Annotated in this window: 121 protein-coding genes and 2 other annotated features (2 of these 123 cut by a window edge); of the genes, 98 read left to right on the top strand and 23 right to left on the bottom strand. The window is 45.7% G+C overall.

Annotation, left to right across the window (positions count from 1 at the left end):
* The 4 genes from L985_RS11690 to L985_RS11675 all read left to right on the top strand — a co-directional run.
* A protein-coding gene (locus L985_RS11690; RefSeq protein ID WP_047393667.1) for a beta-ketoacyl-ACP synthase III crosses the window boundary here: on the top strand, positions 1-393 show its final stretch. The gene continues 552 nt to the left of window position 1, outside the view; the window shows 393 of its 945 coding nt (coding positions 553-945); its start codon lies off the left edge, out of view; the stop codon is at positions 391-393.
* A 1-nt stretch (position 394) separates the two neighbouring features.
* Complete coding sequence (gene fabF / locus L985_RS11685) at positions 395-1,633, top strand: beta-ketoacyl-ACP synthase II (RefSeq protein ID WP_029342221.1); 1,239 nt, start codon at positions 395-397, stop codon at positions 1,631-1,633.
* A 127-nt stretch (positions 1,634-1,760) separates the two neighbouring features.
* Positions 1,761-3,287 (top strand): peptide ABC transporter substrate-binding protein, encoded by a 1,527-nt coding sequence (locus L985_RS11680; protein WP_158513349.1) that lies wholly within the window; start codon positions 1,761-1,763, stop codon positions 3,285-3,287.
* Between the two features lie 204 nt (positions 3,288-3,491).
* A complete protein-coding gene (locus L985_RS11675; RefSeq protein ID WP_047393672.1) occupies positions 3,492-5,135 on the top strand; it encodes a peptide ABC transporter substrate-binding protein in 1,644 nt (547 codons plus the stop codon).
* 97 nt (positions 5,136-5,232) lie between these two features.
* On the opposite strand, the gene trpS is transcribed toward L985_RS11675, so the two are convergent.
* Together trpS and L985_RS11665 are read right to left on the bottom strand one after the other, a co-directional pair.
* The gene (gene trpS, locus L985_RS11670; RefSeq protein ID WP_029342196.1) at positions 5,233-6,234 is read right to left on the bottom strand and encodes a tryptophan--tRNA ligase; all 1,002 of its coding nucleotides are present in this window, start codon (positions 6,232-6,234) and stop codon (positions 5,233-5,235) included.
* Positions 6,235-6,285: 51 nt separating this feature from the next.
* Positions 6,286-6,491 (bottom strand) — a binding site (T-box leader).
* Between the two features lie 56 nt (positions 6,492-6,547).
* Complete coding sequence (locus L985_RS11665) at positions 6,548-6,928, bottom strand: DUF3899 domain-containing protein (RefSeq protein ID WP_029342197.1); 381 nt, start codon at positions 6,926-6,928, stop codon at positions 6,548-6,550.
* A gap of 271 nt (positions 6,929-7,199) precedes the next feature.
* On the opposite strand from L985_RS11665, the gene L985_RS11660 reads away from it, so the two are divergent.
* The 5 genes from L985_RS11660 (at position 7,200) to L985_RS11640 (ending at position 13,159) form a co-directional block, all read left to right on the top strand.
* The gene (locus L985_RS11660) at positions 7,200-8,813 is read left to right on the top strand and encodes a peptide ABC transporter substrate-binding protein (protein ID WP_047393676.1); all 1,614 of its coding nucleotides are present in this window, start codon (positions 7,200-7,202) and stop codon (positions 8,811-8,813) included.
* Positions 8,814-9,147: 334 nt separating this feature from the next.
* On the top strand, positions 9,148-10,074 hold the full coding sequence (gene opp3b / locus L985_RS11655) for an oligopeptide ABC transporter permease (RefSeq protein WP_029342199.1): 927 nt from the start codon (positions 9,148-9,150) through the stop codon (positions 10,072-10,074).
* Positions 10,074-11,105: an oligopeptide ABC transporter permease gene (gene opp3C / locus L985_RS11650; protein ID WP_029342200.1), complete on the top strand. Its 1,032-nt coding sequence runs from the start codon at positions 10,074-10,076 to the stop codon at positions 11,103-11,105. Before opp3b ends, opp3C begins: the two co-directional genes overlap by 1 nt.
* 27 nt (positions 11,106-11,132) lie before the next feature.
* Positions 11,133-12,206: an ABC transporter ATP-binding protein gene (locus L985_RS11645; protein WP_029342201.1), complete on the top strand. Its 1,074-nt coding sequence runs from the start codon at positions 11,133-11,135 to the stop codon at positions 12,204-12,206.
* Positions 12,206-13,159 carry an ABC transporter ATP-binding protein gene (locus L985_RS11640; protein ID WP_029342202.1) on the top strand — a complete coding sequence of 318 codons (954 nt, stop codon included), beginning with the start codon at positions 12,206-12,208 and terminating at the stop codon, positions 13,157-13,159. Before L985_RS11645 ends, L985_RS11640 begins: the two co-directional genes overlap by 1 nt.
* A 46-nt stretch (positions 13,160-13,205) precedes the next feature.
* Here L985_RS11640 and L985_RS11635 read toward each other — a convergent pair whose 3' ends face one another.
* Positions 13,206-13,739, bottom strand: a complete 534-nt coding sequence (locus tag L985_RS11635) for an HD domain-containing protein (protein WP_029342203.1) — start codon at positions 13,737-13,739, stop codon at positions 13,206-13,208.
* 223 nt (positions 13,740-13,962) lie between these two features.
* On the opposite strand from L985_RS11635, the gene L985_RS17040 reads away from it, so the two are divergent.
* The 3 genes from L985_RS17040 (at position 13,963) to mecA (ending at position 15,469) form a co-directional block, all read left to right on the top strand.
* A complete protein-coding gene (locus L985_RS17040; protein ID WP_023468890.1) occupies positions 13,963-14,100 on the top strand; it encodes a hypothetical protein in 138 nt (45 codons plus the stop codon).
* A gap of 172 nt (positions 14,101-14,272) precedes the next feature.
* Positions 14,273-14,671 (top strand): transcriptional regulator SpxA, encoded by a 399-nt coding sequence (spxA, locus tag L985_RS11630; protein WP_012370920.1) that lies wholly within the window; start codon positions 14,273-14,275, stop codon positions 14,669-14,671.
* A gap of 171 nt (positions 14,672-14,842) precedes the next feature.
* Positions 14,843-15,469 (top strand): adaptor protein MecA, encoded by a 627-nt coding sequence (mecA, locus tag L985_RS11625; RefSeq protein WP_023468889.1) that lies wholly within the window; start codon positions 14,843-14,845, stop codon positions 15,467-15,469.
* Positions 15,470-15,531: 62 nt separating this feature from the next.
* Here mecA and L985_RS11620 read toward each other — a convergent pair whose 3' ends face one another.
* A complete protein-coding gene (locus L985_RS11620) occupies positions 15,532-16,254 on the bottom strand; it encodes an SDR family NAD(P)-dependent oxidoreductase (RefSeq protein WP_047393679.1) in 723 nt (240 codons plus the stop codon).
* A 70-nt stretch (positions 16,255-16,324) separates the two neighbouring features.
* On the opposite strand from L985_RS11620, the gene cls reads away from it, so the two are divergent.
* The 3 genes from cls to pepF all read left to right on the top strand — a co-directional run bounded on the left by cls (position 16,325) and on the right by pepF (position 20,672).
* Positions 16,325-17,836 carry a cardiolipin synthase gene (gene cls / locus L985_RS11615; protein WP_034786055.1) on the top strand — a complete coding sequence of 504 codons (1,512 nt, stop codon included), beginning with the start codon at positions 16,325-16,327 and terminating at the stop codon, positions 17,834-17,836.
* Between the two features lie 18 nt (positions 17,837-17,854).
* Positions 17,855-18,805: a competence protein CoiA family protein gene (locus L985_RS11610; RefSeq protein ID WP_071908824.1), complete on the top strand. Its 951-nt coding sequence runs from the start codon at positions 17,855-17,857 to the stop codon at positions 18,803-18,805.
* 64 nt (positions 18,806-18,869) lie between these two features.
* Positions 18,870-20,672, top strand: a complete 1,803-nt coding sequence (gene pepF, locus L985_RS11605) for an oligoendopeptidase F (protein ID WP_029342208.1) — start codon at positions 18,870-18,872, stop codon at positions 20,670-20,672.
* 216 nt (positions 20,673-20,888) lie between these two features.
* Here the strand turns inward: pepF and L985_RS11600 are convergent, their stop codons facing one another.
* Together L985_RS11600 and L985_RS11595 are read right to left on the bottom strand one after the other, a co-directional pair.
* Positions 20,889-21,680 carry a DsbA family protein gene (locus L985_RS11600; RefSeq protein WP_029342209.1) on the bottom strand — a complete coding sequence of 264 codons (792 nt, stop codon included), beginning with the start codon at positions 21,678-21,680 and terminating at the stop codon, positions 20,889-20,891.
* Positions 21,681-21,774: 94 nt separating this feature from the next.
* Entirely contained in the window at positions 21,775-22,335 is a 561-nt protein-coding gene (locus L985_RS11595; protein ID WP_052169458.1) for a CYTH domain-containing protein, read from the bottom strand.
* Positions 22,336-22,452: 117 nt separating this feature from the next.
* Here L985_RS11595 and L985_RS11590 point away from each other — a divergent pair, with 117 nt between their 5' ends.
* The 3 genes from L985_RS11590 to L985_RS11580 are packed head-to-tail and all read left to right on the top strand — an operon-like array spanning position 22,453 to position 24,814.
* Positions 22,453-23,097 carry a GTP diphosphokinase gene (locus L985_RS11590; RefSeq protein ID WP_035396676.1) on the top strand — a complete coding sequence of 215 codons (645 nt, stop codon included), beginning with the start codon at positions 22,453-22,455 and terminating at the stop codon, positions 23,095-23,097.
* Positions 23,098-23,107: 10 nt separating this feature from the next.
* Positions 23,108-23,911 (top strand): NAD kinase, encoded by an 804-nt coding sequence (locus L985_RS11585; RefSeq protein ID WP_023468882.1) that lies wholly within the window; start codon positions 23,108-23,110, stop codon positions 23,909-23,911.
* An 18-nt stretch (positions 23,912-23,929) separates the two neighbouring features.
* Positions 23,930-24,814, top strand: coding sequence for an RluA family pseudouridine synthase (locus tag L985_RS11580; RefSeq protein WP_047393682.1), 885 nt, complete (start codon positions 23,930-23,932; stop codon positions 24,812-24,814).
* Between the two features lie 54 nt (positions 24,815-24,868).
* Here the strand turns inward: L985_RS11580 and L985_RS11575 are convergent, their stop codons facing one another.
* Positions 24,869-26,038 carry an FtsW/RodA/SpoVE family cell cycle protein gene (locus L985_RS11575; protein WP_029342211.1) on the bottom strand — a complete coding sequence of 390 codons (1,170 nt, stop codon included), beginning with the start codon at positions 26,036-26,038 and terminating at the stop codon, positions 24,869-24,871.
* A gap of 144 nt (positions 26,039-26,182) precedes the next feature.
* Between L985_RS11575 and fabI the strand changes: the two genes are divergently transcribed.
* Positions 26,183-26,956: an enoyl-ACP reductase FabI gene (gene fabI, locus L985_RS11570; protein ID WP_029342212.1), complete on the top strand. Its 774-nt coding sequence runs from the start codon at positions 26,183-26,185 to the stop codon at positions 26,954-26,956.
* 110 nt (positions 26,957-27,066) lie between these two features.
* Positions 27,067-27,285 (top strand): hypothetical protein, encoded by a 219-nt coding sequence (locus L985_RS11565; protein ID WP_029342213.1) that lies wholly within the window; start codon positions 27,067-27,069, stop codon positions 27,283-27,285.
* A 4-nt stretch (positions 27,286-27,289) separates the two neighbouring features.
* Here the strand turns inward: L985_RS11565 and L985_RS11560 are convergent, their stop codons facing one another.
* On the bottom strand, positions 27,290-27,802 hold the full coding sequence (locus L985_RS11560) for a YjcG family protein (RefSeq protein WP_047393684.1): 513 nt from the start codon (positions 27,800-27,802) through the stop codon (positions 27,290-27,292).
* 145 nt (positions 27,803-27,947) lie between these two features.
* Between L985_RS11560 and L985_RS11555 the strand changes: the two genes are divergently transcribed.
* Genes L985_RS11555 through L985_RS11545 form a run of 3 tightly spaced genes read left to right on the top strand, consistent with a single transcriptional unit; the run spans position 27,948 to position 29,607 of the window.
* A complete protein-coding gene (locus L985_RS11555; RefSeq protein WP_034786059.1) occupies positions 27,948-28,490 on the top strand; it encodes a phosphatidylglycerophosphatase A family protein in 543 nt (180 codons plus the stop codon).
* Positions 28,490-29,110 (top strand): phosphatase PAP2 family protein, encoded by a 621-nt coding sequence (locus L985_RS11550; RefSeq protein WP_052169453.1) that lies wholly within the window; start codon positions 28,490-28,492, stop codon positions 29,108-29,110. Before L985_RS11555 ends, L985_RS11550 begins: the two co-directional genes overlap by 1 nt.
* Positions 29,110-29,607: a hypothetical protein gene (locus tag L985_RS11545; protein ID WP_047393687.1), complete on the top strand. Its 498-nt coding sequence runs from the start codon at positions 29,110-29,112 to the stop codon at positions 29,605-29,607. Before L985_RS11550 ends, L985_RS11545 begins: the two co-directional genes overlap by 1 nt.
* Positions 29,608-29,662: 55 nt before the next feature.
* Here L985_RS11545 and L985_RS11540 read toward each other — a convergent pair whose 3' ends face one another.
* From L985_RS11540 to L985_RS11525, 4 genes are all read right to left on the bottom strand, one after another.
* A complete protein-coding gene (locus tag L985_RS11540) occupies positions 29,663-30,538 on the bottom strand; it encodes a DegV family protein (RefSeq protein WP_023468873.1) in 876 nt (291 codons plus the stop codon).
* Positions 30,539-30,603: 65 nt separating this feature from the next.
* Positions 30,604-31,929, bottom strand: a complete 1,326-nt coding sequence (gene brnQ / locus L985_RS11535) for a branched-chain amino acid transport system II carrier protein (RefSeq protein WP_047393690.1) — start codon at positions 31,927-31,929, stop codon at positions 30,604-30,606.
* Between the two features lie 346 nt (positions 31,930-32,275).
* Complete coding sequence (locus tag L985_RS11530; RefSeq protein WP_047393692.1) at positions 32,276-32,569, bottom strand: hypothetical protein; 294 nt, start codon at positions 32,567-32,569, stop codon at positions 32,276-32,278.
* Positions 32,570-32,816: 247 nt separating this feature from the next.
* A complete protein-coding gene (locus tag L985_RS11525; RefSeq protein ID WP_047393694.1) occupies positions 32,817-33,548 on the bottom strand; it encodes a hypothetical protein in 732 nt (243 codons plus the stop codon).
* Between the two features lie 132 nt (positions 33,549-33,680).
* Here L985_RS11525 and L985_RS11520 point away from each other — a divergent pair, with 132 nt between their 5' ends.
* From L985_RS11520 to L985_RS11490, 7 genes are all read left to right on the top strand, one after another.
* A complete protein-coding gene (locus tag L985_RS11520) occupies positions 33,681-34,238 on the top strand; it encodes a GNAT family N-acetyltransferase (protein ID WP_023468869.1) in 558 nt (185 codons plus the stop codon).
* Positions 34,239-34,246: 8 nt separating this feature from the next.
* On the top strand, positions 34,247-34,960 hold the full coding sequence (locus L985_RS11515) for an alpha/beta fold hydrolase (RefSeq protein WP_029342190.1): 714 nt from the start codon (positions 34,247-34,249) through the stop codon (positions 34,958-34,960).
* An 86-nt stretch (positions 34,961-35,046) separates the two neighbouring features.
* Positions 35,047-36,138, top strand: a complete 1,092-nt coding sequence (locus tag L985_RS11510) for a conserved virulence factor C family protein (RefSeq protein WP_029342189.1) — start codon at positions 35,047-35,049, stop codon at positions 36,136-36,138.
* 360 nt (positions 36,139-36,498) lie between these two features.
* Positions 36,499-36,711 (top strand): hypothetical protein, encoded by a 213-nt coding sequence (locus L985_RS11505; protein ID WP_023468866.1) that lies wholly within the window; start codon positions 36,499-36,501, stop codon positions 36,709-36,711.
* 80 nt (positions 36,712-36,791) lie between these two features.
* Positions 36,792-37,238, top strand: a complete 447-nt coding sequence (locus L985_RS11500; protein WP_029342188.1) for a BsuPI-related putative proteinase inhibitor — start codon at positions 36,792-36,794, stop codon at positions 37,236-37,238.
* Positions 37,239-37,271: 33 nt separating this feature from the next.
* Entirely contained in the window at positions 37,272-38,090 is an 819-nt protein-coding gene (gene nadE / locus L985_RS11495; RefSeq protein ID WP_029342187.1) for an ammonia-dependent NAD(+) synthetase, read from the top strand.
* A 115-nt stretch (positions 38,091-38,205) separates the two neighbouring features.
* Positions 38,206-39,477 carry an FAD-dependent oxidoreductase gene (locus tag L985_RS11490; protein ID WP_047393698.1) on the top strand — a complete coding sequence of 424 codons (1,272 nt, stop codon included), beginning with the start codon at positions 38,206-38,208 and terminating at the stop codon, positions 39,475-39,477.
* Positions 39,478-39,535: 58 nt separating this feature from the next.
* On the opposite strand, the gene L985_RS11485 is transcribed toward L985_RS11490, so the two are convergent.
* Positions 39,536-39,931 carry a disulfide bond formation protein B gene (locus L985_RS11485; RefSeq protein ID WP_029342185.1) on the bottom strand — a complete coding sequence of 132 codons (396 nt, stop codon included), beginning with the start codon at positions 39,929-39,931 and terminating at the stop codon, positions 39,536-39,538.
* 65 nt (positions 39,932-39,996) lie between these two features.
* Here L985_RS11485 and L985_RS11480 point away from each other — a divergent pair, with 65 nt between their 5' ends.
* The 5 genes from L985_RS11480 (at position 39,997) to L985_RS11460 (ending at position 45,423) form a co-directional block, all read left to right on the top strand.
* The gene (locus tag L985_RS11480; RefSeq protein WP_029342184.1) at positions 39,997-40,887 is read left to right on the top strand and encodes a transcriptional regulator CcpC; all 891 of its coding nucleotides are present in this window, start codon (positions 39,997-39,999) and stop codon (positions 40,885-40,887) included.
* Positions 40,871-41,983: an N-acetyldiaminopimelate deacetylase gene (locus tag L985_RS11475; protein ID WP_023468860.1), complete on the top strand. Its 1,113-nt coding sequence runs from the start codon at positions 40,871-40,873 to the stop codon at positions 41,981-41,983. Before L985_RS11480 ends, L985_RS11475 begins: the two co-directional genes overlap by 17 nt.
* Before the next feature lie 234 nt (positions 41,984-42,217).
* Entirely contained in the window at positions 42,218-43,615 is a 1,398-nt protein-coding gene (locus L985_RS11470) for a cytochrome ubiquinol oxidase subunit I (RefSeq protein WP_023468859.1), read from the top strand.
* A 12-nt stretch (positions 43,616-43,627) separates the two neighbouring features.
* Positions 43,628-44,650, top strand: coding sequence for a cytochrome d ubiquinol oxidase subunit II (locus tag L985_RS11465; protein ID WP_023468858.1), 1,023 nt, complete (start codon positions 43,628-43,630; stop codon positions 44,648-44,650).
* A 104-nt stretch (positions 44,651-44,754) separates the two neighbouring features.
* Positions 44,755-45,423, top strand: a complete 669-nt coding sequence (locus L985_RS11460; protein WP_023468857.1) for a potassium channel family protein — start codon at positions 44,755-44,757, stop codon at positions 45,421-45,423.
* A 37-nt stretch (positions 45,424-45,460) separates the two neighbouring features.
* Here the strand turns inward: L985_RS11460 and L985_RS11455 are convergent, their stop codons facing one another.
* Positions 45,461-46,237 carry a Cof-type HAD-IIB family hydrolase gene (locus tag L985_RS11455; protein WP_029342183.1) on the bottom strand — a complete coding sequence of 259 codons (777 nt, stop codon included), beginning with the start codon at positions 46,235-46,237 and terminating at the stop codon, positions 45,461-45,463.
* A 173-nt stretch (positions 46,238-46,410) separates the two neighbouring features.
* Between L985_RS11455 and L985_RS11450 the strand changes: the two genes are divergently transcribed.
* The gene (locus L985_RS11450) at positions 46,411-46,626 is read left to right on the top strand and encodes a DNA-dependent RNA polymerase subunit epsilon (RefSeq protein WP_029342182.1); all 216 of its coding nucleotides are present in this window, start codon (positions 46,411-46,413) and stop codon (positions 46,624-46,626) included.
* Positions 46,623-48,290: a ribonuclease J1 gene (gene rnjA / locus L985_RS11445; protein WP_035406688.1), complete on the top strand. Its 1,668-nt coding sequence runs from the start codon at positions 46,623-46,625 to the stop codon at positions 48,288-48,290. Before L985_RS11450 ends, rnjA begins: the two co-directional genes overlap by 4 nt.
* A 45-nt stretch (positions 48,291-48,335) precedes the next feature.
* Here rnjA and def read toward each other — a convergent pair whose 3' ends face one another.
* Entirely contained in the window at positions 48,336-48,875 is a 540-nt protein-coding gene (gene def, locus L985_RS11440) for a peptide deformylase (protein WP_023468853.1), read from the bottom strand.
* 377 nt (positions 48,876-49,252) lie between these two features.
* Here def and pdhA point away from each other — a divergent pair, with 377 nt between their 5' ends.
* The 5 genes from pdhA (at position 49,253) to L985_RS11415 (ending at position 54,541) form a co-directional block, all read left to right on the top strand.
* Complete coding sequence (gene pdhA / locus L985_RS11435) at positions 49,253-50,335, top strand: pyruvate dehydrogenase (acetyl-transferring) E1 component subunit alpha (protein ID WP_023468852.1); 1,083 nt, start codon at positions 49,253-49,255, stop codon at positions 50,333-50,335.
* A 3-nt stretch (positions 50,336-50,338) separates the two neighbouring features.
* A complete protein-coding gene (locus L985_RS11430) occupies positions 50,339-51,316 on the top strand; it encodes an alpha-ketoacid dehydrogenase subunit beta (RefSeq protein ID WP_023468851.1) in 978 nt (325 codons plus the stop codon).
* 101 nt (positions 51,317-51,417) lie between these two features.
* Positions 51,418-52,710, top strand: a complete 1,293-nt coding sequence (locus tag L985_RS11425) for a dihydrolipoamide acetyltransferase family protein (protein ID WP_047393705.1) — start codon at positions 51,418-51,420, stop codon at positions 52,708-52,710.
* A 3-nt stretch (positions 52,711-52,713) separates the two neighbouring features.
* Positions 52,714-54,126, top strand: coding sequence for a dihydrolipoyl dehydrogenase (gene lpdA, locus L985_RS11420; protein WP_029342176.1), 1,413 nt, complete (start codon positions 52,714-52,716; stop codon positions 54,124-54,126).
* A 109-nt stretch (positions 54,127-54,235) separates the two neighbouring features.
* Complete coding sequence (locus tag L985_RS11415) at positions 54,236-54,541, top strand: SAV0927 family protein (protein WP_029342175.1); 306 nt, start codon at positions 54,236-54,238, stop codon at positions 54,539-54,541.
* Between the two features lie 56 nt (positions 54,542-54,597).
* On the opposite strand, the gene L985_RS11410 is transcribed toward L985_RS11415, so the two are convergent.
* Positions 54,598-56,085 carry an aminotransferase class I/II-fold pyridoxal phosphate-dependent enzyme gene (locus tag L985_RS11410; protein WP_023468847.1) on the bottom strand — a complete coding sequence of 496 codons (1,488 nt, stop codon included), beginning with the start codon at positions 56,083-56,085 and terminating at the stop codon, positions 54,598-54,600.
* A 132-nt stretch (positions 56,086-56,217) separates the two neighbouring features.
* On the opposite strand from L985_RS11410, the gene L985_RS11405 reads away from it, so the two are divergent.
* The 3 genes from L985_RS11405 to L985_RS11395 all read left to right on the top strand — a co-directional run bounded on the left by L985_RS11405 (position 56,218) and on the right by L985_RS11395 (position 57,871).
* Positions 56,218-56,490 carry a UPF0223 family protein gene (locus tag L985_RS11405; RefSeq protein ID WP_029342174.1) on the top strand — a complete coding sequence of 91 codons (273 nt, stop codon included), beginning with the start codon at positions 56,218-56,220 and terminating at the stop codon, positions 56,488-56,490.
* Between the two features lie 282 nt (positions 56,491-56,772).
* Positions 56,773-56,961 (top strand): hypothetical protein, encoded by a 189-nt coding sequence (locus L985_RS11400; protein ID WP_023468845.1) that lies wholly within the window; start codon positions 56,773-56,775, stop codon positions 56,959-56,961.
* A 124-nt stretch (positions 56,962-57,085) separates the two neighbouring features.
* Positions 57,086-57,871 carry an inositol monophosphatase family protein gene (locus L985_RS11395; protein ID WP_029342173.1) on the top strand — a complete coding sequence of 262 codons (786 nt, stop codon included), beginning with the start codon at positions 57,086-57,088 and terminating at the stop codon, positions 57,869-57,871.
* Positions 57,872-57,912: 41 nt separating this feature from the next.
* On the opposite strand, the gene L985_RS16980 is transcribed toward L985_RS11395, so the two are convergent.
* A complete protein-coding gene (locus tag L985_RS16980; protein WP_023468843.1) occupies positions 57,913-58,083 on the bottom strand; it encodes a DUF5325 family protein in 171 nt (56 codons plus the stop codon).
* 184 nt (positions 58,084-58,267) lie between these two features.
* Here L985_RS16980 and typA point away from each other — a divergent pair, with 184 nt between their 5' ends.
* The 3 genes from typA (at position 58,268) to L985_RS11380 (ending at position 61,712) form a co-directional block, all read left to right on the top strand.
* On the top strand, positions 58,268-60,115 hold the full coding sequence (typA, locus tag L985_RS11390; protein WP_023468842.1) for a translational GTPase TypA: 1,848 nt from the start codon (positions 58,268-58,270) through the stop codon (positions 60,113-60,115).
* A gap of 26 nt (positions 60,116-60,141) precedes the next feature.
* Positions 60,142-60,495: a YlaH-like family protein gene (locus L985_RS11385; RefSeq protein WP_023468841.1), complete on the top strand. Its 354-nt coding sequence runs from the start codon at positions 60,142-60,144 to the stop codon at positions 60,493-60,495.
* 122 nt (positions 60,496-60,617) lie between these two features.
* Positions 60,618-61,712: a PQQ-dependent sugar dehydrogenase gene (locus L985_RS11380; RefSeq protein WP_034786048.1), complete on the top strand. Its 1,095-nt coding sequence runs from the start codon at positions 60,618-60,620 to the stop codon at positions 61,710-61,712.
* A gap of 43 nt (positions 61,713-61,755) precedes the next feature.
* Here the strand turns inward: L985_RS11380 and L985_RS11375 are convergent, their stop codons facing one another.
* The gene (locus L985_RS11375) at positions 61,756-61,959 is read right to left on the bottom strand and encodes a YlaI family protein (protein ID WP_029342171.1); all 204 of its coding nucleotides are present in this window, start codon (positions 61,957-61,959) and stop codon (positions 61,756-61,758) included.
* 117 nt (positions 61,960-62,076) lie between these two features.
* Here L985_RS11375 and L985_RS11370 point away from each other — a divergent pair, with 117 nt between their 5' ends.
* A complete protein-coding gene (locus L985_RS11370) occupies positions 62,077-62,529 on the top strand; it encodes a PNPOx family protein (protein ID WP_029342170.1) in 453 nt (150 codons plus the stop codon).
* A 40-nt stretch (positions 62,530-62,569) separates the two neighbouring features.
* Positions 62,570-63,886: a PhoH family protein gene (locus L985_RS11365; RefSeq protein WP_029342169.1), complete on the top strand. Its 1,317-nt coding sequence runs from the start codon at positions 62,570-62,572 to the stop codon at positions 63,884-63,886.
* Between the two features lie 39 nt (positions 63,887-63,925).
* Here the strand turns inward: L985_RS11365 and L985_RS11360 are convergent, their stop codons facing one another.
* A complete protein-coding gene (locus L985_RS11360; protein WP_029342168.1) occupies positions 63,926-64,387 on the bottom strand; it encodes a hypothetical protein in 462 nt (153 codons plus the stop codon).
* A gap of 123 nt (positions 64,388-64,510) precedes the next feature.
* Between L985_RS11360 and L985_RS11355 the strand changes: the two genes are divergently transcribed.
* The 4 genes from L985_RS11355 to L985_RS11340 all read left to right on the top strand — a co-directional run bounded on the left by L985_RS11355 (position 64,511) and on the right by L985_RS11340 (position 70,989).
* Complete coding sequence (locus tag L985_RS11355; protein WP_023468835.1) at positions 64,511-64,789, top strand: Fpa/YlaN family protein; 279 nt, start codon at positions 64,511-64,513, stop codon at positions 64,787-64,789.
* Positions 64,790-64,859: 70 nt separating this feature from the next.
* Positions 64,860-66,131 (top strand): FtsW/RodA/SpoVE family cell cycle protein, encoded by a 1,272-nt coding sequence (locus L985_RS11350; RefSeq protein ID WP_029342167.1) that lies wholly within the window; start codon positions 64,860-64,862, stop codon positions 66,129-66,131.
* A complete protein-coding gene (locus tag L985_RS11345; RefSeq protein WP_047393710.1) occupies positions 66,124-69,558 on the top strand; it encodes a pyruvate carboxylase in 3,435 nt (1,144 codons plus the stop codon). Before L985_RS11350 ends, L985_RS11345 begins: the two co-directional genes overlap by 8 nt.
* Positions 69,559-69,633: 75 nt before the next feature.
* Positions 69,634-70,989 (top strand): cryptochrome/photolyase family protein, encoded by a 1,356-nt coding sequence (locus tag L985_RS11340; protein ID WP_047393712.1) that lies wholly within the window; start codon positions 69,634-69,636, stop codon positions 70,987-70,989.
* Positions 70,990-71,035: 46 nt separating this feature from the next.
* On the opposite strand, the gene L985_RS11335 is transcribed toward L985_RS11340, so the two are convergent.
* The gene (locus L985_RS11335; RefSeq protein ID WP_029342165.1) at positions 71,036-71,929 is read right to left on the bottom strand and encodes a COX15/CtaA family protein; all 894 of its coding nucleotides are present in this window, start codon (positions 71,927-71,929) and stop codon (positions 71,036-71,038) included.
* A 325-nt stretch (positions 71,930-72,254) separates the two neighbouring features.
* On the opposite strand from L985_RS11335, the gene cyoE reads away from it, so the two are divergent.
* The 9 genes from cyoE to L985_RS11290 all read left to right on the top strand — a co-directional run bounded on the left by cyoE (position 72,255) and on the right by L985_RS11290 (position 79,548).
* Entirely contained in the window at positions 72,255-73,187 is a 933-nt protein-coding gene (gene cyoE / locus L985_RS11330) for a heme o synthase (protein ID WP_023468830.1), read from the top strand.
* A gap of 64 nt (positions 73,188-73,251) precedes the next feature.
* On the top strand, positions 73,252-74,283 hold the full coding sequence (gene coxB, locus L985_RS11325; RefSeq protein WP_081834728.1) for a cytochrome c oxidase subunit II: 1,032 nt from the start codon (positions 73,252-73,254) through the stop codon (positions 74,281-74,283).
* A 35-nt stretch (positions 74,284-74,318) separates the two neighbouring features.
* Positions 74,319-76,187 (top strand): cytochrome c oxidase subunit I, encoded by a 1,869-nt coding sequence (gene ctaD / locus L985_RS11320; RefSeq protein ID WP_029342162.1) that lies wholly within the window; start codon positions 74,319-74,321, stop codon positions 76,185-76,187.
* Between the two features lies 1 nt (position 76,188).
* The gene (locus L985_RS11315; protein ID WP_047393715.1) at positions 76,189-76,818 is read left to right on the top strand and encodes a cytochrome (ubi)quinol oxidase subunit III; all 630 of its coding nucleotides are present in this window, start codon (positions 76,189-76,191) and stop codon (positions 76,816-76,818) included.
* Between the two features lies 1 nt (position 76,819).
* Complete coding sequence (locus L985_RS11310) at positions 76,820-77,149, top strand: cytochrome C oxidase subunit IV family protein (RefSeq protein ID WP_029342160.1); 330 nt, start codon at positions 76,820-76,822, stop codon at positions 77,147-77,149.
* Between the two features lie 131 nt (positions 77,150-77,280).
* Positions 77,281-78,186, top strand: coding sequence for a cytochrome c oxidase assembly factor CtaG (ctaG, locus tag L985_RS11305; RefSeq protein ID WP_029342159.1), 906 nt, complete (start codon positions 77,281-77,283; stop codon positions 78,184-78,186).
* 18 nt (positions 78,187-78,204) lie between these two features.
* A complete protein-coding gene (locus L985_RS11300; RefSeq protein WP_047393718.1) occupies positions 78,205-78,666 on the top strand; it encodes a DUF420 domain-containing protein in 462 nt (153 codons plus the stop codon).
* Positions 78,667-78,678: 12 nt separating this feature from the next.
* Positions 78,679-79,284, top strand: a complete 606-nt coding sequence (locus L985_RS11295) for an SCO family protein (RefSeq protein ID WP_029342158.1) — start codon at positions 78,679-78,681, stop codon at positions 79,282-79,284.
* A 6-nt stretch (positions 79,285-79,290) separates the two neighbouring features.
* Entirely contained in the window at positions 79,291-79,548 is a 258-nt protein-coding gene (locus L985_RS11290; RefSeq protein ID WP_023468822.1) for a hypothetical protein, read from the top strand.
* A gap of 146 nt (positions 79,549-79,694) precedes the next feature.
* Here L985_RS11290 and L985_RS11285 read toward each other — a convergent pair whose 3' ends face one another.
* Both L985_RS11285 and L985_RS11280 read right to left on the bottom strand, forming a co-directional pair.
* Positions 79,695-80,045, bottom strand: a complete 351-nt coding sequence (locus tag L985_RS11285; RefSeq protein ID WP_023468821.1) for a YugN family protein — start codon at positions 80,043-80,045, stop codon at positions 79,695-79,697.
* Positions 80,046-80,155: 110 nt separating this feature from the next.
* Positions 80,156-80,902: an ATP-grasp domain-containing protein gene (locus tag L985_RS11280; RefSeq protein WP_235609831.1), complete on the bottom strand. Its 747-nt coding sequence runs from the start codon at positions 80,900-80,902 to the stop codon at positions 80,156-80,158.
* Positions 80,903-81,024: 122 nt separating this feature from the next.
* On the opposite strand from L985_RS11280, the gene L985_RS11275 reads away from it, so the two are divergent.
* Genes L985_RS11275 through L985_RS11255 form a run of 5 tightly spaced genes read left to right on the top strand, consistent with a single transcriptional unit; the run spans position 81,025 to position 83,861 of the window.
* A complete protein-coding gene (locus L985_RS11275; protein ID WP_029342155.1) occupies positions 81,025-81,465 on the top strand; it encodes a YlbF/YmcA family competence regulator in 441 nt (146 codons plus the stop codon).
* Between the two features lie 24 nt (positions 81,466-81,489).
* A complete protein-coding gene (locus L985_RS11270; protein ID WP_023468818.1) occupies positions 81,490-81,747 on the top strand; it encodes a YlbG family protein in 258 nt (85 codons plus the stop codon).
* Positions 81,748-81,793: 46 nt separating this feature from the next.
* Positions 81,794-82,375, top strand: coding sequence for a 16S rRNA (guanine(966)-N(2))-methyltransferase RsmD (rsmD, locus tag L985_RS11265; protein ID WP_071908823.1), 582 nt, complete (start codon positions 81,794-81,796; stop codon positions 82,373-82,375).
* Positions 82,372-82,863, top strand: a complete 492-nt coding sequence (coaD, locus tag L985_RS11260; protein ID WP_029342153.1) for a pantetheine-phosphate adenylyltransferase — start codon at positions 82,372-82,374, stop codon at positions 82,861-82,863. Before rsmD ends, coaD begins: the two co-directional genes overlap by 4 nt.
* The gene (locus tag L985_RS11255; RefSeq protein ID WP_029342152.1) at positions 82,863-83,861 is read left to right on the top strand and encodes a SepM family pheromone-processing serine protease; all 999 of its coding nucleotides are present in this window, start codon (positions 82,863-82,865) and stop codon (positions 83,859-83,861) included. Before coaD ends, L985_RS11255 begins: the two co-directional genes overlap by 1 nt.
* Here L985_RS11255 and L985_RS11250 read toward each other — a convergent pair.
* Positions 83,834-84,985 carry a tRNA(Met) cytidine acetate ligase gene (locus tag L985_RS11250; protein ID WP_029342151.1) on the bottom strand — a complete coding sequence of 384 codons (1,152 nt, stop codon included), beginning with the start codon at positions 84,983-84,985 and terminating at the stop codon, positions 83,834-83,836. The genes L985_RS11255 and L985_RS11250 overlap by 28 nt on opposite strands.
* Before the next feature lie 156 nt (positions 84,986-85,141).
* Here L985_RS11250 and L985_RS11245 point away from each other — a divergent pair, with 156 nt between their 5' ends.
* The 30 genes from L985_RS11245 to carB form a co-directional block, all read left to right on the top strand.
* On the top strand, positions 85,142-85,666 hold the full coding sequence (locus L985_RS11245; RefSeq protein WP_029342150.1) for a YceD family protein: 525 nt from the start codon (positions 85,142-85,144) through the stop codon (positions 85,664-85,666).
* Positions 85,667-85,712: 46 nt separating this feature from the next.
* A complete protein-coding gene (gene rpmF, locus L985_RS11240) occupies positions 85,713-85,886 on the top strand; it encodes a 50S ribosomal protein L32 (protein WP_012370841.1) in 174 nt (57 codons plus the stop codon).
* An 83-nt stretch (positions 85,887-85,969) separates the two neighbouring features.
* The gene (locus tag L985_RS11235) at positions 85,970-86,779 is read left to right on the top strand and encodes a ketopantoate reductase family protein (RefSeq protein WP_029342149.1); all 810 of its coding nucleotides are present in this window, start codon (positions 85,970-85,972) and stop codon (positions 86,777-86,779) included.
* Positions 86,776-87,132, top strand: a complete 357-nt coding sequence (locus L985_RS11230) for a DUF3397 domain-containing protein (RefSeq protein ID WP_029342148.1) — start codon at positions 86,776-86,778, stop codon at positions 87,130-87,132. The genes L985_RS11235 and L985_RS11230 overlap by 4 nt, the downstream gene beginning before the upstream one ends.
* 29 nt (positions 87,133-87,161) lie before the next feature.
* Positions 87,162-88,724: a bacillithiol biosynthesis cysteine-adding enzyme BshC gene (bshC, locus tag L985_RS11225; RefSeq protein ID WP_029342147.1), complete on the top strand. Its 1,563-nt coding sequence runs from the start codon at positions 87,162-87,164 to the stop codon at positions 88,722-88,724.
* A 161-nt stretch (positions 88,725-88,885) separates the two neighbouring features.
* Positions 88,886-89,824, top strand: a complete 939-nt coding sequence (gene rsmH, locus L985_RS11220; protein ID WP_029342146.1) for a 16S rRNA (cytosine(1402)-N(4))-methyltransferase RsmH — start codon at positions 88,886-88,888, stop codon at positions 89,822-89,824.
* A gap of 13 nt (positions 89,825-89,837) precedes the next feature.
* A complete protein-coding gene (ftsL, locus tag L985_RS11215; protein ID WP_029342145.1) occupies positions 89,838-90,224 on the top strand; it encodes a cell division protein FtsL in 387 nt (128 codons plus the stop codon).
* Complete coding sequence (locus tag L985_RS11210) at positions 90,221-92,359, top strand: penicillin-binding protein (protein WP_029342144.1); 2,139 nt, start codon at positions 90,221-90,223, stop codon at positions 92,357-92,359. Before ftsL ends, L985_RS11210 begins: the two co-directional genes overlap by 4 nt.
* 108 nt (positions 92,360-92,467) lie before the next feature.
* Positions 92,468-93,787: a UDP-N-acetylmuramoyl-tripeptide--D-alanyl-D-alanine ligase gene (locus tag L985_RS11205; RefSeq protein ID WP_047393720.1), complete on the top strand. Its 1,320-nt coding sequence runs from the start codon at positions 92,468-92,470 to the stop codon at positions 93,785-93,787.
* A 22-nt stretch (positions 93,788-93,809) separates the two neighbouring features.
* Positions 93,810-94,772 (top strand): phospho-N-acetylmuramoyl-pentapeptide-transferase, encoded by a 963-nt coding sequence (gene mraY / locus L985_RS11200; RefSeq protein ID WP_029342142.1) that lies wholly within the window; start codon positions 93,810-93,812, stop codon positions 94,770-94,772.
* Positions 94,773-94,805: 33 nt separating this feature from the next.
* Positions 94,806-96,152 (top strand): UDP-N-acetylmuramoyl-L-alanine--D-glutamate ligase, encoded by a 1,347-nt coding sequence (murD, locus tag L985_RS11195; protein ID WP_047394016.1) that lies wholly within the window; start codon positions 94,806-94,808, stop codon positions 96,150-96,152.
* Positions 96,149-97,243, top strand: a complete 1,095-nt coding sequence (murG, locus tag L985_RS11190; RefSeq protein ID WP_029342140.1) for an undecaprenyldiphospho-muramoylpentapeptide beta-N-acetylglucosaminyltransferase — start codon at positions 96,149-96,151, stop codon at positions 97,241-97,243. Before murD ends, murG begins: the two co-directional genes overlap by 4 nt.
* Before the next feature lie 60 nt (positions 97,244-97,303).
* A complete protein-coding gene (locus tag L985_RS11185) occupies positions 97,304-98,083 on the top strand; it encodes a cell division protein FtsQ/DivIB (protein ID WP_029342139.1) in 780 nt (259 codons plus the stop codon).
* Positions 98,084-98,312: 229 nt separating this feature from the next.
* Positions 98,313-99,617 carry a cell division protein FtsA gene (gene ftsA / locus L985_RS11180; RefSeq protein WP_047393724.1) on the top strand — a complete coding sequence of 435 codons (1,305 nt, stop codon included), beginning with the start codon at positions 98,313-98,315 and terminating at the stop codon, positions 99,615-99,617.
* 47 nt (positions 99,618-99,664) lie between these two features.
* Entirely contained in the window at positions 99,665-100,819 is a 1,155-nt protein-coding gene (ftsZ, locus tag L985_RS11175; protein ID WP_029342137.1) for a cell division protein FtsZ, read from the top strand.
* 84 nt (positions 100,820-100,903) lie between these two features.
* Positions 100,904-101,680, top strand: coding sequence for a peptidoglycan editing factor PgeF (pgeF, locus tag L985_RS11170; protein ID WP_047393727.1), 777 nt, complete (start codon positions 100,904-100,906; stop codon positions 101,678-101,680).
* Positions 101,667-102,338: a YggS family pyridoxal phosphate-dependent enzyme gene (locus L985_RS11165; protein ID WP_029342135.1), complete on the top strand. Its 672-nt coding sequence runs from the start codon at positions 101,667-101,669 to the stop codon at positions 102,336-102,338. The genes pgeF and L985_RS11165 overlap by 14 nt, the downstream gene beginning before the upstream one ends.
* Positions 102,339-102,531: 193 nt before the next feature.
* Positions 102,532-102,858 (top strand): cell division protein SepF, encoded by a 327-nt coding sequence (locus tag L985_RS11160; RefSeq protein WP_231496839.1) that lies wholly within the window; start codon positions 102,532-102,534, stop codon positions 102,856-102,858.
* Between the two features lie 17 nt (positions 102,859-102,875).
* A complete protein-coding gene (locus L985_RS11155) occupies positions 102,876-103,136 on the top strand; it encodes a YggT family protein (protein ID WP_148662064.1) in 261 nt (86 codons plus the stop codon).
* Positions 103,133-103,903, top strand: coding sequence for a YlmH family RNA-binding protein (locus L985_RS11150; RefSeq protein ID WP_029342133.1), 771 nt, complete (start codon positions 103,133-103,135; stop codon positions 103,901-103,903). The genes L985_RS11155 and L985_RS11150 overlap by 4 nt, the downstream gene beginning before the upstream one ends.
* A gap of 25 nt (positions 103,904-103,928) precedes the next feature.
* Positions 103,929-104,450, top strand: a complete 522-nt coding sequence (locus L985_RS11145) for a DivIVA domain-containing protein (protein ID WP_023468794.1) — start codon at positions 103,929-103,931, stop codon at positions 104,448-104,450.
* Positions 104,451-104,691, top strand: a binding site (T-box leader).
* Between the two features lie 57 nt (positions 104,692-104,748).
* Complete coding sequence (gene ileS / locus L985_RS11140) at positions 104,749-107,484, top strand: isoleucine--tRNA ligase (protein WP_047393731.1); 2,736 nt, start codon at positions 104,749-104,751, stop codon at positions 107,482-107,484.
* Between the two features lie 72 nt (positions 107,485-107,556).
* Positions 107,557-108,033 carry a signal peptidase II gene (gene lspA / locus L985_RS11135; protein WP_029342131.1) on the top strand — a complete coding sequence of 159 codons (477 nt, stop codon included), beginning with the start codon at positions 107,557-107,559 and terminating at the stop codon, positions 108,031-108,033.
* Positions 108,030-108,953, top strand: coding sequence for an RluA family pseudouridine synthase (locus L985_RS11130; RefSeq protein ID WP_047393734.1), 924 nt, complete (start codon positions 108,030-108,032; stop codon positions 108,951-108,953). Before lspA ends, L985_RS11130 begins: the two co-directional genes overlap by 4 nt.
* 248 nt (positions 108,954-109,201) lie before the next feature.
* Positions 109,202-109,732 carry a bifunctional pyr operon transcriptional regulator/uracil phosphoribosyltransferase PyrR gene (gene pyrR / locus L985_RS11125; protein ID WP_029342129.1) on the top strand — a complete coding sequence of 177 codons (531 nt, stop codon included), beginning with the start codon at positions 109,202-109,204 and terminating at the stop codon, positions 109,730-109,732.
* A 51-nt stretch (positions 109,733-109,783) separates the two neighbouring features.
* On the top strand, positions 109,784-111,097 hold the full coding sequence (locus tag L985_RS11120) for a uracil-xanthine permease family protein (RefSeq protein WP_029342128.1): 1,314 nt from the start codon (positions 109,784-109,786) through the stop codon (positions 111,095-111,097).
* Positions 111,098-111,220: 123 nt separating this feature from the next.
* Positions 111,221-112,156, top strand: a complete 936-nt coding sequence (locus tag L985_RS11115; RefSeq protein ID WP_029342127.1) for an aspartate carbamoyltransferase catalytic subunit — start codon at positions 111,221-111,223, stop codon at positions 112,154-112,156.
* Positions 112,140-113,411, top strand: a complete 1,272-nt coding sequence (locus tag L985_RS11110) for a dihydroorotase (protein WP_047393736.1) — start codon at positions 112,140-112,142, stop codon at positions 113,409-113,411. The genes L985_RS11115 and L985_RS11110 overlap by 17 nt, the downstream gene beginning before the upstream one ends.
* Positions 113,404-114,492, top strand: a complete 1,089-nt coding sequence (locus tag L985_RS11105) for a carbamoyl phosphate synthase small subunit (RefSeq protein WP_023468786.1) — start codon at positions 113,404-113,406, stop codon at positions 114,490-114,492. The genes L985_RS11110 and L985_RS11105 overlap by 8 nt, the downstream gene beginning before the upstream one ends.
* Positions 114,485-115,343: the 5' portion of a carbamoyl-phosphate synthase large subunit gene (gene carB, locus L985_RS11100; RefSeq protein WP_047393739.1), read on the top strand. 2,351 nt of this gene lie beyond the right edge of the window; the window shows 859 of its 3,210 coding nt (coding positions 1-859); it begins with the start codon at positions 114,485-114,487; the stop codon falls past the right edge of the window. The genes L985_RS11105 and carB overlap by 8 nt, the downstream gene beginning before the upstream one ends.

Genomic DNA, 115,343 nt, shown 5'->3' with positions numbered 1-115,343 from the left:
GCACATTTATTATTTAAGGACATTGATGGACCAATCGAGATGAACGGTCGGGAAGTCTTTAAGTTCGCGGTTCGTAAATTACCGGAAATCGTTGAGAAAGTCATTCAAAAAGCGGATAGTACGCTCGAAGAGATCGATATCTTGATTCCGCATCAAGCAAACCTACGCATCATTGATGCAGCGTGCGAACGACTGCATATTCCGCAAGAAAAGGTCATCGTCACGATCGATGAGCATGCGAATACATCTGCTGCATCAATCCCACTCGCACTTGAGGAAGCGCGTCAACAAGGACGCCTGACACCTGGTACGAAACTCGTACTTGCTGGATTTGGTGCCGGATTGACTTGGGGAGCAGCATACATTACTTGGACTAAAGGAGAGAACACATAAGATGATGAGAAAACGCGTTGTAGTCACAGGAATCGGAGCACTGACACCGATCGGGAACGATGCCAATACATTCTGGGAAGCACTAAAAGAAGGAACAAACGGGATTCGTCCGATGGAGCGTCTCGATATCGATGAGTATCCAACGAAGGTCACTGGCGAATTACAAAACTTCGATGTAACAGAATTCATCGAGGCGAAAGAAGCACGTAAGATGGACCGCTTCGTTCATTACTCACTTGTCGCAAGCATGGAAGCTGTCCAAGATTCTGGAATCGACATTAAAGAAATCGCAGAACGTGCTGGGGTTTGGATTGGATCAGGAATCGGTGGCGTTGAGACAATTGAGAAACAAGCGAAGATCTACTTCGAACGTGGACACCGTCGTGTCAGCCCGTTCTTCATTCCGATGATGATTCCAAACATGGCAAGCGGTCAGGTATCGATCTATACCGGAGCCAAGGGACCGAATAACTGTTCCGTCACTGCATGTGCTTCAGGAACGAATGCCATTGGAGAAGCCCTTCGTGTCATCGAACGGGGCGATGCAGATGTCATGATCGCTGGTGGAGCGGAAGCACCAATCACGAACTTATCATTTGCTGGTTTTTGTGCCAACAAAGCGATGTCAACGAATCACGATCCTGAGACAGCAAGCCGTCCGTTTGACGAAGGACGTGATGGATTCGTCATGGGAGAAGGGGCAGGCATCTTGATTCTTGAAGAGTACGAGCATGCGGTAGCGCGTGGTGCAAAAATCTATGCCGAAGTCAGTGGATATGGATTAACAGCTGACGCCTACCACATCACAGCTCCAGATCCAGATGGAGACGGTGGAGCACGTGCGATGGCAATGGCAATCCAAGATGCAGGTATCGCACCAGAAGCAGTCGGATACATCAATGCACACGGAACGAGCACACCGATGAACGACATTCTTGAAACAAAAGCAATCCATAGTGTCTTCGGTGAACAGGCAAAACAACTCGTCGTCAACTCGACGAAATCGATGATTGGTCACTTGCTTGGTGGCGCTGGTGGCGTCGAGGCGATTGCAACAATCAAATCGTTACAAGAACAAACCGTTCACCCAACGATTCATCTCAAACAGCCGAGTGAAGGTTGTGATCTTGATTACGTGACGGAAGGTGCACGGAGCGTAAAATTGAATTATGCCCTGAGCAACTCGCTCGGGTTCGGTGGACACAACGCATCACTCGTCTTCAAACGTTACGAAGCTTAAGCTTAAGCGATTCCCTTAGAAAAACGAGGGGGTCGCTTTTTTGCTGATTTTCTGATTCAATAGAGAAATGCGTGTTTGACGCAGAAAGGAGTCGTTTATGACTAATATCACAAGAAAAACATCAATCATGATACTGATCATATGTTTATTGATTGGTCTCAGTGGTACGCTCATATACCGTCTATCATCATCTCAAAAGACGAAAACAGATCAGGAGACACAAGCAGTGAAGGTTGAATTAATTGAATCATCACTCCCGAAGACATCCGATATTGCGTTAGCAACGGATAGCCGTTCTCAGACACTGTTAGCACAACTGTATGAAGGATTATATGTTTTTACTTCTGGGACATCCGTCCGTAGAGGATTAGCACAGGATATGTCAGTCTCAAAGGATCGTCTGACGTATACGATTCAACTCAAACAAACAAAAAATGCGAAGGGTCAGCCGATTACAGCGCAAGACTTTGTCGATAGTTTCCGACGTGTCGCAGCCAATAAAACAAATTCTCCCTATGGTTTTTTATTTGAAGTGTTTGAAAATGGACGTGCCGTCAATGACGGAAAAATGAAGCCAGAACGTCTAGGTGTAAAGGCCAAAGGACGTGACCAACTTGTCATCACGCTGAATCAGCCGGTTTCGAATCTAAAAGAATTACTCGCGATGTCCGTCTTTTATCCACAACCGGAATCTAAGAAGTGGCAAGACCTCACGGGTAATGGTGCGTTTACACTAGAACAGATGTCGAAAAACGGATATACGCTTAAGAAAAACAACCAGTATCATCAACAAAATGTTGTCACAGTCGAAGAAGTGAAAAGTCGCATCATCTCTGATCATCAGACGCAATGGAGTACGTATGAGAACAGTAAAGCAGCGATTCTTCCGTTACAAGAGAGTGTCGAGACACAAGAAGATCAAGTCTCTCGACCAACCTATCAAAAAAAGCGGAGCGGTGTCTTTTATATCGCATTTAATCAAAAAAATGAAGCCTTCCGCGAAAAGACACTCCGAAAACGAATTGCTTACGCCTTGATGGAAAAAGAGTCCGTTCAACTTCCTTTAGGATATGCAGGCATTCCGACTAATCGGTTCGTCGTCACAGATACGAACGTATTGATGACGGAACCGGTACAAGTAAAAAAAGAACAAGTTAAACAACAGAAGAAACAGCGAATCGAGATGCTTAACTTCGAAGACCCACAGGCGAAGCGTATCGGGCAACAACTCGAGACGTATCTTGAGAGACAGTTGCCTGATATTGATATTGTTCTTAAACCCGTTGCGATTGAAGAGAAGATCGATAAAGAACAGTCGGCGCAGTATGCGATGACGTTAACAGGATGGATGCCGGATTATCCAGGTCCACTTGCATATTTGAATCAGTTCGTCTCGGGTAATCCGTTGAATTCCGTAAACTATCAATCAGACACGTACGATCAAATGATCGAAAAAGCACGGCAGGTACGAGATATGAAGAAAAAACAGGCGTTATATCATCAAGCTGAAAGACAGTTAATCAATCAAGATGCCGTCATCGTTCCTTTGTATCAGACGACAGAGAAATTATATGTTTCTGATACAATTCAAGGAATCGAAGTACCGATTTATGGACCGGAATACCTACTTCGCGCAATGAAAATTCTAAAATAATTACTGAGCTGGGACCATTTTTTCGTGAGGTCCCAGTCTTTTTTGAAAAAATATTTAGAAAAATCGGATAAAAGGTTTGCAAAATTATCAGAACATTGTAAACTATTTGTAACGAAGGGTTTGATTCGAATATAGTAATTCTTTTTTTTTCGGTCAAAAACCTGACAGTATCACTTTTTAGAAACCTAGGGGGGTCATCGTAACATGAAGAAGAAAAGTTTTGCTTTAGCTACTTCAGTAGCTCTCGTATCAAGTGCGTTCCTCGCAGCTTGTTCGACAACGGATTCAGGCGACAAATCGGGCGACACAGGTTCAGACAAAAAGTCTAGTGATCAAACACTTAACTTGATCGAAGGTTCGGATATCCCGACACTTAACCCGACGACTTCAACAGACTCGGTTTCATTCAACGTGTTGAACAACACGATGGAAGGTCTTTACCGTCTAGATGACAAACAGCAACCAACACCAGGTATCGCTGAGAGTCATGAAGTATCAGAAGACAAAAAGACGTACACGTTCAAATTACGTGATGCGAAATGGTCTGACGGTACTCCAATCACAGCTAAAGACTTCGAATATGCATGGAAAGAAGTTCTTAATCCAGAGAACGCTTCACAGTATGCATACGTCTTCTACAACATCGAAGGTGCAGAAGAGTACAACACGAAAAAAGGCGAGCGTGATGCTGTCGGCGTCAAAGCGATCGACGACAAAACGTTCGAAGTTAAGTTAAAAGCACCTGCAGACTACTTCCTCGGACTTACTGGATTCGGACCATTCATGCCGAAATCAGAAGAACTCTCGAAGAAAATCGGAAAAGACTTCGGTTCGACTGCAGACAAAGCGCTCTATAACGGACCATTTAAATTAACAGAGTGGACACGTGAGCAAGGCTGGAAAATGGTCAAAAACGATAACTACTGGGATAAAGATGCCGTTAAACTTAAAACGATCAACGTTAAGGTCGTTAAAGAAGTTGCAACTGGTGTTAACCTTTACGAAAAAGGTGACATCGATCGCACAGGTTTAACATCTGAGTTCGTTGCCCAGTTCAAAGATAATAAAGAATTCAAAACAAAAGGTGAATCAACAATCTTCTACCTCTACCTCAACACGAAGGTAAAAGCGCTTGATAACGAAAAAATCCGTCGCGCAATCGACATGGGTTACGATAAAAAAGGGATCACGGATGTTATCCTCGCAAACGGATCACTTCCAGCGAACTATCTCGTACCAAAAGATTTCGCGAAAGATGCTGACGGGAAAGACTTCCGTGATAAGTATCCAGCATTCAACGAATACAATGCAGACGAAGCGAAAAAACTCTGGGAAGAGGGCTTAAAGGAAATCGGTCAAAAATCGGTTGATCTTGAACTCTTGAACTACGATAGCGACGATTCGAAAAAAATCGGTGAGTTCTTGAAAGGTGAACTTGAGAAAAACCTTCCAGGTATGAAGGTCACAATCAAACAACAACCATTCAAAAACAAACTTGATCTTGAAAACAAAGGGGACTTCCAATTCTCGCTCGCGGGCTGGGGACCTGACTACCAAGATCCGATGACGTTCCTCGATCTCTTCTTGACAGACGGACCATATAACCGTGGTAAGTGGTCAAATGAAGAGTATGATAAACTCATCAAAGATGCTCAAACACAAACAGATGCAACGAAACGTTGGTCTGAATTGCAAGAAGCTGAGAAAATCCTTCTCGACTCTGCAGCGATCTCACCTGTTTATCAGCGTGGACGTGCATTCCTCGTCAAACCATACGTTAAAGGAGTCGTCGAGCATAACTTCGGCGCAGACTTCTCGTACAAATGGGCTTCAATCGAAGGAAAATAAGCAATATAAAAACTGCTTCCGAAATAAATCGGAAGCAGTTTTTTTGTTTGGAAATATCAAAAAAGACCGGAGCATTCCGATCTCTTTTGCGTAGAACTTATTTTTTTACTTTAGCACGCTTCCGTTGTAAGCCCATTGCCTTCTCGATTTTCGCGAGCTTTTTAGCAGCAACGGCTTCAGCACGGTCTCGTCCAGCGTCGAGAATCTGATCGAGTTCTTCTGAATCAATCAACTCATAGTAGCGTTGTTGAATCGGTTCGAGTTCTGAAATGATTGCTTCCGCGACATCTGCTTTAAATGTTCCGTAGTTCGAACCTTCGTATTTGGTTTCGAGATCTGGAATCGAGATGCCAGCGAGTAGGGAGTAGATTTCAAGCAAATTCGACACACCTGGTTTATTTTCCCGATCGAATTTGACGATTCCTTCGGAGTCCGTGACGGCTGATTTTACTTTTTTACGAATGACATCTGGTGCGTCAAGCATCGAGATGAAGCCTTTCGGATTCTGATCAGATTTTGACATCTTTTTGTCTGGTGTCGTCAGGCTCATGATTCGAGCTCCTGATTCAGCGATGATTGGTTCTGGTAATGTGAACGTCTCATAGTAACGACTATTAAAACGTTGAGCCAAGTCGCGCGTTAACTCAATATGTTGTTTTTGGTCATCGCCGACCGGAACGAGTTCCGCATCATAGAGTAGGATATCAGCTGCCATGAGTGTCGGATAGACAAACAATCCAGCACCGATTCGGTCTTTCCCTTGCGATTTATCTTTATACTGTGTCATACGCTCTAGTTCACCCATTCCAGAAAGACACGTCAACATCCAGCCGAGTTGCGCATGCGCTTTAACTTCTGATTGAACGAAGATTGTTGATTTTTCTGGATTCAGACCACTTGCGATATAAAGAGCTGCGAGTGCACGTGTATTATTCATCAATTCGACACGATCAATGTCGACCGTGATGGAGTGCAAATCGACGACACAATAATATGCATCATGACCATCCTGTAAGTTAACGAAGTGTTTCATGGCACCTAAGTAATTTCCAAGTGTTACTGTTCCCGTTGGTTTGATACCTGAGAAAATCGTTTTCATAATGAAATCCCTCCAAATAATAAAATCAAAATAAAAAACGCCCCTTGAAAATCAAGGGACGATTCATCGCGTTGCCACCCAAGTTGCTATTCGCATAGCCGCTCAATTTGCTGTAATGGGCACACCCATCTGACTCTACTTGATTCGAATCAGCCACTCGAAAGTCCATTCACGTAGGCATCACCTGTCCATTTCCAGCACCATGGACTCTCTGAAAGGGATGTACCTAAGTTACTACTCTTTGTCGTCGTGTTTTCTTGTTTAATTCACTTAAGTTTACCATACGATAGAAGGCACGTCACGGTGATTTCGATTAAAAGTAAGAGATGATCAGCGATACGATGATGAAGATAATACCACTAGAAACATAGGGTTTCGTTCGGGCAGAAGCCCGGTTTTGCTTTTTACGGAGGACTTCTTCCTCTTCGTCATCATCTTCGTAGTAATCGCCATCAATCTCTCGAAGCTTCGCTTCCCGTTGTTTTTTAAATCCAGCTGTCATGCCACGGAAGAAGCCGTTAGCCGACATGTTGGAAAAGAATCCGATTGCCATAAGCAAAAAGCCTCCAATGAATAATCCACCAGATAGATGGTACAAAATACCGTGCGTCGAATCGGTGATAGTCGCCCATATCGTATAAAGTAAGACTAGAATGACCGCAATGATGACAGGTCGGAAATAGGTCGATCGCATGAAAATCCCCCTTAAATGCATTGATAACCTTAGTATACGAAATTTTTAATCCTGTTACGAATCGGTAACAAACGAATGATGCAAAATAGCAAATAGTGTGACTATTTACTTGACGTTAATGCTATTCTCACATAAAATCAATTTATCACTTCGTTTAAGTTTTTGAAACTAGGTCAATGCATTTTGGGGAATACATTGCAGTTTCGACGGGACGTTATTGATGTCATAGGCATTATGGCAACTTGGAAATTGAAAAGGAGATGACTTACCGATGAAGAAAAAAACAGTCGGTCTCGCATTATCAGTCATGCTTGCAGGAAGCGCAGTGCTTGCTGGATGTTCGACAGGTGGCGGAGACAGTGATTCAGGTTCTACAGACGGAAAGAAAAATCTACGCTTAACAGACTCTTCGGATATCACGACAGTTGACCCGGCAAAAGCTACGGATTCTGTCGCTTTCAACATGATCGGGAACACGATGGAAGGTCTTTACCGTCTCGATAAAGACGGCAAAGCCATTCCAGCACTTGCAGAAAAAACAGATATCTCAAGTGATAACTTGACGTATACGTTCACACTTCGTGATTCAAAATGGTCTGATGGTTCACCCGTCAAAGCACAAGATTTCGAATTCGCTTGGAAACGTGCTGCTGATCCGAAAACAGCATCTAGTTACTCGTACATCTTTGACACGTTAAAAAACGGCGCTGATGTTACACAGGGTAAAAAAGCTGTCGACGAACTCGGTGTTAAAGCACTTGACGACAAAACGTTAGAAGTAAAACTTGAGCGTCCAGCGCCGTATTTCCTTTCACTGACATCGTTTGGTACGTACTCACCGATCAGTGAAGACTTCTACAAAAAGAATGAAAAAGACTTCTCGCTTAAACCAGATAAATTACTCTATAACGGTCCTTTCGTTTGGGAATCTTGGAAAACGGATTCAAAACGTGTCCTGAAGAAAAACGATAACTACTGGGATAAAGATGCTGTCAAACTCGACGAAGTTACGGTCAGTGTCGTCAAAGATACGTCAACAGTAGTAAACCTTTATGATTCAAACGATATCGATTACGCTGGTCTGACTTCAGAGCAAGTTGAAGCTTACAAATCGAAGCCTGAATTCAAGACAGCACTTCGTTCTTCAATCGCTTATTTGAAGTTCAATAACGAAGATGCAACGATGAAAAATGTTGATGCACGTAAAGCAATTGCTCGTGCTATCGATCCAAAAGGAATTACAGATACGCTTCTTGCGAACGGTTCGATTCCAACAACAAGCTTCATTCCGAAAGAATTCATCAAAGATGCGTCTGGTAAAGACTATACGAGCGACATCAACTGGTTCGACCGTGATGGAAAAGAAGCAGCTGATCTTTGGAAAAAAGCAAACGGCGATAAGAAAACGACGATTGAACTTCTTTCATTCGACAATGAAGATGCGAAGAAGATCAGTGAGTACATGAAAGGTCAAATCGAGAAAAATCTTCCGAACGTCACTGTTTCAATCAAACAACAACCGTTCAAGAATAAACTCGATCTTGAATCAAAAGGAGACTACCAGGTTTCTTACTCACTTTGGGGCCCGGATTACCAGGATCCAATGTCTAACCTTTCGATCTTCGAATCAACGAATAGCCAAAACGACGTCAAGTACAAGTCTGCAGCTTATGATAAATTGTTGAACGCAGCGAATGAAGAGTCTGACTTAAACAAACGTCTCGATCTCTTCAAACAAGCGGAAGCACAATTGATTGAGAAAGATCAAGCCATCGCGCCAATCTATCAAGCAGGTTCTGCATACTTGAGCCGTCCGACGGTTAAAGATTTCAACCGTCAAGTGTTCGGAGCAGATTTCCAATACAAATACGTTGATATTAAGTAATCGAGAATGGGAGCGTCCCCTGATCAGTTCGGGTACGCTCCTGTTTTATACTACTTTTTATGAATGGAAACTCATTTTTATCGAAAATGTGAAAGTTTCGTAAAAAAGTAGTTCTAATTACTTTGTTAGCAAAGTATAATGGAATCAAACGAAAAATTCTGACTATTGGATGAAATTAGAAAAACATCCAAGCGAACATCAAATCAAAGCACAATTAAAAAAGAATTTTTAAATTTTTATGACAAAATTCTTGAATGTTCCGACAATTGTGGGTCATACTGATTTTATTGATGTTTCGAAAAAAACAGAAAATCTTTATAGGGGGTGCCATCTTATGGGCCGTTATTTAGCTCAACGCCTGGTTTACGGCGTACTGACGTTTTTACTCATCGCTTCGTTCACTTTCTTCCTGATGGATCTGCTACCAGGTTCACCGTTCCAAAACCAGGAGAAACTTTCTCCTGAACAGTTGAATATCCTTCGGGATAAGTACAACTTGAATGATCCACTGCCACAACGCTATGCAGCGTATATGGTCAACTTGTTCCAAGGAGATCTCGGTATTTCATTCAAATATGATAGCCGTCCGGTAACGGATTTGATTTCTGAACGAATTGGACCATCGGCTCAATTAGGAGTTCAAGCACTAGTACTCGGAGTATTATTAGGACTCGTCTTAGGTGTTGTCGCAGCGCTTCGCCACAACACAGTGATCGATTACGGTGCGATGTTCGTATCGGTTATCGGAATCTCGGTACCGTCCTTCGTATTCGCCTCACTCCTTCAATACTACGTTGGCGTGAAATGGGGCGTTTTGCCAGTCGCGTTCTGGGAAAGCCCGGCGCATACCATCTTGCCGACTATATCGTTATCACTTGGGGTCACAGCCTCAATTGCTCGATTCGTCCGGACAGAGATGCTAGAAGTTACGAACCAGGATTATGTCACGTTAGCTAAAGCAAAAGGCCTAGATGGTCAGTCGATTACTTGGAAACACATGGTTCGGAACGCCTTGATTCCGGCGATTACGATTCTTGGACCAATGACAGCTGCTTTGATTACAGGAACACTCGTCATTGAGCGGATTTTCTCTGTACCTGGTCTTGGTGAACTCTTCGTATCATCAATCACACAAAATGACTACACAGTCATCATGGGTACGACGTTGTTCTTCTCAGCAGTCTTCATTCTCATGATTTTGATCGTCGATTTGCTGTACGGTGTCGTTGATCCACGGATCCGTTTGGGGGGTAACAAATAATGGCTGAACAAAATTCAAATGCAAAAGCAGAACAGTTTGATTCATCGCTGTTCCAACACGTTGAGTTCAATGAACAAGCAGGGGAACGCCTTGCTGGTAAAAGCTTAAACTTCTGGCAAGATGCTTGGATGCGTCTACGCAAGAACAAAGCAGCGATTCTCTCACTTGCTGTCATCATCATCATCGCGATCATGTCATTGGTCGGACCTGCGTTGTCTGGTAATGACCCTTATACCCAAACAATCACGCAAGCTAAACTTCCGCCTAAAGTTACTGGTTTAGAGTGGGCTGGTTTTGACGGTATGGCGACACTTGGTGATACGCCGATTGATTTTTATAAACAAAAACAGGTGACGGAGAACTTCTGGTTCGGAACGGACCACCTTGGTCGTGATCTTTGGTCACGTGTTTGGGAAGGAACGAAGATTTCGCTATTCATCGGGTTGATGGCAGCACTCATCGACGTTCTCGTTGGTGTCACATACGGCGGGATTTCTGCTTACTACGGTGGGCGTGTCGATAACATCATGCAACGGATTGCAGAAATTTTAACAGGTGTACCGAACTTGATTTTGATCATCTTGTTCATCTTGATTCTTGAACCAGGGATCACGACGATCATCCTTGCGATGACGATTACCGGCTGGATCGGGATGAGCCGACTTGTTCGTGGTCAAATCCTGAAACTAAAGAACCAAGAATTCGTTCTTGCAGCACGGACACTTGGTGCTTCTAGCGCACGATTAATCTTCAAGCATTTGATTCCAAATACCTTGGGAACAATCATTATCTCGCTTATGTTCACGATTCCAAGTGCGATCTTCTTCGAAGCGTTCTTAAGCTTCATCGGTTTAGGACTTGCACCACCACAACCGTCACTCGGTACATTGATCAACGAAGGGTACAAAGAACTCAAAACGTTCCCATTCTTGCTCGTTGTTCCATCGACGGTCATCGTACTCCTCATGGTCAGCTTCAATATGTTGGCAGATGGACTGCGTGATGCGTTCGACCCACGTTTACGACGCTAACGGAAACTAGAGAGGAGCTCATTCACAATGGAAACTATTTTATCTGTTCGCGACCTGAATGTCGCTTTCCATACGTATGCCGGGACGGTACAAGCCGTCCGCGGTGTATCGTTTGATTTGAAAAAAGGCGAGACACTCGCAATCGTTGGTGAGTCTGGTTCTGGTAAATCGGTTACTTCAAAAGCGATCATGCGTTTGATCCCAAACCCACCAGGTGAAATCACACAAGGTGAAATCTTATTTGAAGGTCGCGACCTCGTTAAGCTTTCCGATAAAGAAATGCAAAAAGTCCGCGGTCGTGATATCGCAATGATTTTCCAAGATCCGATGACATCACTTAACCCGACGATGACGATTTATAAACAAATCGCTGAAGGTCTAAAACGTCACCAAGGCTTAACAGGTGACGCAGCGAAAAAGCGTACACTCGAACTTTTGACACTCGTAGGAATTCCGAATCCAGAAGCGCGTCTGAAACAATATCCGCACCAATTATCGGGTGGGATGCGTCAACGGATCGTCATCGCAATCGCGCTTGCATGTAATCCGAAAGTGTTGATTGCCGATGAGCCGACGACTGCACTCGATGTTACGATTCAAGCTCAGATTCTCGAGTTATTGAAAGACATTCAGCAAAAAACGGGTACAGCAATCATCTTTATTACGCACGACTTAGGTGTCGTAGCGAACATGGCTGACCGTGTAGCCGTCATGTATGCTGGTAAATTGATTGAAAAAGGTACAGTAGATGAGATCTTCTATGAGCCGCGTCATCCATACACTTGGGGACTACTAGGTTCAATGCCACGTCCATCTGATGACCGTTCACAAGATCTTCCTGCGATTCCAGGAACTCCACCGAACTTGATGCATCCACCAGTCGGTGATGCGTTTGCACCGCGTAACAAATACGCGATGAAGATTGATTTCGAGAAAGAACCACCTTTCTTCAAAATCTCAGATACACACGAAGCGGCGACGTGGTTGCTACATCCACAAGCTCCATATGTCGAACCACCCGCTGCAATCCGTGACTTGGCGTTAAAATACCGTCCGGACAGCGTGTTCTCAAAATCGCTTCTGAAAGGCGGTCTGAAATAATGGAAAACCGTAATAAATTACTTGAAGTAAAAAACTTGAAGCAACATTTCAATATTGGACGTGGACGCGTCGTCAAAGCGGTTGATGGACTTTCATTTGATATCTACGAAGGCGAAGTACTTGGTCTCGTTGGAGAGTCAGGCTGTGGTAAGTCTACGACTGGTCGCTCGATTATTGGTTTATACGAAGCGACAGACGGCGAAGTCATCTTCAAAGGTGAAAACGTTCATGGTAAGAAGTCACGTAAAGACAAATTGAAATTCAACCGTGCAATGCAAATGATCTTCCAAGATCCGTATGCATCGTTAAATCCACGGATGACGGTTGGCGATATCATCGCTGAAGGAATCGATATTCACGGTTTAGCAAACTCAAAAGAAGAGCGCAATAACCGTGTGTATGATTTGCTTGAGACGGTTGGTTTGACGAAAGAACATGCGAGTCGTTACCCGCACGAGTTCTCAGGTGGTCAGCGTCAACGGATTGGTATCGCACGCGCACTTGCTGTAGAGCCGGACTTCATCATTGCGGATGAGCCGATTTCAGCACTCGACGTATCGATTCAAGCCCAAGTCGTCAACTTGATGAAAAAACTGCAACGTGATCGCAGTTTGACATACTTGTTCATCGCCCATGATTTATCGATGGTCAAGTATATCTCAGACCGGATCGGTGTTATGTATCAGGGTCACCTCGTTGAATTGTGTGATGCGGATCGTCTGTATGAGAATCCAGTTCATGCGTATACGAAGTCACTTTTGTCTGCGATTCCGCTTCCGGATCCAGAGCACGAGCGGACACGTAAACGGATCATCTTCGATCGTCCGACGAGTGGACCGGTCGGTAAATCGGATGAAGATTCGAGCATTCCACCACTTCGTGAAATCGAGCCAGGTCACTTCGTTTCGATGACGGATGCAGAACTTGAAGCGTATCAAGCGCAACTCGTATAATCGTTAAAGCAAAAAGGCATTTCCACGTTGATCGTGGAAATGCCTTTTAATTTTCTGATGCGATACGCGGTAGATGAGCAAATCGATGGACGACTGCATCGATTGCATCAAGACGACGCATGGCTTCTTCAAAGTCAATTTTTTCGTAATGATGGAGTCCGCCCGGCTGTTCTTCCAGCGTATCCGCATCATGGACAAGTTGTTGAAGAGGTGTTCGATTGATCGCACCTGGTGGAAGATAAGAATCCGTATGCAACAGAACGGCGAGAGCAATTTCTTTTGCGCGTGCTGGTTCTTCACCAAGGCGAATTAGAAGTTTGTGAGCACGTTCAGCTCCTTTAATGGCATGAATATCATTTTGGCGATATAAATCATAGTTCCAAGTGCCATCGGTATACCATTCGTAATGACCGATATCATGTAAGAGTGCTGCCTTCGTAGCAGTGTCAGCATCTAAGCCGCGTTTCGTAGCAAGTGTTAGCGCGCGCTCCGCGACTGAAATCGCATGATTTAAGCCAGAACGAGATAAATATTTTTGAGCGATCGGATGATCGAGAATCGTGACGAGTGTTAATGCCATGAATGAAAAACTCCTTTCTGAGCGTTGATATTTCTATACACTCTACAGAAAATTGAAAGAAATTGCAACTGTTTTTCATTTCTCAATCGACAATCTCACATATTTAATTGCTTAAAGTAGGAATAGATTTTTAGTTTACGTGGTATACTTACTAATGTAGAAGATGATTATTTCGCTTTCGTAGGTTGTTAGTTCTGTTTCGGGCCGATTGGGGTGTCGGAATATGAAAGAACGTGACAAGAAGAAAAAGCTGAAGAAGCGCCTTTTGCGGGATATTTTAGAGAAAAAACTGAAAGAAATGAAACTTCCTAAAGCAAAAGAGACGATTTCTCAGCCATTTGATCACACGCCAGCTTGTTAAAGCCACGTGGTGGCTTTAACAAGCTTTTTTACGAAAAGTTCTTTCATCTTTATAAAAAAGCTAGGTTTTCTGCTTTATTAGATGTAAACTGTCAAGTAATAGAACCATCATCAATATTTGCTTATTCACATAGATATTGAATGATGTTAAATCAGGGGGAGGATGTTTTTCAATGGTAACACTCTATACTTCACCAAGTTGTACTTCTTGTCGGAAAGCACGCGCGTGGCTTGAAGAACATGAAATCCCGTTCGTTGAACGTAATATTTTTTCAGAACCATTATCGCTCGATGAAATCAAACAGATTCTTCGTATGACGGAAGATGGAACGGACGAGATTATCTCAACACGTTCAAAAGTCTTCTCGAAACTCGATGTTTCCGTTGAAAACTTATCGTTGCAGCACCTATACGATTTGATTCAAGAATATCCGGGATTATTGCGTCGCCCAATCTTGATTGATGAAAAACGCCTTCAAGTTGGATACAACGAGGATGAAATCCGTCGATTCTTACCGCGCAAGGTGCGTACGTTCCAACTTTTGGAAGCACAGCGTCTTGTAAACGAGTAATTTTGAAAAGCACGCTGCTTCGTGAGCAGTGTGCTTTTTGTTACCGATAAAAAAGGTTAAAATAAAGATAACAAAGGAATAGAAATATATCCTTAGGATTCAAAACTATGAATCCAAGTCATGTCCTCGTTCGTATTCTAGATAAGGAACGAGAAGAAAGGAGTGGACAGTTTGAAAATCGAACGCGTCAATGACAATACGGTCAAGTTCTTCATCACGTACACCGACATCGAACGCCGTGGTTTTGCCCGAGATGAGATTTGGTATAACCGGGAACGGGGAGAACAGTTATTCTGGCAAATGATGGACGAAGCGAATGAAAAAGAGTCCATCTCCTTCGAAGGTCCACTGTGGATACAAGTGCAAGCATTTGAAAAAGGTCTTGAAGTCACTGTAACGATCGCGAAAAATGCAGTTGATGGTGAGCAAGTCGATGAAGACGAACTCGATTCACTTTTACGATCAGCGATGTCTGAGACAGAAGATAAAGATACAGAGTTAAGCCAAGATGTTTTATTTGAAACTCGCGATTTTGAACATATCATCGCGCTCAGTCAATATGCGAATGCTCCTGTATTCGCAGAACTTGAAACAGCGCTTTACCAAAAAGATGGACTCTATTTACTGCATGTTCATTTCGAAGATGATGTGAACGTAGAGGCGCAAGAAAACGTCATGAGTTTAATCGCAGAGTATCTCCAGTTCAGCGAGCAAACGATACATCCTGTCGCTGAATACGGGAAACAGATCATTGCTTCAGATGTCTTTCCGTTCATTCGGAAACATTTTCCGAACTAAGGTCAGAAAAAGTGCGAGGAAAAGGAGGATCACATATCGTGATACCTCCTTTTGTTCTGGTATTAAGTGAGGGTGTAGCCTCCATCTACGATGAGCGCTTGACCGTTGATGTAACTCGCTTTGTTTGATAGTAAGAAACAAACGACCTCAGCGATTTCAGAAGGTTGTGCAGGTTCACCTCGAAGGTGATGTTTCATTGCGAGATCAAATTTATCTTTCCCGCCATATAACGCATGACTGAGCGCTGTATCGACTGGTCCCGGGCAAATAGCATTAAATCGGTACTTACCATGGAATCGGGCGGCGTATGTCTTTGTTAGCGTCAGTAAAGCACTTTTAGACGATGCATAAGGCAGTAGCATTGCTGGAAACTTAACGTGACCTACGATGGCACTATTATTGACGATAGAAGCACCCTTTGAGAAGCGTTTCGTCGCAAGCTGGATGATTCGTTCGGGCGCGTGATAGTTCACTTGGAACACTTCTTTTTGTTGATCGGAGACACGTTCAGGTGCAACGGGTTTCCCGAAAGTACCTGCATTGTTGAAAATACCATCGATTTCTGGGAAATCTTCTTGTGTTTCTTCAAAGAACGCATCGATTGCAGAGGAATCAGCTAAGTCGACAGGGAAGAAATATAAACGTCCTTCTCCGTTTGATTCAAGCGAGGATCCCTTTTCTTCATTGCGACCAATCGCAAGGACGGTATGTCCCTCCCGAATGAGTTGAAGGGAAGTTGCCTCACCAATTCCACTTGTTGCACCAGTAATGATATACGTACCCATTTAAACGCTTCCTTTCTGTCATCAGTTAAAATACGATTTGTACGATCTACATAAAAAAGGAGGGGGATTCATGCTACGACGTGTACAACTTCTCATGACCCTCATCTTGACCATCGGCTTGATTGCCTTTTTATCCTACTATTGGAGTGTCTATATGGTAGGTTGGCTGTCCATCGTCATCATCTTGGTCGTCATGAGCGTGTTCGTCATCATTTTACTTGAAAATCGGAACCCAGAACGAACGCTCGTCTGGGCACTCGTCATGATGGCATTGCCTGTCGTTGGCGTATTCGTGTATTTCACATTTGGTCAGAATTACCGTCGAAAACGAATGTTTCGACTGAAGGCAATGCTTGATGAAGAGTCTTACATTAAATATCGTACCCAGTTTAAGGCAGGGGTACACCAATCAGTGTTCCAAGAAGGACATTATGGAAAAGTTGTGACACTTATCGATTCAATCAGTCGCCTTCCGATTTCGTATAATACACATACAAGGATCTTGACGAATGGTCAGGAAAAGTTTCCGATTCTTTTAGAAGAGATTCGTCAAGCACAGCATCATATTCATTTGGAGTACTATATCGTACGCGATGATCAACTTGCGCTTCAGTTACAGGAAGCGTTGATTGAAAAGGCCAAGCAAGGAATCGAGGTCCGCTTTCTTTATGATGCTGTCGGATGTTTTTCGACGGATAAACATTATTTCAAGAAGATGCAGGCGGCTGGTATTGAGGTTCGTGCGTTTTTCCCCGTCGTCTTACCGTTTATTTCGAGTAAATCTAACTACCGGAATCATCGGAAAATCGTCGTCATCGATGGAACGGTTGCTTTTACAGGCGGAATCAACATTGGCGACGAGTATATCGGTCGTGATCAACATTTTGGTTTCTGGCGTGATACTCACCTTCTTGTAAGAGGAGAGGCTGTCTCTGAACTCCAATTGATTTTTTTGCAAGACTGGTATTACATGACCGGTGAACGGCTGTTTACCCCGTTTTATATGGAGCCACTTGAGTACGTTGAAGAAGCAACAGGAGGCGTTCAAATCATTGCAAGCGGACCTGATGAGCCACATGAGGCAATGAAATCACTTTACTTCGGGCTCATCACGGAAGCGCGTGAATCGGTCTATATTGCTTCCCCGTATTTGATACCGGACGAAGATCTCATGACAGCGCTGAAGACAGCTGCTATGGCAGGGATTGATGTCCGTATTCTACTACCGAGTTTCCCAGATCATAAAATCGTGTTTTATGCGAGCCGTTCATACTTTGATGATTTGCTACAAGCTGGTGTGAAAATCTACGAGTACAACAAAGGGTTCATGCACTCGAAAGTCATCGTCGTCGATGACGCCATCGCAACGATTGGGACAGCGAACATGGATTTACGTAGTTTTCATTTGAATTTCGAAGTGAATGCTTTTTTATACGGAACAAACTCTGTTCATGAACTGACACGTGATTTTTATGAAGATTTTAGCCATTCAACACAAGTTGATGCTGATCTGTTTCATCGGCGTCCATTACGCCGTCGATTGATTGAATCAATTTCACGTTTATTCTCACCGTTACTCTAGCAAAAGGGGACGATTCAGATGTTTGAAGCCATTAATGCTTCTGGTAAACGCATCATGATTCACAGATTTCCCATCCATGAATTAAAAGCGATGTCCTTACGTTGTCCGTATTGCCTGAAGCCATTGCGCGTCAGGCAAGGACGACGACCACATTTTGCACATATCTCAGCTTGTTCAGGAGAAAGTAGTTTGCATATGTCCTGGAAAAAGCGTATTGCCGATTCTTTAATAAACGCAGGTATCCAAGTCGAATTTGAATGGATGACTGGAGAGAGACGTTTTGACCTGTGGATACCAGAAAGGGAACTTGGAATTGAAATTCAACGTTCTCCAATGTCGGCAGAGGAATGGATGAGACGAGCCATACTTGATGCGAAACAAGAACAAACAGTTCGGTGGATCGGATTTCATCCTTCACAGGGTGTCACATTGCGATTGCAAGGTTGGATGCGACAAGCATTTTTACAAAATGATTATTTGGATCTAATCGTCGAGAATCAAATCCGGAGATTTCGACATCCGGTTCCTTTTGCGAAACATCATGTCTATTGTACGGTTCAATCGCTTTCGTTATCTGATTTTCTCTCGATAGAGTCTTCATCATTTCCTCGGAAATTTTCAATCGCTCGATGGCAAGGAATCGTTCATCGCTATCGTCGACGTCCTTTTTATCCTTCATTACCTCCACGCCTCCTAAAGGTTCCACTGTATCAAGCAGGTTTCCATCTACAAAATCTTCCCTCTTTTGTCTTTCTTCCCATCACACGTTTATTATTTCTACCCGTCCATCCCTTTGAATTTCAAATCGTCGTCTTTTTAGAGCTAAAAGGAAGATATACTTCGATCTGTCTGGAACATGCCATAAATCAACTGCTTCAGCAATTGAATCTATCAATTGAAAGAGAGTTGATTGATGCTCTTGTCAGGGAATGGATGGAGCGGATTGAGGAGGCGAATAAGCTGTTTTAGCAGGAGCACTTCGATTGTTTGTCGAAAAGAAAACAGGTATAACTGAATTAAAGGAGTGAGGGAAATGGCAGAAGTATTAACACGTCAAGATGTTGACGTTACAGAAACATGGAATCTAGAGTCGATTTACGCAACGAACGAAGCGTGGGAAGAAGAATTCGAATCGGTGAAAGCGATGCTTCCATTACTCGTCGAGTATAAGGGTCGTCTTGGACAGAGTGCAGAAACGCTCTATGAAGGGTTACAGTTACGAGACGAAGTCTCAAGACGCCTTTATAAGCTTTATACATACGCGCACATGCGTTATGACGAAAATACAGCAGACAGCTTCTATCAAGCCATGAACGACCGTGCTCGGACGCTCGCGTCGCAAATCGGAGCAACACTTGCTTTCATGACACCAGAACTATTAGCTGTACCTGAGTCAACGATTGAGACGTATCTTAATGAGAATCCAGATCTTGCGATGTATCGTCACGCATTTGATGAATTGAATCAAGAGCGTGAACACGTCCTGACGGAAGCAGAAGAAGCGATTCTTGCGAAGGCAGGAGAAGTACTCGGTCAATCCGGTACGACGTTCGGTATGTTGAACAATGCAGATCTGACATTCCCGAAAATTAAAGGGGAAGACGGAGAAGAGACAGAGTTGACGCATGGTCGCTTCATCACATTCCTTGAATCATCTGATCGTTCGGTCCGTGAAGCAGCATTTAAAGCGATGTACGGAACATATGCGAAATACACCAATACACTCGCCTCGACACTTGCTGGGTCAGTTAAGAAAGACAACTTCTATGCGGATGTCCGGAAGTTCCCATCGGCACGCGCAGCAGCTTTACACGGTAATGCGATTCCTGAGTCCGTCTATGATGGATTAGTTGAAGCGGTACATGAGCATTTACCACTGCTCCATCGTTACGTCGCCCTGCGTAAGCGGGTGCTCGGACTCGATGAACTACACGTGTATGATATGTACACACCACTCGTTTCTGAGGTGGAGATGAAAGTCTCTTATGAGGAAGCGAAACAATTGATGGTTGAAGGACTCGCACCGCTCGGAGCGGAGTACAAGCACATCCTCGAAGAAGGATTGTCTGAACGTTGGGTTGATGTCCGGGAGACGCGTGGTAAACGGAGTGGAGCTTACTCTTCTGGTGCTTATGATACACAGCCGTTCATTTTGATGAACTGGCAAGACAACATCAACAACCTCTTTACACTCGCACATGAATTCGGACATTCTGTCCATAGTTATTACACGCGGAAATCTCAACCATATCCATATGGTGACTATTCAATCTTCGTCGCAGAAGTCGCCTCAACGACGAATGAAGCATTATTGAACGACTATCTATTGAAAAAAGTGACGGATCGTAAAGAAAAACTCTATCTATTGAACAATCAACTCGAAACATTCCGCGGAACATTGTTCCGACAAACGATGTTCGCCGAGTTCGAACATGCAATCCATGATGCGGCTCGTCTTGGACAATCGCTGACACCGGAATTCCTAACGTCAACGTATTATGCGTTGAATCAAAAATACTTTGGAGAAGAAATTGTATTAGATGAAGAAATTGGTCTAGAATGGGCTCGGATTCCACACTTCTACTACAATTATTATGTCTATCAGTATGCAACAGGTATTTCTGCTGCTGCTGCCTTGACGGATCAGATTCTAGAAGAAGGACAACCTGCTGTAGAGCGATACATCAACAATTTCTTAAAAGCGGGATCAAGTGATTATCCAATCGAAGTGTTAAAAGCTGCGGGTGTTGATATGACAACAAAAGCACCAGTGGAAGCAGCACTTCGTCAATTTGAACGTGTCCTAGATGAATTTGAATCTTTGTTAGCAGAGTGACATCTTTGTGACAAAGTGAACAAAGAGTGGAAAAGAGGAGTGGTCCACGATATACTTATATTGTGAAGAGGGTCACATTCCCCAGTCGATTCTCTTTTTCCCCCATCCAGTGGTCAAAAGAAAAGTCCTTCTCGTCATGAGGGACTTTTTCTTTTGTCTATGATTGAACATAAAAAGGACAGTGAAGCACGCTTCACTGTCCTTTTTATGTTTTTATCATGCATGTGCCGAATCTTTTAAATGACGCCATACTTTTCCATCACAGTACGATAGAGAAGCACATTTTTGTTGCAAGACTAGTTTTTTTAATTCATGTTCAATCTGGGATTCAGGAGCGTCATAAATAAAGGCGATTTCAGCCGTTGTTGCTGTTTCATACCGTCTCAAGAATTGTTCGAGTGGTGGCTTCGGTTGTTTTTCGATCGTATGATCTAGCAATTCACTTAAGATCGAGACATACACCAAATACTCATAAGGTCCTTCTGCTTTAATCGCTTCTTCGTCTCCGACGAAAGCAAGTGTCGGAAGAATCCGAACATCCCACTCGGTGACTAGTTCAGTTTCTTTCTCGAGCATTTGCTGAATCGTATCCGACGACACATCACGATGGAACTCTTCTAAATCCAAACCATACTCCGTCAATGCTTCTGCTAGCCGCATCAATGATGGGCGACTATAAGCACTTTCTCCTTCGACGTTATGAAGCATTCGAAGGCGTCGCATGAATCGCATACCAAACGTTTTTCCTTGAAGCTCAATTGCTTTTAGAATGACGAGTGGTGACATATCGCATGCAGATCGTGATGGAGCACATGGAATCGTTGCAATCGTCCGAAGACGGAACAGATGACCATATTCTAGCTCTAGCTTCTTGAGGACGGGTATCAACCGTAAACCATCCGTTTGTGTCACATCTAGAAAATGATAGATTTCCAGAGGTTTCGTCGGTTGTTGAATCGATGGTTCGTCCAATGAACAATAAGATCCGTTGCATTGTGCGTGTTCCATCCGTTCACCCCTTCCTGTTGTTATCGTTACCCTATTTTAGCAACGAAAAAAAAGAAAGAGCAAAGGTTTTGCTTGTTCATTCTTACACGAAAAATCAAGAAAGCGCTTTACGTTCCATGAAGCGAACGATTTTGTTTTTTGTTTTGCGCTTGGGAATGTCGTGTTCTGAAAGAAGTCGCTCGAAATCCTTTTGCCCTTGTTCGAAGTTACTGACCTCAAACTCTAACTCATAATCGGTATGTCCGAGATAGCGACTTTTATCAAGGACAAGCAATCCTTCTGGAAGAACGGTTTCGATTCGTTCTGTCTCTAATCGACCTAAATGTTCTAAAGATCCCTGTAAATCAAATGACTTTAGCTGATTGTTCATCTCTTCGGAATGAATTAGACCGTATTTGAATAAATCTTCTGCTTCAGTTGCTGATAACGTGACATGTGTCTCAAGCAACCCCTTTTCATGAGGTTGTTTTAAAGTCAGTACGAGTCCCTGTTTTTTTTCACGAATCCGTAATGCAGCGCCTTTTTTACGAAGTTCAAAATCTGGTGTATCAAAATAATCATTTGCTTGCCAAATGGGTTGTTTTGTTGACGCATAATGGGTAAATAGTGATAGATATTCTTGTTCAGACAATAAGTTCTTAAATTCGATTTCCAATTCTTGTCTAATCGGAATCACGCCTTTCTAGTTGAATGTCTGAAAATATGATAACATGAATGAGGTAGGAACAGGCACCGAACCAATACTATTCGATTAAAAGTGGTGACAAATCAGATGACAAAAGAAAATTGGGATTTATTTCTTGCGCCGTATCAAATCGCGGTCGATGAGTTGAAAGTTAAGCTAAAAGCGATTCGTAAACAATTTCAGCAACGGGGAGAACATTCACCGATTGAATTTGTCACAGGACGGGTCAAACCTGTAAAGAGCATTCTTCAAAAAGCGGAACGAAAAGCAATTGCGCGCGAGTCATTAGAACAAGATATGCAGGATATCGCCGGATTACGTATCATGTGTCAATTCGTCGATGATATCATTCATGTCCTTGAGCTCTTGCGCTCGCGCGGAGATTTCAAAATCGTCGAAGAACGAAACTACATTACGCAAAAAAAGGATAGTGGCTATCGATCGTATCACGTCATCATTGCCTATCCGGTACAGACAATCGAAGGTGAAGTTCCGACATTAGTCGAAATTCAAATTCGAACGCTTGCGATGAACTTCTGGGCAACGATTGAACACTCGTTGAACTATAAGTACCAAGGAAATATTCCGGAAGAGACGCGTGAGCGATTGCGGCGTGCGGCAGAGGCAGCATTTTTGCTTGATGCGGAGATGAGCCAGCTGAAAGTAGAAATCCAAGACGCACAACTCGTCTTTCAACGCGACGCTAAGGCGTCTGAACGATTAAAAGAGTAGGGGGATGACCATGCGTTTTGCAATCACGGCTCGTGATGATGAGCGATCTCATGCGCTGAAACAGCAACTCGAGCAGGCATTGACGGATCGAGGATGTATTCTTGATGTCAGCCAGCCGGAAATCGTCGTCTCGATCGGTGGAGACGGAACGATGTTACAGGCGTTTCATTCGTATCTAGATCAAGTAGAGACGATCACGCTTGTTGGGATTCATACGGGGCATCTTGGTTTTTATGCGGATTGGCGCCCTGAAGAAATGGATGAACTGATTGATCATATCGCGAAGCAGGATTTGGCGACGGTTCAATACCCATTGCTTGAACTCTCGATTGATTATGCGGATGGTTCACACAACCAACTGCTTGCCTTGAATGAATGTACGATTAAAAGTTTTAATCAGACGCTCGTTTGCGATTTATCGATTCGAGGCGACTACTTCGAGACATTCCGAGGGGACGGGTTGTGTGTATCGACACCGTCTGGTTCCACAGCTTACAATAAGGCACTCGGCGGAGCGATCGTTCACCCGGCGCTCGAAGCAATTCAAATTACAGAGATGGCTTCCATCAACAATCGTGTCTACCGGACGATCGGCTCACCGATGTTGTTACCGAAACATCATGATGTCGAAATTCGTCCCGTTAATCCGATTGATTTTCAGATGACCTATGACCACTATGCTTCGATCATTCATCAAAACGTGACATCGATTCGATGCCGGGTCTCTGATAAAAAAGTGAAATTTGCTCGTTTTCGTTCTTTCCCGTTCTGGCAACGGGTGCGGGAATCTTTCCTGGCAGACGAAAGACGTTAAAGTAAAGGAAATGGAAACATGAATGGATTTCAGCTACAACAGATGGTGACTGACATCGAGGATGGCTGGCGTGTCAGTCATTTTTGTACGACCCGCTTAGGGATTTCGCGAAAAATGTTAGTATCGATTAAAAATCATGGGGATATCACGTGTAATGGTCAGCATGTCAACGTCCACGACGTCTTACACGCGGGCGATCGTGTCCATGTGTTCTTCCCGGAAGAGACACCAGCACCGGATATGGTGGCGACAGAAGGGGAGCTCGATATTTTGTTTGAAGATGATTGGTTGCTCGTCGTCAATAAACCGCCAGGCATGGCATCGATCCCGTCACGATTGCATCCGGAACGCTCATTGTCGAACTATGTTCTTGGTTATTATCAAAAACAAGGCATTCCGTATGCGATCCATATCGTTAATCGGCTCGATCGTGATACGAGTGGTCTTGTCTTGTTCGCGAAACATGGGCTTGCTCATCACCGAATGAGTCTTATGCAACGATCTAATGAATTGGAACGACATTATTTAGCGTATGCACCCGGAAACGTATCGGTACAAACGATTGATCAACCGATTGGTCAAACCGATCATTCTTTCATGGAACGGATGGTACGACCAGATGGTCAACGGGCCATCACGCATATTTTAAATAGCCGTCTAGTTCGAGCTTTTGATCAAGAGATCTCATTACTCGATATCCGACTAGAGACGGGTCGGACACACCAAATTCGTGTCCACCTTGCTTTTCTTGGGCATCCTTTGATTGGCGATACGATGTATCAAGGAAACCCGTTGTTGCCGCGTCAGGCACTCCATAGTGCGTCAGCAACGTTCCTTCATCCTGCGACGGGAGAACGGGTTCGTTTTGAAGCACCACTTCCTGAGGATCTCCGACTGGAATGATGAAGTACACAAATAAAAGGCAATGGACTTGGTCCACTGCCTTTTTATTTGTGTTTAGTCTTCATCGAACATAGAAATTCGAGATTGAGAGGCGATTGCCATGATCAATCCTAGACCGACGAGGTTTACGATCATCGTTGATCCACCATAACTGATGAACGGTAAGGGAAGACCTGTGATCGGTAAGACACCAATCGTCATCCCGATGTTTTGGAAGATCTGGAACGTAAACATCGCGACGTATCCTGTCACGATATAGGTGCCAAATGGATCCGCTGTTTCAAGTGCAATTTGAATCAAGCGATAGACGAACAGGAACAAGACGATCAAGACGATGGCAGCTCCAATGAAACCGTAGTGTGAGGCAATCGTCGTAAAGATGAAGTCTGTATGCAATTCCGGAACGAACACTTGCAGTTTTCCGTATCCAACGCCGAACATTTGCCCTGAACCTGTAGCGTTGATTGCTTGGACGAGCTGGTACGACAGATCATCCGCATATTCGAATGGTTGCAACCAAGCCATGATCCGGTTCATCGCGTGACCCGGGAAAAAGGTGGCGAGTAAATCGTTCTGGAAAAAGAACAGATAAAAGAAGATGATGACGGCGCCTGCAAACAGACCGAACATTGTCAAAAGCCATTTCCAATTTAGTCCTGATAATAACATCGCACATGCCAAGATGACGCAGAGAATCAAACCAATCCCTAAATCGGGCTGAATGATGATGAGACCGAGCGGCAAGGCTGTAACCGCGACTAACTTGATAAGTAACAAGAGATCTCTTTCATGTTGAACATAACGCGCATTGTGCTCGGTAATAACGGCAGCGAGCGTCACGATCAAAAAGAACTTCATGAACTCAGCCGGTTGGACCGTACCGATAACGGGGAATTGATACCAACCGTATGCCCCTTTGATTTCAGTGACGATTGGTGTACCACGGAAAATGACAAGACCGATCAATGACACGATACCTGCTCCATATAAAAACCAGTGGAATCGCTTCAACTGTTCATAATCGATGAAAATGACGACGGATAACGCCATGAAGCCGATGACATACCATTGAATTTGTTTGGCAGAGAAGTTGATGGCACTGATCGCACCTTTAAGCGAAGGTTGTGCTGTATAGATGGCGATGATACTGATGACCATCAGACAGGCGAGTAAAAAAAGCAACGTATGATCATAACGTTGTGTAAATGATTTGAATCGATTCATTTCATCCCTACTTTCTATCACTTTCTATATTACCGTAATTTATCAAATCCGCAATATCAAGAGCGATGGTTGACAGAAGCGTTACGTTTTTGTAACCTGAAGATAGGTTTTATTACCAGGTACTAATTCAAGGGGGACTTTATTATGAATATTTATCCTTCACTCGAAGGCAAGACGTACGTCGTCATGGGCGTCATCAACCAACGTTCGATTGCATGGGGTATCGCACGTGCGCTCGACGCTGCTGGAGCAAGCCTGGCATTTACATATGTCGGGGAACGTTTTAAAGCACCACTTGAAAAATTAGGGCAAGAATTATCACGTCCGGCTTCTTATTATACGTGTGATGTCACAAGTGATGAAGAAATCGAACAGGTCTTCCAAACAATCCATGCGGATCACGGTAAGATTTCAGGAATCGCTCACTCGATCGCATTCGCGGACAAAGAAGCGCTTCGTGGTGAATTCTCTGGAGTAACGCGTGAACAGTTTGCGCAAGCACTTGATATCTCAGCCTACAGCTTAACAGCAGTCGTCAAGGCGGCGAAGGATTTCTTTACGGAAGATGCATCCGTCATCACGTTGACGTACCTTGGTGGTGAGAAGATGGTTCCGAACTACAACGTCATGGGTGTTGCGAAAGCCGCATTAGATGCAAGCGTTCGTTATCTCGCTGCTGAATATGGTCAGCAAGGCGTTCGTGTCAATGCCATCTCAGCTGGTCCAATTCGGACAGTATCAGCAAAAGGTGTCGGCGACTTCAATTCGATTCTTGATAGCATCGAAGAACGTGCGCCACTTCATCGTAACGTCACGACAGAACAAATTGGTCAAAGTGGACTGTTCTTGCTTTCACAAATGTCGAGTGGGGTGACAGGAGAAATCCTTCACGTTGATAGCGGATTCCACATTCTTTAATAAAAGATCGATTAAGCCAGGCTTTCCTAAGTGGGAGGCTTGGTTTTTTTTGTGCTGGATCGGGGAAGTATCAAATATGAACATGTTGAAGGAGAGAGGAAGTGTAATGGATGAATGCAATCGATTTTACAGTCGTGCAATATGTGAACCGTCAAGTACGTGTCGATCCACAACTAAAGACTGAGCCAGTCGCTCGGATTCAACCAATTCGCCCAATCGATGCTTATCGTGAACATGAAACTGACGATTTTTTAGAAGAACAAGCAAATGCATACGGTGTATTACCAGAACTAAAACTTCCCGGTCGAAGCTTCGACCGGGAAGTTTAATCATTCATTGACCTGTGAAGCGGAATGTCTCATAGACACTCCAAGCACCGTTTTCCAGTTCATACAATAAAGCCATTTTCGTAACGTCCTCTTGGAAACGAATATCTTCCATCTTGAGACGTTCTAACACGTCGAACAGTTCGACATCCGACAGTTCTTGACCAATCGTGATATGTGGCAAGAAATCGTATTTCGGCTTATGTTCGAGTGGCCCTGTATGCAAAGCGCGATGTAATTGTTCTAACTCATCCGTTGGCATTACTTTAAGGAACAAGACATTGTTCGTCGGATGGAACGAACGAGCTCCTTGAATGTGCAAATTGACAGGCTTCATTTCGGACGCGATTCGATTCAACTCCGTCACGATGTGGTCTAATTCTGTCTCATCGACTTCCATCCGCTCCCGTAGCGTGATATGAGGTGTGATCAGTGCATACTTCGAGTCATATCTCTTTCGGTATGAATTTGCAAAATCTTGAACGCGTTTCGATGGAAACAATACAACCCCGATGTTCATCGAAAATCCCCTACTTTCCCCTGAAATGATAACGCTTTACAAAATAATCATGACGGATTCTGGCGTCGATGTCAAAGAAGTTTGAGAGGAGGTTCAGAATCCGTGTATACTAATGAAGTACTTTGTTGGAGAGGTGGATACAGTCATGAAGAAAACACATTCAAAAGAGGTCAAACAAGCAGCTATCGATAAGTTGCATGAACGCGGGGTGACGATCCATGCGATTGCTGAGATCGTATACCAAATGCAAGCCCCATACACAGTAGATCTGACTATCGAGACATGTGTTAGTTCTGTTGAACGTGTTCTTGAAAAACGTGAGTTACAACATGCGATTCTCGTCGGAGCAGAACTGGACATCTTGGCGGAAAAAGGGTTATTATCAGAACCACTCTTGTCCATCATCCAAAGCGACGAAGGACTATTTGGTGTCGATGAGACGATTGCGATTGGTGCCGTCAACACGTATGGTTCGATTGCGGTTACAACGTTCGGCTACCTGGATAAAGCAAAGGTTGGTATCATCAAAGAACTCGATACGAAGCTTGGGGACGGAAAAGTCAATACGTTCATGGATGATATCGTCGCAGCGATCGCAGCAAACGCATCCGGACGTCTAGCGCATCGCTTGCGGGATAAAGAAGACTACTCAGCAGAAGAATTAGAAGAACGTAAGGGGACATACTAATGCGGGGTGGGAGAGCGGCATGGACAGGTGCGTCCATCGCTGTCGTCTTATTCGTAATCATCGCCGTCTCGATTCGAATGACAGGCTATTTCTTATTTGATGCCCAATTATCGTCATACATGTCGCAACACGTTCCAGGAGATTACGTTTCTTGGTTCACTCAACTCGGATCAGGTCCAGGGGCGATGACGATGACGGCGTTACTTGGCATACTGAGTTATGTTTTGTGGCGAGATCGTATCGCAAGCATTTGGTATGTGCTCATGGCAATATCAGTAGGTGTATTGAATCAAGTCGTTAAATTCGCTTTTGTCCGAGAGCGACCTTCATTAAACGAACTGGTTGGTGGCGTAGGATACAGTTTTCCGAGTGGTCACTCAGCGATGGCTTTTGCCGTCTATGCTGGATTTCTCGTCGTTGCGTTTCGTCATCTTAAAACAAGTGGGAAAGTACTTGTATCGATCGTGACGATTGGATTATTCCTCGCCATGGGAGCTTCTCGAATCATTTTAAACGTTCACTATTTCTCAGATGTCATCGGTGGATATTGTTTTGCCGCAATTCTTTTATGTAGCTCCTATGCATTCATCGTCTCCCGTAGAAAAAAAGGAGTGGCTTGATGTTACTGTTAGATGTTGATCATAGTTTATTATTTGATGAAGAAACGATGCGCTCCATCAACAAGCCGACGTTGCTTGTCGAGCGAGTCGCTGGGCGACCTCGTTTCATGACGATGCGAGCGCATCTTAGATTAAAACGGTTAGTATCGATTAACGGTGTTGTTCCGGTGACGACCCGAACGATGGAAGAGTACCAGCAGTTGGAACTCTTTCAAATCGATGCGCCACCTAAGTGGGCGATCATTGACGGTGGAAAGATTTTGCTCAAAGAAGGGAAAGTGGATCGTCGATATGAAAATTGGCTTCGTCAATTCAATAAGGAGACATCACTTGATTCCATTCTTGAGTATCTCATCGAAATGGAACAAGTTTCGATCGATGTATATCCTTCTGAGACGTTATCCAGTGTAATCACGCTGCCGCATGAACCGATTCAACGGACGACGGACGAAGCGGTATTACTAGAAGAACTATTTCGTAAGTATGAAACGACATGAAAAAACCGGACGGTCTGCTTGAGACCGTCCGGTTTTTATCGTTTCGTGCAAGATATCAAGTTGTCGGTAAAGGAATCTCATCGAACCAGTACACACCGACCGTCTCAGCGCCAGCATGTGCCAAGATGGAAGGACCAAATTGGGTAATGCGTACTTGAAGCTCCGGATGTTCTGTAGAAATCAAACGCCGTAATTCTTCTGCAGCGGCATGAGCGAGCGTATGACTGACATAAAGCGTCCGATCATATACACCATGAGCGCTGACTTTTGATGAAATTTCACTAACCATTTCTTTAAAAGCTTTTTTGATGGAACGAACTTTTTTAAATGGAACAAGCCGTCCTTCCTCATTAAATTGAGCGATTGGTTTAATATTGAGCATGTTTGCTAATAAAAATTGACTTCCTGAGACACGTCCGCTACGTCGCATCGTCTCCATATTTCCGATAATCAGATAAAAATGCGATTTGTGCTTGAATGTCTCAAGCGTAGACATGACTTCATCTGGACCTTTACCAGCAGCAACGAGTCGTTGTGCGATCCGGACAAGTTCTTGCTGATTCGCAGCACCTGTATACGAATCAATCGCGTATAAGGGGAAACCGACGGCTTCAGCTGCAGCGACGGAACTCGAATATGTGCCGCTCAGTCCACTCGTGATATGAATCGCATACCCATAATCATAGCCATCTTCAAGTAATTGTTCATACAAGGTTACGAAGTCACCGAATGATGGTTGAGAAGTCGTCGGTGAAACGTGGGAATCTTCTCGCATTTTTTGATCAAGTTGTTCAATCGAGATATCGACGTACTCCCGGTAAGACTCTCCGTTTAAGATGAGTAAAGTCGGTATCACATGGACTCCGATTTTTTCAGCCTCTCCTGGCTCAAAAAAAGCCATGCTGTCGGTAATCCAAGCAATCTTATCCATGTATATGACGCCTCCATTAATATAACCATTTTGTCCATCATACCATAGCGATGAAAGCGGAATCACTAGCTAGCGCGTTTTTGTGTGATAGAAGCACTGGAAACGTGTCCAAACCATGAACTGATACCAAAGGCGATGAGTGTCGGGAATAACCATTCTAAACTTTGATCCACTAAAGGTAAGGATTGATAGAACGTTTTAAGATTTCCCGGGAAAAGCGAAAGTTGATTCAACGCACTACAGAATGAGAAGAAAATCGTTACTCCAAGAGTTGATTGATAAACGACCGATTTACGACGGAACAGATGACGTATGAATGTCAATGCGATCAAGACGATGACGATTGGATAAAGGAACATCAATACCGGAACAGCGATGGATAACAATGTCTGCAATCCGACGATGGATACCGTAAGACCAAGAGCAGTCGTGAAGACACTTGCCGCTTTTAAAGATACACGGTTGGAAATCGTCATCATATATTCTGCAAATGCGGTGACGAGACCAACTGATGTCGTCAAACATGCAAGCAAGATCGCAAGACCAAGTACAGCTAAACCGATTGAGCCGAATGCAGTATTTGCATAATGTTGAAGAAGTGCTGGACCATCAACTTTTCCGATGGCGGCAAATGTGTTACGTCCGATCATTCCAAGTCCGACATAGACGAGAGTCAAAGCAGTGGCAGCGATGATTCCGGCACGAGTGACGACTTTAAATTGTGCTTTTCGTTCATGAACGCCTCGGCTTTTTAGTGTATGCAGTACGACGACCCCAAATACTAAGGCACCGAGTGCATCAAGCGTTAAGTATCCTTGAAGGAATCCTTGAATGAATGCCTGTCCAGTCGTCTCATACGCTTCGTTTGGTGAAGCGACGCTCGAGAGTGGTGAAATGATACTACTGATGCTTAATGCAGCAAGAGCGATTAATAACAAAGGTGTGATGAAACGTCCGATGATCTCAAGTAATTTTCCTGGTCGTAGTACAAGATAGAGTGTAGCAAGGAAAAAGAGACTTGATGAGATGACCAACGTCATTTGTGAAGGAGCACCGAGAAACGGAACGACTCCGAGCTCATACGTAACAACCGATGTTCGCGGAATCCCGAAAAAGGGACCAATCGCAACATAGAGTGCAAACGTCAAAGCAGCACCTACAAAACGAGGGAGTGGTGCAGCAAGTGTTTTGATGCCGCCTCCGATAGAGGCAACTGCAAGTAAGCCGAGCAAAGGAAGACCGACACCCGTTACGATAAAACCAAGGATGGCAGGAAGGAACTGTGAACCTGCAAGCGCACCGAGTTCCGGTGGGAAGATGAGGTTACCCGCACCGAAAAATAAAGCAAAAATCATAAATCCTAAAGCAAATGTATCTTTTGTCTTAAACATGTGTTGTCCTCCATTCATCCTAATTTCATAAAAAAAGCCTCATCCACTCAGTTTGTGGATAGGCGTCGTTTGCACAGACGCCTTGTCGAAATGACGAAAAGGGCCTGGATCTTCATTTTCTCAAACGAGAAATGAATCTTCAGTCCCTGCTCTTAATCACAATCAGTCGTTCTTGGATGAGCGTTGCGTGTGTCATGTTTAAAACCTCCTGTTTGAATTTTTCTAAGGATAACATGAAGAATTTAATAAAACAATATTTTCTGAAAATTCACCACCGAATTTTTGAAAATAAATAACGCCTCGAGCAGAGATGACGGTCTCTACTCAAGACGTTTCACGTTACATATCAGCTCGTTGCAATCGAGCGCGTTTTTTTGTGGCGTTTCAATTTATGGAGGAGCCAAGCGTGAACGACCTCACAGGATTGACGTGGTAACGTCAGTTCAACAAGCGATTCCTGCTGTTGCCCTTTAATGATGAAAAGTCCATTTTCTTCATCGACAGGGGCGATGGTCATTGAACTCGCTTCATTCAGCGACAATTTCACTTCACCGAGTGTCGTATCCTTTAATTTCAGGATGTTCCCATTTGTCGCAAATTTCGTGAATGAGCCAATTCCGTTCACTTTTAACTGATCCATATTGAATTCCTCCTTCTGTTGATTCCAGTACTATCCCTATAAAAAACCGGGTCTAACTTCTATCTTTAAAAGGTTATCCTCATTATAGCGAAGTCTTCACAAGATGCTAGTCTTATTTTGTGTGAAAATTCGAAAAATTTTTTAACAATATTGTCATATGGATAGGAATACCTGTTAAGAGGGAATCGTCATGTGAAATTCAAATAGAACAAAAGCATCCTTTTCTAAAAGAAAAAGATGCTAAAGGTCAATCTAACTCAAAACTCCATTTCTTCTTGCGGCAAACAAGCGTTCCTCGTCGAAGAATCGATTCTTTCTCCGCTTCAAAATCTTCATGTAGTACGCTCATGTCTTCATACCGTCCTGCTACATAGACAGGAATCGTAATATTTCTTGAGAAAACAGACCGTTTTGCACTTTCGAAATCAATCAATACTCCTTCTTTGAGGAGATGACGGATATGAATCATGATTTCAGCTGTTAAGGCGATCGAGGCGACGGATCGTGCGTGCTGACGAAATTTCCGTTGTACGAGGTCGGAGATAAGTTGTTCTATCCGTGACCAATCCTTTAAGTAAACCGAAGCATGAAGACCATCGTGTTCGCTAAAATAAACTAGTTCATTCTCAATCGATTCAAGGAAAGGGAGCGGTGTACCTCGTTTCATATGCATTAAAAATAATAACTCCGCGATTTCGACATCCGTTAATACATCGAGCGAATGGGAGGAGCGAATATCAATAGCAGTCAAAGGATGACGCTGGACATCTGTTGATTGTGAAAACTGTTCGATCTCATGCCCTTCGATGTAATGAAGCATCGTGCGAAACGATTGTTTCGTCTGTTTGAAATCACTTCCTGAAATAAGTAAAGGACGTTTCAAATCGACGGCTGCGGCGAAATCAGAGAAATGTACTCCTGACATCGTCAATCGTTGATTTTCCTCGTCCTCGTATAAGTAAAGTAACGCACTCGACATACCACTTCGCTTCCTTTCCATAACTAACTCCTTCATAATTTAATAGTAGCAAAACTTCGAATTGCCTGAAAGGATATTTACTTCTGAAAACGGGCATACTACATAGAGAAGCATAAAGAGAGGTGATGGAGCATGTGGGGCTTGCGAAAGCCATTCCCGGAATTGCGGACCGAGCGCTTCATATTACGGGAGCTCGAAAACCGTGACGCACGCGAATTGTTTAAAATCCTATCGGACGATAAAGTGATGTACTATTACGGATCAGATCCGCTCGTGACGGTCTATGAAGCTAAAAATGTCATCAGTTACTTTAAAGAACAGTTCACGCAAGGTAAAGCGATTCGCTGGGCAATTGCTGATGCGCAAACGAATCAATTGATCGGTACGATCGGATTTCATAACTGGCTATCCCAATACCATCGGGCTGAGATTGGTTTTGAAGTTAGTCAAGACTATTGGCAACGTGGTGTCGCTTCGGAAGCGGCAAGAGCTGTTCTGACATATGGCTTTGAAGAATTTGCTCTCCATCGAATCAGCGCCCTCGTCGCACCTGAAAATCTCGCTTCTAATGCATTGGTTCAAAAATTAGGATTCAAAGCAGAAGGATTACTAGAAGATTATGCATACAGTCATGGCCGTTTCATGGATTTGACGATGTACCGTATGCTCGCATCTGAATGGAAGGGATGAGGTAGTCAATGGAAAAACAAACACTTGTACTCCTGCATGGATTTACAGGAGGAACAGATTATTTTAATCGGGTAGAGGCAAATTTACGACATTCCTTTGATGTATTACCACTAAGTTTACCAGGACATGAGGGACTTGACGTTGGTCCGGATACGATTGAAGGCTTTGCAGAATGGGTCATGCATGAACTTGATCGACGTGGTATCGAAAAGCCGATCATCATCGGGCATTCCTTTGGTGGATACATTACAGCTGCAATCGTAGAAGGGTATGCGGATCAAATCAGTGGATACGGTCTCGTGTACTCGACAGCTAAAGCAGATGATGAACAAGCGAAACAAAAACGAAATCAAAATATCACGCGCGTTGAAGAAGTCGGTGTCAGAGAATTCGTCAATGGTCTTGTTCCGTCCTTATTCGCTGAAGGGGCAGATGAGTTCGCTGTCGCTGAAGCACTTGAAATCGGGTACATGATGACGGTCGAAGGAGCCATCCGTGCGCTTTCTGCAATGCGAGATCGGCGAGATATGACGAAGGTCTTAACGAAAGCAAACGTAAAAGGTGTCATCATTCACGGCACGAAAGATCAACTGATTTCAGAGGAAAGCGCATTTGCACCAAAGAATGATCATCTCATACATCGGTCAACAGACAGTGGACACATGGGGATGTTTGAGACACCGGATGCCTTCGTTGCAATCATTGAAGAAGCATTCAAGTAAGTTTTTGCCCTACGGTCACGTCTGTAGGGCATTTGCTTTGCATTTCAGATTAGATATCTGAAATGATAGAAGTGGAGGGGATACACATGAAAATCGTAGCGATTGAACCAACACCAAGTCCAAATAACATGAAAGTCATCGTTGATGAGGTCTTTTCGGAAAAAGGACAGACATTCGAGCATGCCTTTGGCGCACCGGAACACATTCAGCGATTACTTGAAATACCTGGCGTTAAGTTCGTTTATCAGGTCAGTGACTTTTTATCGATCGAGCGTTATCCGAAATATGATTGGCGTTCGCTTGTCATCGATATACGACGTGCGTTCGGTGAAACGTTAAATGATGTTGAACAGCACGAGACAGATGCTGAGTATGAACCTGTCCATCTGTTCGTGCAGTTCATTTTAGGCGTACCAATGCAAATCAAAGGTGTAAAAGGATTAGAAGAAAAACGAGAAGGGCTGTCGGAACGTTTCCGAGAAGCAGCGCTATTCGTCCAACCATTCGTTCAGAATGTCATTAGCGATCGACGCTGGGTGGAACAAGCACCTCGATACGGTGACCTTGACGAAAGTTTGCGTGAAGTAGCGAATGAGATTGAGATTGCATATCCAGTCGAACGTATCGAACGTCTTAAGTCGCTCGCAGCAGGAGAAGATATTACATTTAGCGGTCAAGCGATTCAATCAACCGATTGGAAAGAACGATTCGCGGCGCTCGATGAACTACCTGTTGAGATGGAATGGGTTCCTGCTTATGCTCGCCTGCTACAGGATGAGAAGATGCAAATTCGACGTCAAGCGATCGTAAAGCTTGGGATGTTCGAAGATCACCGTGAAGAACTGTTAGAGTATTTGACGAGTGCACTGCATGATCCGTCAGGGATTGTGCGTCGGACAGCAGGCGATACGATTTCTGATTGGGCGATGCCAGAAGCTGAACCAATGATGATGGAAGCATTAGCGGATAAAAATAAATTAGTACGCTGGCGAGCTGCTCGCTTCTTGTTTGATGTCGGAACGGAACAGTCGATTCCAAGACTGCGTGAAGCAATCCGAGACCGGGAATATGAAGTAGCTCTACAAGCCGAACTCGCATTGACGCGAATCGAGAGTGGGGAAGAAGCACTAGGAACGGTTTGGCAGCAAATGAATCGAATGATAGATGAAAGTTCATGAGAACTTAAAAAATAATTGCTTGAGAGAATCATTCGACAAAATGAGTCACTAATTGTCTAGGTATATTTTCCCTGTTGTCTAAAAATGCTGGTAAAATAATCAAAATTATGTTGTCATCTTTTTGAAATCGAAATGAAATGTGTTGGAAATGCTTATTAAAACGCTTGCATCTAACAACTAAATCAAGCATTCCAAAATATCCCTGATGAAATTGAAATATTGTTTTGAAATGAAATGTCGAATGACAATTTTCTTCTTTTTTCTGCCCTTTGGTACAGTTAATCTACAATAACGAATTCGAATCATGTAGGTCATCTCTTGGCTGGGCATTATGAATGAGAAAAGGGGAGAATCGGGGATATGTTACTTTTCGCTGAAACAGATTTAGCAGTAGGATACAAGGAACGGACAAAAACAGGGGTATATGTAACGATCGAAACAATCGACAGTCGGACGATTACATTAGTCGCACCAGCAAACGCGGCAGAGGATATTTGTGACGAACTGTTTGCGACAGGATTAGAGCAATTGTTTTCATTCAAGATGAATCCATCGACTTTACCTGTGGCATAAGCGGATAAACGTGCGAGAGAGGAGAATCCTCTCTCGCTTTTTTTTGTGATAAAATTAATAAAGATAAAAGGAGGGATGAGATGAAACGTCTCGTTTTCATTCTGCTACTGCTTACTGTTTGTTTAGCAGGTTGCCAAGAAAAGAAACAACAGGCAACAACAACCACGAACGAACCGATTCAGATCGCAGTCAAAACGACCAAGCAGGACGACATGATGCAATTAGACATATCTTTAACGAATCCAAATGATCATAGTGTGAACGTGACGTATCCTTCCTCACAACGTTTTCAGGCTCAATTGATTGATGCGAAACAACACGTAACGTATGATTTTGAGAAAGAACAAGTTTTCACGCAAGCGATTGAAAAGGATACGTTCACGAAACGTGAAACGAAACAGTATACGGTTGAATTACCAATCTCCTCTTTAGGTGATAGCACGGAAGTTCGCGTATCGACAATCCGTCAATTCAAGGGAGCAAGTGCAAAACAAACGACGGATCGACAAATGATTGATTCAAAATGACGATCAACACAATGTGAAGGAGTGAAGTGATTCATGCAACAAGAAATCATCCAAGTAACAGGAGTAAAGCCTGTCATTGATCCAGCACAAGAAGTAAGCGAGCGGGTAGGCTTCTTGAAGGCGTATCTCAAGCATACTGGAGCAAAAGGATTCGTATTGGGCATTTCAGGGGGACAAGATTCTTCGCTCGCAGGTCGTCTATGCCAACTGGCAGTTGAAGAGTTGCGAAAAGAAGAGGGGAAAGATGTCGCATTTTATGCGGTCCGCTTGCCTTACGGGGAACAACAAGATGAAGCAGACGCACAGACAGCCTTGACGTTCATTCAACCGGATCATTCGCTTCGTGTGAACATTAAACCAGCAGTCGAAGCATCGATGCAGGCGTTCAAAGAAGCGACAGGTGCAGAACTCTCCGACTTTAGTAAAGGAAATACGAAAGCGCGGGAGCGAATGAAAAGCCAGTATGATTTAGCCGCTCATTATGGCTGCTTAGTCGTTGGAACGGATCATGCAGCTGAATTCGTGACAGGATTCTACACGAAACATGGTGATGGTGCATGTGATCTGACGCCATTGACGGGACTGAATAAACGGCAAGGGAAACAACTCTTACGTTACTTGAACGCACCAGAAGTCTTGATTGAAAAAGTTCCGACAGCAGATCTTGAAGAAAACCGTCCGGCACTACCAGACGAAGTCGCACTCGGAATGACATACGAAGAAATTGATGATTACTTGGAAGGTAAGACGATTTCAGAAGCAAGTCAAGAAAAGTTAGAGACGCAGTATAAACGTGTTGGGCATAAGCATCATATGCCGGTCTCACCACTCGATGAATGGTGGAGAGCATAATCAAGAATAAGGAGGCGTGATTTCATGATTGAAATCGCGTCTTTTTTCATGTTCTTCGATTCTTCTTCAATCGTTATGGGAAAAGAAAAGAAATGACGATTGAGGAGGCGGGAGTATGACGATTGGTATCATAGGTGGAGGATTATCCGGCTTGACGGCAGCGGCATTATTCGCAAAACAAGGAACACCGGTCACGCTTTGGGATGCTGGATTACTTGGAGGACGTGCCACCTCTCAAACCGTAAAAGGGTTTACGTTTAATTACGGTGCTCATGCGATTTATGGACGCGATCAATCGATTCTTCGCAAATTAACGAAACAGCTCGGTATCGAAGTGACGTGGTTAGATTTCTCAGCGAGTCGTGCGAAATATGAGTTTTCAGGTCATTTGACGGCAGTTCCTGCGAATGCCTGGGGATTACTAAAAACAGAAGTCATCGAAGGAACGAACAAAGTACGTTTCACATGGGAGATCATTAAAACGATTTTACGAGTCGAACGAGGGGATCCGCTACAATCGATCGGACAATGGTTAAAAACAGAACGAGTCGATGAACAAGTGGCACAGTTGATGCTTGATTTGGCATCAACGAACTTTTTTACGGCAGAACCGGAAAAAATCCCGTCAGACGTCTATTTCGAGTATTATCAAAAACTTTTTCGGACGCGAAAGCCTGTCTCATACATCGAAGGTGGGTGGCAAGGGTTAGTACAGGAGTTGGAACGGATCATCCTAGAGAATCGTGGAGAGATCTTGAAAAAAACAAAAATAACAGCAGTCGAATCGACTATGACAGGATTCTTAGTCCGTGATCGAAAGAAACAAGAATGGAACGTCGAACGGATTATCTTTGCCGTACCACCGCGTGAAATTTTAAAAATGGCGACCCCAACTGTCATTCAACGATTTGTTACACCGTATGCGAGTCATGAACCAGTAGAAGTATTCGTGTATGATCTTGGACTTCACCCGTATATTCAAACACCGTATTCATACATCTACGACCGTTCGCATCGAGCGTTCATCACGGATTTATCGCATTATGATACAAGTCTTGCACCGAAGGATGGTCAAGTCCTTCAAGCAATCGCCTATCTTGAACACGATCGACTTGATGATCCCGATTATATTGGACATGTCCGAACGGGAATCGAACAGATGCTTGACGTTCATTTTGCAGATTGGAGACAACGTATCGTCGCAGAACGAACGATCAAACGAGCAGTCGTACAAGAAATCAAATGGAAAATGGGGCAAACGCCACTTGCGACTCACATTCCGGATCATGCAGGTGTCGCTTTCGTCGGGGACTGGTGTGAAGGTACGGGACAACTCTCAGAGCTTGCGTTCTCAAGCGCCGTCAGCGTCTTCAATCGCTGGACGTGATGTACGATACAAATAAGGAGAAGCTCAAATAGCTTCTCCTAATTTGTATCGTGTTGTCTTACGCTTCATTGTTTGAACGTGCTGGATAGAACGCTAGTACTAAGAGTAATGTAAAGGCAATAAGACTCATCATCGGAATCGTCAAGAAGCCAAAATAGTTGACCCATTTAATGAGACAGCCACTCGTACATAACGCTTCGCCATCGGGTAAGCGCTCAAGGATGACGTGGTACAAGGCGACACCAAAGCCGGCAAGCACATACAGGCGGACGAAGAGCGGATCAATCGTTTTCGACCGGAATAGCGAGATGAGCAAATAAAAGGCTGTCGTATACATGAATAGTCGTTGCCACCAACAGAGCGGGCAGGGAATGAATCCGCGAATTTCACTGAAATAGAGACTGCCAAGCGTTGCAATCGTTGAGATGATGAACATAAAATGATAGCGTGTCATATGTATCGTCCTTTCTAACGTGTTAAACTAATGCCATCTTATATCATGAGGAGTCGAATCTCACATTGCAAGTGTCGGAAATGGAAATGTTGATCACCTTATCGGAAGAATTGAATATGAGGCGCGCTGCTGAACGATTATTCGTCTCGCAACCTGCACTTAGTCAACGTCTCGTTGCGATTGAAAGACGCTGGGGAACAAAATTATTCATTCGTTCATCGCGTGGGTTAAGCATCACACCACAAGGAGAAAAAGTAATCGGTCTCGCAAAAGAGATGAATCGGAAGGAACTCGAGTTAAAAAGTGAATTGACAGCAGAAGAAGGTGCCGTTTATGGGACGCTTCGGATTGCCGTCGCTTCCATCATGGGGCAATACTGGCTCCCGCGTGTCTTAAAACGATTCGTTGAGCGTTATCCGCATGTCCGTGTCCAGCTTGTCACGGGTTGGTCGAGTGAGATGATGCGTCATATGTTAGAGGAACATTTTCATATCGGGATCATTCGTGGAAACCCGGACTGGAAAGGTGTCAAAGAACGTCTTTTCTCGGATCCGCTCTATTTAGTCGATAGTGAGCTGACGTCGATTGAACAATTGCGCGTGACGGATCGACCGTTCATCCAGTTCAAGAGTGATTCGACATACTACCAAGAAATTTTAGAGTGGTGGCAAGATCGGTTCGCAAGCCCCCCCTCTCGGACGCTGGTCGTCGATCAAATCGAGACATGCAAGCAGATGGCTCTACATGGAATTGGATTTGCGATTTTACCCGAGTCGACGATCCAGCAATCAAATGAAGTCATGCAGCTTCCGTTAAAAACATCGTCCGGAAAGATATTAAAGCGAGATACATGGATCTTGTCTACGGAATCGATGCTTGAGCTGAAACAAGTTCAAGCATTTTGGGACATCGTAAAAGAAGAAGGAGGAAGTCAGTCAGATGGAATACGCCATTGAAATGCGGCGCGCGCTTCATAAAATACCAGAACCAGGGTTCAAGGAATTTAAGACGCAAGCTTTTATATTGGAACAAATTCGTGCTTATCCACCAGATCGTGTCACGTATGACACGTTTGAAACGGGTGTTTTCGTTCGAGTGAAAGGATTGACTGGGAATCGGACGATTGGGTACCGGGCAGACATTGATGGGTTACCGATCGAAGAAGCGACAGGTCTTCCATTTTGCTCGGAACATCCAGGCTTCATGCATGCCTGTGGTCACGATATGCACACGTCGATTGCGTTAGGATTAATGAAACGAATCATTGAATTGCCGGTCATGGATGATGTCGTCTTTTTATTCCAACCAGCGGAAGAAGGTCCGGGCGGGGCAGAACCGATGATTAAAAGTCCGTTGTTTGAAAAATATCGTCCAAGTGAGATGTATGGTCTTCATGTCGCACCGGAATATCCAGTCGGTACGATTGCGAGCCGTCCTGGCGTCTTGTTCGCGAGTGCTCGAGAAGTCCATATCACGATCTATGGTCAAAGTGGTCACGCGGCATTTCCTCATTTGACGATTGATACAGTCGTTGCGCAAGCAGCCTTGATCATGCAATTGCAAACAATCGTCAGCCGATCCATCAATCCGATGAACTGTAGCGTCATCACGATCGGAAAGGTCGATGCTGGGATTCGGGAAAACGTCATCGCCGGTAGAGCTGTTCTTGACGGAACGATGCGCGCACTCAATGGAGAAGACATGGAAAAACTGGAACGACGCGTTCGTGACATCATCCGGGGAATCGAAGCTTCGTTCGGCGTCAAGATTGATCTACAATTCGGAAATCGTTATTACGAGGTCGTCAATGACCGACACATCGTTGATAAATTCTCATCATTCGTCAAGATGAATGCGAACTACATCGAATGTGATGCAGCAATGACAGGAGAAGACTTTGGATTCATGTTGAAGGAAATTCCAGGAATGATGTTTTGGCTCGGAGTCGATAATCCGACATCTGGACTTCATCAACCAACTTTGAATCCAGATGAATCCGCAATTCCATTTGTGATTGATTTACTCGACCATTATTTCCGAGAATATGTTTAAAAAGTTTTATGAAATAATGAAGGACATACTGCTTTCCCTTTCGAAATCAAGAATGGGAAAGCTTTTTATATATGTAAGAATAGGAGTTTTCGAACATTTTGTGAAAAAAATCACGTGCACATGTGAACAATTTGTTACATCAAACATTATAAACAGACATAAAGGGTTATGTTCTCTATGATACGGTTATAGACCATATAGAGAAGTATGTTTTAGGAAGAGGGGGCTATATACATGTTCAATGATCCCGTATTGCTCAGTCGATTGTTGACAGGGCTCACATTAGCGTTTCACATTATATTCGCGACGATTGGCGTCGGGGTACCGCTCATGGTACTCGCAGCTGAATTCATCGGTCTGAAACGCAAAGATCCGGATTATATTTTATTAGCAAGACGGTGGACGCGTGGATACGTCGTTACCGTCGCAGTCGGTGTCGTGACAGGGACGGCAATTGGATTGCAATTATCACTACTTTGGCCGTCACTCATGCAAGTGGCTGGTCAAACGATCGCATTACCGCTATTCATGGAAACATTCGCATTCTTCTTTGAAGCGATTTTCCTCGGTATTTATCTGTACACGTGGGATCGGTTCAAAAACCCATGGTTACACTGGTTGATCGGGATTCCGGTCGTCATTGGTGCGACAGCATCAGCATTCTTCATTACGACGGTCAACTCTTTCATGAACTCACCAGAAGGGTTTAAGATCGTCAACGGAACGCTAACGCAAATCGAACCATTAAAAGCAATGTTCAATACAGCAACACCTACAAAAGCAACACACGTCATCGTATCGGCTTATTTAACAGTCGCATTCATCTTGGCGGCAATCGCGGCGTTCCACTTACTCCGCAAAAAAACACTCTCAGCAGCGGAGACGGCTTATCATAAAAAAGCTCTTCGTCTCACTGTCATGGCCGGTTTGATTTTTGCCTTCTCGACGGCACTTGTCGGAGATTTCTCAGGGAAATACTTGGCAAAATACCAGCCAGAAAAACTTGCAGCTGCTGAATGGCATTTTGAAACGACAAGTGAAGCCGAGTTGATCTTTGGTGGGATACTTGATCAGCAAGAAGACGGCAGTTATGAAATTAAGGGAGCCGTCAAAATCCCATATGCACTTTCAATTCTTGCAGGTGGAGCTCCAGATACAGAAGTTATTGGTCTAAATGAGTTTGCTAAAGAAGATCAAGCACCGCTGATCGTTCACTATTTCTTCGATATCATGGTCTCGATTGGTATGTATTTGGCTGCCATCTCTGCGTTGTTCATCTTGGCATTCCGTTTGAAAAAATTGAATCCGTATAATAAATGGATTTTAAGAGGTGTCTTCATCGGTGGACCTCTAGCGATGATTTCAATTGAAGCAGGTTGGATGTACGCTGAAATTGGTCGCCAACCTTGGACACTTTACGGCATCATGCGGACTGCAGATGCGGCGACGACGTCAACTGCTGTTGGTCCGATGTTGATTCTATTCAGTGCCTTGTACTTGATGCTTGGTACGATTTGTACAGTCGTATTATTACGGATGTTCAAGAAAAACCCGGTTGGTAAAGAACTTCAAGAACTTGCTGAAAACCACCACGCGCGTGGGGAAGCTATGTTCGTGGATGATAACAAGTAAGGAGGGAACGATTTGGACGTTCAAACACTAGGAATTACGGTCCTTTGGACTTTCCTGTACGGATATCTCATCGTTGCCTCAATTGACTTCGGTGCTGGATTTTATGCCTTTTATTCAAAATATACGAAGCGGGATCATTTAACGAATCGATTGATTCTTCGTTATCTCTCACCAGTGTGGGAGGTAACGAACGTCTTCTTCGTATTCTTCTTCGTCGGACTAGTCGGGTTCTTCCCGGATACCGCTTATTATTTCGGTACGGCACTGCTTGTGCCAGCCTCAATCGTTCTTGTATTGATTGCAATTCGCGGTAGCTTCTATGCATTTGCCAATTATGGATCAAACGACAGCATGTTCTATACGTTCTTATATGGAGCAACTGGTCTATTGATTCCGGCGGCGATGTCAACGACATTGACGATCAGTCAAGGTGGTTTTATTCGTAAAACGAATGAAACAGTCGAGTTTTTAGGAACAAAATTATTTACGAACTTTTACTCTTGGTCGGTCGTAGCACTCGCTATCGTATCCGTCCTCTATATCAGTGCGATGTTCCTTTTGTTCTACGCAGATAAAGCGAAGGATGAAGGGGCTACTCCGCTAATTCGTAAATGGGCACTCTTCTGGAGTGGTCCGACGATTCTTGTCTGTGCACTCGTCTTCTTTGGATTGAAAAATCAAGCGGCATGGCACTATGAGAACATCTTAAACGGGAACTGGTGGTGGTTCGCTGCTAGTTTCATCTTCTTCCTCGTTGCGGTAACACTCGTCTACATGAAGAAGAATTACGGAATTGCCTTCGTCGCGGTCATGTTACAGTATGGAGTGGCATGGTTTGGTTACGGTTATACGCACTTACCATATATCTTGTATCCATATATCGATATCAACAAAGCGGTCGTTAACGAAACAATGGCTTCCGCACTCGTCGTTGTCTTCATCTTCGGACTCTTACTCTTGATTCCGGCGTTGTACTTGATTTTACGACTCTTCTTGTTCGATAACGATTATGTACGTGGGAAATCCTCAAAATAATGGATGAATAAACGCCTCTGCGAATCGCAGGGGCGTTTATAGTATTTTTAAAATGAATCGGGTACACTACTAAGGAAGAGCGATTGTGAAGGAGAGTTGTGAAAATGAATGGAGAGTTTGCAGTAATTGGACTAGGGCGCTTTGGTGGCTCGATCGTCCGAGAACTATCAAAAAATGGTTATGATGTTTTAGCGATTGACTCCGACGAGGAGCGCGTCAATGAATTCATGGGAATTGCGACGCATTCCGTCATCGCGGACACGACGGATGAGAATGTCTTAAAAAGTCTAGGAATCCGAAACTTCGATCATGTCATCGTTGCCATCGGGGAAAATATTCAAGCATCCATCTTGACGACATTGATTTTAAAAGAGCTCGGGGTACAATCGATCACCGTTAAAGCGACGAACGATTACCACGAAAAAGTATTACGAAAAATCGGAGCAGATTTCATCGTTCACCCAGAACGGGATATGGGCGTCCGAATTGCGAACGGTTTAATGAGTTCAAATATTCTTGACTATCTCGACTTATCTCAAGAATTTTCGATCGTTGAAATTAAAGTCAGTGACCGGATGGCGAAACAAACATTGATTGATCTTGATCTACGGAGCAAATACGGGGCGAACGTCGTCGCCATTAAACGTGGAGAAAACGTTCTGATTTCTTTACAAGCTGATGAAATGATCGAAAAAGGAGATTATCTCGTCGTCATTGGTGAAAATGAGGATCTCGACCGTCTAGAGCGCGCGATTCATAAAGTGAAGAATTAAAAAAAGCTGAGGCATGCCTCAGCTTTACATCTACTTATTAAATCAGTTGGAACTCTTTTAATCCGTGTGCGATCCCGTCTTCGAGAATCGGTTTCGTGACGTAATCAGCAGCAGCTTTCGTTTCTGGAAGTCCGTTGCCCATCGCAATACCGGTTCCAACGTAGCGGAGCATCTCTAGATCGTTTAAAGCATCACCGAATGCAAAGGTATCTTCGCGGCGAATGTTCGTCAATTTCAGGAATTGTTTGATCCCTTCTGCTTTCGAAGAACCGACATTGATGACATCCATTGCGTGTGGGTGCCAACGAATGAAATCGAATGCGTCATACCGTTTAACATAATCCGCTTCTTCTTCGGCCGTACAGTAAACGAGCGTTTGGAAAACATCATGCGATAAGAAAGCTTCTTCATCGTGAATCGGTAATGGCATGTCGAGATCGCCGAGCGAATCTACGACATGCGTGTCATTTGATTTCGTCGTGAAGCCTTTTGTTTCACCAAGATAAACGAGTGTATGCCCGTTTTCTTTCGCTTGCTGCGTTAAATGAGTTAAATCCGTCTTCGGTTGTGGACGTTTGTAGATGATTTCATTTTGATGAACGACGATTTGCCCGTTATAGCCGATAATCGTATCGATGTTGAGTAGTTCACGGATTCCAGACAACATCGCAGGTCCGCGTCCAGTTGCGAGCGCTACATAAACACCATTTTCTTGAAGCTTACGAATTGCCTGTTTTGTTGATTCCGGAACAAAATGACCATCATGCAATAAGGTTCCGTCGATATCGAAAAAGACGACTTTCTGATTTGCCATGGTTTCACCTTCTCTTTTTAATTGGTCGAAATGACCTGTTCATGTGAAAGTATAGCATAACCAAAAGCGTGTTGCCGGAAGGGAACATGCCGAATAAGGATGAAAAATAGTCCATGTATCGTGTATACTGTACTAAGGACAAAAAACAATGTACTGATAAGGAGTTGCTAGGCATGATTTTTAAAGTATTTTACCAACCGCTTCGTTCGGAAGCACCTGTTCGTGAACGGACAGAAACAATGTATGTAGAAGGGGAAAGCATTCGTGACGTGCGATCAACGATTGACCACCTCAAAGAAATCAACATCGAGTTCATCCGCGAAGTCAGTGGAGAATTTTTGACATACGAACAACAACATCCTGATTTCAAGGTTGCGACGTTCGAATGAAGTTCGTTAAAAACCATCAGGCCGCCGTTTTCGCACTCGGTGGACTCGGGGAAATCGGAAAGAACACGTATGTTGTTCAATTCCAAGATGAAATCATCGTCATCGACGCGGGTGTCATGTTCCCAGAAGATGAATTACTCGGAATCGACTATGTCATTCCAGATTACACGTACTTGATCAAGAACAAGGACAAGGTCAAAGGCGTCTTCATCACACACGGTCATGAAGATCACATTGGCGGTCTGCCTTTCTTGCTTAAACAAGTAAACTTACCGATTTACGCAGGAAAGATTGCGATGGGTCTCATCAAGGTGAAACTTGAAGAGCACGGGTTGCTTCGCAACGCGGAACTGCATGAAATCGATGAAGATTCGATCATCAAGTTCCGGAAGACAAGCATCTCGTTCTTCCGTACGACACACTCGATTCCAAACTCGTTCGGCGTCGTCGTCAAAACACCACAAGGGAACATCGTGCATACAGGGGACTTTAAGTTCGATTTCACACCAGTCGGAGAACCAGCTGATCTAGCGAAAATGGCTGAACTCGGTAAGGAAGGCGTTTTGTGTCTTCTATCGGATTCAACGAACGCAGAAGTGGAAGGGTTTACGATGAGTGAACGTGTCGTTGGGGAAACGATCTCAGACATCTTCCGTAAAGCGGAAGGACGGATCATCTTTGCGACGTTTGCGTCGAACATCTATCGTCTGCAACAAGTCGTCAATGCTTCTGTTGAAGCAGGACGGAAAATCGTCGTTTTCGGACGTAGTATGGACAAGGTCATGATGATTGGTCAAGAACTTGATTTCATTAAAGCGCCGAAGGGCACAATCATCGAGCCGAATGAGATGAAACGCTACAAGTCAAATGAATTGACGATCCTTTGTACCGGTTCGCAAGGTGAACCGATGGCTGCACTTAGCCGCATCGCAAACGGAACACACCGTCAAATCTCAATCATTCCAGATGATCTCGTCATCTTCTCTTCGTCACCGATTCCAGGGAATGTCGTTTCTGTCGGGAAGACGATCAACCAGCTGTATAAAGCTGGAGCGGATGTTATGTACGGTAAACTAAATGATATTCATACATCGGGTCACGGTAGTCAACAAGAGCAACTGCTCATGTTACGTCTATTGAATCCAAAGTACTTCATGCCGATTCACGGTGAATATCGGATGCTGAAGAAGCATATGTCGCTTGCGATGGATGCTGGTGTACCGGAAGAAAACTGTTTCGTCATGGATAACGGTGAAGTACTCGCATTAGATGCGAATGCAGCCGCTATCACCGGGAAGATTCAAGCGAATGCGGTATATGTCGACGGAAAAGGGATCGGAGACATCGGAAACATCGTCTTACGCGATCGTCGTATCCTCTCGGAAGAGGGACTCGTCGTCGTCGTCGTGACGCTCGACTCGAAGACGAATCGTCTCGTCTCAGGACCGGACATCATCTCACGTGGTTTCGTCTACATGCGTGAGTCGGGTAATTTGATTAAAGATGCTGAACGTCTACTCAAGCGTTCACTTGATCAATCGCTTGCGAACCGGAATACGAAATGGACGGATATCAAACAAGTCATCAATGATACGCTCACACCGTATTTAACAGAAAAAACACAACGTCATCCGATGGTCATGCCGATCATCATGGAAGTCTGATTCAAAAAATCCTCGTCTCCGAAAACGGAAACGAGGATTTTTGTATTACGTAGCAGGACCGTATTCCTTGAACGGTTCTTTTTTATCAATCCGATCGTAAAACATGACGCCATCTAGATGGTCGTATTCATGTTGGCAGACGATTGCTTTCATCCCTTTTAAACGTAATTTTACAGGATTTCCGTTATGATCGATGCCAGTTAGGGTAATACGCATATAGCGCGGTACATGTCCTTCGACTTCACGGTCGACGGACAAACATCCTTCACCGCCAGTTAAATACGTCTGCTCGACGGAATGACTGATGATTTTTGGATTATAGATACCAAATTCCAATAAATCGTCACCATCCGGTAAGCGGATCGCGAACATGCGCTTGTTGACACCGATCTGTGGTGCTGCAAGTCCAATACCGCTTCGTAAGTCGTATTTCTTCGCAATTTCATCATCTTGACTGTTGGCGAGGAACTCGCGCATGAGTCGCATCGTTTCCTTATCCTCATCGCTGAGAGGGAAGGTCACTTCTACTGACCGTTCGTGAAGAGCAGGAACGTCTTCGCGTACGATTTCATTCATGGTGATCATGAACAACACTCCTTTCGTCTACAAAAAGTATAGCATAGGAAAGTGGGGAATGATGACAACTAACACAGTAGGAAAATATCGAATGATACAGAAGATGGAATATTCTAGTTTTGTGATTGAATTCACAATATGAAACGTGAAAAAAATAAAACATTTCCTTTGATTTTAAGGTGTTACAGATTTATACTTGTAACGTAATGAACAAGACACTATTACGTGTCGATTCATGATAATACAGTTTACTCAACTGAATAGGTACACAGACACATGTTCAAAGGATAGTCACACGGGACTTCGTTTTTTGGACACTATTGTCATGTGAGCAAATCAGTCAGAGGAATATTTCGCTGAACGCAGTGAAAGGATGAGGTGAAAAGATGAACGTAAACATGTTTAAAAACGTGGAAGAAAACTTTGAAACGTTCCGCATTCTTGACGAGAAAGGTGAAGTCGTCAATAAAGACGCTATGCCAGACCTCTCGGATGAAGAGCTTACGGAATTAATGCGCCGTCTCGTATACACACGTATCTGGGACCAACGTGCAATCTCACTTAACCGTCAAGGACGTCTTGGGTTCTACGCACCAGTAGCTGGACAAGAAGCGTCAATGATCGGTACACAATTCGCTTTGGATAAAGATGACTGGATTCTTCCTGGATACCGTGATATTCCACAAATGGTCTTCCATGGCTTCCCACTTTACAAAGCATTCTTGTTCTCACGCGGTCACATCACAGGTGGTAAGATTCCTGAAGGTGTTAACGTCTTAATGCCACAAATCATCATCGGTGCGCAGATCGTTCAAGCGGCTGGTGTTGCTCTCGGTCTTAAGAAAAGCGGTAAAGAACAAGTCGCAATCACTTACACAGGTGATGGTGGTTCTTCACAAGGGGACTTCTATGAAGGTATGAACTTCGCTGGAGCTTTCAAAGCACCTGCAATCTTCGTCGTTCAAAACAACCGTTTCGCAATCTCGACACCTGTCGAAAAACAATCTATGGCGAAAACAATCGCTCAAAAAGCTGTCGCTGCTGGGATCAATGGTATCCAAGTCGACGGTATGGACGTTCTCGCTGTATACGCAGCTACGAAACAAGCTCGTGTTGAAGCACTTAACGGTGTTCCGACATTGATCGAAACATTGACTTACCGTTACGGACCACACACACTCGCTGGTGATGATCCAACACGTTACCGTACAAAAGACATGGATGATGAGTACCAAGCACAAGATCCACTCGTCCGTTTCCGTGCTTTCATGGAAGCAAAAGGTCTTTGGAACGAAGATAAAGAGAACGAAGTCATCGAGCAAGCAAAAGCTGACGTTAAGGAAGCACTTGCACAAGCTGACAAAGAACCAAAACAAAAAGTTACAGATTTCATCAACGTGATGGCTGAAAAGCTTCCACAAAACCTGCAAGAGCAGCTTGATGAGTATACAGCAAAGGAGTCGAAATAACCCATGGCACAAATGACGATGATCCAAGCGATCACTGACGCAATGCGCGTCGAGATGAAACGCGACGAACAAGTTCTCTTGTTCGGTGAAGACGTCGGTAAAAACGGTGGGGTATTCCGTGCGACAGAAGGTCTTCAAGATGAGCTCGGCGAAGACCGCGTCTTCGATACACCACTTGCGGAATCAGGTATTGGTGGTCTTGCTGTCGGATTCAGTCTGACAGGATTCCGTCCAATCATGGAAATCCAATTCTTCGGATTCGTATTCGAAGTATTCGATTCAGTCGCAGCACAACTTGCGCGTCTCCGTTACCGTTCAGGTGGTACGTACAGTGCACCTGTAACAATCCGTTCACCATTCGGTGGCGGTGTTAAAACACCGGAACTTCACGCAGATAACCTCGAAGGACTCATGGCTCAGTCACCAGGACTTAAAGTTGTCATTCCTTCAACACCATACGATGCAAAAGGTCTCTTGATCGCGTCAATCCGCGACAATGACCCAGTCGTATTCCTCGAGCACATGAAACTCTACCGTTCATTCCGCGGTGAAGTGCCAGAGGGCGATTACACGATCGAACTCGGAAAAGCTGATGTAAAACGTGAAGGTACAGATGTAACAATCGTCACTTACGGTGCGATGGTACACGCTTCACTTAAAGCAGCTGAAGAGCTCGAAAAAGAAAACATCAGCGTCGAAATCATCGACTTGATGACGATCAGCCCGATTGATATCGATACGATTCTTGCTTCTGTCAAGAAAACAAACCGTGTCGTCGTCGTTCAAGAAGCACAAAAACAAGCGGGTATCGCTGCAATGGTTGCTACTGAAATCCAAGAACGTGCAATCCTTGACCTTGAAGCACCGATCCTTCGTGTTGCTGCTCCAGATACAATCTTCCCATTCGCACAAGGTGAAGACGTCTGGATCCCAGACCACAAAGATATCGTTGAGAAAGTCAAAACTGTCTACAATTTCTAAGAGCATTTCGGAAAATAAGGAGAGGGTTCCATTCTCTCCTTCCTTCCGTTTTTACAGATAACAATCGACTAGAAGAGTGAACTAAAAGGAGGCATATTCAAATGGGTTTATTTGAATTCAAATTGCCGGATATCGGTGAGGGTATTCATGAAGGTGAAATCGTAAAGTGGTTCGTAAAAGCGGGCGACACTGTCAAGGAAGACGACGTTCTTCTTGAAGTACAAAACGATAAAGCAGTCGTTGAAATCCCATCACCAGTTGATGGTACTGTTAAAGAAGTAAAAGTTGACGAAGGTGTCGTAGCTGTCGTTGGCGACGTCCTCATCACATTCGAAGTCGAAGGCGAAGGTTCTGCTCCTTCTGAAGAAGCAGAGCAACCAAAAGCTGAAGACAACGCGAAAGACGTTCAAGATACGGATCAAAAAGTGGAAGACAAACCAAACGATGTTCAAATCCATAAATCAGAACGCGTCATCGCGATGCCATCTGTCCGTAAATATGCACGTGAAAAAGGTGTCGACATCCGTGAAGTCCAAGGTTCTGGCGACAACGGTCGTGTTGTTAAAGAAGACATCGATGTATTCGCAAACGGTGGACAAACTTCTGAAGCACCAGCAACAGAAGAAAAAGCACCAGCTGCAGCTGCTTCTGCACCAAAAACAGAAGTTAAGCCTTACGTTGCTGCTCAACCTGAACTTGAAACACGCGAGAAAATCAAAGGAATCCGTAAAGCGATTTCGAAAGCAATGGTTAACTCGAAACATACAGCTCCACACGTAACACTCATGGACGAAGTTGATGTTACGAACCTCGTAGCACTCCGTAAAAACTTCAAAGAAGTTGCGGCTGCTCAAGGTACGAAATTGACTTACCTTCCGTTCGTCGTAAAAGCATTGACTGCTGCTGCTAAGAAATACCCAGCAATCAACGCATCAATCGACGATGTAAACGAAGAAATCGTCTATAAAAACTACTTCAACATCGGTATCGCTGCAGATACAGACAACGGTCTTGTCGTACCAGTCGTTAAAGATGCAGATCGTAAATCGATCTTCTCACTCGCTGACGACATCAATGACCTTGCTGGTAAAGCACGCGAAGGAAAACTTTCTGGCGACGAGATGAAAGGTGGATCAATCACGATCACTAACATTGGTTCTGCTGGCGGTCAGTGGTTCACACCAGTCATCAACCACCCAGAAGTTGCAATCCTCGGTATCGGTCGTATCGCTGAAAAAGCGGTCGTTAAAAACGGCGAAATCGTTGCTGCACCAGTTCTTGCACTTTCATTCAGCTTCGACCACCGTCTCATCGATGGTGCAACTGCACAAAACGCGCTTAACTTAGTTAAACGTCTATTGAACGACCCACAACTTCTCATCATGGAGGGATAAGCAATGGTAGTAGGTGAATTCGCACAAGAAACAGATTTACTCGTAATCGGGGCTGGCCCTGGTGGTTACGTTGCTGCAATCCGCGGCGCGCAACTCGGTATGAAAGTAACAATCGTTGAACGTGAAAACGTCGGCGGTGTCTGCTTAAACGTTGGATGTATCCCGTCAAAAGCCTTGATCACTGCAGGACACAACTTCCAGCATGCTAAAGGTTCAAGCGATATGGGGATCACTTCTGAGAATGCAACTGTCGATTTCTCGAAAGTTCAATCTTGGAAACAATCTGTCGTCAACAAATTGACTGGCGGCGTTAGTGGTCTTCTTAAAGGGAACAAAGTTGAGACTGTCGTTGGGGAAGCTTACTTCCAATCAGAAGATACAGTTCGTATCATCAACGAAGATTCTTCGACTCCTTACAAATTCAAGAAATGTATCATCGCGACAGGTTCGACTCCAATCGAACTTCCAGCTTTCAAATGGTCAAAACGCGTTCTTTCTTCAACAGGCGCATTGAACCTTCCTGAAATCCCGAAAAAACTCATCGTCATCGGTGGCGGATACATCGGGATGGAGCTTGGTACAGCGTATGCGAACTTCGATACAGAAGTCGTCATTCTTGAAGGAACAAAAGACATCCTTTCTGGTTTCGAGCCTGCTATGACGCAAGTCGTTAAGAAAAAGCTCAAACAAAAAGGTAACATCACAATCCACAATGAAGCACTTGCTCAAAGTGTGGAAGAGTCGGAAGATGGCGTTAAAGTAACATTCGAAGTCAACGGTGAAGCACAAACAGTTGAAGCGGACTACGTCCTCGTTACTGTTGGTCGCCGTCCGAACACTGGTGATCTTGGTCTTGAAATGGCAGAAGTTAAAGTCAGCGACCGTGGTCTTGTCGAAATCGACGATCAGTGCCGTACTTCAAACGAAAACATCTACGCAATCGGTGATATCGTTCCCGGACCACCACTTGCACACAAAGCTTCATTCGAAGCTAAAATCGCTGCTGAAGCAGCTGCAGGACACCCTGCATACCTCGACTACAGCGCGATTCCAGCGGTCGTCTTCACAGACCCAGAACTCGCTACAGTCGGTTACACGGAAGCACAAGCAAAAGAAGAAGGACTCGACTACATCGCGTCTAAATTCCCTTACGCTGCGAATGGTCGTGCACTTGCACTCAACGAGCCAGACGGCTTCTTGAAAATGATCACTCGTAAATCAGATGGTCTCTTGATCGGCGCGCAAATCGCTGGTACAGGCGCTTCTGATATGATCGCTGAAATGGGACTCGCAATCGAGTCTGGTATGACAGCTGAAGATATAGCACTCACAATCCACGCGCACCCATCACTTGGTGAAATCGCAATGGAAACTGCTGAAGTTGCAATCGGCAGCCCAATCCACATCATTAAATAATATTGAAACACCTCATTCGCGGGGAGCCGACCGTGAATGAGGTGTTTTTTGTTTGGGCTTGATTCAAAAAAGGAAAAGGAAAAGTAAAAATTGGAGAGGGTGGACGCACATGGAATCCGTGACTACCTTGGAGGAGCTGTATTACGTATCAGAGATGGATAAGGTTCGTTTTGTCGGCTGGACGACTGCACTCGCCCGCTATGATTTTGCTGTCGTCTGTACAGGACAATTCTTCGGGAAAGTACTCGTCGTCAGTTTAACCGGTGGTCAGTCAGCGTTACTCGATCAACAGGATGTGTTGAATGGAGATGTCTTAGTTCGTACATTTGCGATTGAACGAGAGGATGTCGAAGTAATTGGTGAAGCACTCGCAGCATTCATTCCTTGTTCACCAAATGATGAGTACGCAGAATGAAATGACTAAAAAAGCAGTAATCCTCATTGAATAAGGATTACTGCTTTGTCTTGTTTTTACCGAATCGCATTCGATTGTTGAATGACTTTGATTGTCTCGAGTGAATGGTCCTCAAGGCCTTGAACCGGAAGACCAGCTTCGATGTTTTCTTTAATATAGGCAAGATTGTCTGCCGTAATCATTTCGCCTGGAATGAAGATTGGGATGCCAGGTGGATATACCATCATGAATTCAGCTGAAATCCGCCCGACCGCATCAATCAACGGAATCGTCTCTGTCTCTTCATAGAATGCATCACGAGGACTGAGAGCGAGTGCTGGGATGTCTGGAAGAACAATCGAATGATCAGTCGTTTCAGCGCCATTATTTTGATAACGTGCAACCAGCAATGACATCGCATGGAGAAAGGCATCAATCGTCTCTTCCGAGTCACCAGACGTAATGATGACGAGGATGTTGTTCAAATCTGAAAGTTCAACTTCAATCCGATGTTCTTCACGTAAAAACTCTTCAACAAGGTGACCGGAAATACCAAGTCCTTTAACGGAAACGAGCACTTTCGTAGGATCAAAGGCAAACGTCGCACTCGAATGAAGATCGGATTCGCCGAAAACAGCGAGATAAGGAAGCTTCGCTAATCCAAAACGCATCCGTGTCGCAAGTTCAAGTGCCCGACGATTCATCGCTTCACCATTGATCGCAAGATGACGTCGTGCACAGTCAAGAGATGCGAGCAATAGGTAGGATGTCGATGTCGTCGTCAACATCGAGAGCACCGCTTGAACTTTATCTGGAGAAACAAGTCCGCGACGAACGTTCAGGACAGAGCTTCCAGTGAGTGACCCACCGAGCTTATGCACGCTGGTTGCGGCAAGATCAGCTCCTGCTTGCATCGCAGACAATGGCATATCTTCGTGGAATGCGATATGAACGCCGTGTGCTTCGTCGACGAGTACCGGAATACCTTTACTATGGGAAAGCTTGACGATACTCTCTAAGTCGCCAGCAACGCCGAAATAGGTCGGGTTGATGACGAGAACTGCTTTTGTATCGGGATGAAGTGCAAGGGCACGTTCTACCGCGCTTGGTGTGATGCCGTGCGCGATTCCGAATGTCTCATCAAATTCAGGGTGAATGAAAATCGGATGCGCACCAGAAAGAACGATAGCTGACATCACCGATTTATGCACGTTCCGAGGAACGAGAATTTTATCATCAGGTCCGACGACACTCATGATCATTGCCATGATTGCCGTTGAAGTTCCTTGTACGGAAAAGAACGTTTCGTCGGCGTGGAAGGCTTGAGCGGCCAATTGATGAGCTTCCTTAATGATTGCCTTTGGATGATGAAGATCATCAAGGGGAGCGATATTGATTAAATCGATATCGAGCGCATTCTGACCGATGAACGATCGAAAGGCTGGATCCATTCCTTGACCATTTTTATGACCGGGAATATGAAATTGAATTGGTTGACGTTTCGCATGCGCGAGTAGCGCATCGAATAAAGGTGTATCGAGCTGTGTTAAGCTTTTTGTTTGCACCAGATTTCCCCCCTTAAAACCGAATAAAAATACAATCAAACAAGCTAACTATAACAAGTTTTCGGACGGTTGCAACTGTTTTATGCTTCTTTTCCGTGTAAAATAGAAAAGTGCAGAAAGGAAGTGGGAATGATGGCATTGAATTATCCGCTCAATTCCGATTGGTCGACTGAAGAAATCGTGAAAGTCATCGACTTCTTTAATTTAGTCGAACAAGCGTATGAATCAGGCGTTGAACGACAGCGGTTGCTCGAAGCATATCGTGAATTCAAACAGATCGTCACCTCGAAATCCGAGGAGAAGCAATGGGATCAGTTTTATGCGGAAGAGACAGGTTGCTCGAGTTATCGGACGATGCAGCAGGCGAAACGTCAAGAAGAATCAATCGTTCGCATGAAGAAATAATTAGACCATGAAGATAAGACTCCTGTGCGAACGCGTGGGAGTCTTATCTTTTAATCCGACTGGAAATGTGCGGGAAATGATCAACATTTGTTTAAAGTGGAAAGGAAGCGGCTATATACTACATACAAGACGTTGACCTTACAAATATGTGAAACTGTATTTTTTAAAATTAGATGCTTTACATCTAAGTTGAATCGTACTATTATAGATTCAATCCACTAATAAGTCGCAATTGTCTGACAAATTAAACCTCTGTTTATCCCGCGAAGGAGTGTGGTTACTGTGAAACAAGTGATAGAAGCATACAAGAGAAAAGATGCAGAAAAACGCATTCCTGTATTGCGTCTCGAAATCGATTATGAGCTTGCTACATTACACGATGCGATGGTGGCAAGTGACGCAGAAGCTGTTGGCGCAAGTAAAGAGCGCCTCGAAAAATATCGTCAAGAGATGGTACGTCTTGAAGCTTGATTTCAACGTTCCGATCTCTACCTTATAATAAAATATCAACTCTTCAACCAGCGAACTGTTCGCTGGTTTTCTTTTTTTGTTACTATAGAAGAAGCTGGAAACAACGATGAAGGAGTGAACTCAAATGCAGATTGAGTTGGATGCGATAGATTTGATCAAACGAGCGGGAAAGTACATTCGCGAAAAAATTGATGGTTCGTATCACGTCGAACAAAAAACCGGAAAAAGTGATTTAGTGACGGAGATTGATCAAGCCGTCGAGGATTTATTGATTCAAGGTATTTTAGATCGCTATCCGAATCATCATATTTATGGGGAAGAGGGACGAATCGCTCGACCTGATACACTCGAAGGCACGATCTGGTTCGTTGATCCGATTGATGGAACGATGAACTTCATTCGTCAAAAACGAATGTTTGCCATCTCGATCGCGATCATGATAGATGGTGAGTTACGTTATGGTTTCGTTTACGACGTCATGGCTGACGAGTTGTTCCATGTCATCAAAGGGCATGGTGCTTATCAAAACGGCATACGATTACCACAAATCGAGGAGCGGAGTGTTAAAGAAGCAATCATCTGTATGAATGCGACCTGGGTGACACCAAATCGTCGGATCAATACGGATCGTCTTGCACCACTCGTGCGACATGCCGTCGGAGTGCGAGCGATCGGTGCAGCATCACTTGAACTTGCATGGACAGCTGCAGGACGTGTTGATGGGTATATCACGATGCGTAATATGCCTTGGGATTACGCAGCCGGTCAGTTATTGATTGAAGAGGTCGGTGGGCGTGTCGGAACGATCACAGGTGAATCGATGTCATTTCTCGAACAAACGAGTGTGCTAGCAGGGAGCCAGACGTTCGTTAAAGATGTTTTGACATTCGTACAAACACAAGAAGATTGAAAAAAGGTTTCTTTCGTTTTAAACGAAAGGAACCTTTTCGGTCATGCTTGTTTTCGTAAACGTGCCTTTAAGACGAACCCAGCACCCATCGCAACAATCATCAAGATGACAGAAGCAATCGTCATCGGAACGTTTTGTTCCGCGATGAAGATGCCGATGGCTGCCATGGATCCTACGGCAAGCATAGCGAGTAATAAAAATAGCAGACGCATGTTTTTTCCCCCTCTACCCGTGAGTACGTTAACAGTGTAGCGTGAATGAAGGATAATGAAAAGGCTTTCGGAGTGATGTCGAATCTTAGTCATTGCCAATTAGGACTCTACCTGTGCTATACTCTTAAAGTTGACCGAAAGTATGATAAGATTTATTTAAATGAATAGAAAGAGGTACACACCTATGACAACATTAGTACGAAATGATTTACGCAACGTTGCGATCATCGCCCACGTTGACCATGGTAAAACAACATTAGTCGATGAGCTTTTAAAACAGTCTGGTACGTTCCGTACGAACGAACAAGTCGAAGAACGCGCAATGGACTCAAATGACATCGAGCGGGAACGTGGAATCACGATTCTTGCGAAAAACACTGCAATTGACTACAAGAACACACGCATCAACATCGTTGATACGCCAGGACACGCCGATTTCGGTGGAGAAGTTGAGCGGATCATGCGTATGGTTGATGGCGTCATCCTCGTCGTCGATGCACGTGAAGGCTGTATGCCACAAACACGTTTCGTTTTGAAAAAAGCACTCGAGCAAGGACTTCAACCAATCGTCGTCGTCAACAAAATCGACAAACCGATGGTCCGTCCTCTTGAAGTCGTCGACGAAGTCGTTGATCTCTTGATCGACCTCGGAGCTGACGAAGATCAACTCGAATTCCCAGTCGTTTATGCATCGGCAGTCAACGGCTCAAGTTCATTTGAACCTGAATTAGAAAAACAAGAAGATACAATCACGAACGTTCTTGATTTGATTCTTGAGCACACACCAGCACCTGTCGATAACACAATGGAGCCGCTTCAGTTCCAAGTGACGATGCTTGACTATGATAACTACCTCGGACGGATCGGTGTCGGTCGTGTCTTCCGTGGAGAAATCAAAGTTGGCGATAGCGTTTCGCTTTCGAAACTTGACGGCTCAACGAAGAACTTCCGTGTTACGAAGTTGTTCGGTTACTTCGGTCTAAAACGTGTCGAAATCGAAACAGCAAAAGCTGGAGATTTGATCGCGATCGCTGGTATGGAAGATATCAACGTCGGTGAGACGGTTTGCCCGACTTCACACGTTGATCCACTCCCATTATTACGTATCGATGAGCCAACGCTTCAAATGACATTCATCGTCAACAACTCGCCATTCGCTGGTCGTGAAGGGGATCTCGTTACTTCACGTAAAATCGAAGAGCGTCTTGAAAAAGAACTCGAAACAGACGTTTCACTTCGCATCGAAAACACGGACTCACCGGACCGCTGGATCGTTTCTGGTCGTGGGGAACTTCACCTCGGGATCTTGATCGAAAACATGCGCCGTGAAGGATACGAAATCCAAGTATCAAAACCGCAAGTTATCATCAAAGAAGAAGAAGGCGTCAAAGTCGAGCCATTCGAACGCGTCGTCATCGATACACCAGAAGAGTACACAGGTTCTGTCATGGAATCGATCGGTCTCCGTAAAGGTGAATTGACGAACATGCAAACAATGGACAACGGTCAAACGAAAATGGAATTCATCGTTCCTTCACGTGGTTTGATTGGTTACCGTAACGAATTCCTTTCTGCTACACGCGGATACGGAATCATGAACCACACATTCGAAGAATACCGTCCGTTCATCCAAGCGGATATCGGTGGACGTCGCAGTGGAGTTATGGTCTCAATCGAAACAGGTAAAGCAACTGCTTACGCGATCTCAGCTCTTGAAGACCGCGGAACGATCTTCATCGAGCCTGGTATCGAAGTATACGAAGGTATGATCATCGGCGAATGTAACCGTGATGTCGATCTCGCTGTCAACGTCGTTAAAGCAAAACAATTAACGAACATGCGTGCATCTGCAAAAGATTCAACGAACGTTCTTAAACGTCCACGTGTCTTCTCACTTGAAGAGTCGTTGACATTCTTGAACGAAGATGAGTACTGTGAAATCACACCACAATCGGTTCGTCTCCGTAAACAAGTCTTGAACAAGAACGAACGTGAAAAGCAAGAAAAACGTCGTCGTCTAGGTAAAGATTGAGTCTTGAACGAATAGGGGGACTGGCAATGAATGCACAAGCTGCCGTTGCTTCTGATTTCTCGAAATACGATATTCCGTTCATCGCGAAACTTCTCGGTATCGGAAGTGATCCGAATAACATCGAAGCGGGATTTTATCCTTTAATGATTACCGTTGTCATTTTGACGCTTGTCGTCTTTAAGTTAGGATTTGCTAAGGAACTGGCATGGTGGAAATCACTGATCGTCTATCTCTTGCTCGCCGTCTTCTCGGCAGCATTGACGCTTGTCTTCTGGACATGGCCGATTCCTGAAGTACTTCTTGCGATGGTCTTCGTACTTGGTATTTATCGCTTCCGGATGTGGATGGTCAAGCGTGAACGTGAACGGACAGCTTCTTGACGGAAGCGTGTCATGAATCAAAAGAACGAATCTCTTCGGAGGTTCGTTCTTTTTTTTGAGCCAATTCAGATGCATGATTTAAAGCGGAGCGGGAACAATGATACTAAAAGGGGGAGAAAACAGTGAAAATAAGGTATGTCATACCCCTACTGTTAACGGGTATTCTGATGGGCTGTACGCAAACGTCAGAAGAATCGTCAACAGAGGAAACGAATCAGACGACACAAGAAAACAATCAACAGGATTCAGGTGATCAAGAAGCGACGCAATCATCTCAAGCGCAAGAAGGCGTCGTATTTAAAGAGCTAAACGCTCCGTGGAATATCGTCCGAGAAGGAGAGGTATTTTACATCACGGAACGTGAAGGAACGATTGTCAAAGGAGAACAAGATGATTATGAACGGATGCGCCTTCAGCTGAAAGAGGATATCCTCGCTGAAGGAGAAGGTGGATTGCTTGGGATGGTACTCGATCCTGATTTTAAGGACAATAAGACAGCATACGTCTACCATACGTACGCCAAACAAGGACAAGCGACGAATCGCGTCATCGCGATAAAAGAAGAGGGCGACCAGTGGACGGAAGAACGTGTCTTACTCGATGATATTCCCGGAGCTACGATTCATAACGGGGGACGGCTGGAGTGGGGACCAGAGGGCGCACTCTACGTCACAGCAGGAGACGCAGCGAATCCCGAACTGGCGCAAGACATTGATTCGTTGGCAGGAAAGATTTTACGCATCACATCTGAAGGGAAACCGTTCGAGGGGAATCAAAAAGGATACGTCTACAGTCTCGGTCACCGGAATCCACAAGGACTTGTTTTCGTCGATGATCAACTGTATGCAAGCGAACATGGACAAAGTGGGCACGATGAAATCAACCGAATCGAACAAAAGAATTATGGATGGCCGACGATTGAAGGGAAAGAACAAGCTGAAGGACTGGTGACGCCGTGGTATGAAGTAGGAGAACAATCTGTTGCACCAAGTGGAGTGGCAACAGCAGAGAATACACTGTATTTTGCAACACTTGTCGGACAGCGATTACAAACGATTGATTTAGAGACGAAGCAAGTCAAGACGGTTGTCGAAAACCAAGGTCGGATTCGAGATGTCTGGATTGACGAGACATCGATTTACTATATTACAAATAATACGGACGGAAGAGGGAATCCATCGGCAGATGATGATCGACTCGTTCGAATCAATCGATGAACAATAAAAGGTCTGTCAGGGAATTTTCCCGCAGACCTTTTGTTTACCAGTGTTTTCGTTTTGTTTCCCAAGTCGGGTATAAATGGAATTGTCCAGAAGCGTGGCGTTCAAGTGTCCGTTCTTCTACGCGTGATCGACACTCATCACAGATATGGACACGAACAGGTTTATTGCGTAATCGCTTCGCCGTGAAGGACCAATCATCAATCGTTTCACGCTTATCGCAAATCGTACATTTCACTCGCATGTCAGGTCCTCCCTTTTTTTCTTAGTATATCATATTAGAAGATTATTCAGATGTAAAAAAGGGAAACGAGAAGTATATCTCGAAATATCATCACTAAGTCGCAGAGGGGGTGATGTCATGGCAAATAAAGTTGAACAACAGCTCAACTCAGGTCAACTAGAAGCATTATCGCAATTACCACTCGTTTTTTTGATTACGCATGATCAATCCAAACATTGGCCCATCACACATGCAATCAGTTGGGTACATGCGACGGATTCGCAAACGGTTCGTTTTGCAATCGAAGCAGATTCTCATCTCGTTAAAACATTACGAGAGCATCCGGTCTTCACGTTGATCTTTTTTGCTGATCAGTCGACGTACAGCTTAACGTGTACGGACGTCAAGGCGATTACGCCACAAGAAGACCTTCCGTTACCACTCGCTTTTTATGAGGGACGCGTTGAGGAGGTACGTGACATCTTGTTTTACGGAGCAGCTGTCACACAACGACCGACTATTGAAAAAACATACGATGAACAGGCAGCCGAACGGTTAGATCAACTCGTTCATCGCATCCTAAAAGCGTAACATTCATCACAAACTCGACTCTAAAGGGGCGAACGATGGAATGAAAAAAATATACGTACTTGATACCAATGTCATGCTTCACGATCCACTTTCTCTTTTTCAATTCCAGGAGCATGATGTCGTCATACCAGCGATCGTACTAGAAGAACTGGATGGAAAAAAACGCAACATGGATGAAGTTGGACGTAATGCACGAGAAACAGCTCGCATCTTAGACCAATTACGAGAAACGGGGCAGCTTCATGCGGGAGTGCCACTCGGAAACGGCGGCATTCTTCGCGTCGATATTGGAGACTCTATTCATGAAGGTTCGCCGTTTACGCATGAATCAAACGATAATAAGATTATTGAACTGGCGTGGTCGATTCACCGTGAACAACAAACTGAAGCGACACCACGAGATGTCATTCTCGTCTCAAAAGATATCTTAGTCCGCGTCAAAGCGGATGCGTATGGATTAGTCGCTGAAGATTATATGACGGATCATATCGCTGATCTGACCGGTCTTTATACAGGATTTATCGAAGTGACTGTCGATCAGGAATATATTGATGCCTTTTATCAGGATAAACGGCTTTCGGTTGATGTCTTGCCAGAAAAAGTGCAACCGAATGAGTTCGTCATCTTAAAAAGTAACATGTCGAAAGCTTCAGCCATCGCCGTCGTTGATCAGAACCTGCCAATTATCCGGGCACTTTCGATCGATGTCGATCAAGTTTGGGGCGTCATTCCACGAAACGTCCAACAACGAATGGCATTTGAATTGTTATTACGTGACGATGTACCACTTGTAACACTCGTTGGTAAGGCAGGTACCGGGAAAACGTTACTCGCACTCGCCGCGGGTCTTTTGCAAGTAGAAGACGAGCATAAATATAAAAAATTGGTCGTTGCTCGTCCCGTCGTACCGATGGGAAACGATATCGGCTACTTGCCGGGTGAAATGGAAGAGAAGCTTCGTCCGTGGATGCAACCCATCTACGATAACCTCGAACACCTCTTCAATACAGGATCAGGAGATGAACTTGGTAACATTCTCGCTGGAATGAAGACGATTCAACTGGAAGCATTAACGTATATCCGGGGACGTAGTATGCCGGGGCAATTCATCATCATCGATGAAGCGCAGAATTTAACGAAACATGAAGTGAAGACGATTTTGACACGTGTCGGTGAAAACTCGAAAATCGTGTTAGTCGGGGATCCGCAACAGATTGATCATCCGTATCTAGATGAGTATTCCAATGGTTTATCCTACGCCGTAGAACGACTCAAAAATGAGAAGATGACGGGACACGTCAAACTCGTCAAAGGGGAGCGCTCGAACTTGGCGCGCCTCGCAGCCGATTTACTATGAAAAAACGTGGTGCGTCTAATCAGGCGCACCACGTTTTCCTTATATGACGGTAACCGTATGAACGGATTTGACGATCCGTTGTCCGTGCAACAAATGAACGGGTCCATCTGCTAACACTTTGCCGTCTTGTGAGAACTGCAAATACACTTCGTCGAGTTGCTCAAGTGGAAGTTCAACCGTTTCTTCGCCTTCAAAACGAATAGCGATCGCATCCGGTAAGAGTTCAGCATTCCGGATGAACGGCGCAAGCGCCATCGCGAATGACCCTTGAAGCGCGGCTTCTTTTTCAGCACGTGTCATCGGACGATTGTGATCCGTACGACTGCCTTCCATGATACCTTTATCCCACGCAGCCCCCATTTTCGCGTAGTAAGCTTCTTGTTCACTTGTGTCGGCTGGTTGCCCGATTTTCTCGATTGCCACCTTTCGTTCATCAAAGATCCAGACTGTCGGATCAATCGTTAACTGATGCCGTACTTTACCGTTAATCGGAAAAATCATTTGTTCTACCCCCTAAATGTGTAAGTCCAACAAATCCATTATACCGAAACGTTGAATTGTTGGCGAAAGTAAGGTAAAGTTTAGCTATAACAGGAACGCGTCATTTGATGAGGAGGGATTGGATTGTCAACTGAAATCGAGACAGTTCATCGCCAGCGCGCTCTTGAGCTACTAGAAGCGGATGCACAAAAAATCCGCCGGTTGATCGAGGTCCAGCTTGCGAATTTAACGATGCCACAATGTCCTCTTTACGAGGAAGTATTGGATACACAAATGTTCGGATTATCCCGTCAGATTGATTTTGCGGTACGTCTTGAACTGATTGATGCGGGTGAGGGGAAACAATTACTCGAATCACTTGAACAGCAATTATCTGATTTACATGATGCGGAGACGTGCTGATTTTCTACTCAAACGTGAAATGCGGCGTTTGGGTATTTTTTTTTAGAAAATGAAAAAAGGACGTGTACATATGTTAGCGAAGTTTAAAGAAAAACGAGCATTTTTTGACTATGGTCTCTTCTTTACGATGCTCATCCTCATGGCGATCAGTACGGTCATGGTTTATAGTGCGAGCGTGTGGAACGGTGGAGATTATGCGAATACGTCCTTCTTTGAGAAGCAGTTGATGTTTGATGCGATGGCTATCGTATTGTTCCTTTTCGTTTCGCAAATAAACCATGAGGTGTTCCGTGGACCAGTGATTCGTTTACTCTTGTACGCGATTACATGGTTGATGTTGATGGCGACGCTGTTTTCGGCACCACTAAACGGGGCTCGCGCATGGTTGAACTTCGGTATCTTCTTGATTCAACCAATCGAGCTTTGTAAATTTGTGCTCGTCGTCGGACTTGCGAGTTATTTTGATCAAAAGCACAAAGGGAAAATGGATGGCGTGATTGGGATCGTCCATCACTTCATCCATCGTCAAATTCCAGCGACGTCTCCAGGAAGACGAATTTTACTTAGTTTCTCGGACTGGATCTTGATTCCGATGATTGTATTACTTGCACCTTACGCGATCATCATTCGCATGCAACCGGATGACGGTGGATTGTTCATTCTGTTACTCATCACAGCGATGATTTTATTCGCAGTTGGATTGCCGAGTGGTTACATCATGTTATGTGTCGTCACCGTACCAATCATCTTCTTGTACGCATGGAATAATTTTTCGGATAATCAGATGCAACGGATTCAAGCAAGTTTGAATCCATTTCTCGATGCAGAAGGAAAAGGTTATCAGCTCATCAATTCCGTCATATCAATTGCCCACGGGGGATTATTCGGAGTAGGTCTTGGAAATAGTTTTCAGAAGTATGGCTATTTGCCGGAACCTGAAACCGACTACATCATGTCGATCATCTCAGAGGAGCTTGGATTCGTGGGTGTTCTCGTCGTGCTTGGTCTATTGTTCTTCTTGATGATTCAAGGGGCAATCATCGCTAATCGGTGTGTCTCACTGTACTCGAGTATGCTCGCGCTCGGTATTTCGGGTATCATCTTCATCCAGACATGTATCAATATCGCGGCGATGTCTGGTCTGTTTCCAGGTACAGGCGTTACCTTGCCATTCATCAGTTACGGTGGATCATCGTTACTTGTCATGAGTACGATGCTTGGTGTGATGGCGAACATTTCCATGCAAAACAAATATCGGATGGCGTATCATAAAGAAGTGCAGACTGCACGTTCGATGAGTGCCACGAGCTCATTAACTAAAGGGGGAGCATCAGTTGACTAAAATCCAGAAGATTCTCGTAGCAAACCGCGGGGAAATCGCGATTCGCGTTTTCCGTGCAGCGACAGAACTCGGTATTCGTACCGTTGCCATTTATTCGCGAGAGGACATGGGTTCTCTTCATCGCTATAAAGCCGATGAAGCGTACCGGATCGGAGAAGGAAAAAAACCGATCGAAGCCTATCTCGACATTGAAGATATCATTGCAACAGCGAAAAAAGCCGAATGTGATGCGATCCATCCTGGTTATGGATTCCTCTCTGAGAATATTGAGCTAGCCAAACGTTGCCGTGAAGAAGGCATCATCTTCATCGGACCGCAAGAAGAGCACCTGTATAAATTCGGGGATAAAGTACGGGCACGGACGACGGCGATTGAAGCTGGTCTTCCTGTCATTCCAGGAACGGATGGTCCGATCTCATCCATTGATGAAGCGTATGCGTTCGCAAAAGAAGCAGGCTATCCACTCATGGTCAAGGCATCGCTTGGCGGTGGTGGACGCGGTATGCGTGTCGTCCGGACAGAAGAAGAGCTTCCAGACATGATTGAACGTGCGAAATCTGAAGCCTTGAAAGCGTTCGGTTCGGATGAGATTTACGTCGAAAAATTAATCGAACGACCAAAACATATTGAAGTTCAAATCATCGGTGATGCCCATGGGAACATCATTCATTTGTTTGAACGTGATTGTTCCGTACAGCGTCGTCACCAAAAAGTCGTCGAAGTGGCACCATGTGTCACGCTATCAGACGAAGGGCGACAAAAGATTTGTGACGCAGCCGTCACGTTGATGAAACATGTCGGATACGAAAATGCGGGTACGGTCGAATTTCTCGTGACACAAGATGAATCGTTCTATTTCATCGAGGTCAACCCACGTGTCCAAGTCGAGCACACGATTACGGAGATGATCACAGGCGTTGATATCGTCCAGACGCAAATTCGTGTTGCTGAAGGCGAATCGTTACATAGCGACCTCGTTGGTATTCCGCAACAAGAAGACATTAAGATGCTTGGGTTTGCAATCCAAAGCCGAATTACGTCAGAAGACCCAGAGAATGGCTTCTTGCCGGATACAGGAAAAATTAAAGCGTATCGTTCACCAGGTGGTTTTGGTGTACGTCTTGATGGTGGGAACGCTTATGTCGGAGCAGAAATTTCACCATATTATGACTCACTGCTCGTTAAAATCTCGACGCACGGTTTGACGTACGATCAAGCTGTCGCGAAGATGCGTCGAAACTTAAGTGAATTCCGTATCCGTGGGATCAAGACGAATATTCCATTCTTAAGCAACGTCTTGAAACACCATGCGTTCGTCAGCGGGGATTACAACACATCGTTCATTGATGATACACAAGAATTATTCATATTCCCGAAACGTCAAGACCGGGGAACGAAACTATTGACGTACATCGGAGAGGTTTCCGTCAATGGATTCCCGGGAATCGGAAAATTGGACAAGCCGCTTGCGCGTGACGTCCGGATTCCAAAAAATCTCCCGACAGACTATACACCAGGTGCCAAAGCGATTCTCGACGCGGAAGGTCCGGAAGCCGTCGCAAAATGGTTGGCAGCTCAGGAAAACGTTTTGTTGACAGATACGACATTCCGTGACGCCCATCAGTCGCTCCTTGCGACGCGGATGCGGACGAAGGATCTCGTCGCGATTGCAGAGGCGGAAGCGAAACTGCTACCTGAATTGTTCTCTGTCGAAGCATGGGGAGGCGCGACATTTGATGTCGCCTACCGATTCTTATCGGAGGATCCATGGGTTCGTCTGATGAAATTGCGTGAAAAGATGCCGAACGTCCTCATTCAAATGTTGCTTCGTGGTGCGAACGGCGTTGGTTACAAAAACTATCCGGACAACGTCATCCACACGTTCGTCAAGGAAGCGGCGCAAGCAGGAGTCGATGTCTTCCGAATCTTCGATAGCTTGAACAACCCGGAGTCGATTCAACTCGCAATCGATGCGGTCTTGCCGACAGGTAAAATCGCGGAAGCAGCAGTCTGTTATACAGGGGATTTATTCGATGCGAATCGACCAAAATACCACCTGCCGTATTACGTCAATCTGGCGAAACAACTGGAAGAAAGCGGCGCTCATATCATTGCGATCAAGGATATGGCGGGTCTCTTGAAACCGGAAGCAGCCTATGCGCTCGTATCAGCACTTAAAGATGCGGTATCGTTACCAATCCATCTCCACACACACGATGCGAGTGGGAACGGGATTTACACGTATGCGCGTGCGATCGATGCAGGTGTCGACGTCGTCGACGTTGCGGCATCAAGCATGTCAGGACTGACAAGTCAGCCAGCGGGTGGGAGCTTGATTCATGCCTTAAGTGGTCATCCACGTCAACCGCTCGTCTCAGCACAGAAGTTTGAACAGATTTCGGATTATTGGCAGGATGTGCGTCATCTGTACCAAGCATTCGAACTCGATATGATCGCACCGAATCCAACGGTCTATGATCACGAGATGCCAGGTGGACAATACTCGAACTTACAGCAACAAGCAAAAGCAGTTGGACTTGCGGATCGTTGGTCTGAAGTCAAAGAGATGTATGCGCGTGTCAATATGCTGTTTGGAGATATCGTCAAGGTCACACCATCGTCGAAAGTCGTCGGAGACATGGCACTCTTCATGGTTCAACATCATCTGACAGAAGAAGATGTCTTGCAACGCGCAAGTGGACTTGATTTCCCGGATTCAGTCGTCGAACTGATGAAAGGGGAGCTCGGAACACCACCAGATGGTTTCCCGCAAGACGTTCAACAGGCTATTCTCAAGGGAGCTGCTCCGCTGACAGAACGCCCAGGTAAGATGATGGAACCACTCAACTTCGATGCGGTCAAACATGAGTTGTTCGAAAAACTTGAACGTCCAGTCACGGAGTTTGATGCACTCGCTTACGCGCTCTATCCAAAAGTCTTCATGGATTACAGTTCGTACGTCGCGCGATATGGTGACATTTCTGTTCTTGATACGAATACATTCTTCCATGGAATGCGTCTAGGTGAGACGATCGAAGTTGAAATCGAACGAGGCAAGACACTCTACCTCAAGTTGATTCAAATCGGTCAGCCAGACGATCATGGTATGCGGACGATTTATTATGAGATGAACGGTGTTCCTCGTGAAGTTGAAGTCAAAGACATCAGTATTAAGGAAAGTTCATCAAGTCGTCCAAAAGCAGATCGAAGCAATGCGAAACAAATCGGTGCATCAATGCCGGGTAGCGTGCTGAAGGTACTCGTCGAGACGGGTACACGTGTCCGTAAAGGAGAGCAACTTCTCGTCACGGAAGCGATGAAGATGGAAACGACGATCCAAGCACCGGAAGACGGTGAAATTAAAGCCGTCCACGTCAAGGAAGGCGAAGCCATCGCGAGTCAAGACTTACTGATTGAATTCGTATAAGGTCACAACGAAAAACAGGCGCACGCTCGGCGGGCTGCCTGTTTTTCGTTCAATACGTAGTGGGAGAGGATACGATTGAACATTATTTGTTGGGTACGAAGTGATTTTCGATTACATGATAATCACATGTTGGCACGTGCTGTTGAATTACTAAATGAAAATCCGAAGTTGACGGTCGAATTCGTCTTTTGGCTCAATCCGGATTACATCGGAGAATATGAAGCACGGCAACAATATTTCTTCCAAGCACTCGAAATGTTTTCCGATGCCTGCAAAGAGAAAGAGATGCCAATCCGTTTCATCGAAGGGGATGAACAGGCTTTCTTAGACGCAACCGATGATGCGGACATTTTGTTATTTAATGCGGAATATGTCGAACCATTCAAGACGCGAGATGAAAAAATCATTAAAAAGCGTAAAAATCGTCAGACGGAGCGACTACTAGACCGGCATCTTCTTCACCCGCATGATATTAAAAAGCAAGATGGAAAGTTCTATAAAGTATTTACGCCATATAAGAATGCATTCATGAAAAAAGACATTCCTGCACCATACGAAGTCAAGTGGCAAACGCTACGGGATCATTATCAAAAGCGTCAGCACGATAATAGTTTCATCAACGCTTACTTTAAAAAGGCAGAGTCGGAAGCCGTCTTCCATCCTGGTGAAAAGCAGGCGAAACAACGCTTGAAGAAATTCATCGAACAATCGCTTGAAGGTTACGAAGAGAACCGTGATCTTCCTGCTGTTGACGGTACAAGCTTACTCTCCCGCTACTTACGGACTGGAGAGATCGGTATTCGAACGGTCTATGCGGCTGTTCAGGAGGCAAAAGAATCAAAAGGAAAACAGACCTTCATCACGGAACTCATCTGGCGTGAATTCTATTACATGATTTTAATGCATTTCCCGGAATCAAAACGACAAGCCGTCAATACGCAATATCGGGAAATCGAATGGGAGAAAGATGAAGAGGGCTTCAAAGCGTGGTGTGAAGGCAAGACGGGCTATCCGATCGTTGATGCGGCGATGCGACAATTGAATCAAACGGGGTGGATGCATAATCGTCTACGGATGATCGTCGCTTCTTTCCTGACAAAAGACCTGTTAGTCGATTGGCAGAAAGGCGAACAGTATTTCCAGCAGAAACTCGTTGATTACGAAGCGGCATCAAACATCGGGGGTTGGCAATGGGCTGCATCAGTCGGAACGGATGCCGTTCCGTACTTCCGCGTCTTCAATCCGACGACTCAATCGAAGAAGTTCGATAAGGATGGCGAGTTCATTCGAAAGTATGTCACGGAAATCAAGGATTTATCAAAGCAGTATATTCATGAACCGACTGCTGAGCAACGCAAGGATTATGGCTATCCAGAACCAATCGTCGCACACGACGAAGCGCGAAAGCGTGCGATTGCTCGATTCAAATAATGAAAAAAGGATGTCCCTCAAGCGAGGAACATCCTTTTTTACGACCTTATTGAAGACGACTGTTTGCCTTGCGCGTTCGGAATGCATGGTACGTCAAGTAAGATAAGACACCGAAGTAACATGTGATCAAGAAAGCATGGAGTAACGGCACATACGTTGCATGTCCACCAAGAACGATCCAAGCCCCAGTGGCGACTTGGCACGAGATGAAGAACGTCGCGAACGCCATACCAATCGTTGTCGTCCGGTGTTTTAAGCGAATCGCAACGACATGGACGAATAAGGTGAACAAGAACAATAGTCCTGCCATGATCCGGTGAATCATCTGCACCCACGCTTCGAACGTCATGGACGGTTGAGAACAGACAGGCCAACCAACGCAAGCATATGTAGCGCCGACGTGGCGTACGTAAGCACCGGTATATACGACGATCAGCGTATAGATGAGTAGAGCGTATAAGAGTTTCCGTAAGAATGCTGGGACCGATTCCCTGAATTCCTGACCCGGACGCTCCATGATCAACAACGTCAAAATCAACAGCGAAGCAAAGGAAATCAAGGAGATACCGAAGTGTAACGCCATGACGAGGTCCGATTGTTGCCAAACGACAGCACCAGCGCCGACGATCGATTGAATCAACATGAAGATGAAAGCAAGAAACGCAAAGATCTTCGTATCGAGTCGATCCTTGAAGGCAACGAGCGTCCAGAGACATAAGGCGATGATTAAGAGTCCAACGACTCCAGTTACAGCACGGTGGCTATATTCAATCATCGTTTCAACACTTGGGTTCGTCGGAATGAGTTCCCCATGACAGAGTGGCCAATCCGTTCCGCAACCATCTCCCGAATCCGTTTTTGTGACTGTCCCACCCATCAGTAAGACGATCATCATCGTAAACGTGACGAAGGCTGAAAACATCGAAAGCTTTCGATTCAAGATTTGGACACCACCTTTCTAAAAAAATACGAAATACATGGATTTCCATAGGTCTAGTATCGCATAAAAAGTACTGAAAGGGTTGCAATCTTTTAGAACAACGCTATTCTAGTATTAGGTAAATATGGTGAACTGTGATGAAAATCACATAGATTTCACATTTTGTTCATTATGTCGAAAGTATTTTCATACGTCACGGTCCTCGATATGTGGTATCTTTTATAGAGAAAAGGGCGTTTCGTGGCATGTCTGTGTTATTTCTGTGAAGAAATTACGTGAAGCCTAGGTGCTAAACGGAAGCAGACGGTGAAAAGGAGGGAACAGCATGGCGAAAGTTACTGGAGAGGCACTGGATATGGCAATCGAGCAAGCAGATCAGCCCACATTCAAGGACTATATTACCCTAGCAAAAATGGGGATTGTCCGTGCCAATCTAATTACGGTCTTCGCAGGGTATGTCGTAGCGGCATCGTACATAACGGATGATGTCCTGTTGTATCTATGGCAAACCAAGTGGATGTTACTGTGGACGCTTCTCGGGAGTGGATTGGTCATTGCCGGAAGTTGCTACCTCAATAACTACATTGACCGGGACATCGATTACAAGATGGAACGGACGATGGGAAGACCAAGCGTTACTGGGAAGATGGATGGACAACGGATACTCGCACTAGGACTCGGTATTCTTGCGACCGGTACGGTATTGTTGTTGATCGTCAACCATGTGGCGGCAGTGTTCGGATTGATCGGATCATTCGTTTACGTCGTGATTTATACGATGTGGTTAAAGCGGACGCACACGATCAATACAGTCGTAGGTGGTATTTCAGGAGCTGTGCCACCAATCATTGGATTTGCGGCAGTCACTCCGACGCTTCACATTGATGCGTGGATTTTATTCCTCATCATGTTCGTGTGGCAACCACCACATTTCCTTGCACTCGCGATGCGACGGACAGAGGAGTATCGGGCAGCAGGTATCCCGATGTTACCTGTCGTAAACGGATTCGCGATCACGAAACGACAAATTGTATGGTGGATTGCAGTACTCATTCCATCATCACTCCTCTTAGCACACTATGGCATCATCTACATGATCGTCATGGCATTGCTCGGTGGATATTGGCTCTATATGGGACTGAAAGGTCTTAAGATCCAAGATGAACAAGCCGAAATCAAATGGGCGTCGAAGATGTTCTTCTTCTCACTCTTTTATTTCACGGCTTGGATCGTGACGGTCGTACTCGTTTCTCTCTAAAACGATTTGACATAATTCACGTACACCATTACGAAAGAAAAAATTGGGGACAAAGAAAGTGGGGATGGTTGTGAAAAAATCAGTAAAAATGCTCTTCCGGCTTCTTCCAATCGGCTTGATGGCACTCATGTTATCAGGTTGTGGAATTCCGGAATTGTCTGCGCTACAGCCTCGCGGAGAAGGCGCTGAGATGCAACTTGAGATCATCAAGCTTAGCTTGTGGGTCATGTTGTTCGTCCTTGCGATCGTAGCCGTCATTTATATTTACGTACTTATGAAATTCCGTCGTAAATCAGGTGATAACACGGTTCCGAAGCAAGTCGAAGGGAACCATACGCTTGAAATCATCTGGACAGTCATTCCGATTCTTCTCTTGATCGTGCTTGCAATTCCGACGATCAAAACAACGGTTGAACTCGCAGATGCAAAAGAAGCGAAGAAAAACGAACAAATCAACGTTACAGCAAACCTCTACTGGTGGGAGTTCGAATACCCAGACAAAGGTGTTTCGACAGGACAAGAACTTGTCATCCCAGTCGGTAAACGTGTTGCTGTTAACTTGACGTCTAAAGACGTCATTCACTCATTCTGGGTACCAGCTCTTTCTGGTAAAACAGATACGAACCCAGGTCTTGAGAACGAAATGTGGTTACAAGCAAAAGAAGCAGGCACTTACTACGGTAAATGTGCTGAGTTGTGTGGTCCTTCCCACGCATTGATGGACTTTAAAGTCGTTGCGATGGAACAGGATGACTACGATCAGTGGTTGAAAGACATGAAATCTGCAAAAGAAGCAGAAACGAAACAGCTCGACAAAAAGAATGAAAAGAACTGGACGACTGGCGAGAAAGTCTATGCTCAGAACTGTCTCAGCTGTCATGGTGGCGGAAAAGTCGCACCTAGCTTGACGAACTTCGGTGACCGTCAACGTATCGCGGGTTACCTCGATCATGATAAAGAGAACCTCGAAAAATGGATTCGCGATCCTCAAAAAGAGAAACAAGGTACGAAAATGCCTGGATTCTCTGAAGATCAGATCAGCGATGAAGAATTGAGCGAATTGGCAGATTATCTATTGGACAAAAAGCTCCAATAATTTTTTAAGGGGGAATCATAGTGGGGACACATACTATGGGTATGCCGCAGAAAAAAAGCGGCATCATGGACTGGCTAACGACAGTCGACCATAAGAAAATCGGGATTCTCTACATCATGTCTGGATTGTTCTTCCTTCTGGTCGGTGGCGTAGAAGCCCTAATGATTCGTTTTCAATTGATTAAACCGATGAACGATTTCGTCAGCGGTGAACTCTTTAACCAATTGATCACGATGCACGGTACGACGATGATCTTCTTGGCAGCGATGCCGATGTTGATTGGATACATGAACGCTGCAGTACCGCTTCAAATCGGGGCACGTGACGTTGCGTTCCCATTCTTGAACGCACTTGGATTTTGGTTGTTCTTCTTCGGTGGAGTCTTACTGAACCTCTCTTGGTTCTTCGGCGCTGCACCGAACGCAGGATGGACAGCGTACGCACCACTTTCTACAGTTCCTGAATCTCTTGGTGTAGATTTCTACGCTTTAGGTCTTCAGATTTCTGGTTTCGGTACACTTATGGGGGGGATTAACTTCCTCGTTACGATTTTGAACATGCGTGCACCAGGTATGAAACTGATGCGGATGCCGCTCTTCACATGGACAGCATTCGTTGCTTCTGCCTTGATCGTTTTCGCATTCCCACCACTTACGGTTGGATTGTTCCTCTTGACGTTCGAGCGACTCTTCGGAGCGCACTTCTTTGACCCGGCAGCGGGCGGGAATATCGTCATCTGGGAACACCTCTTCTGGATCTTCGGTCACCCAGAAGTTTATATCTTGATCTTACCGGCATTCGGTATTTTCTCTGAAATCATTCCTACATTTGCTCGTAAGCGTCTCTTCGGTTACACGACGATGGTCTTTGCGACAATGTTGATCGGTTTCCTCGGATTCATGGTATGGGTCCACCACATGTTCACAGTTGGTCTCGGTCCGGTCGCAAACGCGATCTTCGCCGTAGCAACAATGGCGATTGCTGTACCGACAGGGGTCAAGATCTTCAACTGGCTCTTTACGCTGTGGGGCGGTAAGTTGACGTTCCCAGTCGCGATGCTTTATTCGGTCGCGTTCATTCCATCATTCCTTGTTGGTGGTATGACAGGGGTCATGCTTTCAGTAGCACCTGCCGATTATCAGTACCATGACAGTTACTTCGTAGTCGCTCACTTCCACTACGTTATCGTTGGTGGGGTAGTCTTCGGTCTCTTCGCAGGTCTGTACTACTGGTTCCCACTTATGTTCGGGAAACAGCTCAACGAGTTCTGGGGAAAAATTCAATTCTGGTTGTTCTTCATCGGCTTCCACTTGACGTTCTTCCCACAACACATCCTCGGTCTTACAGGTATGCCACGTCGTGTCTTCACGTACTTGCCAAACCAAGGCTGGGAAACAATGAACTTACTTTCATCAATTGGTGCAGCATTCATGGGTGTATCGACGATCGTTCTCGTCATCTCGATTGCAGCAGCATTGATGTCAAAAGAATATGTGAAACGCGACGTTTGGGGAGATGGACGTACACTTGAGTGGACACTTCCAGTTCCAACTCCAGAGTATAACTTCGCTCAAATTCCACTCGTCAAAGGTTTGGATACGTATTGGCTCGAAAAAATGGCGGGGAACAAAACAGTTTCTGTATCGGAAGAAGTCGGCGATATTCATATGCCGAATAACACGATCTTGCCATTCGTCATGTCAGTCGGTCTATTCCTTGCAGGTCTCGGATTCATTCTTCGCCTCGACTATGGAACTGTTGGTCTCGTCGTTGCCTTGATTGGTCTTGCGATGACATTGATCGCGATGTTCTTCCGTTCTTGGATTGACGATGAAGGATACTACATCCCGAAATCAGTCGTCGAAGAAGATCTACGCCTTGAAGCAGAAAAGGAGGCGAAGTAAGATGGGTCATCATTCAGTACCGAATAACCCGATCACGGGTATTCCGGATCATGTTGAAAAAGCAACACTTGAGGGTAAGAATAAATATGTAGCCTTCTGGTTCTTCCTTGGAGGAGAGACGACTTTGTTCGCCTCTCTCTTCGGAACATACATCGGACTTCATAACTCCGGTGCAAAAGAAGGATTACGCAGTTATGACATCTTTGAAATGGGTCTCGTCTTCATCATGACGATGCTTCTTCTCACAAGTTCATTAACAAGTGTTCTTGCGATGATGGCGATGAAACGTAATGATGTGAAGAAGATGAAAATGTGGTTGATTATCACACTTGTTTTTGGACTAGCATTCTTAGCGGGTGAGATCTATGAGTTCAATCACTACTACCACATCGGTCATACGTTCACGTCGAGTGCATTTGGTTCTGCCTTCTATACACTCGTCGGTTTCCACGGTGCGCACGTCTTGTTCGGTCTTCTCTGGATCTCGACATTGCTCATCCGGAACTGGAACCGTGGCATCACGGTCGTGAATGCGCCGAAGTACTATGTTTCAAGTCTTTACTGGCATTTCATTGACGTCGTCTGGGTCTTTATCTTCTCAGTCGTCTACCTCATGGGGATGGTGAAATAAGATGGAAAAACACGAACCGCAACTTACGCGCAATCAAATCGAGCTTGAGATGAAAGCAGAACGTGGTCGTGAGACACAACTGCAGCTCATCAGTTTCGCACTCATGATTTTCTTGACGCTCATCGCTTTCGGTGCTGTCATGGCTGATCTCATGCCGCACTGGGCAGCCGGTGGTTTCTTGATCATCATGGCAATCGTTCAGGTTTACCTTCAGCTTTACATGTTCATGCATATGAACAACAAAGGCAACACATGGATCAAAGTCATGATGGGTCTTGGCATTTTCGTCGCCTTGACGATCGTTGCGACACTCCGTCTGTTGATCTGGTAAGAAATGTGACCATTCTGCTAACGTTTAGCAGGATGGTCTTTTATTTTGGAATCGTTTTATGAGAAACCTTTACAATGAAATAGGGGAACGGTAATCTTAGTTTGTAAGAGAAAGGAACGGGGTGAAAAAATATGTTAGGCAATTTAAGGGGAGCACTTTCGCAATTCGACTGGACTGTCTTATGGAGTCCGTATTATGCGTTGATACTCGTTGGATTGTATATCCTATATGCTGTCGTGACAGAAAAGTTGCGTCGTCCGGATGAGCCGGAAACAACGCTTGGGCAAAAGTTTTCGATGCTCGCAGCATTGATCGTTTTTTACATCGGTTTTGGAAGTCCGTTAGACCTGCTAGCGCATATCACGTTCTCAGCACACATGCTGCAGATGGTATTCGTCTATATGGTCGCACCGCCGCTCTTGTTGATTGCGATACCAGAGTGGCTTTATAAGCGCTTGTTCGATGCACCGTATCTTGGGAGGATTCTTCGCTTCTTCATCAAGCCGCTGATTGCACTTGTCGTCTTTAATGCCTTGTTTACGTTCTATCACATGCCATTTATTTTTGATTATGTCTTAACGAACTATACCGTTCACCGTCTGTTCCACGGAACATTGATTTTCTTGAGTATGACGATGTGGTATCCGATCATTGCACCGGTCAATGAGGCGGACAGCCTTTCTGACCTAAAGAAGATGGTGTATATCGTAGCGAATGGTGTGTTGTTGACACCAGCCTGTGCCTTCATGATCTTCAGTCAAAGTTTTCAGTATCAAGCGTATCAGGATCCGGCGACGTTCGCGAAAGTACTCGCTTACTGTATGCCGAACAATGATTTGAGCGGCTTGAACCTGGAACGATTGCTCGGAACGACAGATGACTTATTAGAGGACCAACGCTTTGGTGGTGTCCTCATGAAGCTCGGTCAAGAACTCGTGTATGGTTTATTCTTCGGATTAACCTTCTTTACATGGGTGCGCCGTTCAAAAAGTACTGCCGTGGATGAAGGCATGTCCTTCACACCAAAAGCGGATTAAATTGGAGGAAGTTGGAACATGAGTTATTTGCCGTTCATTTGTGTGTCGCTGATTGTCATCAGTGCGATTTTCGTAGCGATTGGCTGGTTTTTGATCGCCCAAACGCGTCGTAACATGAAAGCTCACCAAACCGTGATGACGATTGCAGCTGCACTCGCTTTATTATTCTTCATCATGTATGCCTTGCGGACGATTCTGCTTGGTAACACAGCCTTTGGCGGTCCAGAATCCGTCAAAGCCTATTACACAGGATTCTTGATCTTCCACATCCTTCTTGCGACATCTGGTGGGGTGCTCGGTTTGATGGCACTCTATCATGCGTATAAGAAGAACTTTGCACGTCACCGTAAAATCGGACCGGTTGCCTCGATCGTTTGGTTTTTGACAGCCATTACCGGTGTGATCGTGTACTGCTTATTATATGTCGTCTACGATCCAGGTGAGACGACGAACGTATTCCGGGCGATCTGGAGTCATTAAGGGGGAGCCAACTTGAAAAAGAATAGTTACTTGACGGTCGCTGCCGTCGTCCTCATCTTAGTTGCGGCAGCCGGGGGATATTATTATTTCTTCATGAAAGAAAAGTTACCTGTCATCGCTGAACCGACGCCATTTGAATTAACGAATGCTGTAGACGGAAAATCATTCAATTCGGAAGATGGAAAAGTCAAAGTATTGACGTTCTTCTACTCGAACTGTCCTGATATCTGTCCGTTGACATTAAATGATTACCGTAAGCTTGAGAAGAAGCTTCGGAGTGAAGAATTGTATGGAAGTGACGTCGAACTCGTCGCAGTGACAGTTGATCCAAAAGTCGATACACCAACAGTCTTGAAGAAGTATGCTTCGAACTTTGAAGCAGATGCTAAGGGCTGGAAAGTATTGACGGGAGATCCAGTCGTCATCGATCGTCTGACTCGTCAGTTGAACTTCTATTACTCAAAGGCCGAGAGTGGCTTAGTGACACACGGAACACAAATGTTCATTTTGGACCGTGAGAATAAAGTACGGGCGATTTCGTCTATGGCGAAGACACCGGATGAACCGGTCGACTTAGAAGAGGTCATGTCTTCGGTCACACAATTAGCAAAGGAGTGAAGGTAGATGACATATGAAGAGTACATGCAAGGAGATGTTACCGTCTCTATTCAAGCCATCGAGGAATTACTTGCTTGTGCGATCGAAGATTATGGAATCCATCACTCCCGGATCAAACGGATGGACCGGGAAGAGATTGCATTTAGCGTAAAGGTCAATGCACCGGCAACGTCACTTCACGCACTTTATCTTCATGTACGCGAGCAGCTTGGGATTCAGCTCGGAGACGATGTCGTATCCTACGTACAATTCGTCGCGCGTTAAAAGCGGTTTCGTGTATTTTAAGGAATAACAATCAGATGGGCAGAACAGCTAATGACTTCGTAGATGATGCGAGGTCGTTAGCTTTTTTTGTTTGGAATGAAGAACAAAAAATAGAGGCTCCTAATTGGAACCTCTACGTGTGAGTCTTATTTTTCGAGTGTTTCGAGCAATGCTGCTAAACGACGTTCGCAGTCTTTGACGATTTCTGGAGGGAACGTCTCATCATACTCGACACCGTGTGGATAGTAGTGTTTACCGAGAAGTGGTGTCATCATACGAACGACAGCATGGCGATCTTCAATCTCGCCTTGGATCGCATAGACAGGAACACGCAGGTAGAATACTTCACCTGTTGATTGTTTTTCGTACTTCATGTCGTACATCGCGCGTTCATAATCCCACTGTCCTTCACGAACGAAGCGGTGATGTTCCATGATTGTTTCGAGAAGACCGAACTTCAGTTCCTTGCCTTCGATACCATATTGTTCAAACTTCATGTTTGAATCCCCCTATACCCCAGTTTGCTAGTAGATACTAGTCTTTCCAAACTATCATACCATAATGAATGAAACGATGACGTAAAAGATGTGAAGTCATTTTGAAGAATTCATGAACTTCCATATTTTCGTTCGACATATTCAAGAATCGTATCCGGTGCGTGGATACCAAGATGATTGAGTCCTTCTCCACCGAAGAAAACATTGAACTCAAGAACGTACCACTGTCCGTCACGGATGATGAGATCAAAACCAGCGTGATCGATATCGAGCTGTTTCGCTAGAGCGAGCACGAAGTCGATTGCTCCTTGTGGCACATCATCAAAATCAAGGACACCACCTTGAGCGACGTTATTTAAGAATTGAGCACCACCGACGCGCCAGTACGCAGCAAGGACTTGATCGCCGACGACGACGACACGTAAGTCTTTCTCATTCGGAATGTACTCCTGAATGTAGAACGTCTCGTGTGTATCCGTGTATTTCTTCCAGTCCATTTCATTTTTGATGAGATGGACACCTTGTCCCATTGAGCTACGAACTGTCTTAGCAACGAACGGAAACGAAAATTCTCGTAAGACACGTTCGACAGTGAATTCATTTTTTCCGTAGATGCCGGTCCGAGGGATGTTATCCGGAATGACGGTTTGAAAAATCCGCGTCATCTCAATCTTGTCATGACCTAAGTGGAACGTAGCAGCCGACGGGAAAATCGGTTTTTTCATTCCGTAGATGATCGAGTGGATTTGCCAGTATTCCGGGAACAGGACGACATCCGCCTGTTCGATTTTTTTTAAGGAATCAAAGTGATAATCTGACTTGGCATGTTCCGTCTTGATTCCAATCGTCCGGAACATATTAAAAGAGAGCAGTTGCATAAAGTTCATTCCTTCCTTCTGAACAAATTATACACAATTCAACAGGCTAGGAGGGAGAGAAATGTTATGATAAGATGGTAAAGTTAAGGAGGAGATTCGTTGTGATATATACCGATAAGACGATTGACCTCATCAACGCAGCGGAAGACCTCATTCGATCTCTCGCTCAAAGTGAAACGGGGCAAGCATATAGATGTGCGAAACAAGCACAGCAAGAGTCAGTAGAGGCACAGGCTGTCATTCGCGATTTTCATCAAGTCAAGGAGGACTACGAACTCGTACAGCGATTCGGACGGTACCATCCTGACTATCAGACGATCACGAAAAAGGTCCACGAAGTCAAACGGCGACTTGATTTACAAGAGGAAGTCGCGCAGTTTAAAAAGGCGGAAAAACAACTCGAAACGTTACTCGGACAAATCAGTCTGAAGCTCGCTGGGGAAGTATCACCGCAAATTAAAGTACCGACGGGAAATCCTTTCTTCGATCAAGGATGCGCTGGAGGTTGTTCGACCGGTGGCAGCTGTAGCTGTAGCGGATAACGAAGATGAAGGGGGTAGGCTGGCGTGATCAAGGAACGAGTGGGACTCATCGTCTATGTCAATGCGATGAAAGCATCCCGTCAATTACGCCGTTACGGGAACGTCTACTTTACGTCTAAACGTGAACGATACGTTCATCTATATGTCGATTTAGATCAACATGAACAGGTGATGGAAGTCATTTCGACTCTCCCGTTCGTCGAATCGATCAAACGTTCAGAACGACCGTTCATCACGGAGACGTTCGCGAACAAAAAAGGTAAAATGCCAGAAGAAGCATAATCCATGGAGCGATGAGGACATCCTCGTCGCTTCTTTGTTGAAAGGAATGAAGGAAATGCGAGTCATTTCAGGGGAACGGAAAGGTACACGATTAAAAGCAGTACCAGGGGATCAGACACGACCGACTACGGATAAGGTAAAAGAATCTTTATTCAACGTCATCGGTCCTTATTTCAATGGAGGACGGGCACTGGATCTGTTTGCGGGGAGCGGTGGTCTTGGGATTGAATCTCTGTCAAGAGGATGCGATGAGGCAGTGTTCGTCGACCAACACCATAAAGCGGTCCAAACGATCCAAGATAACTTACGAACGACGCACTATACGGACCAAGCACGTGTTTTGAAAAAAGATGTAGCGATCGCTTTAGCGGAACTCGCATCTGAAGAGCCGTTTAAATTGATTTATTTAGACCCTCCTTATGCAAAAGAGCGATTGACGGAACATGTCACATACATAGAGCAACATGATATGCTGACGGACAACGGTGTCATCGTCTGTGAACATGACTCTGCTGTTGAATTACCGGACCGGATCGGACGGCTAGAAGTCGTGCGTCGACTTCGTTATTCTGCTGTCATCTCGATCACATTGTACGAATTCATGGAAGCGGAGGAAGACCACGAATGAAACGAATCGCCATTTGCCCAGGTAGCTTTGATCCGATCACGAACGGACATTTAGACATCATCGAGCGTGCCGTTCCGATTTTTGATGAGATCATCGTTGCCGTACTGAATAATTCTTCGAAGCAACCACTCTTTTCTGTCCAGGAACGGATGGAGTTGATTGCCGATGTGACGTCGCACCTACCTCAAATCAAGGTGGATTCCTTTAATGGTCTACTTGTCGATTATGCGGCGGAAGTCGGTGCAACCGCGATTGTCCGCGGTCTACGAGCAGTTTCGGATTTTGAATACGAAATGCAAGTCGCTTCCATCAACAAGAAGATGAACGATCAAATCGAGACACTGTTCATGATGACGAATAATCAGTATTCCTTCTTGAGTTCTTCGATCGTTAAGGAGGCTGCCAAATATGGTGCTTCCGTTGCCGATCTCGTACCGCCTTCCGTCGAAGAGGCGCTACGTCAGAAATATACGAAAGGAGAACTGTGATGAAAGCTTGGAAACCCGCCTTAGCAGCTATCGTTGCTGCCTTGATCGTATTTTTCGTACCACTTCCTTATTTCATCTCTTATCCAGGTGATGCGACGTCGACAGAAGATTTGATCGAAGTATCTGGAGGCGACAAGGAACCGGGAGATTTGATGATGCTGACGATCGCACAACGTCGGGCCACGCCTTACTTTCTCATTGAAAGCTTATTTCTACCGTTCTCCGAAACATCGAGTGTAAGTGATTATCTGTACGACGGCGAGTCGGACGCGCAGTATGAAACGCGTCAGAAGCTGTATATGGAAGAAGCGCAACATAACGCAACGATCGAAGCGTATGAATTGGCGGATCAAAAGGTCGATGTCGATTTCGAAGGGATTTACGTCTCTGGGGTCATTCCCGGTGGTCCAGCTGAGGGGAAACTGAAAGCAGGGGATCGCATTACAAGTATTGACGGAAAACCGATTACGTCATTCGAAGGTTTCATGAAGACGATTCAAGCAAAAAAAGCAAAAACAGCTGTTCCGATTCAGTTCACGCGTAAATCGGAAGACAAGAAGACGACGATTCGAGTGGATCAGTTATCCAAAGAGGTTAAGCGCGTCGGGCTCGGCATTTACGAACCGCTTCCGATCTCAAACGTGACGACGGATCCTGATATTGCGTTTCAGGTCGAAGACGTCGGAGGACCTTCTGCTGGGATGATGTTCACCCTTGAAATCTATGACCAATTGACGCCGGGAGATTTGGCGAAAGGGCATAAAATCGCCGGCACAGGAACGATTGAAGAAGGCGGCAAGGTAGGACCGATTGGTGGAGCGTGGCAAAAGGTGGTCGCTGCAGACGAGGCAGAAGCAGAAATCATGTTCGTACCAGCAGGAGAGAACTACATAGAAGCAAAACCATCCATCAAAAAACTCGGAACGAACATGAAGCTCGTTCCGATCAAGACAGTCGAAGATGCGATTGATTATTTAGAAGAACTTCCAGCAAAATAAGGGAAACGACGGTGTTCGAGCAACGCGTCGTAGCGAGCCAAGGGCAGTGCATATGCAGCTGTCACTTGGCTTTCTTTCGTTAGCCAAGGATGACTCGTAAAGGTACTGAAGACGGTAGTCCGCGTTTTGATGGTTTTGAGTGCTTGTCGTCCTCGTTCTGAAAAGGCGAGGGGACGAACAAAATCAATATGGTCGTAATCAATCCGTGCGACCTCCTCTGCTGTCGTTGAGGTCAACAGATAGATCAGGGCACGTTGCAGGCTCGTCCGCGTATAACGGCGTGTTTTGACGTAATTCAGAAAGGTATCGAACGTCGTTGCTTGTTTCGCCCCTTCGATGAGTCGTGGCGCTAACGAAGCGTTGATCCCAGCGATTCGTATCAACTCGGGTACTGGGGTTGTCAGTAGACGTTGTCGAATCCACGGATAATAGTGCGAAAAGTTGGCGAAAGAGGCGTTTGCTAAGACGTCTTCGGTTTGTTCAGGAAGTGCGAGCAGCTGACCGTGCGTTTGATGATGGGCGCGTATCGCGGTGGCGCTCATGATGTCTCCGGTTGATAAGTCGTGGTAGCCACTTCCAATCCGTTTCGTCGTGTGAAGCGATAGGGTATTTGCGGCGCGAGCGTAATAATAGCCAAGCGTATTGTTCGGTTGTGTCAAATCAAGCGTTCCTGAGACGCTCTTGAATGCTAGACTAGCGGCGTGAGCAGAAGAGAGACCAGATGCCAAACCATCGTGTAACGCTTGCTTGTAAGCAAGTGTCTCTTCGATCTGTTCCGCTGACGCATGCAGAAAAGGTTCGATGTCTCCACACTCGCTTCCGAACGAAAGCGATTGACAGCCGATCGTCTCGGCAATCGTCACACCACCGAGTGCAAAACGATCAGCACGCTGGACAGCAAAATAGAAGGGGAGTTCAAGAACGAGATCGATGGCACCGCTCGCGACCGCTGCCTGAGCACGTGTCCATTTGTCTGTAAAGGCGGGTTCACCACGCTGCATGAACGTTCCGCTCATGATGGCGACGATGACGTCGGCATCCGTTTCCCGTCGTGCTGTCGTCGCTTGATAATAGTGTCCGTTATGAAACGGATTGTACTCTGAAATGATAGCTGTCATCCTCATGAAAACTTTCTCCTTTGCAAACCGAATTAAGTGCGGTAATATGGATAAAGACGTCCAAAAGTGTTCGTTCTCTAGCGATTTCAGTGTAAAGAAAAAACATTGACAAAACAAGATGTCCTCTCTATAATTCATATTGTTGCAATTGAGGTGATTCGGATGAAATGGTCCCTGATGCAATTGAATAAATTGCGCAATCTGGGTCAACTTCAGGTTAACGAGACGATCGAGCTCAATGAGCTAGTCGCCCTCCATCCGGATATCCGGGCGGTGCAACCTGTGCACGTTCGTGCAAATGCATCGTTTACATCGAATCAATTAATATTCAATCTTCGGATCACTGGCGAAATGACGCTTCCGGATGCCCGGACGCTAAGTGACGTCGCTTATCCATTCGAGATTGAATCCATCGAGCCATTCCTGCTCGAGGTCGATGCTGTTTCGAACGAAGCAGATGACATCAACGTACCGATCGGGAATACGGTCGATCTTCGACCGCTCGTGCAAGAATTGATTTTACTTCATGTGCCAGTGCAAGTGCATGGGGATGATGAAGAGAATCAGTTGGTTGAGGGGGAAGGCTGGACGATTCTTTCTGAAGAAGATCCAGAGGAAACCGAACCAAAAATCGATCCGCGACTCGCGGGTCTCGCTCAGTTCTTTAAAAAAGATCAGGATTCCTGATTTCTGAAGTAAAGGCGAGTGTATTTTTTCAAGGAGGTGGACAACGATGGCAGTACCATTCCGCAGAACGTCGAAAACACGCAAACGTCTTCGCCGTACTCATTTCAAACTCCGTGTACCAGGTATGGTCGAGTGCCCAAACTGTGGTGAAATGAAACTTTCACACCGCGTTTGTAAAGCATGTGGCTCGTACAAAGGTAAAGAAATCGTCAGCAAATAAGCTGATTGATCGGTATAAAAGCGACCTTCGAATCGAGAAATCGGTTTTAAGGTCGCTTTTTTCATGAAAGGGGACATGAATAGATGAATGTTGGAATCATTGGCGCGGGTGCCATCGGGTTGTTGCTTGCCTCTTATTTATCGGAAGAGCATGCAGTTACGCTTTATGTGCGACAGGAACAAGATGAGGAACGACCAATCATTCGTGATGGACAGGCGAGTCGTCTCGTACGGATCCGGAAGATTGATCGGCTCGAGTCAGAAGACTTGGTGTTTGTCGCGACAAAGTCGTATGATATAAAAAGTGTGATTCCATTCCTCGAACGGCTGACGTGTCCCGTCATGTTCCTGCAAAATGGAATGGATCATTTGAAATGGAAAGAGCAATTGCCGCATGTCTTATTTGGTGTCGTCGAACATGGTGCCATGCGTACTGCACCGTTTGAAGTTCAGCATACTGGAAATGGCCGCATCCGCTACGGCAATCAAGAGGTAGCGAACTTGTCGTCAAAGCAACTGTGCTTTGAATTCGAGTCAGATATGGAAGCCGTTTTATTGACGAAGCTATTCATCAACGTCGTCATTAATCCAGTGACGGCTTATTACGGTGTTGAGAATGGATCCTTGTTAGAGATGCCTTATCGAGAAGAAGCCCATCAATTATTTGACGAAATGCGGACGATTTTCCCGCACCATGACATTACTTATTCCGAGATCGAGCGGATCATGAAGAATACGAGCAAAAATCGTTCTTCCATGTTACGAGATTTTGAGTATGGACGACGAACGGAAGTAGAACCGATACTTGGATACGCATTACGTCAGGCGACGACTGCGACGCCACGTTTATCTTTTTATTATGAACAGATCAAACAGAGGGAGGGTCCGCAGTGACAGTCTTCATCATTTTTCCTTTATTCAGCCTGATTGCGTTGTATCTCGTCTTTCTACTTCTATTTCGGAAACATGGGAAGGCCGTTCGAGTTGCACTCGACTTTGGAACGTTCATCGTTCTGTATGCGATTCATGTTGCATTGATTGCCTTGACCGGAACAAATTACTTAGGGTGGATCGTCATCGTCGTGTTGTTGGTATTTGCGTTGAATGCGCTCTGGCAACGAATTCGTCAACTTGACGTTGATTTGAGACAAATGATTCGCCACAGTTGGCGGATCATCATCTTGCTGGCATTACCCGTCCATTTCATACTGTTCGTACTTGGTATTCGTCAACTGTTCATCAGTTGACCAGTTAGGTAAGAAAGAAGGGATTTTGTTTGAAGGTACAACCATTTGAAGCCTTATACGATGATAACTCGTTGATGCATCGTGCTTCACGAGAAGAATTCTTAACATATGTCGACCATCTTGGTGAGAGTGGTTTAGCGTCAAGGAGCCGCTTGCTCGAAGGTCGTCATTATCCGCATCTTGCGGCACTGACAGACGAACTTGAACGTCAAAATCCGAACATGACGGAGCGTTTGCGGGAGCGCGTCGCGAAGCTTCGTACGGGTGAAGCTCAAGTTGTCATTACAGGGCAACAAACGGGGATCTTTGGCGGACCATTATATGCGATCTATAAATTGTTGACCTGTCTTAAGGTCGCGCAGCAGGCGGAGACGACACTTGGGCGACCTGTCGTTCCGATTTTTTGGCTCGCGACCGAAGATCACGATTTTGATGAGATTAACCATGTTTACGTTCCGACAGCGGATTATCAAACGCGTAAAATCGCTGTTGCACCTACAGAATCGATTGCCCGCTCGGTCAGTCGACTCTCTTTTGATCAAGCAACACTTCTTGAAATCATCGAAGAGACATTCCGAGCAATGCCAGAAACGGTTCATACGAAACGATTAATTGCGCGTCTGAAGCAAATCGTTGAAGCGTGTACATCCTATGGGATGTTTTTCTCGCAATTGATCGGTGAATTGATCGATTATGATGTCGTCTTCTTTGATGCGGATACACATTCTGTCCGTGAACTCGAGATTCCGTTCTTTGAACGGTTGATTCAAGACAATGCGGAATTTAGACGAGCATTGACGGATGGTATTTCACAGACGCAAGAGTTACCGGATACGTTCTTGAACGAGGAAGCGGCGCATCTTTTCGTCGATGATCATGGTCGTCAGTTGCTTTATCCGACAGCAGACGGATTCGAGACGAAACAAGGAAAGCAATATACGGAGCTTGAATTGATCGCGTTGCTGTACGCCAGTCCGGAACGTTTCTCCAACAGTGTCGTCACACGTCCATTGATGCAGGATTACCTGTTCCCGACGCTTGCCTATATCGGGGGTCCGGGGGAGTTAGCATACTGGACACGCTTACGACCGCTCTTTCATCACCTGAATTGGACGATGCCGCTATTGATTCCCCGCATGGGCGGGGTAATCGTGCGTCATAGCGATGAAAAGCGTCTTGCTAAACTCGAGGTATCGCTCGAAGAAATCGTCCGTTCAGGCGTTCCGATTCCGCTCTATTCAGAAGAGAAGATGACAGGACGTATGCAGACGGCAGCGATGCTAAAAGACAGTTTCGTCTCCGAGTTTCTCTCGCTCGAACAGCATTTACTGCGGACGTCGAGTAAGAGTGAGAAGGTCAAGAAACAGCTCGAACAAGCAATTGCTAGTTTGCTAGCAGAAGATCGACGTCAGTTTGATCGACAAACACGGCAATATAAAGAGACGGCTTACCATCTCCTTCCTGATGGAGCGCCACAAGAACGGATGCATTCTGTCCTCCCGTGGTTGAATCATCATGGTCCTGATTTTGTGCGGGACTTAAGGACAGCCTATGAAGCGAATGCGAGTGATCAACTGAAGATTTTCCTCTAAACCTGCTGAAACTAGCAGGTTTTTTCGGTTTTTTAGCGAAAATTACACAAAAGTTAAATAAATCAAGGAAACTGTCTCATTTTCGTAACGTTTTCACGAGAGAATGTGATACATTGAAAAAGAGTAACGTCCTTCAAGGACAGTGAAAGGTGAGGCAGGACATGTTTGAGCATGAAACAGTATTGAAATGGGAGTCGATCGAAGGACTCGCGATTAAACCCGACGGCATTTACGTCGATTGTACATTAGGTGGAGCAGGACACAGCGAAGAGATCGTCAAGCAACTGACGACAGGTCATCTGTATGCATTTGATCAAGATGATGTCGCCCTCGCTCATGCAGCAGAACGTCTCGCGGCGTATGAAGGTCGCTTTACTTTAATAAAGAGTAATTTTGCTTATTTAAAAGAGCAGTTGGCAGCACATGGAGTCGAGAAAGTGGACGGCATCTTATTCGATCTCGGTGTCTCTTCACCACAATTAGACGAAGGGGAACGGGGATTTAGTTACAATCACGACGCACGTCTCGACATGCGCATGGATCAATCTTCTCCACTTTCTGCCTACGAAGTCGTCAATGAGTGGCCGTACAATGATCTCGTACGTATCTTCTTTACATACGGGGAAGAGAAGTTCTCGAAACAGATTGCGCGCAAAATCGAAAAAGCGCGGGAAGAGCGACCGATCGAGACGACGTTCGAACTCGTCGAATTGATCAAGGATGCGATTCCGGCACCAGCACGACGTAAAGGTGGTCACCCTGCGAAACGGACATTCCAAGCAATCCGGATCGCCGTCAATGATGAACTGAATGTCTTTGACCGTGCAGTACACCAAGCCATTGATTTATTACGGGTCGGTGGACGTCTATGTGTCATTACGTTCCATTCACTTGAAGATCGCATGTGTAAACAAGCAATCAAAGAAAAATCATCACTACCCGAGCTTCCACCGGGGTTACCGATGATTCCCGTCGAAATGGAGCCGGAACTCCGACTCGTCACACGCAAGCCGATTACGGCTGGTGTTGAAGAGCTCGATGATAACCGTCGCGCCCGATCGGCAAAATTACGAGTTGCTGAAAAAATGAAAGAAACTTGAGAGGAGCATTCCAATGGCAGAACCACTTCGTAAATCGGTCCAAACGGTTCAACCCGTTCGTCAACAACCTGTTCAGGAACCACGAAAGACGGAAGATATCGCGCGTCGCGTCGCCGTCCGTCCGAAGTATCGCTTGTACCCCTTTGAAAAATTCTTATACAGCGCGATGATTGGTGGTCTTGTGTTATTTGGGAGTTTGACGATCAGTACGCATAACGAAGCGTATAATGTGAGCCGTGATTTAGCGAAAGAGAACCAAGTCACACAATCACTCCAAAAAGAAAACGAACGTTTACAACTAGAGGTCACGAACTTAAGCTCTCCGGAACGGATTTATAAGATTGCAAAAGAACAGGGTCTTGATATGCGTAAAGGGAACATCAAGGTGATTCCTAAATGAATCCACTGAAAAAATCCCGTTGGAGAGTAGCCTTTATCATGGTGATATTTGCTACTCTCTTTTTTGTGTTCATTGGTCGATTTTTGTATTTAGCAACGACAAAACAGTTCCACGGTGAAGATATGATTGCATACGCGGAAAAGAAACGATGGGAGTCTCAAGAAACGCTTGGAGCAGAACGTGGCGAGATTTTCGACCGTCTCGGTTCCCCGATTGCGATCAACATTCCATCCTATCATCTGATTGGCGTTTATCGACTGGGTGGTGTCAAAGATCCAGATGAGACGATCGTCGATTTTAAAAAGACGGCTGAGGGTCTTGCGCCGATTCTTGGGATGACGACAAAGGAACTGGAGACCTATCTGATTGAAAATAAAGACCGTTCTCAAATTGAGTTCGGAAAAAAAGGAAATGATTTGACGCTTGATCAAAAAGAGAAAATCGACAATCTGAAGCTTCCTGGCATCCGGATGATTGAAGAGCCGAAACGATACTATCCGAACGGTATCTTCTTGTCTGATACACTTGGGTTCGTTCAAAAGATCACCGAGGAAAATGGTCGGGTCGCTTTACAAGGTCAGATGGGAATCGAGAAGCAGTATGATAATGCTTTAAGTGAATCTTACGGAGCTCGTGTCTTTGAAAAGGATCGTAGCGGTAATCCGTTGATTCAAGGCGCGTCACGTGTCTCGAACGAACCAAAGGATGGATCGAATCTCTATTTAACGATCGATCATCGAATCCAACAGTCACTTGAAAAAGAGATGCAAAAAATGTACAACACGTACAAACCGAAAAATGCGACAGGTATCGTCATGGATGCGAAGACTGGTGAAATCCTCGCCATGGCGGATCGCCCATCGTTCAACCCGAATTTACGTGATATGAAAGATTTCACGAATTTTGCCGTCTCGTCACGATTCGAGCCAGGTTCGACGATGAAAATCTTTACGCTCGCAGCGGCGATTGATGCGGGAGTGTTCCGTCCGAATGAGATGTATAAATCGGGTAGTTATAACTACAAAGGAACGGTCATCAAGGATTATAATGATGTCGGTTGGGGAACCATCCCGATGATTGAAGGGGTCTATCACTCCTCAAACGTCATGTTCTCGAAGTTAACAGCAGAAAAACTTGGGATTGAACGGTATAAAGATTACTTTAAGAAGTTTCATTTTGACCAACGAACGGGTATAGACATCTCGGGAGAAGTAAATAGTCAATCTGACTTGTCTAAACCGTTGAATGCGCTCATCACCTCATGGGGGCAATCGACTGCGGTCACGCCGATGCAATTGCTTCAAGGAGCGACAGCAATCGCTGGAGACGGCGAGATGGTCAAACCGCATATCATCCAAAAAGCGGATCATACGGATAAGGCACCATACCGAGCGAAAACAGAAGTCGTCGGTAAACCGATTTCTGCTGAAGCGGCAAAAGCAACACGCGAAGCACTGGACGGTGTCGTCAACAGTAAGCTTGGTACAGGTCAAATGTATAAGTTGAAAGACTACCGAGTCATCGGGAAGACCGGTACGGCTCAGATTTCTGAGAATGGAAAGTATATTCAAGGACAATTCATTCACTCGTTCATCGGTATGGCCCCAAAAGATGATCCGGAATTGATCATGTACATCGCGGTCGATCGTCCATCGAAAAACGAATCATCCGTCTCTGGTCCGCTCATCATGAGTCCTGTGTTCAAAAGTGTCATGAATACGGCACTACAGTATCGTAGCATCCAACCGGAAACGCAAAAGGATTCAGTGGATGTCAAAGCGAAGATCACGCCAAGTTATATCAAAAAGAGTGCTCGACAAGCGACTGACCTAGCAAAAGAACAAGAGGCAGTTGCGATCATCCTAGGCGATGGTGCTGAAGTCGTTTCGCAGATTCCATCCCGTGGACAGGAATTCGTCAGCGGAGAACGTGTCTTGCTGAAAACATCAAATACGTTTAAGATGCCGGATTTGACCGGTTGGTCGCAACGAGACGTCAAAAAGCTTGTCAGCTTATATGATTTGAAGCTCGACGTCATCGGTAAAGGTTTTGTAACCAAACAATCGGCTCGAACTGGTACACTAGTGAAGGAAAATGGAAAGTTGACGGTCGAACTAGCTGAACCTAAAGAGTAACGGTAGAGCAAGTTTCCTGATTTCTACAGGAAGACGAGGACGAACAGGAGTCATTCGTTGACTTTTGCATTCGTCCTCTTTTGCTGTCATCGAATGGAGGTATATATCATGTTAACAATTACGCAACTCGCTGAATGGTTGCATCTCGATGTCAAAGACGACCGTGTCGTCCGGCACTTTGCAACGGATTCGCGCGCGCAACTGGAAGACGGTCTCTATGTACCGATTCAGGGAGCACGCGTTGATGGTCATCGATTCCTTGAAGGTGCAAAAAATCAAGGAGCGATCGTCACCTTATGGAAGAAAGGCATTGATCGACCAGATATCGATGTCGTTTTCTTGGAAGTTGATGAACCATTGGTTGCCCTGCAACAAATCGCAAAACGATACTTAATGCAGATTGCGCCAAAAATCGTCGCCATCACTGGATCGAATGGGAAGACGTCGACGAAGGACATGGTCGAAAGTGTACTCAAGACGACGTTCAAGACACATAAGACACAAGGAAACTTCAATTCGGATATCGGAATGCCGTTAACGATTCTCATGATGCCGGCTGATACGGAAGTCGCTGTGCTTGAGATGGGAATGAACGGATTTGGCGATATTGAATTCCTATCGAATCTAGCTGAGCCAGATATCGCACTCGTCACGAATATCGGCGAATCGCATGCGGAGCAAGTCGGTGGACGCAGTGGCATAGCCAAAGCGAAGCTTGAGATTCAATCCGGACTCAAGCCAGGTGGTCATTTATTCGTTGATGGTGACGAACCACTTCTCGCAGAAGTCGAAGCGGAGAAGATCGGCTATCAGATCGGAAATACGTACCGGATCGAAACGAAGGAAGCAACATTCTTTGGGACGGCCTTTACTTACGATGGCACCGCTTTTCATCTGCCAGTGTTAGGAAAGCACCAAGTCCGAAATGCAGCATACGCGATCGCGACAGCACGTGCACTTGGCGTGACAGACGCCCGGATTCAAGAAGGGTTCGATGCTGTTGAATTGACACCGATGCGGATGGAACGACTGCTCTTTGAGGAGACTGCAGTCATCAATGATGCGTATAACGCGAGTCCGACATCGATGAATGCGGCGATAGAGACCGTCACTGCGCTGGAAGGGTATACGACACGAGTTCTCGTCCTCGGCGATATGTATGAATTAGGGGACCAAGAACGCTTATTACATGCCTCGGTCGGAAAGCGGATTGCGTTACCCGTTTCGCATGCTATCCTAGTAGGGGAGAAAGGCGCGTGGATTGCTGAAGGAATCAGCGACCCGTCTGTTCAAATCCAATTCGCAGCAACTGTCGAGGAGGCTGCAAAACGATTGTATTCGCTGCTCGGAGAACGAACAATCGTCTTATTGAAAGCGTCACGTGGGATGGCGCTCGAACGGATATTAACCTATCTGAACGAAAACTAATTTTTGAAAAAGGGTGTCTGCTATGATCACATTATTCATCAGTCTTATTCTTGCATTTCTTGTTGTACTACTTATAATGCCAAAGGCGATTCCGTTTCTACACCAATTGAAGTTCGGTCAGGAAATTCGGGAAGAAGGACCGCAATGGCATCAGGTCAAATCAGGAACACCGACAATGGGTGGAATCGTCATTCTTGTCGCGATGATCGTCAGCGTTCTCGGTGCAGTCGTCATGGGCGATCTATCGACAACACAATTATCGTTACTGTTTTTAACACTTGCTTATGGCGTGATCGGCTTCATTGATGATTACATCAAAGTCGTCAAGAAACGTAACCTTGGTCTGAATTCGAAACAAAAATTAATTGGACAAATCGTCGTCGGATTGTTATTCGTCTGGTTGAGTGGTGGATTTACGAGTGATGCGACGTATCTATCGATTCCATTTACAGATTTTGAGCTTGATTTCGGTATCGTCTATCCGTTCGTTGCCTTGTTCTGGTTAGTCGGCTTCTCAAATGCAGTCAACTTGACGGATGGTCTAGATGGTCTCGTGTCGTTCACAGCGATTCCAACATTCTTGTTCTTCGGATTATACAGTTGGTTTATCGCGGATGAAGTAGGCGCTGCTTGTTTTGCTTTCTCAGCAGTCGGTGCATTGATCGGATTCCTGTTATTCAATGCGCACCCAGCGAAGATCTTCATGGGAGATACAGGTTCACTAGCACTTGGGGCTGCACTAGCAGGTCTATCGATTGTCTTAAAACTGGAATTACTACTCGTCTTAATCGGTATCGTTTTTGTTGTCGAGACATTATCAGTCATTCTACAAGTCATCTCCTTTAAGACGACAGGGAAACGAATTTTCAAAATGAGCCCAATTCACCACCACTTCGAAATGGTCGGTTGGAGCGAATGGCGGATCGTCGGTACATTCGCAGGAATCAGCTGTTTGATGGCATTCATCGCCTATCTATTCGTGTAATAAAAAAGAAGAGAGAAAGTGAGCGATTCAACAATGGAACAACGACAATGGAATGATCAAAAAGTGCTCGTTCTCGGAACGGCGAAAAGTGGAATCGCAGCAGCTCGGTATTTAGCGAGTGTTGGTGCAGAAGTAACGGTCAATGACGGGAAAACGCCGTCCGAGAGTGATCAAGCAACGCTTGCATCACTCGACGTTAAGACGGTCTACGGTGAGCATCCGCTCACACTACTCGACGACATCGATCTGATCGTCAAGAATCCAGGGATTCCGTATCACATCGATCTGCTACAAGAAGCGCTACGACGCGACATTCCGGTTTGGACAGAGGTAGAGCTGGCGTATCAAGCAACAGATGCGACGTGGATTGCCATCACAGGATCGAACGGGAAAACGACGACGACGACGCTTGTCCATGAGTTGTTGAAAACCGGTACTCGGCGTGTACATTTGGCAGGAAACATTGGATTCCCGGCAATTGAAATCGCATGTCAGGCGAAACAGGACGATATCATCGTCATCGAATTATCAAGTTTTCAATTGATGGGGATCGAGCAGTTCCGACCGTACACGGCAGCCTTTTTGAATTTATCACCGGCACATCTGGATTATCATGGTGATTTTCAATCGTATGGCGAAGCGAAAGCCCGGATCTTTAAGAACATGAAAGAAACAGATCGTCTTGTCTTGAATGCCGATGATACGTCCGTCAATGCGCTCGGAAAGACTGCTGAAGTAACGCCGCTCTTGTTCTCTCGTCGTCAATCGGCGTATGCAGAAGTCATAAACGATACGTTGACAATCAATGGAACGAGTATCTTACCTGTTGATGAACTGGCTCTCGGTGGTGGGCATAATGTCGAGAACGTTCTCGCAGCCTTAACACTCGTCGAACCATTTAACTTAGCATTATCTGACGTTCAACATGTTCTACGGACGTTCGGTGGTGTAGAGCACCGGACACAGTTCGTTGGTGAAGTTGCTGGACGAAAAGTTTACAACGACTCAAAAGCGACGAATAATGTTGCGACGGAAGCGGCGTTATCCGGATTTACGGCACCCATCATCTGGTTATGTGGCGGACTCGAGCGTGGAGCGGATTTGACACCGTTACTCGATGCAATGAAGCATGTCAAACATGTCATCGGACTTGGTGAAACGGGTCATCGATTCGGAACGCTTGCGTCAGAAAATGGCTATGCGTCAACTGTCGTTGAGGCGATGGATGAAGCCGTGAAAGTAGCGTTTGAAGTATCGCAACCCGGCGACATCATTCTTCTGTCACCAGCATCTGCAAGTTGGGATCAATACAAGACATATGAAGAGCGCGGCGATCATTTCGTTCGTGCCGTACATGAAGTAGGAGGAACAACAGTATGAAAATCGTCGTCTCTGGAGGCGGTACAGGTGGTCATATCTATCCGGCACTCGCCATGATTCGGGAGCTCGAACAACGCATGCCGTGTGAGGTCCTCTATATCGGAACAGAAAATGGTCTCGAGGCGGATATCGTCCGTCGCGCGGGAATTTCATTTGAATCGATTGAGATTTCTGGTATCCGTCGTTCCTTGTCATTCGAAAACGTCAAGACCGGCATCCGATTCGTCAAGAGCGTCCGGCGTGTTCGTCGACTACTGCGCCAGTTCCAACCGGATATCGTCGTCGGTACAGGTGGGTTCGTTTGTGGACCGGTATTGTATACGGCTGCAAAAATGGGTTTCAAGACACTCGTTCATGAACAAAACAGTCTGCCTGGTATCACGAATAAATTCTTAGCTCGGTATGTGGATCGGGTTGCACTCTCTTTTAAAGGATCTGGGCATCACTTCGGTAAGAATGAAGCGAAGACGGTTTTAATCGGAAATCCGCGTGCTTCTGAAGTGGCAGAGCTCAACATCAATCCGCTTGAAGAGCGACAACGTTTCGGTTTTGAGGAAGGACGCCCTCTCATCGTCATCTATGGCGGTAGTCGTGGCGCACCGGCGATCAACGAAGCAGTCGTCGATATGATGCCAAAGGTCGAGCAAGCAGGATGGTCGCTCCTCTTCGTTACTGGTCAAATTCATTACGATACGATTGTGTCACGCGTTGGTTCCGTACCAGAACGCATTCAACTTCGCCCATTCGTATATGATTTACCAAACATCTTAAAAGCAAGTCAACTCGTCATTTCGCGTTCGGGAGCAAGTACGCTGGCAGAGCTGACGACACTCGGCTTACCAAGTGTGCTCATCCCGAGTCCTTACGTGACGGAAAATCATCAAGAGGTCAATGCCTCATCGCTTGTCGAGACAGGTGCGAGTCTATTGATTCGTGAACAAGAGCTAACGGGTGATCGATTGTTTGAGGCATGTGAAAAAGCATTAGCACAACAACAAATGATGTCTGAAGCGGCGCTTGCCCTCGGTATGCCGAATGCTTCACGGGACTTAGTTGATGAATTGTTACGATTGACGGCACAAAAAAACTAAACTATTGCAGGAAAAGACCGATAGGGAAATGAACTGTTACGTATAGAGGGGGAATGAGACGTGAGGGAACGGAGAGCGGTCGGACGACCACAAGAGGACGAGAACGTCCGTAGTCTCGAGGATAAGATACCTTATATCCGTGAACAACGTCGCAAAAAAGCCAACCGAAGACTCATTTATGTCCTGATTCTGATTGGTCTATTGGTCGGTGTCGTCTTTTATCTACAATCGAGTTATTCTCGGGTTGCTCAATTTGATATCGATGGTAATGTCAATGTGAAGTCTGCTGATATCTTGCAAGCGTCTGGGATTAAGGTGAAGGAAACACACGCCTTTAATGTATCGGAGGAAGACGTTCTTGAGCGAATCGAGAAGGTTCCGGGTATTCAAGAAGCGACGATGCAAAAACAGTTTTTGCATCAATATCGCGTGACGGTGACGGAAGAGAAAGAGATTGCTTACGCGAAGGATAAACCGGGAGACCGGATCGTGCTTGCGGACGGAACAATCATTCCTGGAAAGTCGAAGGAAGAACTATTCGATGCTCCGATCTTGACAGGATTCACGGATCAGTCATTAAATCGATTGACGAAGGAACTCGTTAAAATTGAGCCGAAAGTACGGAGCCGGATTTCCGAAATCGTCGCAAACGATAAGACGGACAAAGGTGGTCTGAAGTTATTCATGACGGATGGGAATACGGTATTACTCAGTACGTCTGCCTTTTCAAATTCCTTGAATGAGTACGTGAAGGTCATTTCTGCCTTACCGAAAGGAAAGACGGGAACAATTACAATTGATGGCGGTATCTATTTCAAACCATATAAAGGGAAAAAATAGAAGATTCGTAAAGGGCTGATGAACAAAAAAACAAACGTGTGTTTTCATTCGTCGACTGTTATTCGAATCGTCATCAAATCGTAATCTATTCGAACGCTAAGACGGGCAATAACTTCTTTTCGTAAGTATTTATATAGTGTAGACTTAAACGAGAAGAAGCCTGTCCTGTTCCTAGAATATAATTAGGAATAAAAAGGATTAGTATTATGAAAGTGGAGGTGTCACTCCCATGGAAACGAAAGGTACGATTGCCGCACTCGACATAGGGACATCGGAGGTGAAACTCATCGTCGGTGAACTACTTGGTGGAACGCTGAACGTTCTTGCTGAAGGTTCTGCACCATCCGCGGGTGTTAAACGAGGTGTCATCGTTGACATCGATCAAACGGTACATGCCATTAAACAAGCGGTCACGGAAGTGGAACGTACACTTGGTGAACCAATTGGTGAAGTATATGTTGCTATTTCTGGCGAACACATTCAAGTGAAGGATTGCCAGGGGATGACATCGATCAAAGGTGAGGACAATGAAATCACGGATGATGACGTGAAAGATGTTCTGCATTCTGCGATGGTCATGCGAATTCCAAACGAACTCAGTGTCGTCGATGTTCTGCCGAAGACGTTTACGGTCGATCAGCAAACGGAGATCACTGATCCTAGAGGAATGATTGGTTATCGTCTCGAAGTAACAGGGAAGCTCATCATCGGAGCAAAGACGATCCTACATAGCATTAAACGTTCCATTGAACGGGCTGGTTTAGAGCTTGCTGGATATGTGCTGGAGAGTTTAGCGGTATCTAGAATCGCAGCATCGATTGATGAACTCGAACTCGGTGTTGGAATCATCGACATCGGACATGAGACGACGACACTTTCCATCTATGAAAAGAATGATCTCGTCTACTCGACGACGTTGCCATACGGTGGCGATCATCTGACACGTGATTTGACGTATAAGATGAATTGTAAATATCAAGATGCGAAGCTCGCAAAAGAAGAGTACGGTGTTGCACTTGAAGCACTCGGTGATCCGGAAGAGAAAGTTTCTTACGTCACGATCAACGGGGAACATCGTTTCGAGCCACAATCAGAAATCGGTTTCGTGTTAGAAGCACGACTTGAGGAAATCTTCGAGATGATTCAAAAACGAATGACGCAAGCAGGATACGCTCATATGAACAGCGGTTTAATCTTGTGTGGTGGAAGTTCTTCACTGCCGGGAATCGACCAGCTTGGAAAACGAATCTTCAAGCAGAGCGTCAATGTCTATCAACCTGCTAGTCTTGGTATTCGTCATCCGAAGTATGCCGTCGCAGCTGGTATGTTACGTTATGTACTTTCACGAAGCGCCGTATCGAAATCAGGTTTCGACCGCGCGGAAGAGAAGGAAGTCGTAGCACACGGACGTGAACAGGATGCACTGCTCATGAACGAACAAGCGGCACCTGTTCGAGAAGAACGGTCGACACGTGAACAGCCTCCAAAAGAGAAAAAGTCATTCAGCAGTTTCTTTGAGAAATTCTTTGGTTAATGCCTACAAAAAATCCAATGAGTAAAAAATATTAGGGGGCCCTTTTTATGTTGCATTTTGATGAAATGATGGACCAAGTAGCAAAAATCAAGGTCATCGGTGTAGGTGGTGGCGGTTCGAACGCCGTCAACCGAATGATTGAACACGGTGTCCAAGGCGTAGAATTCATCGCAGTAAACACGGATGCGCAGGCATTGAATATGTCACAAGCTGACGTAAAACTACAACTCGGTGCTAAATTGACACGCGGTCTCGGTGCGGGTGCCAATCCGGAAATCGGTAAAAAAGCGGCGGAAGAGAGCCGTGAGCAATTAACGGAAATCCTTTCTGGCGCTGACATGGTCTTCGTCACAGCGGGAATGGGTGGCGGAACGGGTACGGGAGCTGCTCCTGTCATCGCGGAGATTTCAAAAGAGATCGGCGCATTGACAGTCGGTGTCGTTACAAAACCATTCATGTTTGAAGGACGCAAACGGATGCAACATGCTGTTTCAGGTGTCCAGAACTTCAAAGAAAAAGTCGATACGTTAATCGTCATCCCGAACGACAAGTTGCTTGAAATCGTCGATCGGAATACACCAATGCTTGAAGCGTTCAAAGAAGCGGATAACGTCTTGCGTCAAGGTGTACAAGGTATTACCGACTTGATCGCCGTACCTGGTCTCATCAACCTCGACTTCGCCGATGTGAAGACGATCATGACCGAAAAAGGTTCTGCATTGATGGGTGTAGGGGTCGCAACAGGCGAACACCGTGCGACGGAAGCAGCGAAAAAAGCGATTTCGAGTCCGTTGCTTGAGACATCAATCGAAGGCGCAAAAGGTGTTCTGATGAACATCACGGGTAGTGCGAACCTTAGCTTGTACGAAGTGACGGAAGCCGCACAAATCGTTCAGAGTGCAGCCGATGAGGAAGTCAACTTGATCTTCGGTTCTGTCATCAACGATAACCTCGAAGATGAAATCATCGTTACAGTCATCGCGACAGAGTTCGAAAACGAACCACTCGATTTCGAAATTCCATCGGCACAAGAGATGATGAAGAATCTTCTAAAGAAAAAACAAGCGACTCCACCACCAACAGAGGAGTCAAAACCACAAGTCGAAGAGACACCTGTCAGCTCGAATCCTGAACCGGCTAAAGCGCCAGATGTCGAAGAAACGATGGACATCCCATCTTTCCTTCGCCGGAATAATCGTTGATCGATGTTCCAGTGACACGACTGCTAAACGATGAGGTGTCGCGAAAGCGGCGCCTTTTTTTTAAAAATCAAAGGAGGCATGAACATGTTTGGACAATGGATCAAATGGGATACACCGACAGGTACCGTACGTGCCGCCTTTACGACGAAGTTCGCTGCCCCTCATGAAAACGGAAATTTAGGATTACATGTCAACGATGATCGCGACGGTGTCATCCAGAACCGACAAGTCATCGCACGTCAGCTTGATCTATCCCTCGAGAACTCGATTTGGGCACAGCAAGTTCACGGAAATCACGTCGAACAGGTGACGACACTTGACTCTGGGCGCGGTGCTTTGGATTACGAAACAGCGATTCCGGGTACAGATGGATTGGTGACGACTGATTCGAATGTTTTATTGATGATGCTCTTCGCTGACTGTGTTCCGCTTGTCTTCTGTGATCCGACGACAGGAATCATCGCGAATACGCACGCCGGTTGGCGCGGAACTGTCGGCAATATCGTCGAGGAAACAGTCAAGCAAATGGAACGTGCGGGTGCGAGTCGTTCATCGATTCAAATGGTCATTGGTCCATCAATCCGTGATTGTTGTTACGAAGTCGATCAACCCGTCATCGATGCAATCGATGCGCTTGAACTCGATGAGTCTCCTTACATACGCAAGGAAGATGGAAAAGCGATGTTATCGCTACAAAAAACGAACGCTGCGCTAGCTGAGCGTTGTGGAGTCGGTGATGTCCTGGACACAGGTCTATGTACACACTGTCAGGCGGAAGATTACTTCTCTTATCGCCACGGCGACCATGGTGGTCGCTTTGCAAGTTTGATCGTAAAGGAGTCATTGGATGTCAATTCTTGATAATGTACAAGAGGTTACGAAACGAATGGAACAAGCAAGCGAAAAGAGTTCTTCTGAAAAGCAGGTACAGTTGATTGGCGTGACGAAATCAGTCTCAAGTCAAGTTGCTTCTGAATTATTAGCAGCAGGTGTGACACATCTCGGTGAAAATCGCCCGGATAGACTACTCGAAAAACAGGCAGAGCTCGGACGAACGGCATGTACGTGGCACTTCATCGGTACGTTACAGACACGTAAAGTTCGTCAAATCATTGATGCCATTGACGTGCTGCATTCCCTCGACCGTCTTCATTTGGCGGAAGAGATCAATAAACGAACGGACCGAATTATTGATTGTTTCATTCAAGTCAATGTTTCCGGAGAAGAATCGAAGCAAGGCATTGCACCTGAGGATGTACCTTCGTTCTTACATGAAATCGGTCAGTATCCAGCGATTCGTGTCATCGGACTGATGACGATGGCACCGTTAACGGAAGATACGACGCGTATCCGTGAGGTATTTCGTTCATTAAAAACATTGCAAGAAGAGGTCAAGGCGAAAAAATTGTCGTATGCTCCATGTATGGAGTTATCTATGGGAATGTCGTCTGATTTTGAGATCGCCATCGAAGAAGGGGCGACGTTCGTCCGAATCGGGACGACGCTCGTTCACACCTAAACGAGAAGAAGGGAGAATGGATATGGGTTTTAAATCAAAAATGCAAAATCTATTTCTCGGCAACAGCGACGATTTAGATGAACTTGAATATGAAAATGATGCTACAATAAATAAAGGTAGAGGTGCTTCACAACAAGAGTATGAAGAGTATTACGAGGAATCTACCCCAAGTGTTACTCAAAAGGAGGACAGCGTGAGACAATCGAATATCGTGCCGCTTCATGCGACGAAAAAAACGAAATCGCAAGTCATTTTGAGTGAACCACGTGTCTTCAACGAAGCCCAGGAAATCGGGGAACATCTTCGTCAGAACCGTGCTGTCATCGTCAATATGCAGCGTATGTCAAAAGATCAATCACGACAGATGATCAACTTCTTATCTGGTGTCGTCTTCGCTCTCGATGGAACGATTACGACGATCAGTCAGAATACCCTCCTCTGTGTTCCGAACAACGTCGAGTTGGCTGGTAGCATCTCGAATCTTCTTGGAGAAGATGATATTAATCATAAGGGGTGGTAAGTGTGGATTCTCAAGTGATGTACGCAATTGGTCGTACATTGAGTACGTTATTACAGTATTACAGTTACGTCATGATCGTTTATATCCTGCTATCGTGGTTCCCGAATGCCCGTGATTCGAAATTCGGACAAGTGCTCGCGATGTTAGTCGAGCCATTCCTAGCGCCCTTCCGTCGTATCATCCCGCCTATCGGGGGCATGCTGGATATCTCGCCGATTGTAGCCTTCCTCGTCTTGAACTTGGCTCAATCGGGCATTCGAGCAATCTTTTTAGTATGAGCGTATACGATCATTATCGTGGAAGCGAGCGGGAATTCGTCGATTCAGTCTTGAACTGGATCGATCATGTGGAAGCGACCTATACGTTCAAATTAACGGATTTCCTAGATCCACGTGAACAACAAATCACACAAGAACTCGTCGGTTCGAAATGCGCCCTCTTTTTTGAGGGCGGTTTCGAAGGCGCTGAACGTAAACGGGCAATCCTCGCACCAGATTATTATGAATACAACGCGGATGACTTTGACATTTCCATCTATCGCATTCATTATCCTACTAAATTCGTTGAACTTTCTCATCGTCAAGTCACCGGTACATTATTGAACGTCGGATTGAAACGAGCCAAATTCGGCGACGTCATCATCCAGGATCAAGTACAATTTGCCGTCGCGGACGAAGTCGCGACCTATATCGAAGCAAACGTCGAACGAGCAGGGAAGACGAAGATTCGTCTTTCGCGTGTTGAGGCGGAAGACCGTTTGAAAGTGAAGGATCAAGAGTGGGAAGAAACACTTGGGTTCGTCAGTTCACTTCGGTTCGATACGGTCGTGAGTGAAATTCTAGGCTTCTCACGTCAAAAAGCACAGACGCTCATTAAACAAGGTGAAAGTAAGGTCAATTATAAAGTAGTGGATGATTCAAGCTTCATGCTAGAAGAAGGTGACTTGCTTTCCTTGCGTGGAACGGGACGTGTCAAGTTGATTGCAATCCTCGGATCAACAAAACGTGACCGGATCAAGCTACAATACGGTATTTTAAAAGGATAAGATAAATGCGGAGGAGGAATTCATCATGCCATTAACGCCACTCGATATTCATAATAAGGAGTTCACACGAAAGTTTCGCGGCTATGACGAAGATGAAGTGAACGAATTCCTAGATCAAGTCATCAAGGACTTTGAATTGTTGTTACGTGAGAATCGTCAACAACAGGAAGTCATCCAAAATATGCAAGCACGCGTCGACTACTTCAGTTCGATGGAAGAAACATTAAACAAATCGATCATCGTCGCACAGGAAGCGGCTGAAGAAGTCAAAGCCAATGCTTCAAAAGAAGCGAGCTTGATCCTAAAGCAAGCAGAACGTGAAGCAGAGCAGTTGCAAGATGCGGCGCAACGCCGGGCACAACGGACAGACTTCGAAGTGGAGCAGATGCGCAAGAAAATCGAGCTTTACCGCAACCGGTTTAAAGTGTTGATCGATGCACAGATGGAATTGTTGACGAGCCACGACTGGGATGCGTTTGATTTCTCTTCTCGTGGAGCGCTTGACGATGTTCCGGCAGTTGCGTATAATGACGACGATGTCGTATAAATAAAATCAATGATAAGGACACGTCGCATCTTGGACGGTTGACAGCGAATCGGGGAACGGTGGGAGCCCGAGCAACGAAAAAGATGGGGTATCCCCTTAGAGTGCATGACTGAACGTTCGCTGAACAGTAAGCCATGCCGGTTCACTCCCGTTATCGAGTACTTAAGCGGTCCTGTGTCATCGAACTGATGAACAGGATTAGTAGGGTGGTACCGCGAGTTCAGCCAAGCTCGTCCCTATCTCAGGGATGAGCTTGGCTTTTTTTGTACTTTTAAAGCGAAAGGTGAGAGATGGTCAGATGGATTACAAAGAAACCTTATTGATGATGAAAACTGAGTTTTTAATGCGAGGCAATTTACCTAAACGTGAACCAGATATGCAAGCACGTTGGGAAGAAATGAACCTCTATGCTGCCGTACAGGAAAAGAACGCTGGGAAACCAACGTTCATCCTCCACGACGGTCCTCCGTATGCGAATGGTGATATCCATATGGGTCACGGATTAAACAAAGTCCTAAAAGACATCATCGTTCGTTATAAATCGATGAATGGATTCCAGTCTCCGTACGTACCAGGTTGGGACACACATGGATTACCAATCGAAACAGCACTTCAAAAAGCCGGCGTTGATCGTAAATCGATGACGGTCGCGGAATTCCGTGAATTATGTGCGAAATATGCGCTCGAACAAGTCGATCACCAACGCGAGCAATTCAAACGCCTCGGCGTACTCGGTGACTATGACAACCCATATATCACCCTGCAACCAGAATTTGAAGCAGCGCAAATTTGTTTATTCGGAGATATGGCGAACAAAGGCTATATCTATAAAGGGAAGAAGCCAGTCTATTGGTCACCGTCTTCTGAATCGGCACTAGCTGAAGCAGAAATCGAATATCAAGATAAACGATCAGCTGCCATCTATGTCGCGTTCCAAGTCATGGACGGAAAAAACATCTTAGAGCCGACGGATCATTTCGTCATCTGGACGACGACACCATGGACGATTCCAGCGAACCTTGGAATCTCTGTCAGTGCGGAATTGACGTATGCGCGGATCGAATATCAAGGAAAAGGCTATATCGTAGCGGAAACGCTCGTTCCTGAAGTCATCGAAGCACTCGGATGGGAAGATGCAACAGTCGGACGTGTCTTCAATGGTGCGGACTTCGAGTACATCAAGGCAAAACATCCGCTTTACGATCGTGAATCACTCGTCATGCTTGGCGATCACGTTACAGCAGAAGCGACAGGTGTCGTTCATACAGCTCCAGGTCACGGGGAAGATGACTTCCGCATCGGTCAAGCGTACGGTCTTGACGTCCTTTGCCCAGTTGACGATAAAGGAGTCATGACAGCGGAAGCTCCTGGATTTGAAGGCATGTTCTATGAGGATGCGAACAAAGAAATCGGTCTCGCCCTCGAAGAAGCAGGCGCTCTCTTAAAACTATCGTTCATCAAACACTCGTATCCACACGACTGGCGGACGAAAAAACCGGTCATCTTCCGGGCAACGCCACAGTGGTTCGCTTCAATCAAAGACTTCCGTGCGGAAATCCTTGATGAGATCAAAGGCGTCCAGTGGGTACCAGAGTGGGGCGAAACACGTCTTCACAACATGTTTAAAGACCGCGGCGACTGGGTCATCTCACGTCAACGCGCTTGGGGTGTACCACTTCCAATCTTCTACGCTGAAGACGGTACGGAAATCGTCACACCAGAAACGATTGATCATATCGCGAACTTGTTCGCAGCTCACGGATCAAACGTCTGGTATGAGCGCGAAGCGGTCGACTTGCTTCCTGAAGGATTCACACATCCAGCCAGTCCGAACGGTATCTTCAAAAAAGAAACGGACATCATGGATGTCTGGTTCGATTCTGGTTCATCACATGCCGGTGTCCTTGCGACACGTCCTGAATTGACGCGTCCGGCGGATCTCTATCTTGAAGGATCTGACCAATACCGCGGTTGGTTTAACTCTTCGTTATCGACAGCTGTCGCAACGACAGGGAAAGCACCATATAAAGCGGTCGTCAGTCACGGATTCGTCTTGGATGGTCAAGGTCGTAAGATGTCTAAATCGATCGGTAACACGATCGCACCGATCCAAGTCATGCAACAATTCGGAGCAGAGATTCTTCGCTTATGGGTCGCATCTGTTGATTATCAAGCCGATGTCCGGGCATCGATGGATAACTTCAAACAAGTCTCAGAGTCATACCGGAAAATCCGCAACACGGTTCGTTTCCTTCTTGGAAACTTGGATCAATTCGATCCTGCGGCGCATCGTGTCGCATTTGAAGACTTACCAGAGTCAGACCGTTTCATGCGGACGAAATTGGACCAACTTGTTGGAAAAGTAAAAGCGGCATATGATGCGTACGACTTCATGTCGGTCTATCAATTGCTCCACAACTTCTGCGTCCTTGATTTGTCGTCGTTCTACCTCGATTACACGAAAGATATCCTGTATATCGAAAAAGCAGACGCGACGTCGCGTCGTGCGGTTCAGACGGTCATGTATGATACAGTCGTCGCCTTGTTGCAATTGATGGCACCTGTCCTGCCACACACAGCAGACGAAGCATGGGAGTTCGTACCAGCTGTTGAGACGAAGAGTATCTTCTTGACGGACCTTCCGGAAACGGTCGAAGTCTCAGAAGAAGGACTTGCCCTCATCGAGAAATGGAACGCGTTCCTGACGTTCCGCGATGATGTTTTAAAAGCACTCGAGGAAGCACGCGTTGAGAAACTCGTCGGTAAGACACTCGAAGCGAAACTCTTACTTGCGCCGAAAGAAGAAACAAAAGCATTGCTCGGAACAATCGATCATCTTGAGCAGTTACTCCAAGTCTCACAACTCGAATTCGTGGAAACAGCGGATAAGACGTATGAGACGACCGGCATCACGGTTCAAAAAGCTGACGGTGAAAAATGTGAACGTTGTTGGACATATTCGACGGAACTCGGACAAGATCCGGCTCATCCGACGCTTTGCCCACGTTGTACTGAAGTCGTCAATTCTTTATAATGATACAAAGGGAGGGGCGACTGCGACTTCGCAGGACGTCCCTCATTATTTTTGGATGCGGAGGACAATAGGATGTGGCTTTACTTAGGGATTGCTGCTTTACTCGTTGGAATCGACCAGTTAACGAAATGGATCGTCGTTCAAAACATGACGATCGGTCAAGCGATCACGGTCATTCCGGATTTCTTTTATCTCAACTCGTATCGGAATCGAGGCGCTGCGTGGGGAATGCTCGAAGGTAAATTCGGCTTTTTCTTCATCGTTACGGTCGTCGTCGTCATTGGATTGATTTACTTCCTCTACAAGGAAGGCACGAAAAATAAGGTATTTGCTTGGAGCATCGCGTTATTGCTCAGTGGTGCAATCGGAAATTTCATTGATCGAATGGCACGAGGAGAAGTCGTTGATTTCTTCCACTTCTTCCCGTTCGGCTATAATTTTCCGATCTTTAATGTCGCAGACGTCTGTTTGACGTTTGGGGTCATCGCGATGCTGATCAGCGTCATGTTCGAAGAACGGTTGACTAAGAAAGGAACGATGGATAAATGAATGAAGTAGAAACATGGTCCGTGCAAGCGGATGGAGCGACAGGGCGCATTGATAAATGGCTCGCAGAACAAAACGATTGGTCGCGTTCGCAAGTACAGGAATGGTTGAAAGCGGGACGTGTCGAAGTCGATGGTCGTGTTGTCAAACCGAACTATAAATTATCGGGAACGGAATCGATTGTCGTTCATATCCCGGAAGCGGTGGAGCTCGAGATCTTACCGGAAGACATCCCACTTGATGTCGTTTATGAGGACTCGGACGTCATCGTCGTCAACAAACCAAAAGGGATGGTCGTTCACCCGGCGGCAGGTCATGTCTCAGGAACGCTCGTCAACGCCTTATTACACCACTGTCAAGATCTCTCAGGCATCAATGGCGTCAAACGTCCAGGAATCGTTCACCGGATCGATAAGGATACGTCAGGTCTCTTGATGGTCGCTAAGAACGACTTAGCGCATGAATCGCTCGCGCATCAATTAAAAGAGAAGACGACAGAACGTCTTTACATCGCGCTCGTACACGGTGAAATCCCGCACGAACTCGGAACAATCGAAGCACCAATCGGACGCGATAAGAACGACCGTCAACGGATGACGGTAACGGATAAGAATTCAAAGTCTGCCGTAACCCATTTCCGTGTGCTTGATCGGTACGAAGGCTTTACGGTCGTTGAATGTAAACTTGAAACAGGACGGACACACCAAATCCGTGTCCATATGCGTTATATCGGTTTCCCGCTTGCAGGTGACCCGAAATATGGTCCACGCAAGACGATGAAAATGAACGGTCAAGCCTTGCATGCTGCGGTTCTCGGTTTCGAACATCCACGCACAGGCGAGTGGATGCGGTTTGAAGCACCACTCCCAGAAGAGATGACATTTGAAATCGGTCAATTGAAAAAACTTGAATTAGAGTCTTGACGTTTTTCTAATAAAACGGTAGAGTATCACCTAGAGAGCGATGCGAGACATCCTCTACTGACACTTCGGTCGTCCGAGCGACGATCCTACCAAACCAATATCACCTTTAATCGAGTCCGGAGAGGCTGCGAAAGGGAGAACCTACCACGATTGTGTGTAGGCATGCATACAATACGTATGCCATGATTCTGTCTTCGATGACCTTCTGCGGATTCCCGCAGAAGGTCTTTTGTATGAAAGGAGAAACTATGAAACCAGCCGTCATCTTAGATGAAGCCGCGATTGGACGTGCACTGACACGGATCGCCCATGAAATCATCGAACGAAACAAAGGGATTCATGATTTGATGATCGTCGGAATCAAGACGCGTGGCGAGACACTCGCTCGTCGCCTTGCGAAGCGAATCGAACAAATCGAAGGAAAACCGGTCTTACTCGGTGTCGTCGACATCTCGATGTACCGGGATGACTTGTCGAAACGAAGTTTAGAACCAGAAATCAAAGGTTCTGATTTACCGGAAGACATCACCGGGAAAATCGTCGTCCTCGTTGACGATGTCCTCTACACAGGACGCACCGTTCGCGCCGCGATGGACGCGCTCGTCGACCACGGAAGACCAAGTATGATTCAACTCGCTGTCCTCGTCGACCGCGGACATCGGGAGTTACCGATTCGACCAGATTTCATCGGTAAGAACGTCCCGACATCCCGTGAGGAACAAGTCGTCGTCGCGCTTTCTGAAGTCGATGAAGCCGATCAAGTATTCATTAAACGCTAAAATTCAAAACCTTTAAGGTGGTCCAGAGAGACCAGAAAGGGAGTCATCCATATGGCAAAACATGCCGCAGTACTTGATGTACAAGAAGTACCTACTCACCCTCTAAACTGGCTGATGCTCAGCCTGCAACACGTCTTCGCGATGTTTGGTGCGACCGTGCTCGTCCCGCTCTTAACGGGACTCAACACATCGGTCGCGCTCGTCGCAAGCGGAGTCGGCACACTGATTTTCCTCGCCGTTACCCGCTTCAAAGTACCCACATATCTTGGTTCGAGTTTTGCCTACATTGCCCCGATCATTGCCGTCAGTGAACGGTGGGGTGTCGAGGATGCCTTAATCGGCGGAATGGTCGCTGGACTCGTTTACGGACTTGTCTCACTCCTCATCCGCTACACGGGAGCTGCTTGGTTGCTTCGCTTACTCCCGCCGGTTGTCATCGGACCGGTCATCATGGTCATCGGTTTATCGCTCGCCCCGACCGCTGTCAACATGGCGATGAACGGAGCGGACGGTAAGTACAACGGACTGTACTTCCTCGTCGCGATGGTCACACTCGGTGTCACACTCCTTGCGATGACGTACTTAAAAGGAATGTGGAGCACGATTCCGATCCTGTTCGGGATCACGGTTGGTTATCTCGTTGCGGCATCGGTCGGAATCATTGACTTCACACCACTGCAACAAGCCACGTTCTTCCACGTGCCGGACTTCACGATTCCGTTCCTGAGTTACACACCATCGTGGAATACAGCAGCCTTGCTACTGATCGTTCCCGTGACGCTCGTCACACTGACGGAACACATCGGCGAACAAAAAGTGACATCACGCATCATCGGGCGCGAGACGCTCCTTGATCCAGGGATGCACCGGACCGTACTTGGCGACGGGATTGCGAAGACAGTCGCTTCGATGCTCGGTGGACCACCAGTTACGACCTACGGTGAAAACAACGGTGTCATGTCAATCACTCGCGTCTATAGTGTCTTTGTCCTAGGTGGTGCGGCGGTTCTTGCGATCAGTTTCGGTTTCCTCGGATATGTCGAAGGGTTCATCAAGACGATTCCGACACCAGTCATGGGCGGGATCAGTATCCTCTTATTCGGAGTCATCGCGTCAAACGGTCTCCGGACGCTGACGGAAAGTAAGATTGATCTTGCCGATAAACGAAACTTGACGATTACAGCCGTCATTCTCGTCACGGGTATCGGAGGCGCAGCGCTCAAAATCGGCAACTTCTCTCTCGAAGGGATGGCACTGGCGACGATTCTTGGGATCATCCTGAATCTAGTCCTTCCGAAAACGACAGAGCAGGTCGAAGAAACAACGGAAACCTCTACAACTCAATCCGTAGCTAACAACTTTTAAGACGTTCCGAGAGAACGATAAAGTGAGGGCCATGAAAAGATGCAGGGAATCACTCTGCCTTCTTTCGGCGCACCTTCACTTAGAAGGTGCGCCTTTTTCATGACCTGAAAAGGAGTGAATGATATGAAGACGATCCTAAAAAACCGGCATTTCGTCAATTTAGAAAGCTTATCCACGACAGAGATCAATTCTTTGATTGAGCGCAGTCTCGCTTTTAAACGGGGCGAGCCAGCACCAGATTTTTCCGATAAGACACTCGTCAATCTGTTCTTTGAAAACTCGACCCGGACACGCTCTTCCTTTGAGATGGCAGAGCATCGCCTGAACATGTATCTACTACCGTTCGAAACCGCGACTTCCTCCGTACAAAAAGGGGAGACGTTACTCGATACGTGCAAGACGCTTGAAGCAATCGGCGCAGATGGGTTGGTCATTCGTCACGGGGCGACCGGCTATTACGAAGAACTACTAGCAACGCTCGATATTCCGATCATCAATGCGGGAGACGGGAGCGGTCAACATCCGTCCCAGTCCTTACTCGATCTGATGACGATGGTCGAGACGTACGGAACGGTCGAAGGAAAAGTCGTCGTCATCTGTGGGGACTTACAACATAGTCGCGTCGCCCGGTCGAATGCGGATATCTTAAAGCGACTCGGTGCCATCGTCTATGGATCAGGACCAGTTGAGTGGTACGATCCGGCGATGGGGATTCCACATCTTTCGATGGATGAAGCCGTCGAACAGTGCGACATCTTGATGTTACTGCGTGTCCAGCACGAACGGCATGACGGGACGACTCGATTTGATCCAGCAGACTATCACGCGACGTATGGATTAACGCATGAGCGGATGAACCGTCTGAAGAATTCCGCAATCGTGCTTCATCCGGCACCGGTCAATCGAGGAGTCGAGATTGCCGACGAACTGGTTGAACATCCGCGATCACGGATCTTTGAACAGATGAAAAACGGTGTCTTTGCCCGCATGGCGATTCTAGAATGGTGCTTTTCAACGAAATCAATCAAAGGAGACGATGAAGATGATAACACGAATTGAGAATGCAAGATGGTTCGAGGCGGGACAAGTTCGGACGGGGGATATTCGAATCGATGACGGGAAAATTACGGATTTAGCAGCAACACCACAAGCTGGAGAAACGGTCATTGATGCATCCGGCTTATTCGTTGCACCAGGATTCGTCGACATCCATGTCCATCTACGGGAACCGGGTGGCGAACATAAGGAAACGATTGCGACCGGCACAGCAGCGGCGGCAGCGGGAGGATTCACGACGATTTGTCCGATGCCGAACACGCGTCCTGTACCGGACGATCGCCAAACACTCGATGCCTTGTTCCGAAAGATTGAAGAAACGGCATCCGTCCGGGTTTTGCCTTACGCGGCGATTTCAAAAAATCAACTCGGACAAGAACTCGTCGCGTTCGACCAACTAACAGATGCTGTTGCGTTCACGGATGACGGTGTCGGTGTCCAGACGGCAGCAGTCATGCGGACAGCGATGCAACAAGCGGCACGGCTCGGGAAAACGATCGTTGCCCACTGCGAAGATGATTCATTAAAAGCAGGGTGTGTGCACGAGGGGAACTATAGTCGACGGGAAGGACTACAAGGTATTCCATCGCTTGCTGAGAGTATCCACATCGCCCGGGATGTCCTGATCGCCGAAGAGACTGGCTGCCATTACCATGTTTGTCACGTTTCGACGAAAGAATCGGTCCGTGTCATCCGTGATGCGAAACGAGCCGGGATCCGGGTGACGGCAGAAGTCACACCACACCATCTCGTGTTGATCGATGAAGACATACCGAATCAGGATCCGAACTTTAAAATGAATCCTCCCCTGCGGAGTGAAGCGGATCGCCAAGCATTGCTCGAGGGGCTAGCGGACGGAACGATTGATTGCATCGCGACCGATCATGCTCCTCATGCGGCAGAAGAGAAGGCACTCGGTATCGAACGCGCCCCGTTCGGCATCACAGGGTTTGAGACGGCCTTCCCATTGCTCTATACGAAACTCGTCGCTGAAGGTGAGATGACACTTGAAGCACTGATTCGGAATTTGACAGACAAGGCAGCAGCGATCTTTGAACTTCCTTACGGCAAACTCGAAGTGGGGGCGGAAGCAGATTTGGTTCTGCTTGATTTAGAAACAGAGCGGACCATATCACCGGAACGATTCCGCTCAAAAGGTAAGAACACACCGTTCGCAGGAGAACGGTTAAAAGGATTCCCGGTCATGACGCTCGTCAAGGGAGAAATCGTATTCAAGGAGGACACAGCACATGCGTAAACGGACACTGATACTAGAGGATGGGATGACGTTTGAAGGAACAGCGTTTGGCTCGGATACGACAACAACAGGAGAAGTCGTCTTTCAGACCGGAATGACAGGGTATCAAGAAATGTTATCGGATCCATCTTACTGCGATCAGATGATCGTGTTGACGAATCCGTTGATCGGAAACTACGGGATTAACCGAGAAGATTATGAAACGACGCGTCCACTCGCTAAAGCATTGATCGTACGTGAACATTGTCAGACACCGTCGAACTTCCGGAGTGAGATGTCCCTCGATGCAGCACTCCAAGATCTCGACATCCCAGGATTAAGTGGAATCGATACGCGTCAACTGACACGACATATCCGTTCGAAAGGCGTCATGCGCGGACGACTTGTTGATGGTGAGTTCGATTTAGCAGCAGAACTGGTTCATCTTCAAAACGCCCCCATCGAGACGGATCAAGTCAAACGGGCCTCGACGGAACGAGCGTACATCATTCCGGGAGCTGGACCGCGTATCGTTCTCGTCGATTTCGGTGCAAAACTCGGAATCGTCCGCGAACTCGTCAAACGCGGCTGTGAAGTCGTCGTCGTGCCCTACGACGTCAGTGCAACGGAAGTCTTACGCTATCGTCCGGACGGTGTAATGCTATCGAACGGACCAGGGAATCCAAAGGATGTCCCAACGGCGATTCCGATGATTCAAGAATTGACGGGAAAAGTCGTCATCTTCGGCATCTGTCTCGGTCATCAGTTGATTGCACTAGCGCACGGGGCGGATACGTTCAAGCTCCCATTCGGTCATCGCGGGGCGAATCATCCAGTCCAAGATATCCGGACAGGTCGCGTCGATATCACGTCGCAAAACCACGGGTATGCCGTCGACGAACAGTCATTACGCGATACCGTGCTTGAAGTGACGCATCTTGCGATCAACGACGGAACGGTCGAAGGCATCCGTCATACGACAGCAGCGGTCTTCTCCGTCCAGTACCATCCGGAAGCATCACCTGGTCCGATGGATGCGAACGGTCTATTCCAACAGTTTTTAGAAGAAATCACGAAACAACAGGAGGTCTCTCATGCCTAAACGTCAAGATATCCAGAAAATTCTCGTTATCGGGTCCGGTCCTATCGTGATCGGACAAGCAGCTGAATTCGACTACGCTGGAACACAAGCGTGTCAAGCCTTGAAGGAAGAAGGATATGGAGTCATCCTCGTCAACTCGAACCCAGCAACGATCATGACGGATCCAACGGTCGCTGATCGTGTCTACATCGAGCCCCTCCAAGCAGAGTTCGTCTCACGGATCATCCGTAAGGAACGTCCGGATGCCTTGCTTGCGACACTCGGGGGTCAAACGGGTCTGAACTTGGCTGTCGAACTGGATCGTCTCGGTGTCCTTGCTGAGTATGGTGTCGAGTTACTCGGTACGAAATTGTCAGCAATCGAAGAGGCAGAAGATCGTGATTTGTTCCGTCAACTGATGTTCAAACGCGGGCATGGTGTACCGGATAGTGAAATCGTGCATACGCTCGAAGAGGCACAACAATTCCGGCAACAGATCGGTTTACCAATCATCATCCGTCCGGCGTATACGCTTGGAGGAACGGGCGGCGGAATCGCCAACACACCAGAAGAGTTCACGCGAATCGTCGAAGGGGGACTCAAGGCAAGTCCGGCAACACAAGTACTTCTAGAAAAATCAATTGCCGGGATGAAGGAAGTCGAGTTCGAAGTCATGCGCGATGCGACGAATCAGGCGATCATCGTCTGTGCGATGGAAAACTTCGATCCCGTCGGTGTTCATACTGGAGACTCGATCGTCTTCGCTCCGACACAAACGCTATCGGATCGCGATTATCAATTGCTACGAAACGTCTCGCTCGATATCATTCGTGCACTCGGGATTGAGGGTGGATGTAACATCCAGTTCGCAC

This window comes from Exiguobacterium sp. ZWU0009 (assembly GCF_000798935.2).
In the GTDB taxonomy this organism is placed as follows: domain Bacteria; phylum Bacillota; class Bacilli; order Exiguobacteriales; family Exiguobacteriaceae; genus Exiguobacterium_A; species Exiguobacterium_A acetylicum.
The sequence above is the reverse complement of the archived record's forward strand: the minus strand, read 5'-3'. Positions and strand labels throughout refer to the sequence as shown.

What these genes read in the sequence shown, in the direction of transcription:
- fabF (WP_029342221.1), top strand. Translation starts at nt 395, where the DNA reads ATGATGAGAAAACGCGTTGTAGTCACAGGAATCGGAGCACTGACACCG.
- L985_RS11680 (WP_158513349.1), top strand. Translation starts at nt 1,761, where the DNA reads ATGATACTGATCATATGTTTATTGATTGGTCTCAGTGGTACGCTCATA.
- L985_RS11675 (WP_047393672.1), top strand. Translation starts at nt 3,492, where the DNA reads ATGAAGAAGAAAAGTTTTGCTTTAGCTACTTCAGTAGCTCTCGTATCA.
- trpS (WP_029342196.1), bottom strand. Translation starts at nt 6,234, where the DNA reads ATGAAAACGATTTTCTCAGGTATCAAACCAACGGGAACAGTAACACTT.
- L985_RS11665 (WP_029342197.1), bottom strand. Translation starts at nt 6,928, where the DNA reads ATGCGATCGACCTATTTCCGACCTGTCATCATTGCGGTCATTCTAGTC.
- L985_RS11660 (WP_047393676.1), top strand. Translation starts at nt 7,200, where the DNA reads ATGAAGAAAAAAACAGTCGGTCTCGCATTATCAGTCATGCTTGCAGGA.
- opp3b (WP_029342199.1), top strand. Translation starts at nt 9,148, where the DNA reads ATGGGCCGTTATTTAGCTCAACGCCTGGTTTACGGCGTACTGACGTTT.
- opp3C (WP_029342200.1), top strand. Translation starts at nt 10,074, where the DNA reads ATGGCTGAACAAAATTCAAATGCAAAAGCAGAACAGTTTGATTCATCG.
- L985_RS11645 (WP_029342201.1), top strand. Translation starts at nt 11,133, where the DNA reads ATGGAAACTATTTTATCTGTTCGCGACCTGAATGTCGCTTTCCATACG.
- L985_RS11640 (WP_029342202.1), top strand. Translation starts at nt 12,206, where the DNA reads ATGGAAAACCGTAATAAATTACTTGAAGTAAAAAACTTGAAGCAACAT.
- L985_RS11635 (WP_029342203.1), bottom strand. Translation starts at nt 13,739, where the DNA reads ATGGCATTAACACTCGTCACGATTCTCGATCATCCGATCGCTCAAAAA.
- L985_RS17040 (WP_023468890.1), top strand. Translation starts at nt 13,963, where the DNA reads ATGAAAGAACGTGACAAGAAGAAAAAGCTGAAGAAGCGCCTTTTGCGG.
- spxA (WP_012370920.1), top strand. Translation starts at nt 14,273, where the DNA reads ATGGTAACACTCTATACTTCACCAAGTTGTACTTCTTGTCGGAAAGCA.
- L985_RS11620 (WP_047393679.1), bottom strand. Translation starts at nt 16,254, where the DNA reads ATGGGTACGTATATCATTACTGGTGCAACAAGTGGAATTGGTGAGGCA.
- cls (WP_034786055.1), top strand. Translation starts at nt 16,325, where the DNA reads ATGCTACGACGTGTACAACTTCTCATGACCCTCATCTTGACCATCGGC.
- L985_RS11610 (WP_071908824.1), top strand. Translation starts at nt 17,855, where the DNA reads ATGTTTGAAGCCATTAATGCTTCTGGTAAACGCATCATGATTCACAGA.
- pepF (WP_029342208.1), top strand. Translation starts at nt 18,870, where the DNA reads ATGGCAGAAGTATTAACACGTCAAGATGTTGACGTTACAGAAACATGG.
- L985_RS11600 (WP_029342209.1), bottom strand. Translation starts at nt 21,680, where the DNA reads ATGGAACACGCACAATGCAACGGATCTTATTGTTCATTGGACGAACCA.
- L985_RS11590 (WP_035396676.1), top strand. Translation starts at nt 22,453, where the DNA reads ATGACAAAAGAAAATTGGGATTTATTTCTTGCGCCGTATCAAATCGCG.
- L985_RS11585 (WP_023468882.1), top strand. Translation starts at nt 23,108, where the DNA reads ATGCGTTTTGCAATCACGGCTCGTGATGATGAGCGATCTCATGCGCTG.
- L985_RS11580 (WP_047393682.1), top strand. Translation starts at nt 23,930, where the DNA reads ATGAATGGATTTCAGCTACAACAGATGGTGACTGACATCGAGGATGGC.
- L985_RS11575 (WP_029342211.1), bottom strand. Translation starts at nt 26,038, where the DNA reads ATGAATCGATTCAAATCATTTACACAACGTTATGATCATACGTTGCTT.
- fabI (WP_029342212.1), top strand. Translation starts at nt 26,183, where the DNA reads ATGAATATTTATCCTTCACTCGAAGGCAAGACGTACGTCGTCATGGGC.
- L985_RS11565 (WP_029342213.1), top strand. Translation starts at nt 27,067, where the DNA reads ATGAATGCAATCGATTTTACAGTCGTGCAATATGTGAACCGTCAAGTA.
- L985_RS11560 (WP_047393684.1), bottom strand. Translation starts at nt 27,802, where the DNA reads ATGAACATCGGGGTTGTATTGTTTCCATCGAAACGCGTTCAAGATTTT.
- L985_RS11555 (WP_034786059.1), top strand. Translation starts at nt 27,948, where the DNA reads ATGAAGAAAACACATTCAAAAGAGGTCAAACAAGCAGCTATCGATAAG.
- L985_RS11550 (WP_052169453.1), top strand. Translation starts at nt 28,490, where the DNA reads ATGCGGGGTGGGAGAGCGGCATGGACAGGTGCGTCCATCGCTGTCGTC.
- L985_RS11545 (WP_047393687.1), top strand. Translation starts at nt 29,110, where the DNA reads ATGTTACTGTTAGATGTTGATCATAGTTTATTATTTGATGAAGAAACG.
- L985_RS11540 (WP_023468873.1), bottom strand. Translation starts at nt 30,538, where the DNA reads ATGGATAAGATTGCTTGGATTACCGACAGCATGGCTTTTTTTGAGCCA.
- brnQ (WP_047393690.1), bottom strand. Translation starts at nt 31,929, where the DNA reads ATGTTTAAGACAAAAGATACATTTGCTTTAGGATTTATGATTTTTGCT.
- L985_RS11530 (WP_047393692.1), bottom strand. Translation starts at nt 32,569, where the DNA reads ATGGATCAGTTAAAAGTGAACGGAATTGGCTCATTCACGAAATTTGCG.
- L985_RS11525 (WP_047393694.1), bottom strand. Translation starts at nt 33,548, where the DNA reads ATGTCGAGTGCGTTACTTTACTTATACGAGGACGAGGAAAATCAACGA.
- L985_RS11520 (WP_023468869.1), top strand. Translation starts at nt 33,681, where the DNA reads ATGTGGGGCTTGCGAAAGCCATTCCCGGAATTGCGGACCGAGCGCTTC.
- L985_RS11515 (WP_029342190.1), top strand. Translation starts at nt 34,247, where the DNA reads ATGGAAAAACAAACACTTGTACTCCTGCATGGATTTACAGGAGGAACA.
- L985_RS11510 (WP_029342189.1), top strand. Translation starts at nt 35,047, where the DNA reads ATGAAAATCGTAGCGATTGAACCAACACCAAGTCCAAATAACATGAAA.
- L985_RS11505 (WP_023468866.1), top strand. Translation starts at nt 36,499, where the DNA reads ATGTTACTTTTCGCTGAAACAGATTTAGCAGTAGGATACAAGGAACGG.
- L985_RS11500 (WP_029342188.1), top strand. Translation starts at nt 36,792, where the DNA reads ATGAAACGTCTCGTTTTCATTCTGCTACTGCTTACTGTTTGTTTAGCA.
- nadE (WP_029342187.1), top strand. Translation starts at nt 37,272, where the DNA reads ATGCAACAAGAAATCATCCAAGTAACAGGAGTAAAGCCTGTCATTGAT.
- L985_RS11490 (WP_047393698.1), top strand. Translation starts at nt 38,206, where the DNA reads ATGACGATTGGTATCATAGGTGGAGGATTATCCGGCTTGACGGCAGCG.
- L985_RS11485 (WP_029342185.1), bottom strand. Translation starts at nt 39,931, where the DNA reads ATGACACGCTATCATTTTATGTTCATCATCTCAACGATTGCAACGCTT.
- L985_RS11475 (WP_023468860.1), top strand. Translation starts at nt 40,871, where the DNA reads ATGGAATACGCCATTGAAATGCGGCGCGCGCTTCATAAAATACCAGAA.
- L985_RS11470 (WP_023468859.1), top strand. Translation starts at nt 42,218, where the DNA reads ATGTTCAATGATCCCGTATTGCTCAGTCGATTGTTGACAGGGCTCACA.
- L985_RS11460 (WP_023468857.1), top strand. Translation starts at nt 44,755, where the DNA reads ATGAATGGAGAGTTTGCAGTAATTGGACTAGGGCGCTTTGGTGGCTCG.
- L985_RS11455 (WP_029342183.1), bottom strand. Translation starts at nt 46,237, where the DNA reads ATGGCAAATCAGAAAGTCGTCTTTTTCGATATCGACGGAACCTTATTG.
- L985_RS11450 (WP_029342182.1), top strand. Translation starts at nt 46,411, where the DNA reads ATGATTTTTAAAGTATTTTACCAACCGCTTCGTTCGGAAGCACCTGTT.
- rnjA (WP_035406688.1), top strand. Translation starts at nt 46,623, where the DNA reads ATGAAGTTCGTTAAAAACCATCAGGCCGCCGTTTTCGCACTCGGTGGA.
- def (WP_023468853.1), bottom strand. Translation starts at nt 48,875, where the DNA reads ATGATCACCATGAATGAAATCGTACGCGAAGACGTTCCTGCTCTTCAC.
- pdhA (WP_023468852.1), top strand. Translation starts at nt 49,253, where the DNA reads ATGAACGTAAACATGTTTAAAAACGTGGAAGAAAACTTTGAAACGTTC.
- L985_RS11430 (WP_023468851.1), top strand. Translation starts at nt 50,339, where the DNA reads ATGGCACAAATGACGATGATCCAAGCGATCACTGACGCAATGCGCGTC.
- L985_RS11425 (WP_047393705.1), top strand. Translation starts at nt 51,418, where the DNA reads ATGGGTTTATTTGAATTCAAATTGCCGGATATCGGTGAGGGTATTCAT.
- lpdA (WP_029342176.1), top strand. Translation starts at nt 52,714, where the DNA reads ATGGTAGTAGGTGAATTCGCACAAGAAACAGATTTACTCGTAATCGGG.
- L985_RS11415 (WP_029342175.1), top strand. Translation starts at nt 54,236, where the DNA reads ATGGAATCCGTGACTACCTTGGAGGAGCTGTATTACGTATCAGAGATG.
- L985_RS11405 (WP_029342174.1), top strand. Translation starts at nt 56,218, where the DNA reads ATGGCATTGAATTATCCGCTCAATTCCGATTGGTCGACTGAAGAAATC.
- L985_RS11395 (WP_029342173.1), top strand. Translation starts at nt 57,086, where the DNA reads ATGCAGATTGAGTTGGATGCGATAGATTTGATCAAACGAGCGGGAAAG.
- L985_RS16980 (WP_023468843.1), bottom strand. Translation starts at nt 58,083, where the DNA reads ATGCGTCTGCTATTTTTATTACTCGCTATGCTTGCCGTAGGATCCATG.
- typA (WP_023468842.1), top strand. Translation starts at nt 58,268, where the DNA reads ATGACAACATTAGTACGAAATGATTTACGCAACGTTGCGATCATCGCC.
- L985_RS11385 (WP_023468841.1), top strand. Translation starts at nt 60,142, where the DNA reads ATGAATGCACAAGCTGCCGTTGCTTCTGATTTCTCGAAATACGATATT.
- L985_RS11375 (WP_029342171.1), bottom strand. Translation starts at nt 61,959, where the DNA reads ATGCGAGTGAAATGTACGATTTGCGATAAGCGTGAAACGATTGATGAT.
- L985_RS11370 (WP_029342170.1), top strand. Translation starts at nt 62,077, where the DNA reads ATGGCAAATAAAGTTGAACAACAGCTCAACTCAGGTCAACTAGAAGCA.
- L985_RS11365 (WP_029342169.1), top strand. Translation starts at nt 62,570, where the DNA reads ATGAAAAAAATATACGTACTTGATACCAATGTCATGCTTCACGATCCA.
- L985_RS11360 (WP_029342168.1), bottom strand. Translation starts at nt 64,387, where the DNA reads ATGATTTTTCCGATTAACGGTAAAGTACGGCATCAGTTAACGATTGAT.
- L985_RS11350 (WP_029342167.1), top strand. Translation starts at nt 64,860, where the DNA reads ATGTTAGCGAAGTTTAAAGAAAAACGAGCATTTTTTGACTATGGTCTC.
- cyoE (WP_023468830.1), top strand. Translation starts at nt 72,255, where the DNA reads ATGGCGAAAGTTACTGGAGAGGCACTGGATATGGCAATCGAGCAAGCA.
- coxB (WP_081834728.1), top strand. Translation starts at nt 73,252, where the DNA reads ATGGTTGTGAAAAAATCAGTAAAAATGCTCTTCCGGCTTCTTCCAATC.
- ctaD (WP_029342162.1), top strand. Translation starts at nt 74,319, where the DNA reads ATGGGTATGCCGCAGAAAAAAAGCGGCATCATGGACTGGCTAACGACA.
- L985_RS11315 (WP_047393715.1), top strand. Translation starts at nt 76,189, where the DNA reads ATGGGTCATCATTCAGTACCGAATAACCCGATCACGGGTATTCCGGAT.
- L985_RS11310 (WP_029342160.1), top strand. Translation starts at nt 76,820, where the DNA reads ATGGAAAAACACGAACCGCAACTTACGCGCAATCAAATCGAGCTTGAG.
- ctaG (WP_029342159.1), top strand. Translation starts at nt 77,281, where the DNA reads ATGTTAGGCAATTTAAGGGGAGCACTTTCGCAATTCGACTGGACTGTC.
- L985_RS11300 (WP_047393718.1), top strand. Translation starts at nt 78,205, where the DNA reads ATGAGTTATTTGCCGTTCATTTGTGTGTCGCTGATTGTCATCAGTGCG.
- L985_RS11290 (WP_023468822.1), top strand. Translation starts at nt 79,291, where the DNA reads ATGACATATGAAGAGTACATGCAAGGAGATGTTACCGTCTCTATTCAA.
- L985_RS11285 (WP_023468821.1), bottom strand. Translation starts at nt 80,045, where the DNA reads ATGAAGTTTGAACAATATGGTATCGAAGGCAAGGAACTGAAGTTCGGT.
- L985_RS11280 (WP_235609831.1), bottom strand. Translation starts at nt 80,902, where the DNA reads ATGTTCCGGACGATTGGAATCAAGACGGAACATGCCAAGTCAGATTAT.
- rsmD (WP_071908823.1), top strand. Translation starts at nt 81,794, where the DNA reads ATGAAGGAAATGCGAGTCATTTCAGGGGAACGGAAAGGTACACGATTA.
- coaD (WP_029342153.1), top strand. Translation starts at nt 82,372, where the DNA reads ATGAAACGAATCGCCATTTGCCCAGGTAGCTTTGATCCGATCACGAAC.
- L985_RS11255 (WP_029342152.1), top strand. Translation starts at nt 82,863, where the DNA reads ATGAAAGCTTGGAAACCCGCCTTAGCAGCTATCGTTGCTGCCTTGATC.
- L985_RS11250 (WP_029342151.1), bottom strand. Translation starts at nt 84,985, where the DNA reads ATGAGGATGACAGCTATCATTTCAGAGTACAATCCGTTTCATAACGGA.
- L985_RS11245 (WP_029342150.1), top strand. Translation starts at nt 85,142, where the DNA reads ATGAAATGGTCCCTGATGCAATTGAATAAATTGCGCAATCTGGGTCAA.
- rpmF (WP_012370841.1), top strand. Translation starts at nt 85,713, where the DNA reads ATGGCAGTACCATTCCGCAGAACGTCGAAAACACGCAAACGTCTTCGC.
- L985_RS11235 (WP_029342149.1), top strand. Translation starts at nt 85,970, where the DNA reads ATGAATGTTGGAATCATTGGCGCGGGTGCCATCGGGTTGTTGCTTGCC.
- rsmH (WP_029342146.1), top strand. Translation starts at nt 88,886, where the DNA reads ATGTTTGAGCATGAAACAGTATTGAAATGGGAGTCGATCGAAGGACTC.
- ftsL (WP_029342145.1), top strand. Translation starts at nt 89,838, where the DNA reads ATGGCAGAACCACTTCGTAAATCGGTCCAAACGGTTCAACCCGTTCGT.
- L985_RS11210 (WP_029342144.1), top strand. Translation starts at nt 90,221, where the DNA reads ATGAATCCACTGAAAAAATCCCGTTGGAGAGTAGCCTTTATCATGGTG.
- L985_RS11205 (WP_047393720.1), top strand. Translation starts at nt 92,468, where the DNA reads ATGTTAACAATTACGCAACTCGCTGAATGGTTGCATCTCGATGTCAAA.
- mraY (WP_029342142.1), top strand. Translation starts at nt 93,810, where the DNA reads ATGATCACATTATTCATCAGTCTTATTCTTGCATTTCTTGTTGTACTA.
- murD (WP_047394016.1), top strand. Translation starts at nt 94,806, where the DNA reads ATGGAACAACGACAATGGAATGATCAAAAAGTGCTCGTTCTCGGAACG.
- murG (WP_029342140.1), top strand. Translation starts at nt 96,149, where the DNA reads ATGAAAATCGTCGTCTCTGGAGGCGGTACAGGTGGTCATATCTATCCG.
- ftsA (WP_047393724.1), top strand. Translation starts at nt 98,313, where the DNA reads ATGGAAACGAAAGGTACGATTGCCGCACTCGACATAGGGACATCGGAG.
- ftsZ (WP_029342137.1), top strand. Translation starts at nt 99,665, where the DNA reads ATGTTGCATTTTGATGAAATGATGGACCAAGTAGCAAAAATCAAGGTC.
- pgeF (WP_047393727.1), top strand. Translation starts at nt 100,904, where the DNA reads ATGTTTGGACAATGGATCAAATGGGATACACCGACAGGTACCGTACGT.
- L985_RS11165 (WP_029342135.1), top strand. Translation starts at nt 101,667, where the DNA reads ATGTCAATTCTTGATAATGTACAAGAGGTTACGAAACGAATGGAACAA.
- L985_RS11155 (WP_148662064.1), top strand. Translation starts at nt 102,876, where the DNA reads ATGTACGCAATTGGTCGTACATTGAGTACGTTATTACAGTATTACAGT.
- L985_RS11150 (WP_029342133.1), top strand. Translation starts at nt 103,133, where the DNA reads ATGAGCGTATACGATCATTATCGTGGAAGCGAGCGGGAATTCGTCGAT.
- L985_RS11145 (WP_023468794.1), top strand. Translation starts at nt 103,929, where the DNA reads ATGCCATTAACGCCACTCGATATTCATAATAAGGAGTTCACACGAAAG.
- ileS (WP_047393731.1), top strand. Translation starts at nt 104,749, where the DNA reads ATGGATTACAAAGAAACCTTATTGATGATGAAAACTGAGTTTTTAATG.
- lspA (WP_029342131.1), top strand. Translation starts at nt 107,557, where the DNA reads ATGTGGCTTTACTTAGGGATTGCTGCTTTACTCGTTGGAATCGACCAG.
- L985_RS11130 (WP_047393734.1), top strand. Translation starts at nt 108,030, where the DNA reads ATGAATGAAGTAGAAACATGGTCCGTGCAAGCGGATGGAGCGACAGGG.
- pyrR (WP_029342129.1), top strand. Translation starts at nt 109,202, where the DNA reads ATGAAACCAGCCGTCATCTTAGATGAAGCCGCGATTGGACGTGCACTG.
- L985_RS11120 (WP_029342128.1), top strand. Translation starts at nt 109,784, where the DNA reads ATGGCAAAACATGCCGCAGTACTTGATGTACAAGAAGTACCTACTCAC.
- L985_RS11115 (WP_029342127.1), top strand. Translation starts at nt 111,221, where the DNA reads ATGAAGACGATCCTAAAAAACCGGCATTTCGTCAATTTAGAAAGCTTA.
- L985_RS11110 (WP_047393736.1), top strand. Translation starts at nt 112,140, where the DNA reads ATGATAACACGAATTGAGAATGCAAGATGGTTCGAGGCGGGACAAGTT.
- L985_RS11105 (WP_023468786.1), top strand. Translation starts at nt 113,404, where the DNA reads ATGCGTAAACGGACACTGATACTAGAGGATGGGATGACGTTTGAAGGA.